The sequence below is a fragment of the bacterium genome, assembly GCA_004322275.1.
GTDB lineage: Bacteria > Desulfobacterota > Deferrisomatia > Deferrisomatales > BM512 > SCTA01.
On sequence record SCTA01000040.1, the window covers coordinates 1 to 115,343 of the forward strand.

Sequence of the window (115,343 nt, forward strand, 5' to 3'; positions counted from 1 at the left end):
TATTCCATCAGGGACAAAGGTCAAAGAACCTTGCAAAAAGTCCGGATATATGGCTGCAATCGAACCTTTACACCTCACTTCAGCCCTTGCATCCAAAGGGGCGACCATATAGGAATCCAGCGGCATTTACAATTACTTATGACTCCTGCTTTCGCGTGAGTGACGGGATATATGCTCGAAGAAGTACTCAGCCCCGTTTGGAGCGCAGAATCCTTCCGGCGTCCAGTATCGCCTTCCCCATCGCCTCAAGCTGTTTGTCGGTAAGCCCTACCCTGTCGCCCTCGCGGAAGAGGAGCATCTTTCCCAGCGAGAAAGGTATCTCCACCTCGTCCCTGCCGAGAGCCTGCAAGGCCCTTTTGTCGAGCTTTCCTCCCCGCACGGACGTTCCCGTCAGCGCCAGAAAGAGGGGAAACATATTGTCGGCCTTTGCGAGCGCCCCCGGAGTTCCGGCGAGCTCTTCAACCCCTTTTATCGTCTCGGGGAGGGCGGGAGGGGTTTCGACGTTCAAAAGAGCCCGCAGAAATTCCGAGAAATGAGCCGCGTAAGCGAGCACGGCTATATCCGTCAGGTCTTCCTCGATGCGTTCGAGCGCGGAGGATATCTTTTTCATCTCCTCGGCGGATTTCTTCACCGCCGAGACCAGCGGGCCTCCTTTTGCGGTGAGGTCGCCTATCCTCCTGGAGGCGAGGCGCGCCCCGTAATAGGCCCCCCTGACCGAGTTCTGAATCCTGTTTACGCCGTCTTCAAGCCTGTAGAGGGCAAATGTTCCGTAATCGACGTTGCTTGACACCCTCTCCTCCTTTATTTGGATTTGCTACCCGCTTGGCGCTAATATACAGGTCATGGAGCTAAAGGCAAAGGCAGGACAATTCCCGGCCTCCCCCGGCGTCTACCTGATGAAGGACGAGGGCGGGAGGATAATCTACGTCGGCAAGGCCGTAAACCTGCGCGCAAGGGTGAAAAGCTACTTCCGCGAGGGGGCCGACGGGCGGCCGCAGATACCCCTCCTCATGGAGCGGGCCAGGGATATCGAGTTCATCGTCACGGAGTCCGAAAAGGAAGCCTTTTTCCTTGAGAACTCCCTCATCAAGCGCCACCACCCCCGCTTCAACGTAGACCTTCGCGACGACAAGACCTACTACTCGCTGAGGCTTCCCGTCAAGGACCGCTTCCCCCGGCTGACGCTGGTGAGGAAGGTAAAAGACGACGGGGCGCTCTACTTCGGCCCCTACTCCTCCGCTCGCGACCTTCACGACACCATTGACCTCATACACAAGGTTTTCCCGTTAAGACATTGTTCGGAAAGGGAATTTACGTCCCGAAAAAGGCCCTGCCTCTATCAGGCGACGAGAGGCTGCAAGGCCCCCTGCTCCGGCCTCATTTCCGAGGAGGAGTACCGCCACCTAGTCGATGAGGTCGTTCTCTTCCTCAATGGAAAAAACAAAAAGTTAATCCAGCTTCTAAAGAATGGAATGGAAAGAGCCGCCATAGAAGAGAGATTCGAGGAGGCGGCGCTCCTTCGCGACAGGATACGCGCCGTGGAGACCACTCTGGAGAAACAAAAGGTCGTCTCCCACGGAGGAATCGACAAGGATGTCGTAGGGTGGGTGCGCGAGGGCAGCGAGGCGCAGGCGGCGATTCTGGTCATACGCTCCGGCCTTCTTATCGACCGGCGCGGCTATTACATGAAAAACCTTTTCGAGGACGACGAGGAGACTCTCGCCGAGTTCGTCAGGCGCTACTACGGCGGAGAGAGGATAATCCCCGCGCAGATACTCCTGGGGACCGGCATCGGACACGAGGCTGAGGCTATCGGCGAGTGGCTGACGGAAAAGCGGGGCAAAAAGGTCACTATCCTTAATCCGCGCAGGGGCGAAGGTGTTTCCCTCCTCCGGCTGGCCGACAAAAACGCGAGAGAGCTGCTCGACCAGCGGAGAAAGAGCAAGGTGGGCTTTGAGACCGCGCTCGAAGAGCTGCGGGTCCGCCTCTCCCTCCCCCACCCTCCGCGGAAAATCGAGTGCTACGACATCTCCAACATACAGGGGACCGCCCCCGTCGCCTCGATGGTGGCCTTTCTCGACGGAATGCCGCTGAAAGAAGGGTACCGGAAGTTCTCGATAAAGTCGGTGGCGGGTCAGGACGATTTCGCGATGATGGCCGAAGTGATAAGGCGGCGGTTTTCCCGCTCCGAAGACGGGTGGGAGTGGCCCGACCTGGTGGTAATAGACGGCGGTCCCGGCCAGCTTTCGGCTGCGAAAGTTGCAATGGAAGAGGCTGGCGCGGGGCAGGTGCCGGTAATAGGGCTAGCCAAATCGCGCCCGATTCCCGGGGCGGAAGGGGTGAAAACCCCGGAGCGAATCTTCCTGCCGGGCAGAAAGAACCCCCTCATACTTTCCCGCAATTCCTCGGCCCTCTTCATACTCCAGCGCATCCGCGACGAGGCCCACCGCTTCGCCGTCGAGTACCACAGGAAGCGCCGCTCTACCTCCACGATATCCTCCGCCCTCGACGGAATAAGCGGCGTCGGCGTTGCGAGGAGAAAGGCGCTTTTAAAGCGCTTCGGCAGCGTAGCGGGGATTCTGCGCGCTTCGGCGGAGGAGATCGCCGGGGTCGAGGGAATCGGAAAGAATCTCGCGGAAACGATACTCAAAAGCCTCGGCGAAAAACAAAAGGGCCGCCCATAGCGAGCGGCCCTTCCGATGCGGTTTGATAATTTAAATCAGCTCTTCTCTTTAGAAGCCTTGAGAAGGTCGCCGAAGGTGCCGAAGGAAACCGTGTCGGAGCCTTTGTAGGTCTCGTATTCCTTCTGCATCTGGCGCTCGCGGTCGCGCACAAGGGCCTTGACGGAGAGGCGTATCTTCCTGCCGTTCTCCTCTATCTCCAGCACCTTTACGTCCATCTCGTCCTTGGGGCGAAGCATCTGGCCGTGGTCTGTGCCCTTCTTCGTGTTCATCTCGGCGTTGGGAATGAGCCCGAGGTGGCCGGAAGGCAGGCGGAGGAAGACGCCGAAATCGACTATTTTCTCTACGGTCCCGCGGATGACCTCGCCGGTGCGGGGCAGGCTGCCGAGCCCTTCCTGCAGCTTGTACTCCATCGAGAGGGATATACGGCGCTTCTCCGGCTCGACGGCGACGACTTCCGCCTCGACCTCGTCTCCGATATTTATCGCTTCCTTGGGGTGCTTGAGCCGCTTTTCGGTGCCCAGAGCGGAGATGTGGATCATCCCGTCGATGCCGGGTTCGAGGTTTACGAAGGCTCCGAAGTTGGTGAGCCTCGCAACCGTGCCCTTGACCTTCGAGCCTACGGGGAAGCGCTCGGCCACGGAGCTCCACGGGTCGCCTTCGAGAGCCTTGAGCGAAAGGCTGATCCTGTCTTTCTCCCAATCGACGCCGATAACCTTAGCGGTCACTTCCTGCCCCTCGGTGAGTATCTTGGCGGGGTCTTCCACCCTCTCCCAGGCCATTTCGGAGACCGGTATGAGGCCGTCCACGCCGCCAAGCTCGACGAAAGCGCCGAAGCTCTGCACGTTTCTTACCCTGCCGGTGACAATTTCGCCAAGGTTGATCTTCTTCTTGATCTCGTCGCGTTTGGTGACCATCTCGGCTTCGAGAAGAGCTCTTCTGGAGACGATTATGTTTCTGCCCTTGTCTTTGTATTCGACGACCTTGAAGGGATATATCTGCCCGACGTGTATTTCGGGTTCCTTGGGCCAGCGCAGGTCTATCTGGGAGAGCGGGCAGAAAGCCCGAAAATCGCTGACACGGACTTCAAAGCCGCCCTTTATCACCTTGGCCACCCTGCCCTCGACCGGGACTCCGGCGACAAAGGCGTCGTAGATGGCGGTGCGTGACTGCTCGCGGCGGCTGAGCCTGGTCGTCAGGTGTATCTCGCCGTCACGGAAGGCGAGAACGTAGGCTTCGAGTTCGGCGCCCGGCGCGGGCACGGGAGGACGTCCGGTTTCGTCCCTGGTCTCCGCTCCCTCGTCGGCGAATTCGACGCGGGCGATCGCGCCCTCGGACTTTCCGCCGAAACTGACGAAAACCCACTCGCTGGAGACGCTGACTACCGTGCAGGTAACCTTTTCTCCGGTTCTCGGGGTGCGCTCGGGCTTCGCGCCCTTTTCTTCGAGCATCTTCGCGAAATCTTCGGAGCTGTCTTCGGCGCTCTGAGCCGGAACTTCGGCGGCTTCGGCCGGCTGGACGGTCTCGGCGGTGGGGATTGTTTCTTCAGTGGCGGAGGTTATTTCTTCAGTGGCGGTCTCTGTTACCGCGGGTGCTTCTTCTTCCGCGGACTCCGGTTGGGGCGTCAGTTCATCGTTCATGGCGTTTCCTTCATGGGCCTCGCGGCGCGCGCCGCTGTCGCGCTCACTTGAGGCTGGCGGTATGTTCAGGCGGCGAAAGAGGGATTTTCCTTCGGTCATGTACCTTTTTGGGAGGGCCAAGGATACACGCCCTGTCGTCATTTTTTCAAGGCAAGTTATTTTCGATTAAATTGACTGGGCGCGAACGCTGGACTATGGTTAAGCACATAAACCTTTATCAGGAATGAGATCATGGCTTTACGACTTCAGGTGCATCCTCAGAATCCCCAGGGACGACACATAAAAAGGGCCGTCGAGATACTTCAGGGAGGAGGCGTCATCGCCTATCCTACCGACACCGTTTACGGCCTCGGCTGCGACATAACCCGGAAAAAAGGAATCGAGCAGATTGCGCGGATAAAGGGTCGGGACCCAAAAAAACCGATGAGCTTCGTCTGCTCGGACCTCGCCAACATAAGCGAATACGCCAAGGTCTCCAATTACGCCTATCGCCTGCTGAAGAGGTTTTTGCCCGGCCCATACACCTTCATCCTCGAAGCGACAAAAGAGGTGCCCAGGACCCTCCTCACCAAGCAAAAAACCGTCGGAATCCGCGTTCCGAACCATCAGGTGTGCCTCGACCTCGTAACCGCGCTGGGCAATCCGATAATCTCCACCAGCGCCAACGTTGCGGGAAGTGAGGCTATCGGAACTCCCGAGGAGATAGAGGAGATTCTGGGCTCAAGAATCGACCTGATTCTGGACAGCGGACCCCTTCCCTCCATCCCTTCGACCATAGTCTCCCTCGTTGACGACAGGATTGAAATTCTCCGCGAGGGGGCAGGAATAGCCGACTTTTTCAAAGAGCTCGAAGCTTAAAACGGCGCGCCGGAGACTTAAAGATGAATGAACGCTCGCTGATAGATCCCGACTGGAGAAAGAAATACGCGAAAAAAGTAATCAGCAGGGAAAGCGCGATTGCAAAAATCCCCAGGGGCGCGAAAATATTCATCGGCTCGGCCTGCGCGGAACCCCAGCACCTCGTGGAGGGGCTCATCTCCCAGGGGGCGAACGCGGCGGATTCCGAAATACTGCACATCCTTACCCTGGGCATCGCCCCCTACGCCGAAGAGAAGTTTCAGACCCTCTTTCGCCACAACGCCTTTTTCATAGCCGATAACACCAGGCAGGCGGTGCTCGAAGGGCGGGCCGACTACACTCCCGTCTTCCTCTCGGAACTCCCCGATCTTTTCCTGACCAAGAAGATACGCCTTGACGCCGCTCTCGTGCAGGTCTCGCCGCCGGACAGGCACGGCTATGTGAGCCTTGGAGTCAGCGTGGACGTGACGCGCTCTGCGGTGGAAAACGCGCGCTACGTCATCGCGGAGGTTAACGACCAGATGCCCCGCACTCTGGGGTATTCCTTCCTCCACGTAAACCAGATCGACGCGCTCGTCGAAAACTCCTCGCCTATAATCACCTATTCGGCTCCCCAGCCCGACGAGGTCGCCCTCCGGCTCGCCAGGATAATCGCCCTGCTGGTCGAGGACGGCTCTACCATCCAGATAGGAATCGGCGCGCTCCCCAACGCCGTAGTGCCCGCGCTGATGGATAAAAACGACCTGGGAGTCCACACCGAGATGTTCTCGGACTGGCTGGTGGACCTCGTAGAGGCCGGAGTGGTCACCAACCAGAGAAAGAACATCCACAGGGGGAAGGCAGTCACCTCTTTTTGCATGGGCACGAAGCGCCTTTACGATTTCATCGACAACAATCCGATGGTCTCCTTCCACCCCAGCGAATACACCAACGATCCCTTCATCATCAGGCAGCACGACAGAATGGCGGCCATAAACTCCGCTATGGAGATAGACCTGACGGGTCAGGTCTGCTCGGATTCGATCGGCCACCGGTTCTACAGCGGAATAGGCGGGCAGGTGGACTTCATCAGGGGGGCGTCGAGGAGCAAGGGGGGCAAGGCCATAATAGCCATCGCCTCCACCGTGAGGGACGGCGCCAAGTCCACCATTGTCCCCTTCCTGGCCGAGGGCTCCGGCGTGGTCACCACGCGCGGCTCGGTGCGCTACGTCGTCACAGAATGGGGCTACGTAGACCTTCACGGAATGACTATTCGGGAAAGAGTGATGGCGCTTATCGGCATAGCCCACCCGAAGTTCCGGGAATGGCTGCTGGAGGAGGCGAAGCGGCTCCGGTACATCTACCCCGATCAAAAACTGCCCGTCAGTTCCGAATACCCGGAGGATCTGGAAGACTGGGGGGTCTTCCGGCAGAAGAAGATTCATTTTCGCCCGATTCACCCCACCGACGAAAGGTATCTCAAGGATTTCTTCTACAGCCTCTCCGACGAATCGGTCTATATGCGCTACTTCTCCCACGTCCGCCTGATGCCCCACGAAAAATTGCAGGAGGAAGCCAATCTCGATTTTACGAACAAACTCACGATAGTCGCCATGACAGTAGACGGTGAGACGGAAGAGATGGTGGGAGTCGGCCAGTACGGCCTCGACCCGGCGACCAACGGCGGCGAAGTCTCGCTCAGCATCCGGGACAACTGGCAAGGCATGGGGATAGGAAGAAGGCTTCTGGGAATGCTGATCGAGGCGGGGCTCAGGCGCGGACTTGCCGAACTGACGGGTTACGTGCTCCCCGCCAACCGCAAGATGCTCCAGCTTTTTTTGTCCTTCGGCTTTAACTCCCGTTACGATTCAAACGAAGAGGCCTACATCCTTCATCTGGATATGGAGGAATACCGCAACCGCGGACAGAAGCCGAAAGTACCCGCCTCGCCCACTCCTATCGTAAAGGAAGAATAACAGCCCTAAAAGAAGGCGCCGAAGATTTTGATGTTGAAGAAGTGATAGTCGAGGGCGGCGGCGAGAAACAGGGTGAGAACCAGCGCCGTAAGGGTATGGACGGTAAAAGTACCCCTGAACCCCTCCCGCTGCTTGCCGAGGCGGTTGAGCAGAAGAAGCGTCCACAGAAACCCCAGCCAGAGGGCGCTGTGCTGGAAGAGCCGTATCCACCCTTCGTGCAGTTTCCAGTCTACCGACTTCAGTATGTCCAGCCCCAGCTTCTCACCGATAAGCCGTATCAGCACGTCGCCGAGCTCGAATAAAAAGTAGAGGTGGTACGACAAAAACCCCATGAAGACGATGGGAAGGTATGCCTGCCCGTATCTCGACAAATGTCTTGTAAACGAATCCTTGTCGGAGAGTTTGCCGAGAAACGACACGAACAAAAGAGCCAGCACGAACGCGGCCGTGAAGAGGATGAAGAGGAGGGTCATACCGGTAACTACCGGCATCTGCATCTCCCGCAGCCAGCCTTTTCCCAGAAGCTCGCACCCGAGGGCTCCCATCATCGCGAAGGTGAAGATGCTGAGGTCGGCCTTGCCGCCCGTCTCCCAGATTTCCCTGCCGGGTATGCGCAGGTTGAGGTTAAGCGAGCGGTGCTGGCAGTTCTTGACGCACGAGCCGCAGAGCTTGCACGAAAGATTTGAGTCCACAGCAGGGGCGAGGAGGAAGAGAGGGCAGCCCTTGCGCTCGCCGGTGCCGGTGTAGCACTGGTGGCCCGCGCACCTCGCGGTGCAGACGTTCTTGTCGGCGCGAAGCTCGAAGGGGGAAAGGCGCGCGAAGAGCCCCATCATTCCTCCGAGACCGCAAAAATAGGCGCACCACCCCTGCCTTTCGTAAAAGACGGAGAAGAGAAAGGAGAAAAGCATCATGCCCGCGAGAAGCCATCCCAGCCGTAGCGGGAAGTTCCTCATCTCGAAGGTCATCTCCATCCACATGATAATCAGCGCCACGGCCATAATCACCCAGCCGGAGAATCTTCGCAGCGACTGGGGGAAGAGCCTCTCCTTCTTCTTCGGGAAGAGAAATTTCGCCGCCTCGCCTATGCTTCCCATCGGGCAGATGGTGCACCAGAAACGCGCCCAGAAAAAGGAGCCCGCGACCATCAGCGGCCAGCCCAGAGCCCAGCTGTAGACGGAGCCGATGTTGGCTTCGGGTTTTTTGGGCCCGAAGATGAGAAAGGCGACCAGAATCACGAAAAAGGGCGTCACTGTCCACTGAATGACCGCCGGAAAATACGCGGACCGGAAGAGCTTGTAGATCCAGTCGAAACGCAGGAGGTCTATCTTGCCCCTCGCCTCGACCTTCCTGAAATCGAGGAAAATATCCTCGGCTTCCAGCACCGGGCCGTTCGCCAGGACTATCCCCCGCTTTATCGTCTCCGCCAGTTCCGCGTCGTTGCCCGGCCAGTTGTGATCGAGGAGGACCTTTATCGTCCTGTCGCTGGCGCAAACGGTTTCCTTCTCAAGCTCTCTGGCGTACTTCTCCAGATAAAAGCAGACGTGGTCGGGAATGTCCTTCTTGCGCTCCCGGAGGGGCGGGATGTGGAAGGAGCGGGTGGAGAAATACTCCGCCAGCTCGGGAATGAGCCTGCCGTCTTTCTGCAACTCACCGGGGTTGTGGAGAGAGGCGCAGATAAGCCTCGGCCCCGGCTCCCAGGCGCCCATTATCGCGGCCTGCGAGTATTTCAGGTCTACGATGTGCCGCCAGAGCTTTTTCTGGGCCTCTTCTCCGAGCCTTTCGATTCCGAGAAGGAAAAGGGTTCCCGCCCGCCCGAGTTCCAGAAGGCCGCTCTTTCTTCTTCCGCTTTCCTCCCAGCCGAAAAGGACCTGCGCCGGGGTGAGAGGCTCTTCCCTGCCGCCGGGGTAAAGGGATTCTTCGCGGTAGAAGTTTGCGATGAGATAAACCGAGCGGAAGCGGTCGCTGAGGTGGAAGACCGTCCTGCCGAACTGTCTCTTCCCCACGCCGCTCTCGCCCCAGACCAGAAGCGAATCCCCCGATCTGGCGAGCCTCTTTATCTCCTCTTCGTTTCGCTTGTAGAACTTTGTCTGGTCGAAGTTGGGATGGGAGAGGTCGGAATCCATATCGACCCGTCCGACAATCTCGAAAAGCTCCGAGCGCCGCTCCTCTGTCTGGGCCAGCCTCCCGTCGAGCTTGAGCATCCGTTTTGCGAGGAGCCGTGACAGGTTCATGGCAAGCGCCGGAGATCGCGCCATCATCGATTCAAGAAATTCGAGGCGGAAAAATACGGCCGTGGAGTCTTCCTCGGCGACGTAGACGTTGGAGGAAGCCATGTCCATCTCGCCCAGAGCTATCCTTTCGCCGAAGATATCCCCCGGCAAAAAGACGTCCAGCTCTATTTCGCCGCCGTTCTCCCTGCGGGCTACGAGACGGACCTTGCCCTCTATGAGGACGAAGAGGCCGAGCCCCCCTTCCCTCGGGAAAGGCACCATTTCGCCCTTGGACAAGAAGCGCCGCGAGGCCTCGGCGAAAATCTCCGCCATGTGCGCAGGGCCTATGTCCCTGAAGAGTTCGCAGTCCGCCAGACGTTCCATTAGTTGACGGCCCTTTTAAGGGAACTTTGGCCGGAGGCAAGCTCACAGGCAAGCTCGGCTCCGAGCCTCTTGGCCTCGTCCGCCTGTTCGTGAGTGTGGCCGTAGCGCGGGAAGTGGTTCTTGATAAGGGGCATTTTCTCCGGGTTTTTGCCCATGAGGACCAGAAAGACACCTATGGAGCGCCAGGGCTCTTTCAGCGGATGAGTGAAGACCAAAGGTCCTTCCGGTTTCCCCCCCAGGGCGAGTATCGCTTTTTTAAGTTCCCACCAGTGAAGTTTCCAATAGCTCCGGCAGGAGATGAGAGGGATTACGGTTTTACCGCGCAAAATCCATTTCCCCTCCTTGTCTAGCCAGGCGAGCACGGGTCCGCTGGGGTTGAAGGACCAGGTCGGCCCTCCGACAATCACAACGTCGGGCTCGAAGGAGGAGGAAGCGCTCTCCAGCACGGGGTCTCGTATCTTGAAAAGCGTTCGGAACATCATCCAGGCGGTCATCAGTACAGAGGGAAAGGGGAAGGGAATCTTTTTTACAGGGTGCAGGCGAAGAACGGATACCGATCCGCCCGCCTCGGCGAAACCGTCGGCGAAAGCGCGAACCAATTTTGTAGTCTGTCCGCTCAGAGAGTAATAAACGCAGAGAGCCTTGGGCTTTGGCGTTTTGGCCTGCATTATGTAAGGGCTTTCAGGTCCGGCGACGTGTTTTTTAAATTTATTGGGCTGGCAAAAGCATTATTCACGCCGTTAATATAATACCTGAAAACCTCTTTTTCAGCCAAAAATTATATTTTTTACATTTTTCTATGAATCGAAAAACCCTGTATCAGCTTTAATAAAACGTCGTTTAATTACTATTTGTTTTTTCTTGAAATAATATTGATTGTCACGCCTCGGAGATGATCTTTTCAAGAATGTTGAGCTGGGAGCGGTCGCCGATTGCGACCAGCCTGTCTCCCTCCTCGATAATAGTTTTGGCGCTCGGGTTGAACTCCATGTGACCGCTGCGGCGCTTGACGGCCACGATTATTATGTCGAGATCGGAGCGGATTTTGCTGTCTACGAGTGATTTTCCCGCGAGATTCGACAGCATCGGGACGAGTATCTCCTCCATCTGGAGGCCGAGACTCTCGGACTGGGTGGCGAGCTCGATAAAATCTATGACGGCGGGCCGGAGGGCGGCCATCGCCATCCTGGTGCCCCCGATGATGTAAGGCGATATCACCTTGTCCGCTCCGGCGCGCTGCAGTTTCAGCCTCGACCTCTCCTCCTCGTAGCGCGCGATTATAAAGAGCTTTGGATTCATCTCGCGGGCCGAGAGGGTTATGAAGAGGTTTTCCGCGTCGGTCTGGAGGACGGTTATAAGTCCCTTGGCCCTTTCAATCCCCGCCTCTCTGAGTATCAGGTCTTCGGTCGCGTCGCCGAGTATCACCGGAAAGTCGGGGGGGAGCTTTCTTACCGCCCCCTCGTCCCGCTCGATGGCGACGAAAGGCATCGGCCTCTTTTCAAACTCGTCAGCTATCAGCCTGCCTATCCTGCCGAGTCCGCATATTATGTAATGGTCGGAAAGTTTTTTAATCTTAGACATCGTCCTTCTTCTCCCGAGGGCTTTTTGTATCTCGCCCTCGATGATCATCCGGCTGAAAGTGCGGAGCCAGTAGGTGCCGACGGTTATACCGAGGAGTATGTAGAAGATTACGAACACCCTGCCGGAGGGGGACATAGGCTTCGGCTCGCCGAAACCCACCGTGGAGAGTGTTATAATAGTCATGTAAAAGGAGTCCACGAAGCTCCACCCCTCGATGAGGCGAAACCCCGTCGCGCCTATGACCACGAGGGCGATAAGCGCACAAAGCATATAGATAAGCGCGTTTTGCGGCTTGGAGGACCAGGGCATCTTTTACGCTCCGGTTGACGTAACCATGATTTAAGAATAGATTCTCTTTGGTTTATTTCAAAACGGCAACATTAATTACTCAAGAAAAGTCCACTAAATGAAATTATCGGAAATCAAGTTTTCAGACCTGGAAATTACGGACCCCCTCCTCAACGCCGTCACCGCCTGCGGTTTTGAACACCTCACCGAGGTGCAGGCCCTCACGATTCCCACGACCCTTAAGGGGAAAGACCTCGCGGTCCAGTCGCAGACCGGTTCGGGCAAGACCATCGCCTTTCTGGTGCCGATCTTCGACAGGCTCCTTCGCACCGAGAAGAGAAAATCGATCGGCGTCTGCCCCAGGGCGATAGTCATCACCCCTACCCGCGAACTCGCCGTTCAGGTCGCGAAGGACGCCCAGATGCTGGTCGACGGCGGCCACCTCCCCTTCCGCATCCTGCTCGCCTACGGCGGAGTAGACTATGCGAAGCAGCGGGAAGACATACGGCAGGGGGTAGACCTCCTCGTCGGAACGCCGGGAAGGCTCATCGACTACCTCAAGCAGAGGGTCTTCAACCTCGCTTCGGTGGAGATCGCCGTCATCGACGAAGCGGACCGCATGTTCGACATGGGGTTCGTCGCCGACATCAGGTTTCTTCTCAAGAGGATGAGCAAGTACGACGAGCGCCAGTCGATGCTTTTCAGCGCGACCCTCAGCGACAGGGTGATGGAACTCAGCTACGAGTACATGAACGTCCCCGAACTGGTCGAGGTCACCCCTGAGAAGGTCGTGGCGGACCGCGTGGAGCAGATACTCTACCATCTCGGCTCCGACGAGAAACTGAGCTACCTCATCGGCCTTTTGTCGAAGGGGGATATGTCGAAGGTAGTCCTCTTCGTAAACACCAAGCATCAGGCCGAGAAGGTCGCAAAGACCCTTACCCTCAACGGCTACCCGGCTTCCGTCCTCAGCGGCGACGTGCCCCAGAACACACGCCTCAAGGTCCTGAAGCGCTTCTCCGACGGCGATATACAGGTTCTCGTCGCCACAGACGTAGCTTCGAGAGGTCTTCACATCGAAAACGTCACCCACGTAGTCAACTACGACCTTCCGCAGGACGTAGAGGACTACGTCCACCGCATCGGGCGCACCGCGCGCGCCGGCAAGAGCGGCAAAGCGATAGCGCTGGCCTGCGAAAACTACGTCTTCATCCTCCCAGAGATCGAGGAGTACATCGGACACAAGATACCGGTGGGAGAACTCGACCCGGCGCTCTTTTTGCCCTATAAAAAGCCCCCCTTCGAGCCCCGGAAATTCAGCGGCCCCCCCGGCAGGGGCGGCGACAGAGGCCGAAGCGGTCCCGGCGGACGCGGCGGCCCCGGAGGTAGGGGCGGCCCCGGAGGCCGAGGAGGCTCCGGCGGGCAGCAGAAGAGAAGCGGGGGACAGGGACGAAGCGGCGGACGTTCGAGGTAACCGTAATGACTGAACGTAAATGTTAGCCAGGCGTACTGCCCCAACGGTCAAACGGACAGGATATTCGGGGCTTTTACCCCTTATCGCGCTGGCGCTCCTTTTCTCGTCCTGTACCTCTGCTTTTAAAAGCCCATACCCTCCGAGGTGGGGCAAGCTTAGACCTTCGCCGGAAGGAGGCTGCCAAGACGTAAGCGGCTCTTATGACAATGAAGGCAAGGACTCCGGTTTTGAGAATAACATCGGTTCTTCGGGGATGTCGTTTGACTGGATATTTTTACCGGATACCTTCTATGGGGGGAGGAGCGATTACATAACTTTAGAGATGAAACCTCCATCGCAGCTTATTTACAGGGGCTTCCTGCCCAATGGGAAACTGAATTTCGAGAAAAGTGGCCAGTATGAGTGCGTTAACGGGGGTGTAGCGGTCAAAAGCAACAGGATTGATAGGGACTGGGTGAATTCTTTAAAGCTTTTGGAGATTTTAGGCAAAGAAACCGCGACGTTCACTTTCAGAAAAACCGTCAACGGAGAATTGGCGGTTTCCCTGGAGGGCAAAAAAACCGGTCTGTTGTGCATTAACGTCGGCTGTTGCGGAATGCCCATCGGAACAATGTCTCAAGAACGCGAAAGATGGTATCTCTTCAAGCCAGCAAATCGACTTAAGGTACAAAAACCAGGACTTCCTTAACTGTTCGCCCATCCTACGATTCTACGATATTTTCGACCCTGAATATCTCGTTCGCAAGCCGTATCCACTGCGCCGAGTCCAACTCCTCCGGCCTTTCCGTTCCCTTCAGCCCCACCCTTTGCAGAACCTCGTCCCCTTCCCCGAGACGGTCCCTGAGGCAGTTTCTGAGCATCTTTCGCCTGTGCTGGAAGCTCTCTCCGACGATCGACCAGAGGGTCTCCTCGTCGTCGATGGGAAGCACGGTCTTCGAGAGAGGGTCGAGGCGTATCACGGCGGATTCTACCTTCGGCGGAGGCCGGAAAGCGCCCGGAGGAACCTTCATAATTACTTTAACGTCGCAGAATATCTGGGCGAGCACGCTTAGGTTTCCGCGCACCCTGCCGCCCGGCCCGGCGGCAATCCTCTGGGCCACCTCTTTCTGGAACATGAGAGTCATCGACTTGAAGGCGCGGCGCTCTTTGAGCAGCAGAGCGAGGAGGGGGCCGGAGATGTTGTAGGGAAGATTGGCGACAAGCCGGAAGGGTTCCCCGGCGGATTTTGCGAGTTCTATGTAATCCGTCTTGAGGGCGTCGCCCTCGATTATCTCCACCCCCTCGAAGCCGCCTTCCCGGAGGTGCTCGATCATCCGCCGGTCGGTCTCCACGGCCCAGACCCGCGCCCCGGCGTCGAGGAGCGCCCTTGTAAGTCCTCCCGGCCCCGGCCCTATCTCCAGCACCGCCTCGCCGGGAATTACCCCGGCCAGCCTTACGATTTTACCGAGAATGTTCTTGTCGAAGAGGAAGTGCTGACCGAGGGACTTTTTGGGCGAGGGAGCGAGTGGCGCAGCGCTCATCGGGCGGCGCTTTCTTCCAGCGGCCAGGTCGGGACGGCGTTGAGGCCGAGGTCCGCCCTCACCCCGGCGAGGAACCGGAGTCTTCCGGCCGAGGCGACCATCACCGCGTTGTCGGTGCAGTAGCGAGGCCGGGGAATCATGACGTTCAGACCTTTTCTTTGGGCCTCGTCGAGAAGCTTTTGGCGAAGGCGCGAGTTGCACGCAACGCCGCCGCAGACGACGATATCGCTGACCCCGGTGTGTTTAGCGGCCCGGACGGTCTTCTTGACGAGTACGTCCACCACCGCGTCCTGGAAGGAGGCGCAGGTGTCGAAAAGCTCCTGCCCTTCGAGGCCTTTAAGATACTTTTCAACGTGGGTGCGGAGGGCCGTCTTCAACCCCGAAAAGGAGAAGTCGAAGCCGCCTTTGTTCAGGAGCGGTCTCGGGAAATTGAAGCGCTTCGGGTCGCCCTTTTTGGCGAGATTGTCCACCACGACGCCGCCCGGATAGCCAAGCCCCAGTATCTTGGCTACCTTGTCGAAGGCCTCGCCCGCCGCGTCGTCCAGGGTCTGCCCTATCAACACGTACTTCCCCCCGCCGAGCGAGTGGTAGAGCGAGGTGTGACCGCCTGAGACCACGAGGCCGATGAAGGGCTTGTCGCCCCTGCCGCGCCAGCAATCCTCGACGAAAACCCCCGCGATGTGGGCCTCCAGGTGGTTTACGGGAACGAGGGGAATATCCGTCGCGAAGGAAAGGGCTTTCGCGAAACTCACGCCGACCAGAAGCGCCCCCACTAGGCCGGGCCCCTGGGTTACGGCGATCGCCGAGAGCTCTTCGAGCGAAACCCCGGCCTTCAGAAGGGCTTCCGTCACTACGGGGATTATCGCCTCGGTGTGAGCCCTGCAAGCCAACTCGGGGACAACGCCGCCGTACCTGGCGTGTATCTCGTTCTGGCTCGCTACGACGTCCGAAAGCACCCCGCTCTCGCCGCGAAGGACCGCCGCGGCGGTCTCGTCGCAGGAGGATTCGATTGCCAGGATAAGGGTTTCCAAACTTAAAACATTCCTTTATTCTTACTCGTTAACGCAGCTGAAGGCTGCAGAAAAACGTCGTGAGAAGCCCCGGTTACAAGGAGACGCGCAGCGAGAAGCGAGACATAACAGGGTGTTAGGCGAGCGCCGAGCGAGCACGCGACGCCGTAAACGGGGCTCGCAACAGTTTTTCTCAGCCTTCTAAAGCAGTTCAGCCGCAAGTTCCGCAAGGTCCGAACGCTCTCCCTTGGTAAGGGTGACATGCGCGGAAGCGGTTTGCCCCTTGAACCTCTCGACGAGGAAACTCAGCCCATTACTGGTCGAATCGATGTAGGGGTTGTCGATCTGGTAGGGGTCGCCGGTGAGAACGATTTTCGTCCCCTCGCCCGCGCGGGTGATTATCGTCTTCACCTCGTGGGGGGTAAGGTTTTGCGCCTCGTCTACGATTATGTACTGGAAGGGGATGGAGCGGCCCCTGATGTAGGTCAGCGGCTCCAGCGCCATCATGTCCATCTCGATGAGTTCCTCGTAGCCCCTGCGCTTCTTGCCGTCGCGCCCCTCGACGCCCGCGAAGAGAAACTCCACGTTGTCGAAGATAGGCTGCATCCAGGGGCGTAGCTTCTCCTGCACATCGCCGGGGAGAAAGCCGATGTCTCTTCCCATCGGAAAGATCGGCCTGCTCACCAGCAGGCGCTTGTAGACCTGTTCTTCGACGGTCTTCTGAAGTCCCGCCGCAATCGCCAGAAGGGTTTTTCCGGTTCCCGCCCTGCCCACCAGCGTCACGAGGTGGAGGTCGGGGTTCAAAAGGGCGTCGAGGGCGTATCTTTGCTCGCGGTTCTTCGGGTGAAGGCCCCAAATCTCTTTCGGGAGGCGCAGCGCGACCACCTCGCCGTTCTTTACGTGGCGTCCGAGGGCGGTATGGTTGGGGTCGGTCTCGTCGATTATGCTGACAAACTGATTCGGGTAAAGCCCTTCCCCCGCCCTGAGCTGAAGCCTGCCGTCCTTGAAGAAGGAATCCACGTCGGCCTTCGGCGCGTAAACGCTCTCGGTGCCGGTGTAGAGATCTTCGATGTTTGCGACCTTGCCGCGCTCGTAATCCTGGGCGTTCAGGCCGAGGGCGTTCGCCTTTATGCGAAGATTGGTATCCTTGGTGACGAAGACGACGGGCAGGCTCTCGTCCCGCATGAGGGCGAGGCAGACGGCCAGAATCCTGTTGTCCGCCTTTTCGCTGATGAGTTCCTTCGGCAGCAAGCTTACGGCGTCCGCGCCGAAGCTGACGCGCACGATGCCCTCGGCTGTTCCCAGACTCACCCCCTTGCGGAGGTCGCCGGTCTCCCGGAGCTTGTCGAGATAACGCGAAATTTGGCGGGCGTTTCTGCCCGTCTCGTCTACGTTTTTCTTGAACCTGTCTATTTCCTCTATTACCGAGATCGGGATGTTGACGTTGTTTTCCTCGAAGGCGTGAATGGCTTCCGGGTCGTGGAGGAGGACGTTGGTGTCGAGGACGAAATTCTTGATCATTCATCCCTTTCTTAGTCAGGAGGTTCACTTCAGGTTTGAGAGTTTTATGAGTGCGTCGCAGAGCGCGTCGGCGTCGGCGATGGTGTTGAAGGGGCCGAAACTGGCGCGCACGGCCCCGCCGGGGAAGGTCCCTATGGTCTTGTGGGCGTCCGGGGCGCAGTGAAGGCCGACCCTCACCGCAATTGAAAACACTTCGTCGAGCGCGTACCCGAGGTGCGCGCCGTCAACGCCTTCGAGGTTGAAAGAGACCACGGCGACCCTTTTTTCAGGGTCTTTCGGGCCGTATTCCCAAAGCCCCTTGATCTCTTTGAATCTTGCGAGGAGGTGGGAAAGTATCTCCAGCTCCCCCTTCCGGATATTCTCCACCCCCTTTTCGAGGAGCCAGGAGATTCCCGCTCCGAGACCGGCAATTCCGGGGGTGTTCATCGTCCCTGCCTCCAGCCTCTCGGGGAAGACCTCCGGCATCTGCCGGGATTCGCTGGCGAAGCCGGTGCCGCCCTCCATGAGAGGGGCGAGGTCTATCGAGGGGGAGACGTAGAGAATGCCGGTGCCCTGCGGTCCCAGAAGCCCCTTGTGGCCCGGCGCGGTCAGCATGGATACCCCGTCGCGCACCACGTCTACCGGCACAACTCCGGCGGTCTGAGAAGCGTCGAGAAGGAGCGCGACCCCCCTTGTTTTGCAGATTTCGCCGACTCTTTTGAGGTCCAGCAGAGCGCCGGTGACGTTGGAGCCGTGGGTAAGGGCGACGAGGCGGGTTTGAGGCTTTATAGCCCTTTCGACCGCTTCGGGCTCGATAATGCCGGTCTTATCCGCCGTTACCGTGGAAACCTCAACGCCGGACTGCCGGAGGGCGTGGAGCGGGCGAAGGATGCTGTTGTGCTCCATTGAGGAGGTGACGACGTGGTCACCCGGTTTGAGGGAAAACCCCTTCAGAGCGATGTTTATAGCGTGGGTCGCGTTGGAGGTGAAGATTATGCGCGAGGAATCGCCCGCGCCGAGGAGCTTTGCCGCCAGTTCTCTCGTTTCGTGGATTATCCGCGCCGCGCTGAGGGCGCTTCCGTGACCCGAGCGGCCCGGATTCGCGCCGAGGCGCAGCGCTTCGTCGGCGGCTCTGTAGACAGCCTCGGGCTTGGGGTGTGAACTTGCGGCGTTATCCAGATAGATCATTTCAGTTCCTCGGTCCCTTGCAGGACCCGTCCCGCCTGCCGTCGCCGGGAGCCAGGCCGGGGCACCCTCCCCGGCATAGCGAGGCCAGAGAGCAGGGCGAGCACTCCCCGGGCAGCCTTGAAAGCTCTTCCCGGATTCTAGCTCTTTCTTCGGATTTCCATAACTCTTTCATGGAGTGCTCCAGAAGATTCCCCAGTTCCAGAGGGAGCGTCCGGCAGACGAGGAGATTCCCCTTCACATCGACGTGCGCCAGAGTCTGGCCCCCGGCGCAGCCGGGGTAGCCTGAAAAGGGATTTTGCCCCATCTCCTCGGAAAGGAAGAGATCGTGAATTTTCAGCGGAATATGTCCGGGTCTTCCTCTGCTTTCCCAAATCCTTACAACCTTTTCGATTGTCTCCCCGGAAAGAGGGGCCGCGGGCCGGCAGGGATTCAGCACGCTAAGCCCCCCGCCCTCCATCGCAAATCCCAGCGCCTTTTCAAAATCCGAAAGCCCCTCGTCCGTTGACCACAGCCCCCAGGAAAATTCCCTCGCCTTTTTGACCGTCTCCTCGAATTCGCCCCTCTCGGGATAGGGCGGGAGCAAGGTCAGGGAGACGTTCCCTATCCAGTCGTCCCCGCACTCCCGAAGCACCCTAAGAATCGTCGGCCAATCCGCCGCGAGACCGAAACGGACACGGCGAAGGGTCAGAAGTTCCCGGTGGAAACCGCAAAATCCGGGTACCGCCGGAAAATCCAGATGCGCTTCGATAAAGAGAGGCTTTCCATCGACGATTTTTCCCCATAGGGCTCTCGCCGTCTGGATATCGGCGGGGATATCCCAGGTGACTCGCAGGGGGGAGGTAAGTTCAGGCATCGTATTTCGGAAGAGCCACCTTGAAAAACTCTATGCCTTCGTCGGTGAGCGCTTCTTCCTCGGCGGGGGTGGTGATGCCCCTTATTGATCTGGCCGGGGCCTCGTCGTTTTTCATCTTTTTGGCCTCTTCGGCGAAACTTTCGCCCACGTACTCGAAGTTTTTCTCGACGAAATCGCCGAGGGCGCGGTAATAAGAGAGCGCCTCGACCTTCGACTGTAGGTTTTGTGGAAGATGGTTCTTCTGCACGTGAACCGCTGCCTTGCTGGGAAGCTTTCTGATTTTCACCGACTCGCAAAGCGGGCAGGCGATGGCCGAGGAGGAGAGCTGTCCGTCGAAATCCTCGCGGTTTTTAAACCAGCCCTCGAATCTGTGGCCGTTATCGCATTCAAGATCGAAAGTAATCATTTACGCTCCGGCGCGTCCCAGGTTGTCAACGTAGATCTTAAGCCTGTCCATGCCTTCTTTTATATTGGCGATGGAGTTGGCGTAGGTGAATCTTATATACCCCTCGCCGCCGCTTCCGAAATCTATTCCCGGCGTGCAGCCGACACCGGCGTGTTCGAGGATGTCGAAGGCCAGCCTGTAGGAATCGGGGCTCAGGTGGCGGGCATTTACGAATACGTAGAATGCTCCCGTAGGGTGACAGCGGAAAGTAAACCCCATCTCCTCAAGCCTTTTTATCATGTACGTGCGCCGGGACCCATAAGTTTTAACCATCTCGCTCACGTATTCCGAGGTTTCAAAGAGGGCCGTTATTCCCGCCCTCTGGACGAAGGAGTTTGCGCAGATGTAAAAATTCTGCGCCATCTTCTGGATCGGTCTCACGAACTCGGGAGGCGCTATCATAAACCCCAGCCGCCATCCCGTCATAGCGTAGAGCTTGGAAAAGCCGTTTATCACGAAGGCGCGGTCGGTAAATTCCAGAATAGTGTGCTCCCGTTCCCCCTCGTAGACGAGGCCGTGGTAAATTTCATCGCTGACGACGTAGCTCCCCGCGGATTCGGAAATTTTCGCTACCTCGGAAAGCCTCTCCCCGCTGATGAGGGTGCCCGTGGGGTTCGCCGGAGAGTTTATCAGAATCGCCTTCGTCCGGTCCGTCACGTAGGGCAGCATCTCCTCGGGCACGAACTGGAAGGATTCCTCCTCCCGGACGGGCACGTAGACCGGCTTGCCGCCCGCGAATTCTATCATCGGCGGATAGGAGGCATAGTGGGGATTGGAGAGGACGACCTCCTGTCCGGGGTCGATGAGCGCCGCGAAGGTCATGTAGAGCGCCGGAGAGGAGCCGGAGGTTATAATCACCCTCTCGGGGTCCACGTCTACGCCGTATCTGGCGCGGTAGTGGACGCTTATGGCGGCCCGAAGCTCGTGAATGCCGAGACTGTGGGTGTAGTGGGTCTGTCCGCTCTCCAGAGCTTCGGCCAGAGCCCTTCGCACCGGCTCCGGGGTGTCGAAATCGGGTTCCCCCACCTCCAGGTGGACGATATGCCTCCCCGCCCGCTCAAGCGCGTTGGCCGCCTCCAGAACGTCCATCGCGATAAAGCTCGGCATCTTTCTGGTTCTTTCCGAGACGGGGTCGTTTAGCATATTCCCTCCGGACTCTCACAGGCTGTATGATATTCATTCTCGCGTAAGGCTTCGACGGACAAGCCGCCGAGGACGCGAAAGGTTTTCTTCACCTCAGGCAAACTACGGTCTTGAAGCAGGCAGCCTCACAAATGGATAGTAACAACAGCAGCGCCCTCACGGCAAGAAAAGGACTATAGTTCCGGCACAATGGAAGAGCGCCAGGAAATTTTTTCACTTTACGCGGCTTTTGCCGCCTCTCTAGTGCTTCACGGGGCGATTATCGCGCTTGGCGTGGGTACCTTCACCCCTCAAAAAAAGGCCGATTCCCTCATCTTCACCGTCTCGATGGTGGATACCATGTCGGGGAGCGATTCCGGGAGCGCGCCTCTGCCTCCCGTCCCTATTCCCTCTCCTCCCCGTCCGGCCGCCCCGGTTGCAAGCGAGAAAGCGGCCGCCCCCTCAATGGAAGCTCAAAAACCCGCTGAAGCGGGCGGCGGCGGGGAAGGCGGAACAAGTCCTTCAGTCGAGGCGTCCCCTCCCGTCCAGGTTCCGGCCGCAATAGAAACTCCCCACTCGAAATCCGATGCGGCAACGGTGATAATCCCCCTTCCGGCGCAAGGAAAGGGAACGGCTTCGGGAAACGGAGCGCCCTCCCCCGCCGCGAAATCCGAAAAATCGGTGAAATTAAGGGAATTCAAGCCCTCGAAAGAGGATTTTATAACCCTCGCGCCGATGTCAACGGCCCCCCCCGACCCCGTAAAAGAAAAGGGAGAGGTGACCCTTAGCCTCGGGGATCCGGATCTTCGCTACAGGGGGTATCTCGACAGGGTCCGCTCCTCGGTTGACAGGAGCTGGAACTGGCGGGAGGCGATTCTCGCGGCGGGAAGGCCCGGAAGCGTCACCGTGAGGGTAACCATCACGCGCAGCGGTCAGGCCGACGCCGTCCTCGTCACGAGCTCGGGCTCGAAGATCCTCGACAACGAGACCATAGCCACCGTAAGGCGGGCGCAGCTTCCCGATTTCCCTGAGGAGTGGGCGATTACGAAGCTTAACCTTATTGCGGAGTTTCAATACACCTACGGAGATTAGGCGGGGATGTTTTTCGCCCAGACCAGCCTGTCGGCTCCGGCGGTTTCGGCGCACTTCTGGGCGTGGGCTTCACCGCTGAGGAAGAAGAGAGCGTTCCCGGAGGAATAGAGGGGTTCCGGCCTCTGGAGGTTGGTCACCGTAGCCGGGGGGTATTTTCTGCAGACCCGCCCGCAGCCGAGAGGGTCTTTAAGGATGTTTTCGCTGTAGGGACAGGCCAGCGCCACCGTCGCCGGAAAGTACGGAGCGCAGATCGAGACCTTCGCCCCCTCCGGCAGGGACGGCCTGTGAACCCCCTGAAAAACCGGGTCCAGCTCGAACCTCGTAACCCCCAGCTTCACGGCGAGTTTCACCGAATCCTCGTCGTCCCAAAGGCTCCCGGAGATGCCCCGCGCCTCCTCCTCGCTCGCCCCCAAAAGCATGTCGAGGCAGCGCGAATCCCTCCGCTGGCGCGAAAGGAGCCTCCCCGCCGTCACAGGGTTCGCAGTTCCCCTGCCGCTTGCGAAATGAAGCACCCCCCAGTCGTTCGCGACCCATTCCTCCCCCTTCACGAGAAGTTCCGTGAGCCACGAGGTCACGAGGGGAAAGTGCGCCTGGCGCGCGAGGGGCGTCACCAGGGAAAAAGAAAGTCCCCTTCCGGCGCAGAGGATGCGGGCTTTCTTGACCTCCTCGCCCGAGGGGAGTTTCATCGGGCAAAACTCCGCGCCGAAGTTGACGCCCGAATAACCGGGCTCGTCGAGCGCCGCGAGTTCTCCAAGGGACGAGGCGAGCAGGAATCTGGCCGTTTTCAAGGCTCCAGAACCTTTTTAACTATCAGGTCCGCGATGGCTTTCGCGTCGTCGCGGTGGAGGACCGTCACACCTTCGATTCGCGCGGCTGCGTCCTCGACGGCGATACAGATTGTTCCCTCCGCCAGCATGGGGGTTTCCCCCGCCCGCAGCACCTCCACTCTCGGGTAGCCGCTCTCCCCCTTCCACCCTTCGACCAGTAAAAGAGCCGTCCCCTCGGGACAGAGACCGGCGAGAAAATCCGGTGTGACGCCTTCGGCCGGGCTATCCCTGAAGATGACCAGCTCGTCGCCGTTGGCGAAAAAGGTAGCCACTGCGCCCGCGCGCCTGTGGCGCCAGGTATCCTTGCCGGGGGTGTCGACCTCTACCTTTTTCCGGCGGTGCTTGGCTGTGGCGGCGGCGATGCCTTTTTCCTTGAGGTAACAGAGGAGCTTTTCGACGAGGGTTGTCTTTCCGCTGCCGGAAAAACCCGAGATGAGGCAAATGGCGGGTTTTTTTACCATCCCGCCGCTCTGCCTTCCAGGAATTCGTAATCGTAGACCTGAACGTCCACCTCTTCGCCGGGCTCGATAACCTCCCGTCCCACGGGAAGGATGAGAAGGCCGTTGGCCTCTACCAGCGTGGAGAGCATGCCCGAGCTTCTCTTGCCTAAACCGACTACCTTGAAGCGCGTTCCGAACCGTTCGATTCTGCACCGGACGAACTCTATCCTGTCGGGCCTGCCCTTCACCCTTTCCGCCCTCTCGTCGAGGATGGCCTTGAAGACCGGGCGAAAGAGCCTCTGCGCCCCCATCAGCTTTCTCAGCGCGGGCCTTACGAACTGCTCGAAGGAGACCATCGCGCTGACGGGGTTTCCGGGGAGGCCGAAGACCGGCACCCTGCCCTTCATGCCGAAGAGCACCGGCTTTCCCGGCTTTACCGCGACCTTCCAGAACTTCGTGTCAACGCCCCATTCGGCGAGCACGTCGCGGGTATAGTCGTAATCGCCCATCGAGACGCCGCCGGTGGTCAGAACCATGTCGCAGGTGCGGGCGTTACCAAGTATTTCGAGAAGCCCTTCCCTGTCGTCGCGCCCTATGCCCAGGCGCACCGGTATCGCTCCGGTCTCCAGAACCTGCGCGGAAAGGCCGTAGGAGTTGGAGTTGATTATCTTGAACCCTTCGGTGGGGGCGTCTATCTCCACTATCTCGTCGCCGGTGGCGAGAATGGCCACCTTCGGCCTCTGGTGAACCTTGACGAAGGAGCGTCCGAGGGAGGCGAGCATTCCGACCTCCGCCGGGCGTATCCGTATCCCCGGCGGAAGAACCTGATCGCCCGCCGAAACGTCTTCTCCGGCCTTCCTGACGTTGGCCCCCGGCCTCGGCAGTGAAAGTATCTCCACCTCCGCGCCCAGCCGGGCAGTATCCTCTACGGGTACGACGGTATCGGCGCCGGGAGGTATCGGGGCGCCGGTCATTATCTTTACCGCCTCGCCCTCCGCCACCGCGCCGGAGAAAAGATGCCCGGCGGCTATCTCGTCCACCACCCGGAGCACCGCCCTTTCGCCGACGGCGTCGGAGCGGCAAAAGGCGTAGCCGTCCATCGCCGAGTTGTCCATAGGCGGAAGGTTTCTCGGGGCGAACACCTGCTCGGCCAGCACCCTGCCGAGCGCTTCGGTTATCGAGACCGTTTCGCTGGGCAGAGGTTCGAGAGAGGAGAGGATTTTCTCCTGCGCTTCGGAAAAAGAGATCATAAATATTCCAGCAATAAAGGGGAAAGCTCTGTCGGAGCGGTTCTTCGGATCGTAGCAGCGGCGGGGCGGGCGGTCAAGCCCGCAGGGCGGCGAGAGCCCGTATGACGCGCCTTCTCGCGGCCTCCACGCTGGTGTCGTACTCTCCGGGAACCGCCTCCTCGGTAAGCTTTTTCCAGAGGCCTCCGCAGACGCAGAAGCCGAAGGGTTTTTTGCCCATTGCGGTGGTCTTCGTGGCGTGGCACTCGGGGCAGGCGAAAAGATCCTTCGCGCCGGAGTTCTTGCCCCGCTTCGCCAGCGGCTTTCCATCGACCTCGACGATATCCATGGCGAAATCCACGGTGCGCGCGGAAGAAAGAGCGGTTCCGAGGCCGAAGCCGTCCACGAGAGGCTCCAGCTTGTAGATATCGTACTCTCCGAGGCCGCCCGAGACGTAGACGCCGACGTTAGTGTGGCCGCGAAGGTTGAGCTCCCACCTTACCTCGCGGATTATCCTCTCGAAATCGCCCCTTCTGCTTCCGGGGGTGTCGAGCCGTATCCCGGCGAGCTCTTTTCCGAGGGCTTCGGCTACCCGCATGGCTTCAAACTTCTCGTCGTTGAAGGTGTCGATGAGGCTGATTACCTTGGCCTTGTCGCCGAAATACTCCTTGAAGGCGAGGGTCGCCTCGACGGTGTCTCCCATGACCAGTATGAGCGCGTGAGGCATCGTACCCATCGGGGGGACGCCGAGCCTCTGGGCGGAGGAGATGACGCTTATGCCGTCGAAACCTCCGAGAAAGGCGCTCCTGTCTATCATCGGCGATATCGCCGGGTGCATCCTCCTCGCGCCGAAGGAGAGCAGAATCTTCTCCGCCGCCGCCAGCCTGCACCTCGCCGCCATCGTAGCTATTCCGGTCGCCTGACACAAAAACCCGAGCAGGACCGTCTCGTACAGGCAAAAGTCCTCGTAGGGGCCTTCGATTTCGAGCACGGTGTCCCAGGGCCTGAAAAAGGAGCCCTCGGGAATCGTACGGATTTTAAGGTCCGCCCCCCTTGCGCGAAGGGCCTCCAGAAGCCCCATCGCCTCGTCCAGTCCGGCGAAGACCGCCCACTCCCAGTCCTCGGGAAACCCTTTGGTCATTATCTCGGCGCGGACCCGCTTTGAGATTCCCTTTTTTTTCAGGATATCCTTCGTTCGCTCGAAATAAACGTCGGTGACGACCCCCGAGACTATCTCCTCTTCGGAGACGACGTTGAGGAAACTTCCTTTCTTTTTCGCGCTCATATAATCCTTGCCCCGAGTACGGTTTCCATGTGCTTTAGCGCCCATTCGTGGTCTGTCTTGTCTATCCCGGCTACGGCGTCCCTCACAACCTCGACGCAAAAGCCCCTCACAGTGCATTCAAAAGCCGTGTACATGACGCAGATGTTGGTAAGGCATCCCGTCAGCCTGACCGTTCCAATTTCCAACTCCTCCAGCTTTTTGTCCAGCTCCGTCTTCCAGAAAGAGGAATAGGTGGTCTTCTTGACGATTATATCTTCGTTTTCGGGTTCCAGTTCACCGACAATCTGCGCCCCCTTCGTTCCGCCGACGGCGTGGGGCGGCCAGCGGTGAAATTCAGGGTCGTTGATGGCGTGGGAGTCGCAAACGTATATCACCGGCTCTCCCCGCGATCTGGCGCTAAGAATATTCCTTTTGACCTCCGGCATTATTATCCAGTTGTCGGGGACGTAAAGAGGGGCGTTTTTGTCGGTGAAATCGTTCAGCATGTCGATGACTAGAAGCGCCCGTCTCATGTTCACCAGCCTCTCTCACCCGTCAAGGGGACGAAGCGAACGCCGCCGAGGCTGATTTGCCTGTACAAATCCCCCTCCCTGACGATTTTCAAAAGCTCCTGGGAGCCCATAGTTCCTACCGGTATAACCAGAACGCCTTCTTCGGGCCTGAGCTGCTCTTTCAGGGCCGGGGGCACCGAAGGGGCTCCGGCGGTGACTATTATGGCGTCGTAGGGGGCGAATTCCGGGAGCCCGAGGGTTCCGTCGCCCACGAAGAACTTAACCTCTTCCCCCAGACCGCACGAGGCAAGCGCCTTCTCGGCCTTTTTGGAGAGCACCGGGTCTTTTTCTATCGAATAGACCTTGCAGCCCATAGCGGCGAGTATCCCCGCCTGATAGCCGGAGCCGGTTCCCACTTCCAGCACCTTGTCTCCGCTGGAGACATCCAGCGCCTCGCTCATGAGCGCGACTATATACGGCTGCGATATGGTCTGCCCGCCGCCTATGGGCAGGGGAGCATCGTCGTAGGCGGAATCCTGAAGGTCCTCGGGCACGAAAAGATGTCTCGGGAGGACTTTGAAGGCGGAAAGCACGAGTTTGTCGCGCACTCCCCTCGCCTCGATCTGCTCTTTCACCATCGAGCGCCTGAGAACCTCGAATCTTTTGCTCTTTTCCATACCGCACCCCGGGAAAGTTAAGGCGTTTTTACAATACCGTCAATTTAAAGCTAGTATCCCGCCTTAATTTGTCAACACGGTAAATGGCTTACGTCCCGTCCACCCTGACCACCCTGCACCCGAGCGACCCCCGCGCAAAGCTCACCTCGACCTCGTCTCCCGGCGACTGACTGGCGGCGTCGGTGACTATCTTTCCACTCCTGTCGACAACCACGGCATACCCCCTCTTCAGGACCGCCGAGGGGCTGAGCTTGTCAAGCGACCCGCTAAGGAGAGACAAGTTGCTCTTTCTGGAGGAGAACCCCCGTTCAAGAGAGATATGAAGTCTTGCCTCCAGAGCGCAGAGACGCGAGGAAGCCCCGGCGAGGCGAAGCTCGGGCGAGATGGTTCCCAACTCCCTCCGGGCTTCGTAAAACCTCTCCTTTAGCCCCGCGAAGTTCCGGGCGAGAGCGCCGGAAGCGGTCTCCATGAGTCTGTCAACCCGCAGCCGCCTTCGCTCTATGACGCGGCCGGGCTCGGACCTGTATGGGTCGAGAGAAGTGAGCTTTTCACGAAGTTCCGCCGTCAGCGCCCTCATCGAAGAGGCCAGGGAGAGTTCCGAACGGGCCAGTAGTGCCAGCCAGTGGGAGGATTCCCTTGCCGCCAGCTCTGCGGCGGCCGAGGGGGTCGGGGCGCGTTTGTCGGCGGCGAAATCCGTCAGGGTAAAATCCGTCTCGTGGCCGACTGCGGAGATTACGGGAACCCGGCACCCCGCTACGGCGCGGACGACCCTCTCGTCGTTGAAGGCGGAAAGGTCCTCCCCCGCGCCGCCTCCCCTCCCGACGATGACGAGTTCGACCGCTTCCCGTTCCTGCGCGTCTTCAAGGGCTCTTACAATCTCCTCCGGGGCCTTTTCCCCCTGCACCCGCGCCGGGCAGACGTATACGTCGAGCCAGGGAGCGCGCCGCTTTAAAACGTGCAGTATGTCGCGCACCGCCGCGCCGGTTGGCGAAGTGACGACCGCCACCGCCCTCGGCATCGCCGGAAGAGGGCGCTTTCGCTCTTCGGCGAAAAGCCCCTCCGACTGGAGTTTCTTCTTCAGCGCTTCGAGTTGAAGGCGAAGTAGCCCCTCGCCCACCGGCGACATGTGCTCCACGATTAGCTGGAGGTCGCCCCTCTGTTCGTAGACGGAAAGTCGGCCCCTCGCCAGCACGGCCATGCCGTTTTTAGGAGGGTGATCGAGAAGACGGAGCGCGGAGCGGAAACAGACGGCGCGAAGCTGCGCGTTTTTGTCGCTTAGATTGAAGTAGGCGTGGCCGGAGGCGGGGATGCGAAGATCCGATATCTCGCCCTCAAGCCAGACATCGTGAAAGGTGTTCTCCGTAAGAGCCCTGACCAGAGAGATCAGCCCGGTGACGGAAAGAACCTCGCCGGGAACGGGCGTCCAGCCCCTATCGTTCGATGGATTCAACGACATCCGAAAGCTCCGGCATATCTTTCAGGTACTCCTTGAGGCGCTTTTTAAGGTCGTTTTCCATCTGGCGTATCCGCTCGCGGGAGACGCCGAAGCGGTCGCCTATCTCGCGCAGGGTCTCGGGGTCTTCCGCCATGAGCCTTTTGTCGAAAATAATCCTGTCGCGCGCTTCGAGCGTCTCTCGAAACCCCATCAGCTTTTCGTTTATAACCTTGCGGAGTTCCTCGTTTTCCAGCTCGCTGAAGGAGGAAGGGGCTTCGTCGGGCAAAAGGTCCATCCTCGAAGTCGTCCCCTCTTCGTCAACCGGGGCGTCGAGAGAAACGTCAGAGCCCGAGAGCCTCATCGACATTTCGATGACCTCCTGCTCCTTCACGCCGAGCCGGGAGGCGAGAAGCTTCGGCTCAGGGCGGAATCCCTCGGCCTCAAGGGCCTCTTTTTCTTTTTTAAGGTTGAAAAAGAGCCTTCGCTGGTTCTGGGTTGTCCCTATCTTCACCAGCGACCAGTTGTTGAGAATGTAGCGGATCATGTAGGCGCGAATCCACCACGCCGCGTAGGAACTGAGCTTGACGCCCCTTGCCGGGTCGAACTTCTCTACGGCCCGCATAAGGCCGATGTTTCCTTCCTGTATCAGGTCGAGGAGGTTACTTATGTTGCGCCGAAATTCGTAGGCTATCTTGACCACGAGGCGCAGGTTGGAGACGACGAGCCGATAAGCCGCCTCCAGGTCGCCCTGGGTGTGGTAGCGGGTGGACAGCTCTTCCTCCTCCTCGTGAGTCAGGAGCGAGTGCCTTCCGATCTCCCTGAGGTACTGGGAAAGAGGGTCGGCCCTTCCGCCCTCGGCGGTTATGAGCCCCTTGCCGTGTGACGGCTCCTCCAGATCGGTCTCGAAAAAATCAACGTCGGCCGCTTCAAGAACCTCCGGCTCAATGGCGACGGGTTCGGCTATCTCCTCCTCGTCGGAAGGCGAATACTCCCTTTCGGTCTCCTCCGGTATACCGTCGTCACCGCCGAATTTTTCCGGGTCGTCCCTCAGTTTACCGCTCATAGGGGAAACTCCGGCTTCCTGATTTCAAGCTCACGGATTTGCATGGCATTCCTTGCACCACTCTTTGCCGTCACCGCCGGAAAGATCCCTGGGCCCGTGCGGATCGTGGCAGGAAACGCAGTCCATGCGCCTTCCCGGCCTCGAAGGGTCGTTTTTAGAGGTGACCGGGTGGCGCAGCTTCGGGTGTTTCGATAAAGAATACTTCTCATGGCAACCTGCGCAAAGTTTTACGGTCTCTTCGCTCGAAGGCATGCCCGCTTTGTGACAGGAGGAGCACTTTTTGGCGAAATCCGGTTTTCCGTGCTTTCCCGTTCCGTAACTCTTGTGGCAATCCCTGCAGGAGCCTTCCGCCTCGTGGCACTCGCCGCAGTTTTTCGCGAAAGAATCGTGAAAAAGGGGTTCTCCCTTGTACGGAGAGCCCTTTTTGAAGGAAACCTCCACCTTCTGCCCGTCCACCTTTAAAACCGAGCCCGAAGGGGAAATCCCGCCCACTCTCAGGTGGCGAATTTTTCCCTCCCCGGTGAAACTCCCTTTGGCTTTCACGTTGTCAACTTCGACGAGCGGGGGTTTGCCGGACTCGACAACCACCCAGAGGTATTCCGAGCCGCTCACGTAACCGGCGACGGGCGCGAGAATTTTCACCCCGGCGTAAGTTTCCGCAGGCAAAATCGCCAGCATCGCAAGGAAAACAAATTTCAATGACTTCATGGAATTAAACTCTCGAAACCTTTCCGCCGGATTCTGCCGCCCAGTGGTCCACCGCCCTTGCCCCGTCTATCGCCGCGCTTACAATTCCTCCCGCGTAACCCGCCCCCTCGCCTACCGGATAGAGATTTTTAAAGGTCAGGGACCTCATCTCCCCGTCCCGAAGGATGCGCACCGGGCTGGAGGTTCTCGTTTCGACGCCGATAAGGTTACCACCCGCCAGCGGCGGTAACTGGGCGATAAGCGCGGGCAGGGCGTCACGAAGGGCCGTAGAGGCGAACCGGGGCAGGCACTCCGAAAGATCGGCCTTTTTCAGAGGCCACGGGCAATTGGAATGCACCTCAGGTCCGCTCCCTTTTCCGAGAAACGCCGCCACGGTCTGAGAGGGCAGAGCCATCTCACCCGCCAGTTCATACCCCCTCTTCTCCCAGCGCCGCTGAAAATCCAGCCCCTTCAGGGGATCCCCCCCGAAATCCTCCGGCCTCGTCTCCACCACCAGCGCGGCGTTGGCGTTTTTGCCGGAGCGCATCGCCCCGCTCATGCCGTTGACCACAACGCCGCCCGGTTCGGCTCCGGCGGGTATGACCGTCCCGCCCGGGCACATGCAGAAGGAATATACGCCCCTCCCGTCGCCCGAACGAGCCTTGATTGAGAACTCGGCGGGCGAAAGACCGGGGTAACCGGCCCACCTGCCGTACTGCTGCGAATTAACAAGCTCCTGCGGAAGCTCGACCCTGACGCCGACGGCGAAACCCTTGGCCTGAAGGTCCACCCCCTGCTTTCCGAGCGCCCGGTAGAGTTCGCGGGAGCTGTGGCCTGTGGCCAGAAAGACCGCCCCGGCCGGAAGCTCGCCTTCTTCGGTGATTATTCCCCTGACGCGGTTCTCTTCAATTATGAGTTCCCGGGCTCTTCTCCCGAAGAAAAAAACCGCGCCCCTCTTCGTCAGATACTCCCTGACGTTGGCGATTATCCGGCGCAGCCTGTCGGTGCCGAGGTGAGGCCTGGAGTCGAAGAGAATCTCTTCGCCACCCCCGGCCTCGACGAGCCGCCGGAGGACCCACTCCTTCCGGAAGTCCTTCACCCTCGTGGTGAGCTTGCCGTCGGAAAAGGCCCCCGCCCCCCCTTCGCCGAACTGCACGTTGCTCAAGGGGTTTAAAATCCCCTTCCTCCAGTACGCCGCTACGTCAGCCATCCGCTCGCGGACAATCTTCCCCTGTTCGAGGATTACAGGCCTCAATCCGTATTCGCAGAGGCGTAGCGCCGCAAAGAGACCGGCGGGCCCCGCCCCGACGACAAGCGGAGGATGGCGTGGAAGGGTTGTTACCGGCCTTACGGCCCACTCCTCGCCCTCGTAGCGCGAAACCTCGGCTGCCGACTCCTGTACCTTTAGTTCGCCGTCCACCTCCAGAACCACGGAGTACTCGTAAACCGGGGGCCTTCTCCCTCTGGCGTCCATCGACCTTTTCAGTATCGAAAGGGAAAGGACTTTTCCGGGTGAAACGGACAGACGCCCCGCGGCCGCTTCCAGAAGTTCTCTTTTTCCGGAGCCGGGCGCGAGTCTGAGGTTTCTCACTGCAAAGCGGTTTACATGCAATTCATCAATCCCCTTAAAATTTTAAAAAGATTAGCAGAAAATGAGTGGCGGGTCACCGCCTCCTTTGAAACGTTCCCGCAAGGATGTAGAATGAAAAAACAACAAGTGGAGGAAAAATGAAGAACCCTGTGCAGCAGGATTTGCTAAGGAAGAAGGTACCGCCCGATTCCTTCGGTTTTGAAACTACCGCGGAACTCCCCCAGCTCTGGAAACCCCTCGGGCAAGACCGCGTGCTTTCCGCCCTCAATTTCGGCCTCGACGTAGAAAGCCACGGCTACAACGTCTTCCTCTTCGGCCCCCCCGGAGCCGGCAAGCAGACCACGGCTACCGGCGTCATAGAAGAATTCGCGAAAAAGGGTGCCGTTCCCGACGACTGGGTTTACGTCTTCAATTTTGAAGAAGAGGAAAAGCCCAGGGCCATAGCGCTGACTCCCGGACTCGGCGAGGAGTTCCGCGACGGCGTGGCGCACCTCGTTCAATGGCTGATCGAAGAGATACCCAAGGTCTTCCAGAACGAGCTGTACATAAAAGAAAAGGAAGAGGTCTTCAGGAAAAACCAGGAGGCCAAGAACGAGGCTTTCCAGTCTCTCGAAGAACTGGCCAACGTCCACAGCTTCATCGTACAGAGAAGCGCGGAGGGTCTGGCCCTCATTTACGGCAAGGACAACGAGCCTCTGAGCCCGGACGATTTCGAGAAACTCACGGACGAAGAAAAGGGGGTCATCCAGAGATCCCGCGACATATTGCAGGAGAAACTGCGCGAGACGATAAATCTCGTAAAAGAGATCGACCAGCAGATGCAGGAAAGCCTGAAAGAACTCGACAACCGCTACGCGATGTCCGCCGTCGGACAGGAGTTCTTTCTGCTCGAAGACAAATACAAAGGTTTCCCCCGCGTCATCCAGTACCTTCAGGCCCTGAAAAAGGACGTTCTCGAAAACATCGCCAGATTCCGGACCGACAGCCGCGACGGGCCGCCAATCCCCCTCCTCCCCTTCTTCCCCAGAGACGAGGGGCCGGGCGAACTGGTTAAGCGCTACAAGGTCAATCTTCTCGTCAACAACAAGGGGCTTGAACACGCTCCGGTCGTCTTTGAATCCAACCCCAACCATCACAACCTCCTCGGCAGGATGGAGTACAGGGCGCAGTACGGCACCTTTTTCACTGATTATACGCAGATAAAGGCCGGGGCCTTCCACCGCGCCAACGGCGGCTTTCTCGTCCTCAGCGCCCGCGAGGTCCTCCTTAATCCCTTCGCCTACGAGGCTATGAAGCGGATTTTAAAGGATCAGGAGATACGGATGGAGGAGATCGGCGAGCAGTACCGCCTCATCTCCACCACCACCCTCCGGCCCGAGCCGATTCCCATAAGGACCAAGGTCGTCCTCCTCGGAACGCAGTGGATATACTACCTCCTCCAGCAGTACGACGAGGATTTTCACAAGCTCTTCAAGGTCAAGGGCGAGTTCGTTAGCGAGATGGAGGACACCGACGACAACAGGATGTGCTACGCCTACCTCGTAGCCAACCAGTGCGCCCGGGAAGGTCTCATCCACTTCAGCCGGAAGGCCGTAGCCTACTTCGTCGAAGAAGGTTTCCGCATGGCGGAACATCAGAAAAAACTGGCGACCCACTTTCTGGGTCTCTGCGACCTGGTGCGCGAAGCGAGCCACTGGGCCAAAATAGCCGGGCAGAGCGTCGTAGACGAGACGCACGTCAAAAAGGCACTCGACCAGATTAAATACCGCAGCGACTACCTTGAAAAACTCCTCGGCGAGATGATTACCGACGGCTCCATCCTCATCGACACCGAAGGTACGGTTGTAGGCCAGGTCAACGGCCTCTCCGTCTACGACATGGGAGACTACGCCTTCGGCAAGCCCTCAAGGGTGACGGCGAGAGTCTTCCTCGGCAAGGAGGGCGTCATAAATATTGAGCGCGAATCCGAGCTGGGAGGCAGAATCCACAACAAAGGCGTGCTGATACTCCAGGGGTTCTTCGGTGCCAGGTACGCGCAGCGTGTACCGCCCACCTTCGGCGCAAGCATCTGCTTCGAGCAGTCCTACGGCGGCGTGGAGGGCGACAGCGCCTCCTCCACCGAACTTTACGCCCTGATCTCCGCCATCACCGACATCCCCCTCCGGCAGGATATAGCCGTCACGGGGTCGGTAAACCAGATGGGGCAGATACAGGCCATCGGCGGGGTAAACCTCAAAATCGAGGGATTCTTCAACACCTGCAAGGCTAAAGGGCTCACCGGAACGCAGGGGGTGATGATCCCGCAGGCCAACGTCCAGAACCTCATGCTTGACGAAGAGGTCGTAAAAGCCGTAAACGAAGGGAAGTTTCATATATACTCGGTCTCGACCGTGGACGAAGGGCTTGAGATACTCACCGGCATGACCCCCGGCACCGCCAACGAATTCGGCGATTACCCCGAAGGAACGCTGAATGCGAGGGTGGTCTCCAGACTTGAGAGATTCGCGAACCAGTGGAAGAAGCTGCACACTGATTAAAGTAGGGTGCGTTAGGCGAAGCCGTAACGCACCAGAGATTTGCTCGACGTTTTTTAACAGCCTCCTTACCTTAAAAGAGGTTTTTAGATGAAAAAGTGGTTAAACATCGGTTTTATCGCGCTTTGCGCCCTGATTTTGATAGTTCTCTGGAACGCGCCCCCCGAAACCACCAAGAAAACGCCGAACGACAAGACCCACGAGAACCCCAGGCAGTTCGAGCGCTGCCCCTCATGCCACATCGAGGGAACCGAAGGCGCACCCAAAGTCCTTCCCGACCACCTCAACAGGGAGGGGAAGCTGATGTTGGACCACGTTAAATGTTATATGTGCCACAAGGAGAAGAAGTAACTCTTTGTCCAGCGCATCCTTTACGCCCCCGGCGTGTCACTTGCCTGACGGCTTCGGCTTTTGCCGCGGGGCGAAGCCTGCCCTCGGAATCTTTTACCGGGGGTCGCTACTCGCTCGCGCTCCTCGACGTAGTCACGCTACTATCTTCGTCGCGCTCACTGCGGGCTCCTCGCCCGGCGACAAAATCCTGTGCCGTATTTAAAAGCGGGTCTCTGCAATTGCGCCGGATTACCGTCATTTCCACAAAATAATCCGGCTTGGGCAAGCTCTCAGACCGTGGGGTGTGTTAGCCGCGAAGCGGCGTAACGCACCGAAACTTTAGCGAAGCAGGTCGCTGCGCGGGCCTTGCATTTGGGGCTATTCCGGTGCAGGTTTGAACCCAACCGTAGGGTGTTTCATCTGCAAAGCGGTCTTTTCCCGATTGCGTACGAAACTTTCACATCAAGCCATATCCCTTCACCTGTCGAGAGTTCCTGTATCTCCTTCAAATGTTCTTTCTTAAACTCCTCCAGATCATCAGGAGTAAGCTCCTTCAAGAGTCTGCGGAGGCCCGCATTCCATACAACATCCCACCATTGTCCGGCATCGGCGAGATGATAGCCAAGGTCTTTAACATCGACGCGGATATCGGCCAGCCCGGCATTTTCAAAAAGTGAAATGCATTCCTCAGGGGTTGAGAGGCGCCGCAACGCCGAGGGAGTCTCAACGCCGTATTTACCGATTCGCTCAGAGAACATATCCACCAGCGGAGAAAAAGTCCCTTCGCAAAAGTTCGTCACAATCACCTTTCCGCCCGGCTTCACCTTTGAAAGGATATGACAAAGCAGTTGCTCCATGTCTTCTACGAAGAAGATGCTGAATGAAAATACCGCAGCATCGAAAAAACAGTCCGGGAAATAGAGGGCCTGCATGTCCATGGGGATCAGAGTGATATTACGTAGGCCTCTATCCCTGATCTTGGCTTTTGCGCGCGCGAGCATCCCCTCTGAAAAATCGATTCCCGTAACGTGGCCCCCCGGCAAGGCTCCAGCAAGCGCTATCGCGGCGTTGCCGGTGCCGGTCGCGACATCAAGCACATTTTCATTGCCATCGAGGTCCATGAATTCCGGAATATATTTCGCGCTCTCGGAGAAATAGCGCAGAGCGGGATTGTCATATCCTTCAGCCACGTCGTCAAACGTCTCTCTGAGCTTCTCTTTTACTTCTTTCTCACTAGCGGGGTCGTTCATTCTCTTCTCCAAGCCTGGTCGGATTGAGGATATTATCGGTGCGTTACGGCTTCGCCTAACGCAACCTACGTTTACTCCGCTTTCGCGGGAGCGACGATCAAATCAAGAACCTTTGCCCTCCAGAAACTCCAGCGTAGTCAGCGGCGCGCCGAACTCTTCCTTCGGCCGGTTGAAGTAACCTATGTCCAGCTTCGGGAACTCACGTTTGAGTTTCAGGGCCGCGTTCTTTATCCCTATCGCTCCCTTCGCCTCCTTGATGTCTTTCGGGAGGTTTTCGAGGTAAAGCCTCGGGTCGATGGACATATTGCGGAAGTGAACCATCTGGAGTCCGGTCGAATTCACAAGCTCGAAGAGGGCGTCCATTTCCTCCGGCAGGTCGGTGACGCCGGGGAAGATAAGGTAATTGAGCGCGGTGTAAAGCCCCTCTTTGACCGAAAGCTCAAGCGACCTTCTCACGTCGGAGAAGCGGTAGGTGCGCGGCCTGTAGTAGGCGTTGTAGGCGGTTTCCCGCGCGGAGTTCGCGGAAATCCTCACCGAATCGAGCCCGGCGCGGGCGACTTTAAGAAGCTCCTCCGGCAGACTCCCGTTGGTGTTGAGATGAACAGTTCCCTTTTGCGTTCTGGCGCGAAAATCCTTTACGGCGCTCTCCAGCAGGTTTCCGCCGAGGAGAGGTTCTCCCTCGCACCCCTGGCCGAAGCTGACTACCCCCCTCTCGACCCCTTCGAGGTGCTCGACGGCGACCTCGGAAAGCTCTTCGACGGTGGGGGTGAACTCTATCCGCTCCTGAGAGGCGGGGCAGCAGTCGGAGGGCTGGAGGCTGATGCAGCCGACGCAGGCGGCGTTGCAGGCCATCGCCGTCGGGAGCGGCGCTTCCCACCGCTGCATGAAAAAGTTCTTCGCGGCGAAGCAGTGGTATTCGAGTGCGCAGCGGGAAAGGTGCGTGATAAGGCGGTTTTGCGGTGATTTTTTAATCCGCTTTCTCACCCTCGGGGCGATCTCCCTGTCGTCGTAGTGGCAGGTCTCGGAATGGGTCATCGGATCGACGCGGAAGGCCGCCGCGACCATCTTCCCCTCCCGCCAGCCAACCGCCGCGTACGCCCAGAGCGGGAGGTAGGAGTGGCAGCCGTAGTCCGGCGCGCCGCCGGGGTAACTTGCCGCCGGAAGTAACGTCCTCGCGTACCCGGCCTGCAGCATGGCGGTTACGCCCCTCATGTTCTTCAAAACCTTCGGCTTTTGCGCGGCCTCGTCCCATCCCACGGCCTGCGAGCCGGGTAGGAAGAAGACTTTCGTACCCTCCGGCAGAGGGATAAGCTCCTCCTCGTCTACCCTCACCCACGAAGCGCCGGATTGTCCCGTCATCGAAAGCTCGTGATGGTCGTAGATATTCCCGCCGTTGTCGCAGACCAGAAGTTTCGCACTTTCTCTCTTCATCGTACCGAAGAACCCTTTTCGCCCCTGAAAATGTAATAGGCCGCAGCCCCCGCGACGAACCCGCCGATGTGCGCCATCCACGCGACGTTCCCGGCGACCCCTCCCGCGCCCTGTATGAGCTGGAGAAAGAACCATATCCCCAGAAAGACCACTGCGGGAAGCTCTATGAACTGGAAAAAGAAGAAGATCGGCACGAGGGTGAGCACCCTCGCTTTCGGGAATTTGAGCATGTACGCCCCGAGAACGCCCGCTATGGCCCCCGAAGCCCCGACGGTGGGTAGGGTAGAGGTGAAGTTGAAGGCGAGATGTATGAGCCCCGCGAAAAGCCCCCAGACCAGATAGCAGGCGAGGAACCTGACCGTGCCGAGCCACTCCTCCACGTTGTCGCCGAAGATCCAGAGCATCCACATATTCCCCAGCAAGTGAAAAAATCCCCCGTGGATAAAGATGGAAGAGAAAAAGGGAAGCGACTGCTCCCAGAGGGTGAAACGGGCGGAAAGTGACGGGTCGGAATAGCGTATGGGCAGGATGCCGAACTTGTTGAAAAAGGCGTAGGTTTCCTCGGTGGGTATGCGGGAGAGCACCCCCGCCTGTATCTCGATTATAAAAACGAAGACGTTCAGGACGATTATGAGATACACCCCCCAAGGGGTGGTTCTCGTCGGGTTAAGGTCGCGTATGGGGAACAAAAACCACCGTTAAACCAGTGCGCGCACGGCGCTGTCGATGCCGGACACGGTAAGCGGATACATGGGAAAGATTCTGCCGATGGTCTCGATGGTTCTGTGTCCGGCCCACTCGGCTTCCGCGACGGGATTTAGCCACGCGCGCTTGGGGAAAGCCCTCGCGAGGCTTTTCAGCCGGTCTATCCCCTTTATCATCGAGACGCGCTTTCTCTCCATAAAACCGTTGGGAATCATAAGCTCGAAGGGGGCCATCACCGCGTCGCCGACGACGATGAGCCTGTAATCCCCTCCCCTCGTCTGCCGAAGAAAGTCCTCCACCTCCACGAACTCGCCCTTCTCCACGTCGGTGTAGAGATTATCATAGATGCAGTTGTGAAAGTAGAAGGGGCGAAACTCCTTGAAATGGTTGATCGAATTGGCGGCCGAGAAGAGCTTCTCCGAAAGCACCCTGAAGGGCTCCATCGACCCGCCCGTATCCATAGCCAGCACCAGCCGTGTCTGGTTCTCCCTCTCCCTGCCGAAGACCAGCTCAATCTCCCCGCCCTCTCTCGCGGTGCGGTCGATAGTCTCGTCGATGGAGAGGGTTTCCGCCCCCTCGCTCCGCAGCGCCCGAAGGCGCTTGAGGGCGACGCCGATGCGCCTCGTGTCGAGGGTTCTGTCGCCGCGAAGGTTCCTGTAATCCCTCCTGACGGCCCTAAGGAGCGCTCCCCCGCCGTCCCCCTCCTCGTCGAAGGTCACACCGGCGGGGTTCTTGCCGTCCTGCCCGTAAGGGCTCGTTCCCCGCGTTCCGACGAAGTGATCGCCGCAGCAGTGAGTCGCCCCTTTCTGCTCACGCAGAATCTTCTCCATCGCTCCCCAAAGCTCGCCGGGGCTCAGACTGCTAAGATAATCGAGTTCGTCGCGGCCAAGTTCAGGCGGCGTAGCGGAGGATTTCAGCCAGAGGAGAATGTCGTCCAGGTCATAGGTGGCGGCGTCAGCTCCACGGAAGACGGCGGCGAAGACCTGGTCGAAGGAGTCGTAATCCTCGACGTTCTTTACAAGGAGCGAGCGCGAGAGGGCGTAAAAGCCGTCGAGGGTGTGGCCGTGAAGCCCCCGTTTAAGCGCCTCCAGCAGGGTAAGCCACTCGGTCGGCGTGACTTTAACTCCGTAGGAGCGAAGGGCGAAGAAAAAGGCTGTCAGCAACTCCTCACCTTCCCGCCGGTTTCCTTGAAAGCGCCTCCGCGTCTTCCCGGTTCTTGAGCAGAGCCCCGAGAAAGGGGATGTTTTCAGGTTTTCCCGCGCCATCAACGGGCAAGCCGGTGCCCGAAGCCCGCAGAACACGTATCCAGTCGATGAGTTCCGAGGTAGAGGGGGGTTTTCCTATGCCGGGAACCTCGCGGAGGCCGTAAAATATCTTAAGGGCGCTCTCAAGAAGCCCTTCTTCCAGCCCCGGGTGGTGTACCTCCACTATCTCGCGCATCTTTTTTTCGCCGGGAAAAGCTATGAAGTGAAAGACGCACCTCCGAAGGAAGGCGTCGGGAAGCTCCTTTTCGCTGTTGGAGGTTATTATCGTCACCGGCCTTTGCTTCGCCGTGACCTTCTCCCCGGTCTCGATTACCTCGAAGCTCATCTCGTCCAGTTCGGAAAGGAGGTCGTTGGGAAACTCGATATCGGCCTTGTCTATCTCGTCGATGAGAAGGACCGTCCGCTCCGTGGCCGAAAAAGCCCTTCCGAGGGGGCCGGGTTTGATGTACCTGCCGATATCCCGCACGTCGCCCTCGCCGAAGCGGGCGTCGTTCAGGCGCGAAACCGTGTCATAGGTGTAAAGGCCGTCTCTCGCCTTCGTGGTCGATTTGACGTTCCAGACAATTATCGGCAGCCCCAGGGCGCGGGCTATGTGGTGCGCCAGAAGGGTCTTGCCGGTGCCGGGCTCCCCTTTCACCAGCAGCGGTCTTTCGAGCTCCAGAGCGACGTTCACGACGCTCATCAGTTCGTCGGTTACAACGTAGCTCTCGGTACCTTTGAACCTGTGAAAATTTTTCATGGTCCTCCCCTGCGCGCGCTTGAGCGTTACAGTACGAATATAGAATAAATTCAAGATTGCGGCGCAAAATAATTTGCAGGCGGGAGGAGATTGAGGAGGGACGGGGGGCTGCGTCAAAGGCCGCAGCCCCTTCCCTTTTTATTTGCGGGTTATTTTTTAATTATCCGGCGCGCCCTCGGCTATCCACTGGCGGATAGCCCTGTAGTCGGGGTCTTCGGCGCTCCAGAAATACCCGCCGGCGTGGGTGAATTCGCCCGCCGGGCCCGCGATGGTCTTGGTCAGAAGCGGGCTTTCGTCCGGGGTCGCGGCGTAGTCCAGAGCGAAGTACGCTATCCCCTTCTTTTCAACGGAGGAGACGGTGGAGCCCGCGTAAGTGGTGAAATCCTGGCCGTTGCTGTAGTCGATGGAGGTTGAAGGGTCCTCGACGTCCGATTTCGTCACCAGCCTCGACATGGTGGCCCCCGGAATGTGGCAGGGCACGCACTTTGAGACGAAGATCGGCAGGATGTGCTTTTTGAAGCTCATCCCCTCCGCCGGGTAAGAGTCCAGCGTGGACTTTCTGGCGCCCCAAAGGCCGCCCCTGCTCCCCATCGCGGAATGGTGCATATTGCAGCTCATCCTGGAGGACGGGTCGGTCGCGCCGCCCACCGGGGCTATCGTGACCATCGGCGTCGTCTGGTCGCCGCTCTTCACCCACCCCTTGTACTGCCAGGTCCGCGAATCCGCGGGGTCCGCCGGCTGCGTATCGGTATAGAGCAATACGGTCGTGCCGGAGTGGCTGGCGATGGAGTAGGGATTGCTGGCAAAGGACGTGTAGGACCAGAAGTTCCCCACGCTGTTGCTGGTCATGCTTATGACGTTGCCGCCGATGTCCTGAAGGATTATCTCGCCGCCTTCGGCGGTCCTTCTGGCGGCGCGGTCCTCGTAAAAAGTGCCCGAAACTGAAAAGACGTAGTTCTGCGCCTTCCCATTGGGGCGGTGGCAAAGGCCGCAGTCCTCCCCCGCGTTGTGGAGCCCCGTTCCGGGGCCGTTGTCCTTGCCGGGAAGGTGGTCCGACGGGGCGGGCTGGTACATGCGCCCTGCGGCGGAAAAGTTTTCCGGGCCGTAATCTGCGGCGACGGCGCAAAGCGCCGTCCCGAAAAGCCCGATGGCGATTAAAGCGTTTATGTTCAAAATGGTTTTTCTCATCTCAAAATCTCCCTTAAAGGATGATGGGGGATATCCTCCTAATGACAACTGCCGCTTCCGCCCGTATCTCCGCCGCTGCTGCCTCCGGTGACCGGGGCTCCGGTAGCGGGATCGATCATGCTCACCCCTCCGGTGTTGCCGTTCGAGAGGGGGCCGCCGATCATGATGTTTCCCTCGGCGTTTGCAGCGAGACAGACGCCGTAGCCCTGACCCTCTATCATTGCGTCGAAGGAGGTCGCGGAGGAGAGCGTGGAGGCGGAATTCACGTCCTTGCCCTTGAAGAAATAGACCTTTCCGCCCATGGGCTTTCCGGCGCAGTTGCAAAGAGGGGCGCTGACGGCGAAATCGGGCTTGCCGTCTTCGTCGATATCTCCCGCGAGCGCGATAGCAAAACCGAAACGATCGAAGGGACCTGCTCCGCAGATTTTGGCGAGGAGATCGGAGGGATTCGTTGAGAGATCGATCGTCCTCGTTCCGGTTCCTCCCTTTATCACGTAAAGGCAGCCGGTTTCCTTGCCATCGTTTACAACCGCCTTGGGCGCTCCGATAGCGAACTCGCCGAAGCCGTCTCCGTCGATATCGCCAAGCACCGCCAGGGTTCTTCCAAAGCCGGTGGCGGCGCTGGTGACGGTCACGTCGGGAGCCGAAAGCGAGGGGGAGAAGGCGGGACCGCCGTAAAAGCCGAGAACCTTCCCGGAAGCAGAGATAAGGAGGTCATCGGTTCCGTCGCCGTTTACGTCTCCGGAAGCGGCCGACCATCCCAGTCCCTTTACCGCCGAAGTTGCGTACAGCGAAATTGTGCGCGTCAAATCCGGCCCGAAATAAAGGTAAACCGCCCCCTGGCTCTGGAGCGCCGGGTCGCTGGTGTTGAAGGGAGCCCCCGCAATCACGTCGGAGTATCCGTCGCCGTCCAGATCTCCTCCGGCGATGGCGTAGCCGAACTTGGCAAGCGGATACTCCCCGGAGAGCTTTTTTATCAGCTCTCCGCCGGTCCCTCCCCGGTAGACGTAGACGCTTCCGCTGAGGGAAGGGTCGCTGGCTCCGTCGCCGGAACCGTTTAGGGCGCAAACGGCGAAATCGTCGATGCCGTCTTTGTCCACGTCTCCCACGTTGGCGAAGGAAAAGCCGAAATTGTCGTCGCCGGTGAGCACCATCGAGGGCCTCGTGCCGTAACCTTCGCCCTCCCTGGTGTAAACCAGAAGCGCTCCGGTCTTTGAGGCCGCTTCCGCGTAAGGAGCGCCGACGATCTTGTCTTCGTCGCCGTCGCCGTCTATGTCCACAAACCCGCCGGCCGATCCCTGCCTGCTGTTCGTGAGGGTTATCGAGCTGTCCACGGAACCGTCGCCGCCGCCGCTTCCGCTGCAACCTATAAACGAGAGCGCCATAGCCAGGGCCAGACCTCCCTGAATTATTTTCTTCATCGAAACTCTCCTTTTATCCAGCAAATTCTTACGTTTCCTGAGGATTTTCCCGTACCGCCCGGAACAAGGGCGCACAACAAGGCCTTCGACTTTGCGGGTGTGCTATCTTGCTTTAGAGACGGTTTCGGGAGCTGTCAGACGAGGGAGGCCACTTTGGGAGGGGGGTCGGGAGGTTCCGGGTAACGCCCGGCGGGAGTTTCCGAATGGGTTGAATAGCTCAGAACCCGCCATTCGCCGGTTTCGGCCCGTGAAACCACCGGCAGGAAAAGATCGGGCTTCCCCTGGGAGGAATCGATAAATCCTGCCCTGTCGCCGCAGGGAGCGGCGTAAAAGCCGGGCAACGAACTGTCGCGGTCTTGCCCGGATTTTTCATCGCTCTCGTGCTGGCCCGAATCGCAGCAGGAGGGCTCCTCCTGCCGGTAGCAGCAACAGGTCTTCGCGGCCACCCGCTCCGGCGCGCAGCCGCAAAGCTCGTGGTTTCCCATGCAGACGGCGGAGTGAGATCCGGAATTGACGGCCTTGCCGGGAGGTTGAAAGACGACGGAAAGCTGCATCAGCGCCAGCGTCACCGCCAGCACCGTCACGACAATCGCAGTTTTCGTCGAAATTCTCTTCACTCTCTATCCTTTAACCTAGAAGCTCGCTGAAAATGACGCAACAAGCCCGTATTTCGTAACGAGTTGAATCCCGTTCACGCGCTCCCAAAGCGGAAACTGGAATTTCAGGCTGACGTTCGCGCTGCCTGGCGGACTCAGTTCCAGTCCGGCCGAGCCCCAAAGGGCGTCGCCGCCGGTGTTGGCCGTATCGTCGATAAGGCTCGCCGGGTTGGTGTACTTGCCGTCCCGGTCGCTGGCTTTTCCAACGTCCAGAAATTCCAGCCCTCCGGAGATTCCCAGCCGCCTCAGCGGGTAATACCTGCCCGTGGCCTTGAGGGAGGCGACGCTGCCGAAGCGGTAACCCTCGGGATTCCGGGTTGCGTACTGGTAGGAAGCCGAAAGGTCGAAGGAGACTTTCTCCCCCTCCCTCCCGTAGGCGATAAACGCCAGAGGGTCCCAAGAGCCGGAGCCGGGCTGCATGTGGGCGTGGATGAAATTCCCCGAGGAACCCTTCTTCCTGTAATCGCCCGAGGGAGTTTTGACGCCCGCGCCCACGGTCAGGGAGCCGTTATCCGTTTCGGAAGGAGGAGAAATAACGTAACCGGAGCGAAGGACGATATCCCCGAGGCCCGATACCGGGTCCATCTCCGTCTCTTCCCAGCCCAGTCCGGGACCGCGGTCAAGAGACATAGCCATCGTGTAGCGGACGTAGGGAACGGCGACGGATACCGGGGTGCGCGGGTTCGGCTTGTAGCCCGCCGAAAGGGTGTACCTTTCCATCTCCATATCGACCGGTATGACCGTGTAATCGGTCTTTTCGCGGATGTCGCCGATGGAAAGGCTTTCGGCCCCCTCGCGGTACCCCTCCATCAGAGAGTAGCTGTAGGAAAGCCCCATCAGGAACCTGTCGCCGATGGCGGTGTTTCCCGCTTCCGCATGGTCCGAACCCGCGGATTCGCAGCAGGGGCTCGACGCCCTGGAAGGAACGGAGATGAGCAGGAGAGCCGCCGATAACAGCAATGCAATACGAAAATTAATCTTCACTGGTCTTTTGCCCTTTGGAACCGGTGCATTTTCCGCATCGTTTTGCGGGTTATTTGAAGTCTAGGTTACGCGCCGCCGGTTGCAAGAGGCTGTACGGCTCAATCTTTCGTAGGAATTCCGGAATATGGACATGAGCGTTTGTCCTACAGGAGGAGAAGCTTTGCGGGTCAACCCTTGCCGAAAAAAAAATTTCGGCTCAAAATTTTTTCGCCCCCGCGCGCCAAATCATGGTTAAATTGGTAATAGTTTTAAAAAGGAGAGCAAATGGCAAAGTGCCCAGGGCAGGATACCGCGCAGTGGGGCTACGATTCGATCTTCGACGTCGAGTGCCCCAAGTGTAAAAAGCCGGTTGAGTTTTTCAAGGACGAGATGCGCCGCAAGTGCGGAAGCTGCGGCGAGCGGGTCTTCAACGACAGGATGGATCTCGGGTGCGCCAAGTGGTGCCCCTCGGCCGAATCCTGCATCGGCGCGGACGGGCTTCGGGACTTCAAGGTAAACGAGCAGCGGAAAACGCGGCGCGAAGACCTACGCGAGCTTTTGTCCCACTCCGGCGGCGACGCCGAGGTTGAGGAGCTCTTCAAGACCCTTTACAGCGAATATCCGAAGGACGATGCGATCTTCGACACCAACCGGCTGGCCACGGTTCAGGAGAGAAACGAAAACCTCTTCAACCGCGCGACAGCCGTTTTCAGAAAGTTCCTCCAGGAGCGCGCCGAAACGGCCAAGCGAGCCGCCGAAGGCCGCGCCCGCACTGAGGAACTTCTCTCGCACGACCAGTACTCGAAAAGAAAGAAAGAACTGGCGGAACGCGGAAAATAAAACAGCTCTTGACAGCGGATTACAGTTAATCCATTCTTTCCACTCGTAAAAAACTCGAGGCATGAAGCCTCGTAACCAAAACCCGGAGGACAAAAACATGGCTTACAAGATAACCGATAAGTGTCAGGCCTGTGGTGAGTGTGTAGACGCTTGCCCGGTGGGCGCAATCTCCGAGAGCGGCGGCAAATACTTGATCGACGCGGACAGCTGTGTCGATTGCGGCACCTGCGCTGAAGAGTGCCCCTCCAACGCCATCGAAGAAGCCTGAGCTTTGCGGCTTTGCCGTAGGAAAGCCGGAGCCTTTGGTTCCGGCTTTTTTCTTTTTCGGCGCGGAATTTGAAGTGAAAAAACCGTTTGAGAGAAGATTTTTAAGAGTCTCCGGCATCGTGCAGGGGGTGGGGTTCCGCCCCTTCGCGGCCCGGCTCGCGGGCGGCCTCGGGCTGACGGGGCAGGTCGCCAACACCACCCGGGGGGTGGAGATCGAGATTCAGGGCAAAAAAGCCGTCCTCGACGAGTTCTGCAGCCGCCTTGAACGCGAACTTCCCCCCGTCGCCCTGATCCTCGGCGTAGAGTGCGAAAACATTTCTCCCGTTTCCGGCGAAAACTCCTTTAAAATCGTCTCCTCGCGCACCGACCCGGTCTCCTCGGTGATAATCCCCCCGGACATCGCCACCTGCCCTAAATGTCTGGCGGAACTTCTCGACCCCTCGGACCGGCGCTTCGGTTATCCCTTCATCAACTGCACCGATTGCGGCCCGCGCTATACGATTATCGAAAAAACCCCCTATGACCGCCCCAACACCTCGATGGCGGGTTTTACAATGTGCCCGGCGTGCGAGACGGAGTACGAAGCGCCGCAAAGTAGGCGCTTTCACGCGCAGCCCAACGCCTGCCCCGCCTGCGGCCCATCGCTTTGGGCTCTCGACGGCTCGGGAGAGAGAATAGATTCTGAACCGGTCGCCGAAGCCGCAAGGATCCTCTCCTCGGGGGGCATAGTCGCCCTTCTCGGAATCGGGGGTTTCCACCTCGCCTGCGACGCGGCGAACGAAGACGCCGTCACCCTCCTTCGCCGAAGAAAGAAGCGGCCGGGAAAGCCCTTCGCGGTGATGGCGGACTCCATGAAGACCGCCAGGAGCGCGGGCAGGCTGTCGCAGGGCTCCGAGAGGGAGCTTGCGGGCCCTTGGGCGCCGATTGTCCTTTGCCCGTCAAGGGAGACCTCGCCGGTCACCCCCTCCGTCGCGCCGGGGCAAAACACCGTGGGGCTCTTCCTTCCCTACGCACCCCTCCACCACCTTCTCTTTAAAGACGAAGGTTCGCCCCGCCTGCTGGTAATGACCAGCGGCAACCGGAGCGACGAACCGCTTATCTCCACTGTGAAAGAGGCGCTTGAAAAACTCGGCGGGGTCGCCGACCTCTTTTTGGTCCACGACCGCCCGATAATCCACCCGGTGGACGATTCGGTGCTAAAGGATATGGGGTCGCTGGGAGTTGTGGCTGTCAGAAGGGCGAGGGGCTACGCCCCCAGGCCCGTTCCTGTGAAGGGAAAGAACCCCGGAACGGTTCTGGCGGTGGGTGCGGAGCTTATGAGCGCGGTGACGGTCCTGCAGGGCGGCCTCGCCTTCGTGGGCTCACATGTGGGTGACCTCAAAAACCTCGAAACCGAGGAGTACTTCCGAAGGGGAGTAACCCACCTTCTGGAGCTGCTGCGGGCCAGGCCAGTCCTCGCCGCCTGCGACCTCCACCCCTCTTACCGCTCGACGGCTTTCGCCGAAGAATACTCAGCCGAAGAGTCCATCCCCCTCCTTCGCATCCAGCACCACGAGGCGCACGGGGCGGGGTGCATGGCCGAAAACTCCTTCACCGGCGAGGGAGTGGTTCTGGCTCTCGACGGCGTCGGCTACGGCCACGACGGGACGATCTGGGGGGGAGAGATTCTGACCGGCAAGCCCGGCTCCTTCTCCCGCAAGGCGCACCTTCTGCCAGTCCCCCAGCCGGGAGGCGACAGCGCGGCGCTGGAACCCTGGAGGATGGCGGCCTCGCACCTTCGCCTTATCGCGGGAAGCGGCTGGAAGGAGCTGCCTCTGGGCATTTTCAGAGGAAAGACGCCTGAGGAGTTGACGACTCTGGATGCGATGATGGAAAAGGGGCTGGGTTCCCCCCTCACCTCCTCCTGCGGCAGGCTTTTCGACTCGGCCGCCGCCATTGCCCTCGGCATTGAGGGGCGGATACTCTATTCGGCGCAGGGGCCGATGGAACTGGAAGCCGCCGCTTCGCGCTCGCTCTCTTCGAGAAATTACCCGGAGGGAAAGATAACCCCCGACGGCTCGAAGTTTATAATCGACCCCTCTCCCCTCCTTCAGGCTCTTCTGGACGACGCGCTGAAAAACCGCGACAAGTCCGCGATGGCCAGAAGCTTTCACGAGGCGCTGGCGAAGACCTTTTTTACGGCGGCAAAGAGCGTCGCGGAAAGAGAAGGGCTGAATGACGTTTTTCTCACGGGCGGCTGCTTTTTCAACTCGATTCTCGCCGAATCGCTAAAGCTCATGCTGGAAAAAGAGGGGCTCAAGGTCCACCACCACCGCCTGATACCCCCCGGCGACGGCGGAATATCCTACGGCCAGGCTAGCTGGATCGCGCTCAAGGGCTCCTAGAAAACCACGCCCCTCACGCATTTTTTGTTGTGGTAAACCGTGGGATAACCCCTGCAAACTTCCGGCTTCGCGTCGTGTATCCCGCAGACGGCGCGATCCGGTCCTTCGCGCACGATGAAAGGGCAGGCTTCCTGCCTCGAACCGTCGCTCTTCACCCAGAGAGCGCCGTCCTCGCCCACCGCCGAGAGGATGTCCGCTCGCCCCTCCTTACGCCATCGTTCCAGGTCGCTTTGGGAAGCCGTGAGCGCCGCCCCATAAAGATCGCAGCAGATACCGCAGGCGACACAGCCGTTATTTTTTTCAGTCATGGCTTTACCCCCTGTAAATCTGGTATTTTCCCTTCGGAGGCTTTGAAAAACTGTTGCGAGCCCCGTTTTCTGCGTCGCGTGCTCGCTCAAAGCTCGGCGTATTAAACTATACTGCCTCGCTTCTCGCTGCGCGTCTCCTTGAAACCGGGGCTTCTCTCGACGTTTTTCAACAGCCTCCAAGACAAATTTTGAAAGGCTAAACTGCTTTTGACCACTGAAAATTCAGAATACATAGAACCGGCGGAGAATCCAATGGGCAGGGCGGCTTTCGCCTACGGCCTCGGGATAATACTGGCGCTGGTGACGATCTTCTGGCTGAAAAAGCCCCTCGTCTTTTACGGCGCGACGCGCGGGGAGGAGTTCTTCCTCGGCAAAAATCCGAGGGAAAGCATTCTTTTCGGCCTCGCCGCCGGAGGCGCGCTCATCGTCACGGGCGAGCTTTTCATGCGCTTCACCCACTGGGGCAAGGCCGTCGTGCGGATGCTTCGGGCCGTCGTGGGGCTCTTGCATCCCATGGACGCCCTGCTGCTGGCCTTCCTCAGCTCCTTCGGCGAAGAACTTATCTTCAGGGGCGTCCTTCTGCCCTACCTTGGGCTTTACGGCTCCTCCTTCGTCTTCGGCCTCCTCCACCTGGTCCCCAGAAAGAAGATGTGGGTCTGGTCGGTCTGGGCCCTCGGAGCGGGACTCGGACTCGGCTGGCTCGCCGTCAGGACCGGGGGGCTTCTCGCGCCCACCCTGGCTCACTTCGGAGTCAATTTCCTCGGCCTCTACTTCCTCGGCAGGAGAAAAATTTAATAATCGCCTCCTCCGGGGAAATTGAAACGCTCTCCTGCTCCGGTAAAATGGTAGAATGCGGCGTCCGCCGGAAGGCTGCACCGGCGGAAGGACTTATACCCTTTAGAGGTAATTGATTTTGGAGATAGAGAGAAAATTCCTCGTCCTGAAGGAGAAACTTCCCCCTCTGGGAGAAGGGGAAAAGATTCTGCAGGCGTATCTCGGCCTCGACCCGGTGGTGCGCGTCCGCGTGACCGGACAGAAGGGCATACTTACCGTCAAGGGCAAGGGGCTCCTTTCGAGGCAGGAGATAGAAACCGGAATCGAACGTGAAAAAGCCCTCGCCCTGCTTAAACTTCGCGTCGCGGGGAGCAGGGTTATCGAGAAAACGCGGCATATAATTACACACGGCGGCAAAAAATGGGAACTCGACCTTTTCGAGGGAGAACTTGCCGGACTTGTCGTCGCCGAAATCGAACTTGAAGCGGAGGATGAAGAGTTCACCCTTCCGCCCTGGGCCGGAAGCGAAGTGACTTTCGATCCCCGTTACCAAAACGCCAATATGGCGGGAATGAAATAACATGGAAACCATTGTAAGACCCCTCGACGTAATCGGGGTGTACATCGACGAAAAGCTCGCCTTCTTCGCGAGGGTCGAGGAGATATCTCCCGACGTAAAACCGGGATGGCGGAAAATGCGCTTTTTAATCCTCAACCCGGCTATCGAAGAGCGCGAAATGACCTGGATACTGCAACCCTCGCAGATAAACGGCGAACCCTACTCGATGGAGGGCATTCCCGTCCGCATCGAGCGTCTACCCGACCCAGTCCCGGCCGCAACTGAGTCTCCCCCCGAAGAGGAGCCTCCCGCCCGTAAGGAAAAAACGGAAAAAACCGCGAGAGTGATAGAGTTTCCGGGCCGGAGAGAGAAACATTGAAAAGAGAAGGTGAAAGAAAGAGCGCCCCGAGGCAGTCGAGGATACAGGGAACGCCCTTCACCGTGGTCTACGAGGACAAGGACATCCTCGTGGCCAACAAGAAGGCGGGCATCCTGACGGTTCCAATTCCCGGAAAGAGCTCGAAGAACCTCGAAGAGATAATCAACAATTACCTCCTCTCCCAGAAACGCTCGGCGCAGGCCGTACACCGCATAGACCGCTTCACCTCCGGCCTCGTCGTCTTCGGCAAGGGGAGAAACGCCTGGGGCAAGCTGGTGGAGCAGTTTAAGGAGCACACCCCCGAGCGCGTCTACCTCGCGGTGGTGCGCGGCGTTCCCAGGAAGGACGAGGGCACCCTCCGCCACCAGCTAAAGCTGACCAAGAACGGCTTTCGCCAGCTTGTAGTGAAAACCGACGGCACACTAGCGATAACCCACTACAAGGTTCTGGAGAAATTCGACGGCGCTTCGCTTCTTGAGGTGCGCCTTGAGACCGGCCTCAAAAACCAGATTCGCGTCCAGTTCCGGGCCATCGGCAATCCGCTGGTCGGCGACCGCCACTACAGCCCCGGCGAGGAGGAAGAGGTGCTGCTCGATCGTCAGGCCCTTCACGCCTGGAAACTGTCCTTCAAGCACCCCACCGAGGGCAGGATAGTCTCCTTTGAAGCCCCTCTCCCGCAGGACATGGAGTCGCTGATCGCGCGGCTCCGCAAAGGCGGCGCCAAAAGAAAAGAAGCTCCCCAAGCGAAAGATACTCCTTCGCGTAAAGAAACCGCTCCGAGGAAAGAGGCTCCTCCGAAGAAGGAAGCCCCTCCGAAGAAGGAAGCCCCTCCGAAGAAGGAAGCCCCTCCGAAGAAAGAAGCCCCTCCGAAGAAAGAGCCGCCAAACAGGTTCAAAAAATCGATGCGCGGAGAGCCTGTCAAGAAGAAGCGTACGGCGAGGGTCAAGCCGTAATTTCCGGCAAACTATTTCGGTGAAGGGCAAGGAGTCCGCAGGGCGCGCGACGAGCAGTACCGTTTATACGGCGAGGAGCGCGCCCGAGAAACGACGCCGCCCTTCGCCGAAAGAGGAAGCCGGACTTAGAGGTTGGCTCCGTAGATAAGAACGTTTTCCGGTATCACCTGCCCGCTCGGCTGATGCCTCCACTCCCTCCTCTCCAGCGCGAAGGGAATGTACAAAAGGCGCGCGCGCAGAATCCTGAACTCCGTAGTGGCGATCAGCGGCAGCCGGTTTTTCTTGTCCATAACCATTGACGAAAGGATTACCGGGAGGGCTTCGACCGCCTCCTTCAGCGAAAGCCTCACCGGCTCCGCGTTTATCTTCCCCTTCTCGGGCCTCGGCGGGCCGTGTTCGCCGGTAAAAAAGAGGGTGGCGATCTTTCCGAGGCGCAGGAATATCTTAGATTTTATCTTGAAACCCGGGATCAGGGCCGAGCAGTTGTCCGAACCCCACTCTTTAGGCGTTATCCGGTAGGGGGTGGCCCAGAGGGCGAGGTCAGCCCTGCTCTTGAGCCCTATGGACTCCGCCGAAAAGTCCAGCTGCCAGAAGGGGAAGAGCCTCTGCCCCTCTCCCAGTTCGCCGAGAAGGGCAAAGGGCATCTCTCCGAACTTCTCTCCCCTCGTCCACCAGGCCTTCGCGCAGTTCGGGCACAGAAGCACCTCCGCGCCGTGGTCGGGGGGCAGAGCCCCCGCGCAATTGGGGCAGATGAGCGGCAAAAACCTCATCGGGGCGTGGTTTCCGGCCTTTCCCAGCGCCTCTTTAAGCGCGCCCGCTTCACCCTGAGTGAGGCAGTACTGCCGCCCGTCCGGAAAAGCCTCCCGGAGACAGACTTTTTCCCCTTCCTCCCTGAGCGCGAAAGGGGCGTGGACGATTACGGCGGTCTCGCCGATGAGCCGGGACATGAGCTGGTCCACGCGCACGCCGAAGACCTTGTCCACGGCGCTGCCGTCGATGGCTTTTTCCACGGGGATGTCGGTTTGAGGGGTGTTTTTGGGCCAGTTGGTGAGGGTGAGCTGCCAGGCCTGGGGGCGCACGCCCAGACTCACCCCCTCAGGCAGGAGGGAGGTGGCGGGGGCGGTGGAATCGAGAAGATGGGCCTCGACCTCGCCCGTTTCGCTGAAGACCTTGTAGCGGAGGCCCTTCAACCTCCAGAAGGGCAGGTAGATTATCTCCTCCCCTCGAAACTCGTCTACGACGGGCAGGCGGTAACCGAGCGGGCCGTCCTGAACTATGTAGAGGCTGGTTTTACAGTAGCGGCAGGAGAGGACCCTGTCGCCCACTTCGACTTCGACCTTGGCCCCGCACTGCGGGCAGGTCCCGACTGCTTCCCAAGCGGGGGAATTGCCTGACTCTTCCTCCGCCACTTATGAGTCTCCCGTCAGCCCAGGGACTGTCCGCACTGGTTGCAAAAGGAGGCTTCCATCAGGTTTTTCGCACCGCAGTGGGTACAAACCTTGTCATGGATCGGAGTGGAGGCGGGAACCCCGCACGCAGGGCAGAATTTCGCCCTCGGGGAGATGTTTTTCCCGCACTCGGCGCACTTTTTCAGCACCACTATCTGGCTTCCGCAATGGCAGCAGAACCGCGCGTCACGGCTCACCTCCCCTCCGCAGTCCGGGCAGACGGACATATTTTCGGCTCTGCCCTTTTCCGGGGAAAGCATTCCTCCGAAAAGGCCCGGAACCACCATTCCCATGCCCATGCCGAGACCCATCCCCATCCCTCCGGCCTGAGCGCCCCCCTCCGAAGCGCCTTTTTCAAGCGCCATCGCCATCTTCATCTTCAGGAGGTCGTCAAGTCTTCCCCCGATCGCTCCGAGGCGAGTGCGCTCGTCTATAGCCTTTTGCACCTCGTCGGGAGGGGTTATGGCGTTTATGAAAAGAGACTTCAGCGAAAGGCCGTAGCGCGCGAAATCGGCAACCAACCGCTTTTGCAGCCCTTCCGCTATCTCCTCGTAGAGGGCCGGGAGGTTAAGGAGGGTGTCGAGCTTTTCGCCGAGGAGGTCGTTCAGGCGCGAGACTATAACCTGTGCCAGATAGCTTTCAAGATCGGCGATGTCATAGCTCGCCTTCGTCCCGACGATGGAGTTCACGAAGAGCACGGGCTGGACGACCTGGACGTTAAAGACACCGTGAGCGCGGAGGCGAACTAACCCCAATTCGTTGTCCCGAAAGGCCACGGGGTCTCTGGTGCCCCAGCCGAGGTTCACGAAATCTTTCAGGTTTACGAAATAGGCTTCGGCGCGGAAGGGACTTCTCATCCCCCACGGAATCGCCAGCATCTTGTTCAATACAGGAAGGTTTTTGGTGGTGAGGGTGTGCCTGCCGGGGCCGAGGGCGTCGCAGGCGGTTCCCTCGGAGTAAAAGACCGCGGCCTGGCTCTCCCGGACGGTTAGCTGCGCGCCGAACTTTATCTCGCCGGAGCCCTTTTCGGGAATCCTGTGGGCCACGGTTTTGCCCGAATTGTCAAACCATTCGAGTACTTCCAGAAAGACGAGGTTGTCCGTCCCCATGAAATTTCTCCCGCAAAGGAAAATACCGGATTGTTAGTGGGATTCGCCCGCGCCGTAGTGTCTTTTCAGGACGTTGGCTATCTGTACCTTGAGTTCGTCAAGCGAGGTGGACTTGACGACGTAGCCCTCGGCAAGCCAAGTGGAACAGTCGTCCTTGTAGGCCCCGTACGCAGTGGAAAGCACGACCGGAAGGCGCGGGTGATTTCTCGATATTTCCTGAAGGACGTGAAGGCCGCTCTCGCGCCTTAGCTTGATATCGAGCACGACGACGTGAACGGGCTCTTCGCTGATAATTTTAAAGGCCTCCGCCCCGGTCTCGGCGGAGCGGACGTTGTACCCCTCCTCCTCAAGCTCCATCTGGTAAAGGGCACGGATGCTCTTTTCGTCGTCTACAACAAGCACCGTATATTTCATAAGGGTCTCCGTCAGAGTAAAAAGATACCTTCTTTATCCTAACACCCGTGAAAATCCAGTCAACCCCTTTGTAACCCCGGCGCACCATGAATTGCAACAGGGGAGCGGGATACGGGACACTAATTGTGACTGGCGAGTCTCTTTTTCACCCAGGCGATCTCTTCTTCCCTCGTCGAAATTGCTCCGTCGAGGCGTGCGCCGAGAAGCTCCGAGAGCAATTTTTTGTAGTCGGGGCCGGGAGGAACCCCCATCTTTCCGAGGTCCTTGCCTCCGAGCAGTGTTTTTGCGTTCACGAGGCGCGTGTAATACCTGCTGAGCGCCTTTCGCTTGGACTCGTCGCGCGTCTTCGCCATCGCCCACAGAAGAGTGATATCTCCGTAAGCGCTGCAAATCCCGTAAATCCTTGAATCCGGTATGAAATCGCCGGATTTCGAGGTGCGAAGGGCCAGCAAAAGCGCGTTTCCTTCCTTCCACACTTTTTTAAGTTCCTCTCCCTCGGCGTTTTCTATGTTGAACTCCCTCAGAAAGGTGTCCAGCTCGGCGTCGTCCAGCGGTTCGAGCAGCGCGAGCATTACGAGTTTCCACGCCTCCACCTTCCTTTCGAGGAAGAGGAGCGAGAACCACGATACGACCTCGTCCACCGCCGAAAGTTTCTGGAGCGCCTTGTCGTTCAGAACAATCCTGGGGTGAAAGCTCTGAAGGCAGCCGTATTTATTCAGGACGTTCAGCCCCTTCATGGGCTCCACTTCCTCAAGGAGGCTCCGCCACTCCCTAAAGAGCCTCCTGCCGCGCGAACGGGAAAGAAAGCCGCCGCTTACCGCGCTCTTCAGCAGCTTTTCGGTCTGCGTCCCGAGGCGGAAGCCGAAGCGCTCCGAAAATCTCAGGGCCCGAAGGATTCTTGTTGGGTCGTCCACGAAGGAGAGGTTGTGGAGTATACGGACCGTCCCCTCCTTGAGGTCGCGAAGTCCGCCGAAAAAATCTATCACGTCGCCGAAACGCGAGGGCTCCAGTCTGACGGCGATGGTGTTTATGGTGAAGTCCCTGCGGTAGAGGTCGAGCTTGAGACTCGATTCCTCCACGGTGGGGAGGGCGGCGGGGCGTTTGTAGTACTCGGTCCTCGCGGTGGCGAAATCGATGGAAAAACCGTCTTTGAAGGTCATCTTGGCGGTGGAGAAGGGGCGGTGTTCGCGGACTTTCGCGCCCCAGAGTCCGGCGGCCTTTTTCGCGAGGGCGATGGCGTCGCCCTCGACGACTATGTCTACGTCGAGGTTTTTCCTGTGAAGTAGAAGGTCGCGCACCAGCCCGCCGACAAGATAGGCCTGCATCCCCTCCGAAACCGCCAGCTCGCCGAGGGCCTTGAGTTTTCCAAAGACGTCCGGGGTCAGCAGCTCCTCCATAGCCCTTTTGGCGGACCGCACGGTCGAACTTTTCGGCGGGCTGAGGGGCTCCATGCGCTCGTCGCGGGTGAGGACTTCGAGGATATCGGTTCTGGTTATCGCGCCGATGAGAGTCTCCTCCTCGACCACGGGCAGGAACCGGAGGCGCTTGTCCACGATGAGGGCGCGGAGGGTGTCGAAGCCGGTATCGGGCGAGACGGTGGAGAATTCCGAGGTCATGTACTCCTCGGCGGGCGCTCCCGAAAGTCCGTGGGCTATCGCGCGCTCCACCACCATTCTCGTGATAATTCCGGCTATTTTTCCCTCTTTCAGCACCGGCATGGCGTTTACGTGGTACCTGTTCAGCGATTCCCTGACGCCCTCAAGGGTGGCCTTTACGTCCACGGTCTTAACGGGTGAGGAAAGGATGTCGCGGGCGGTTATCTTCGGCTTTACGAAGAAGGGAAGGATTTTTTCAAGCTCTTCCTCGACCTGAATGGGGGTGAGGTCGCGGATAGCAGCCGAAGCGGCCTCGCGGTGGCCTCCCCCCCCGAAGTGTTTCGCAATTATGGATACGTCTGCCTCCGGCAGGCGGCTTCTGGCCACGAGTATCACCCTGCCTTCCATGGAGACGCTCATAATCAGCACGTCGATGTTCTCTATCTCGCAGATCTTGTGAGCGAGCGCCGCCACGTCCCCGAGATAATGAGAAACGGAGGCGACGGCGGTAGTCACCTTCACGCCGTTAAAGGCGCGCGTAACCATGCTTTTTAGAAGGTCGTCCAGCAGGGCGACCTCCTCGGCGGTCATCTCCGGCTCCAGAAATCCCGTCACCGCCGAAAGATCGGCGCCCATCTCCAGAAGTTTTCCCGCCGCGTAAAAATCCCTCGGCGTCGTGGCTGAAAAGGTCAGCTTTCCGGTGTCCTCGAAGATTCCGAGAAGCATTACCGTCGCCTCGGCGGGCTCTATGGGGATTTTTTTCTCCAGCAGGAGCTCCACCATCAGTGTCGTCGTAGCGCCGACCATTTCGACCTTGCCAAAATCGGCCCTGATGACCTCGCTCCCTTCCGGGTGGTGGTCGTAGAGGTGGACCTCGACGCCTTTCTTGCCCAGAAGCTCCGCGAATTTTCCGATGCGGCCGGGGTCTCCCACGTCAACGATGATCAGCCGGGTGATTTTACCAAGGTCGATGCGTTTGGCGGATTCAAACCCGGCGGCGTAGATCGAGGAGGCGAGAAAGAAATTCCTTAGGCTCTTTTCCTGCGAGCCGGGAAAGGAGAGAAGCGCCTCCGGGTAGAGCTTTTTGGCCGCGACCATAGACCCGAGCGCGTCGAAATCCGAGTTTACGTGGGTAGTTATGACTTCCAAACTACCCTCCCCTCGGATGGTGCTTTTTTACCATAGTGCGCAGGTGGTCGCGCGAAAGGTGGGTGTAAATCTGGGTGGTCGAGAGGTCGGCGTGGCCGAGCATCATCTGGAGGCTGCGAAGATCCGCCCCGCCCTCCAGAAGGTGGGAGGCGAAGGAGTGGCGCAGGGTGTGGGGGCTGGTGTCGCCGGGGATCCCGGCCCTCCGGCACCCTTCCTTCACCAGCTTCCAGGCGCTCTGCCGAGAGATGGCCTTGCCGAACCTGTTAAGGAAGAGTACGTCGGTCGCCCTCTTTCCCTTGGCGAAAGCGGGCCTTCCCCCCGCGAGGTAAAGCTCTATCGCTTCCTTGGCCCTCTTGCCTATCGGGACTACCCTCTCCTTGGAGCCTTTGCCCATAGTTCTGATAAAGCCGGCGTTCAGCTCCACCCCCGCTATCCTAAGCGAGCATATTTCCGATACCCTGAGGCCGGCGCCGTAGAGGAGCTCCAGCATCGCCCTGTCCCGAAGCCCCTTCGGAGTACTCCCCTCGGGGCTCTCCACAAGCGCCTCGGCCTGTTCCCGCGTCAGGGTCTTGGGGAGGGAGCGCCACTGGCGGAGGGATTCGAGCCTTTCCATCGGGCTTTTGTCCGTAATCCCCTCGCGTATGAGAACCTTGTAGAAGGTGCGAAGGGCCGACATCCTGCGGGCCATCGACCGGGGTTCAATACCGCGCAGGCTCTCGGATTTGAGAAAGTCCATCACGTCTCTGGCCTGAGCCTTCTCCGGCGGGATGTTTCCGCTCTTTTTGAGCGCGGTGAAGAAAGCCCGCAGGTCGCGGGCGTAGGCGTCCACGGTGTTTTTTGAAAGCGAGCGCTCGACGATGAGGTAATTGAGGAAAAAATCCAGAAGATTGTCGGGAGACTTTGCGTCTCCCCTCATATCTCGCAAGTCATGCCCCTGGGAAGTTCGATGGTTACGACCGTGCCCTTGCCCAGCTCGCTGCGGATGTAGACCTCCCCCTGGTGGTGGCCCACGATGCGGTGAACCATGGTAAGGCCCATCCCCGCACCGGACATCTTGGAGGTGAAGAAGGGGTCGAAGACGTGGTCTAGGTCGTTGGGGGCTATGCCGCGCCCGTTGTCGGAGACGTTGATCAGTATTTTGTCTTTCCGGGAGGGGTCTATCTCAATTTTGATCTCTCCGCCGTGGTCCATCGCCTCTACGGAGTTCTCTATGAGGGCTTCCAGGGCCAGCTTGAGGTTCTTGCCGTCGCCGAAAATGACCGTCTCCCCTTTTCCGGCTTCGACCGTAGCCTTCACCTTCGCCTTTTCAAGCTGTTCTTTTTTCCCCTCTATCGCCCATTTCGCCACGTCCACGAGATTTATCGGGGTTCTTGGCTCCGCGATCAGGGTCTTGAAGGAGACGATGGCGTTGACCATGTTCTCCAGCCTCTCGACCTCCTGAATGATGTGGGTGGTGTACTCGCGCAGGGGATCGGTGGGCGGAAGCGCCATGTGGATTCGCCGCGCGAAGCCGCCGATGGCCACCATCGGGTTTCTGACCTCGTGGGCGACTCCCTCCGCCATCAGCCCGAGGGCGCCCATCTTTTCCCTCACGACGCGCTTGGCCTCGCCCTGCCTGCGCTTTATGAGCATCCTCACTCTCGCCGCAAGCTCCCGGGGGTTGAAGGGCTTGGTCATGTAGTCGTCCGCGCCGATGCCGAGCCCTTTTTCCTTGTCGGGAACGTCGGCCTTGGAGGTAAGGAGAATTACGGGAATGGAGTTTGTAGCGGGATTGGATTTTATGCGCCTGCAGACCTCGAAGCCGTCCATTCTCGGCATGACGACGTCGAGGACGACGAGATCGGGGTTGAACGATTCTACCTTCTCCAGAGCCTCTACGCCGTCGTGGGCCACCTCGACTTCGTAACCGACGGATTTGAGGTGCTCCGCAAGGAGATCGGCGTTATCGACATTGTCGTCCACCACCAGAACTTTTTCAGGATTCATTTAAAACCTTCATCTGCAAAGTGCTGCAAAAGTAACGAAACCCGCCCTTTTTAACCCCCCCACCTTATAGCAGCCTGAAAAATATTTCACTTACCTATAAAATTACACACCTGCGTCAGATTTCAAGTGTCCTTTTTGAAAAAATGGCGGTTGACGGCCTATATGACGATTAATTCTCTCGGCGAGGAGGTAACGAGCTCCGCTCCGTCCGCCCGCACCACGTAGGTGTCCTCGATTCCCGCTACTCCCTTTCCCCGGAAGATGAACTTGGGTTCGAGGGCGAAGACCATCCCCTCCTCCAACGCCATCGGAAATTTGTTGGCGAGGAAGGGGTATTCGTCCACCTCCAGGCCGATGCCGTGGCCGACAAAGGAAACCTTGTCGCCCTCCCCCAGGAAATTGTCGAAGTAAGGCGTCTTTTCGGCCAGAGTGACGGCCAGTTTGAAAAGGTTCCCCGCTATCACGCCGGGTCTGGCGCTTTTAGCCACCTCCTCCTGAATGCGCCGCGAGGCCTCGAAGGCGGCCTCGAAGGGCTCGTTAATCTTTCCGAGAGAAAAGAGCCTCGTCTGGTCGCTCAGGTATCCTCCGCAATTGCCAACGAGATCTACCGAGACGGGTTCTCCGGCGCGAATCGCCCTCTGGCTCGAAGCCTGCCCCAAAAGCGGCGAAAGCCCCCTGCCGGAGGTGGGCATATCGTAGCCGCTGGCCTCGGCGGCCGACTCCCCGGCCATTACGTGGCCGTAAAAGAGCCACTGGTTGTACCCTCTCATCGGGGTGTAACCGGCGTGACCGGCCTTTCGCATCGCGTATTCGACCTCGGCTGCAAGCTCAAGCTCGGTCATTCCCTCCCTGAGGACCGAGGGAACCGTTCCCGCGCCGATGCGCACCATTTCGGCCGAATTTTTAATCGCCGAAAGCTCCGTTTCGCTCTTTACGGCGCGGGTGAGCATTATGGCGTGAGAAGAATCCGCGAATTGTGTGTTGGGGAAGCTCTTTTGGAGGCGATCGAACTGTGTGACGGGCAAAAGCTCCATCTCGACGCCGAGGGGAGAGGGAATCTTTCCGAGGCGCGTCGTGATGAGCGCGGGAAGGTCGCGTACGCTGGGGAGCGGCTCCACCGGCCAGACGCTCTCGACCCCGGCGCGGTCGAAATCTTTCCGGCAAAAGACCAGAGGCTCCCCGCCGGGCGTTATGAGGACGTAGCCCATCTGGGCGGTGCCGGTGAAGTAGTAGCGGTTGATGCGGTGGGTAAGGAGAACCCCTTCGAGCTTTTGCTCCCCGAGAATTCTCTGAAGCCTTTCTACCCTTTTTTCAAACTCCTCTTTCTTGAACCAGGGCAACCCGAGCATTGTCTCCTCCACAGGTCTCGCATCCGGCTTTTGGCCCGCTTTCGCCGCTCATCGGTCGCAAAATCCTCGACGTAGAACAACTACGCCTCCGGTTTTGCCCTGTCTTCGCGACGAAATCGCTCTCAAAATCCGGCGCGATCCCGGAAAAGGCCTGTTTACAGAAAATATCCCTTAGTCTTCGCCCTCGTTTTCGCCGGAGCGCTTTCTCTTTCTGAAATACATGCGGAGCGGAACGCCCTCGAAACCGAAGGTATCACGGAATTTGTTCACGAGGTAGCGCTCGTAATGCTTCGGAATCCCTTCCGGGTAGCTCGAAAAGGCGGCGAAGGCCGGGGGCTTGGTGGAAACCTGGGTCGCGTAGTAGATGCGGGTCCGCTTCTTTCCCACCATCGGAGGGGGAAGCTCGCGCATAGCAGCTTCCATGAAATCGTTGAGCTTGCTGGTGGTTATGCGCCTTCCGAGGTCCTCGTGAACCTTGTCGACAAGCTCGAAGACCTTCTCCACGCGCATTCCCGTGAGGGCCGACATGGAGATTACCGGTATGTGCCTGTGAGGCCCGAGCATGTGGGCGATCTCTTTTCTGGTGTGGTCGAAGGTCATGTGATCCTTGTCCACGATATCCCACTTGTTCAGGCAGATTATTACGCCCCTGCCGCCGCGCACGATAAGATCGAGAATCTTGAGGTCCTGGTCGGAGACCCCTTCCACGGCGTCCACCATCAGGAGGCAAACCTCGGCGCGGTCAATCGCCTTAAGCGCCTTGAGCACGCTCCAGCGCTCGACCCCGGTCTCGACCCTGCTCTTTCTTCGGATGCCCGCCGTGTCGATGAGGGTATAGGCTTTCCCCTTGACCTCCACCTGGGTGTCGATGGCGTCCCGGGTGGTGCCCGCTATCGGGCTTACGATGACCCTTTCGGCGCCGAGGATGGCGTTGACGAAGCTCGACTTGCCGGTGTTGGGCCTTCCGAGGACGGCGACCCGGACGCTCTCCTCCTCGCCCTCTTCGCCGGTAACCTCTTCGGCTTCCGGAAACCTGTCGGCAATCTCGCTCCTCAGGTCCGAGATGCCGAGGTTGTGCTCGGCGCTCACCGGAAGTATGGCCTGAAACCCCAGCGCGTAGAAATCCGTTACCATGTCCTCGTGCTTCGGGCCATCGACCTTGTTTACCACCAGAAGTACGTCGCTGGAGCGCTTGCGCAGGAATTCCGCGATCTCCCTGTCCAGGGGAAGGACGCCTTCGTGGGCGTCGGCGACGAACAGTATGAGGTCGGCCTCGCTTACCGCCTGCTCGACCTGGCTCGCCATCGAGCCGGTGAGGGCGTCTTCCGAGTAGGGTTCGAGCCCTCCGGTATCGACGAGGGTGACCCTCTTGCCGTCGATTTCGGCCGTGGCGTAGTTGCGGTCGCGGGTGACGCCGGGAACGTCCTCGACAATAGCCACCTTCCTGCGGACAAGCCTGTTGAAAAGCGTGGACTTGCCGACGTTCGGCCTTCCGACTATGGCTACGAGGCTCATGCGTCGGCCTCGCCGTAACCGAACCGCTTAAGCTGCACGGGGTCTTTCGTCCAGTTTTTCTCGACCCCGACGTGAAGGTCCAGAAAGACTCGAGTGCCGAGGAGTTTTTCGAGGTCCATGCGGGCCCTCTTGCCGATTTCCTTGATGAGAGTGCCGCCCTTCCCTATGATTATCGCCTTCTGGCTGTCTCGTTCTACGTGGATGGTCGCGTGTATGACGTTGAGGTCCTGCTCCGGCTTTTCCTCCCACAGTTCGATGGTGACGGCGACGCTGTAGGGGAGTTCCTCGCCGGTGAGCTCAAAGACCTTTTCCCTGATGAATTCCTGGGCGATGAAGCGCTCCGGCCTGTCGGTGAGGTAGTCCTCCGGGTAACAGGCTGGATTTTCCGGCATGGCCGCGGACATGGCGTCGAGCAGTTCCCCTGTGCCCTTTCCGCTGAGGGCGCTTACCTCGAAGACCTCGGAGGAAGGAAGAAGCTGCGAAAACTCCCCGCCCGCCCCCTCCCTTACGTCGCTTTTGTTGACCACGACAAAGACTGGGACTTTGGCTTCGGAGATCTTCTCGGCCAGCATCCGGTCTTCATCCCTCACTCCGTCCTTCGCATCGACCAGAAAAAGAACCAGATCGACCTCGGAGAGGGTCGAAAGCGCCCGGCGGGCCATGTACCTGTTGATCAGCTTCGCCCCCTCGTGGACTCCGGGGGTGTCGAAGATGACTATCTGGGAGCTTTTGTGGTTGATTATCCCCTTTATGCTGTTTCTTGTGGTCTGGGGCTTTCTGGACGTTATCACGATCTTTTCGCCCAGTATCTTGTTCAGCAGAGTCGATTTTCCGACGTTCGGACGCCCTATGAGAGCCACGAAGCCGCAGTGAGTAATACCGTTGCCGCTTTCCAACATTGTCTCCGGTTTACTCGTTAACGGCCTTTAATCTGGCCGCCACTTCCCCGCCCTCTTTGGCGTGGTAGATCATGAAAGACCTGGTCGTGGTGATGTTCTTGTCATCCGAAGCGGTTATGACGAGTATGTTCGACCCTTCCTCGAGTTTAACCTCTATCGAAGTGTCGAAATTTTTTGTAAGTCCGGCGTTTTTGTAGGCGATCTTCTTTTCGCCCAGATAGGCGTACAGTTCCTTAACCGCGGAATCGTCGCTGACCTTCAGATCCACCTTGATCTTTTTGGCGGTCGTCCGAAGCGGAGGAGTGGTTATCGCCATCAGAGGGGGAAATCTGTCCTCGCTCTTAAGGCACTTGTCCCCGACGGTGAAGACGAGTTCGTCGTTTATGGCCGAGCCGCTTTCGGTGTCGGAAACGGAGACTATTACCTTGAACTTCCCTTCGTCGTCGGCTTTTTTGAATTCAAAGGTCATGGGGGCTTCCCTCGAATCGCCGGGACTCAGGTTCTCAAGGGTTCTTCTCGCGGCTTTCATGTAGATCCGCTCGTTCTCGCCCTCGGCGCGAAGATTCACCTCTGTTTTGGCGGAAGCGCCCTCTCCCCGGTTGAAGACCTTCATCTTCAGTTCAATAAGGTCGCCCGGGTCTATGGAGCAATTGCCCGAGTACTTCTTTTCCGGGTTCGTGTCGGAGAACCCGTAGGAGTAAGCGTAACGGGGAGGCACGGAGCCTCTTGCGACTACCCCGCCGAGCCCTTCTCCGGCCCCTTCTTCCTTGTCCGAGAGAAGAGATATGGTGACCGGGTCCCATCTGGACGGAAGGGATTTGGGGGCCTTGACTTCGGTGGTCCAGCTTTTTTCCTCTCCGGGCATGATCTTGCCGAAGATGAAATCGAGGCCGTCCAGTATCGGGTTGTCGGACTTGGTCCTTCCCCAGATGCGGTGGGCCGGATTCTTGCCGCTGTTTTTCACGGAGATCTTTATCTTCGAGGAATCCCCTGCGGTAAGGCTGAAATCCCCGTCCATGGTTACGGTCAGAGAGCCCTTCTCGGGCCTTTGCCCCTCGCTCCAGTCCACACCGACGTTCTTCATGGCCTCGGCGAGTTTTTCCTGCTCTTTCTTGTTCGCTTTCTCTATCGCCGGAAAGGCCGCCTTCTTGAGGATTTCCCTGTCCGCGCCGCCCCGCTGTTCCGCCGGAACGTCTCCGATGACCGACTTGGCCAGTGAAACCATGAAGTCTTCTTCGAGGCGGACTACCTTCTCCTCGGTGGAAAGCTCGGCGAAGCTCTTTTGCTGGTTGTGGGGGGTATCGCCCATAAGTTCGCCGTCGGGTTCTTCGTCCGGATCCTGCTGCTGGGCGCTCGCCTGATAATACTGAACCTCGGCTATGGGCTGGCTCTTTGAATCGGTGCTCCCCCACTCCGTGAAGGCGTTTTTAAGGTCAGCCTCCAGCATATGTTTTACCGGCTTTCCGACGCGAGCCTTCTTTTGGCCGACGTTCGCCCCGTAAACGAAGATATCCGGCTGTATGCCGATGGACTGTATCGACACGTCGTTGGGGGTGAGATACTGGGCGATCGTGAGCTTCAGGGCGCCGTTGTCGGGAAGCGGATAGAGCTTCTGGACGGAGCCTTTGCCGAAGGTTCTGTCGCCAATGAGGAGGGCGCGATGGTCGCGAAGCGCTCCCGAGACGATCTCGGAGGCGGAGGCGCTGCCCTGATTTATGAGGAGGATGAGAGGCTTGTCGGAGATTGGCTCGTCCTCCTGAGCCTCCACCTTTTCGCTGTCCTCGGTGCTTCTGCCGCGGGTGGCGACTATCGTGCCGTGGTTCATGAATCCGTCGGAAAGCTTTACCGCCTGGTCGAGGAGCCCGCCGGGATTGTTGCGCAGGTCCATGATGATTCCGGCGAGATCGGGATTCTCCCGCTCGGCCTTTCCTACGGCGGAGCGCACCTCGTCTGTGGTGGCCTTCTGGAAGGTCTTGACCTTCATGTAGAGAACCGTCGGGGAAGCGTCTTTTTTGGGAAGCACGTAGCTCTCGACGCTCTCGACGTGTATCTCTTCTCTGGTAAAGGTGAATTCCTTCGGTTCCTTCCAGCCGTCGCGCTCCAGGGTCAGAGTGACCTGTGTTCCGGGTTCGCCCCTCATCTTCCATTTGGCGGTATCCAGAGGCATGTTTATCGTCGGCTCGCCGTCGATGAAGATTATGCGGTCGCCGGCTTTTAGCCCGGCCCTGTCGGCGGGGGTGTTGGGGATCGGGTTTATAATCGACATCTGTCCGTCGCGAAGGCCGAAGACGAAGCCTATCCCGCCGAAGCTCCCCTGCGTTCCGACCATGAAATCCTTGAACTGCTTGGGATTTATGACGTTGGAGTGGGGGTCCAGCTCCGAGACCGCGCCGTTGAAGGCGGTGTAGTAGACGTCGTCTTTCTTCTCGGAGCCCTGCAGTTCCCCTGCAACGAAATCGAGGACCTCGTTTAGCGACTGGGCCGCGCCTAGCATGGTGGTGGCCTGTGAGATGTCGATCTCCCTGACCTTCCCCGCGACGTTGACCCTGGCGGTTTTAGAGTCCCTGTCGATGATGACCGGGGGGAAACTGGTTTCCAGGGCCTTGAACGCCCCCTCTGTCATTTTCGCGGGGTCCGCGCGCTCCGGATCGACGTACCGCCCCTCTACGTAGGCGAATACCTGATGGGTTATCCTGGGGTACGGGTCGCCGACCGCATGAAAGACTCGTCCCATTCCTGACTGGGTAAAGGTCCACGCGGAAGTGGCCAGCAAAAGAGTGGCTACAACCGCCAGTAAAGCTAAACTGCGACGTTTCACTAAAAACCTCCGTCTGGTTCTGTCGAATGCGCTGTGTACAGCTAAGAAGCTAACACACAAAAAGGCCGCCGGGGGAAGAAAACCTCTGACAATAAGGGAATTTTACGAGATTCCGTCGAGTATCTCCTGAAGTTCAGGCGATACCCATGTGAACTCTATTCCCATGCCTCCCCGCGAATGGCGGATGAGGGCTTGCGGCACTCTCTTCGCCCACTTCACGACCCCGGCTCCAAGGGCGACTCCGCCGTTAATTTTTATGGTAAGTCTTACCTTGGTTCCGGGGGCAAAGGTCTTCGTGGAAACCAGAAACATGCCCGTCTTGCTTATATCGGCGGTAACCGCCCGAAAAGACCCCGGGTCGGCCTGTACCAACAGTCTCAGTTTCTTGCGTTTGTTGTCGCGCTTTTCCAACGTAAGTCCCCGCTCATTGAAAAGCCATTAACCCTCTTGTTCAAGGCTCTTATGAAGGAAAAGTCTTTTTTGGTCAAGCTGCTACGACAATGTGCGAAAAAAAACGGGCGGAGTTTCCCGGAAGGTTAAGCGGCTCAAGCGAAACAGTGCGGTTTCATTCGGGCATGGAGGTATTTTCAGCTCTTTTCCAGCGAGTCCATGTATTCCGCCCACTCTATGGGAAGCATGTATTTTTTCCGGGCGTTGCACTCCGGGCAGCAGGGGACGACATTAGCTCTGGTCGTCTTGCCCCCGCGTATGAGAGGGACGAGGTGGTCCATCGTCAGGTCCCTTGGCGGGAACTCTTTTTTGCAGTAATGGCAAACCCCCGCCGCCCTGCGGTTCTTCCACCACTGGGAAGCGCGAAGCTCGCGGGCCTTGCGCTTTTCTCTGGCAATTTCTTCCTCGCCCGCGCAGGGGAGGAAGAAAAAATCGCCGCCTGTCTCTTTTTTATCCATTTTTCCCGCAAACGAAAAAGGCGGCCCGCGACGGACCGCCTTTTCCAGACAGAAAGGTTAGACCGTTCGGGCGATTATTCGCCGCCGTGGCAATCCTTGCAGCCCATTTCCTTGACGACGGTGGCGCTGTTCTTGTTGTGGCAGCCGTAGCACTTGCCGACTTCCTTCTTGTGGGCGGCGTCCTTCATCTTGCCGGAGTCGTTGTGGCAGCCTCCGCACTTGAAGTCGCCGGACTCGGCCTTGTGGTGGCAGACGTCGCACTTGACCTTGGCGTGCTTGGCGTGATCGTAGGTGATCGGGGTCTTTTCGCCGAAGTTGGAGACCTTGACCGGAGCCTTGGGAGCGTCGGCGGCTACGGCGGCGAGGCCGATTCCGACAAAGAAGAGCGCGGCGGTGGCGATAGCAACGAGCTTTTTCATTTTCCTGATTCCTCCATCAGTTGTTTTCTATCTTGTTTTTGCGGTGATGCCATTTTCAAAATGAGGCGCCTTTATATATCATGGAGATTTACCCCAAATCAAGCGGATGCTGAACGTTTACTCTGAAGTTTTGAATCTTTTTTTTCAACGCCTTCAGACATGGCTTTTTTCTCGTTTTGAAGCGCTCCCGAGAGCTTCTCGTCCGAGAGGGCCAGTATACGGCAGGCCAGAGCGGCGGCGTTTATCGCCCCGCCCTTTCCTATCGCAACGGTCGCGACGGGGATTCCGGGGGGCATCTGGACGGTGGACAAAAGCGCGTCGAGCCCGCCGAGCGGCGAGGCGTCAACGGGAACGCCGATGACGGGTTTTGTCGTCTCTGAGGCGACCACTCCGGCAAGGTGGGCCGCCATGCCCGCGGCGCAGATGAAAACCTCGACCCCGCCCGCTTCCGCCTCCGCGACAAGCTTTCTCGTCCGTTCGGGGCTGCGGTGCGCGCTGCTGACCCGAAGGTCGAAGCCTACTCCCATCTTCCGGAGATACTCTTCCGCCCCCTGCATTACCGGGTAATCGGAGTCGGAGCCCATCAGGATAAGCACTCTTATGTCAGCCATTTAACCGCCTTCACCAATATATCGGGAATAATTCCCTGAAAGTCAAGATTTTAGAGCTTTCCTGCCGATGTCGGTCCTGTAGTGCGCGCCGGGCCAGTGGATAACCTTTACGGCCCTGTAGGCGTTCTCTATCGCCTCCGCCACCGTGGAGCCGAGAGCCGTGACGCCCAGCACCCTGCCGCCGTTGGTCACTATCTTACCGTTTACTTCCTTCGTACCGGCGTGAAAGACGACTACGTCCGGAATTTTGGCGGCTTCGTCGAGCCCTTCGATGGGAACGCCCTTTGGATAGTTGCCCGGATACCCTTCGGAGGCCATTACAACGCAAACCGTAGCCCTCGGGTCCCATTCGAGCGTTATTTCGTGAAGCCGCCCTTCGAGGCAGGCCTCGATTACCTCTACGAGATCGCTTTTAAGCCGTATGACGAGGGGCTGGCACTCAGGGTCTCCAAAGCGGCAGTTGAACTCCAGCACCTTGGGCCTGCCGTCCTTTATCATTATGCCGCCATAGAGGATGCCGACGTAAGGATGCCCCTCGCGGGCCATTCCCTCGACCATCGGCTTCATGACTTTTTCCATTATCTCGTCAAAGAGCTCGGGCGTGACGACAGGGGCGGGACAGTAAGCGCCCATGCCGCCGGTGTTGGGGCCGGCGTCGCCGTCGTATGCCCTTTTGTGATCCTGACTCGAATCCATCGGCACTACCGTCCTGCCGTCGCAGAAGGCAAGGAAACTGGCCTCCTCCCCTTCCAGAAACTCTTCGACCACGAGGAGGTTTCCGGCGTCGCCGAATTCTTTTGCGACCATGATGGAATCCACAGCGTCGAGGGCTTCCTTCTCGGTAAGCGCCACGATTACGCCCTTGCCCGCGGCCAGGCCATCGGCCTTTACCACTATCGGAACAGATTTTTTGCGGATGTATTCCTTCGCGGCGGCGGGATCGGTGAACTCGGCGTATTCCGCCGTCGGCACGCCGAATCTCATCATCGCCTGCTTCGAGAAGGACTTCGACCCCTCGAGTTGAGCGGCGAACTTCGACGGCCCGAAGACCCGGAGGCCGTTTTCCTTGAAAAGATCGACTATGCCGAGGGTGAGCGGCGCTTCCGGCCCCACCAGAGTCAGGTCGATTTTGTTTTCTTTCGCGAATTTTAGAAGCCCCGGAAGATCTTCCGAGCCGATATTTACGTTTTCGGCCAGAAGGGCCGTTCCCGCGTTGCCCGGCGCGGCGAAAATTTTCCTCACCCTGGGGCTTTTGGAGAGCTTCCAGACGAGGGCGTGTTCCCTGCCCCCCGAGCCGATTACCAGTACCTTCATTTGGAGTGTCCCTTAAGCCAGTTCGAGATTGCGGTGTCGTACTCGGCGGTGCGAGAGAAGGCCTTTACGCAGAGCTCGTAGCGCAGCGCGTCGCCTATCGCGCCGTCGTTGGCGTCCATTTCACCCAGAATCCTGTAATAGTCGGCGGGATCGACGACGACGGTGACAAACTTGTGGTTCTTCGCGGCCGCACGGATCATGCAAGGGCCGCCGATGTCTATCTGCTCTATAGCATCGTCGAAGGTGCAGCCGGGAACGGCGACGGTCTTTTCAAAGGGATAGAGGTTGATGGCGACGAGGTCGATCGGCTCGATACCGTACTCTTCCATCTTCGCAACGTGCTTGGGGTTGTCGCGGATGCCGAGGATGCCGCCGTGAACCTTGGGGTGAAGGGTCTTTACCCTGCCGTCCAGCATCTCGGGAAAGCCGGTGTACTCGCTCACGTCCTTCACCTCTACCTCGGAGTTGCGGAAGAGGCGGGCGGTGCCGCCGGTGGAGAGTATCTCGACGCCGCGCTGGTTCAGCCCCTTCGCGAAGGCCGCCACGCCCGTCTTATCGTAAACGCTTATGATTGCCCTTCGTATCTTCACCATGTTTGAGTCGCCTTTCGCATAAGAGATATATATTTACGGTTCAATAATGTCTTGGTACGCGGCAGCCTATGGAGCAGAGGATTTCATAGGGAATGGTATCCTCCCACGAAGCCATCTCCCCGGCGGTAATCTCAACGCCCTCCCGTTTCCCGATGAGAATCACCTCGTCACCTTCGCTAACTCCGGGGGCGTCGGTGACATCCGCCATGATCAGGTCCATGCAGACCCTGCCGACCACCGGCAAACGCCTGCCGCGGATTATAACTTCTCCCGCGCCTCCGAGGGAGCGCCTGTAGCCATCGGCATAGCCCACGGAAACCGTCGCTATCCTGCTCGGCCTTTTCGTGACGAACCTTCCGCCGTAGGAGACAGGCACCCCTTCTTCGAGGTTCCTCACCTGCAAAACGGCGCTGACCCATTCGAGGGCGGGCTTCAGAATGCCCTCCGGGTCGAGGTCCGGCTCGGGGCGGATTCCGTAGAGGGCTATTCCCGTTCTCGCGCAGTCGAAACGGGCGCTTTCTTCAGTAAGAAGAGCCGCCGAATTGGCGGCGTGAATCATCCCGCAGTCTATGCCCGCATCCCTGAACGTCGAGAGCACGGACCGGAACCTCTCAAGCTGGAGCGCGGTAAACTCCCTGCTCTCGCCCGCCCTCGCGAAATGCATCGAAACGCCGGTGAGTTTCAGAAAAGGATTTTCCCTGAAAATCCTTCCCGCCTCGCCTGCCTCCCCGACGGTAAGGCCGAGTCTGGCCATGCCGGTGTCGAAGTTGAGGTGGAGCCCGAATAAAACCTCTCTCCTTCGCGCCTCCTCCCCCATCTCCCGAAGAACCCGAAGGGAACTGACCACCGGGGTGAAGCGCCTCTCGGAAAGGAGTGAAAGCTGCCCTGCCTCGGAGCCGAAGAGGAGGATGATCTCCGCCCTTATTCCGGCGTCGCGGAGAAGACAGGCCTCGTCCAGACTGCTTACGGCGAAAATGTCCGCTCGCGCGCGCTCCTCCAGCGCCTTTGCGACCGGCACCGCCCCGTGGCCGTAGGCATCAGCCTTCACGACGGGACAGATGCGGGCCTTTCCGGCGACTTTTTTCAGATACCCGTAATTCGAGACGATGGCGTCGAGGTCCACCCTGGCCCAGGTCCGCCGGAAATGAACTACTTCGCTCATTTAAAACTGCTTGAGTTCAGATACCATTTACCGTTGAACTTCCAGCGCTGGAAGATATCCTTTTTAACCGGCGTGACCGTGCCCTTTTCGTAGACCATTACATATCCCGATATCTCGGAATCCGAAGGGGTGCCAAAATTGCCGACGAGATCGGCGATGTCGTAGCGGGTGACGCTGTACTTCGCTATGAAACGGTAAAATTCGTTGCGGATATCCTCGCGTCTCTCCGGCGACACCATTTCAATCGCCGAATCGACGTTCTTTTGTTTTACGAGGCCCCAGAAATTTTCAAAGGAAGCGCGGAGGGTCGTTTCAAGCTCCCTTCTCTTCTGCACCTCTTCGACCGAGAGGCGGTCGGAGGGTGGAGGAGGCGCCGGAGCCGCTTCCGCCGGGGCGGGAGCGGCGGCGGGGGATGCCTGAGCCGCAGGAGCTTCGGCCTTGGGAGGGTCGCCGCCAGCCTCGAATTTTACCCCGGCTGAAACCCCTACCGAGGTACACCCGGCGGAAAAAATCATCAAAAACGCGACTGCGGCGAAATTAACCAGCGTCTTTCTCATCAGCTTTACCCCTCTGGCGGCTGTATCGGCAAAACCATGAAATGAGTCAGGAGAATGGAATGATAGTAAAGGGCGGCTAAAGGTTCAAGCCGTATCATGCCAACCGGCGAATTTATAAGGATGCGCCCGTTCGCCTTGGCTCCTCACGGAATGCTTTTACGCCGCCGGTTAAATGTTTTAAAGTAAGCTTTCGGCTTCTCTTGCGGCTGGATAATCAAGGCGGGACCATGACCTTTAAAAAATACTCGACGGCGATCTTCGCGGCCCTCCTTGCGGCGCTGGTGCTGGCCGTCTATTGGCAGACGACGGGATTTGAGTTTATTTCCCTCGACGACCTCGAATACACAGTCCTTAATCCCGTCGTCAAGGGCGGTCTTACCGGCGAGGGGGTAAAAGAAGCCTTTACTTCGACTCATCTCCACGCTTACGTACCAGTCACCCTGCTTTCCTTCATGGCAGACGTTGAGCTTTTCAGCTTAAAGCCTTCGGGCTTTCACTTCACCAACACAATTTTGCATCTTCTAAATACAATTCTACTGTTCGCATTTCTTTACAGGGCCACAGGCTCAAGCTGGAAGAGCTTCTTCACGGCGGCCCTCTGGTCGATCCATCCGATGCGCGCCGAGTCTGTCGCCTGGGTAGCCGAGCGGAAGGACGTGCTGGCGGGGTTCTTTTTTCTCGCCGGGCTTATCGCTTACTGTGAATACGCGAAGAATAGAAAACCGGCTTTTTATATCGCTACGTTTTCGGCGATGTTTCTAGGACTTCTGTCAAAGCCCGTTCTCGTCGTCTTCCCCGCAGTATTGTTGATTACTGACTTCTGGCCCCTCGAAAGAGTCAAGGAGCAGGGAGAGAACCTGAAAAAACTGCTCATAGAGAAAATCCCGTTTATTGCGCTTTCAGTCCTTTTTTCGGCTCTTACGGTTGTAATCCAGAGAGGAACCATCTACACGATCGAGCGAAGAAGCGCTTTGGCCCGCCTTTCCGATATAGCCGCCTCGTACGTCCACTATCTCAAAGAGACGGCATGGCCTTTCGGTCTTATTATGAAGACCAGATCGCCGGAAGCTTACGTTATCGGCGTTTGGGCGCTTGCAGCCGGATTTTTAATAATTGCATTTACGTTTACGGCTTGGAGAGTAAGAAAAACCGCCCCTGCGGTAACGGCCGGGTGGTTGTGGTACCTTGCCGTTCTATTTCCGGTAAGCGGAGTCTTGCCGCTGGATTTTTATTTCGTGGCCGACCATTTCACCTACCTGCCCCACATCGGCCTCATAGTCGCCATCGTATGGGGCGCAGAGCGCCTTTACAGCCGTTTCGCGAAGGATTTAAGGCCTCTGACTGTTGCAGGGGGAGTTATTGCTGTGGTTCTCTCGGTGCTCTGTTTCCGGCAGGTTTCTTTGTGGAAAGACGACTTCACGTTGTTCGGCTACATCGACAACGTAACCGGCGGTAAAAGCGCCCTGGCGAAGTTCAGCCTTGGCCTCGCCAACTCCCGCGCGGAAAAGCACCGGGAAGCTTACGACAAATATGGCGAGGCTCTGGCCCTGGAGCCCAACTTCGTCCGGGTGAACGGCTACAAGGGGATGGCGGCGGCGAATCTTGGCAGGTATCGCGAAGCGGCGGATCTTTTAAGAAAAGAGCTTGAAATCTTCCCCGGCGACAGGGATTTTTGCACAAGGCTTGCGAGCATCCTCATCCTCGCGGGCGACCTTCCCGGCGCGGCGCGGCAGGGGCTGGAGAATATCAAGAAATGGCCCGAAGACAAAATGGCGTGGGACGCGGTGAACTATCTCGGGGGCGAAGCAAGGGCAAGAGAAATTGCCGGAAGGTAAAGAACGAGAAGAAAAGGGGGCCGGGCGACCCGGCCCCCTTGCCGGTAAGTTACTGATTCTAGAAGAGTGTACCTGAGGCCGCCCAGAAGAAGTGGTCGCTGACGGTAAGACCAGCACCGCCACTTATCGATGAACTCATGCCGGAGACGATGTTGTTTTGTCCCCCGCTAACCGATGCCCAATCATTTGCTGTTGTATTTCCTCTGCCGCCGCTGACAGATGCAGCATAGCCGCCTGCCACATTTTCGTTGCCGCCGCTAACTGAGGAGTTGCTCCCGGAGGCCACGTTGAATGCCCCGCCGCTAACCGAAGAATTGCCTCCGGAAGTTATGTTGCCTGCTCCGCCGCTAATCGAAGAGTATTCGGCTTCCGCTCTGTTGCCGGACCCTCCTGAAATACTGGCAAAATTAGCTACGACTGCATTGTTGTCACCAGCCAGGAATCCTGCGTAACCGGTGAATTCGTGTGACAACCCCACCACGAAGTTGTGAGAACCTGTGCGCAAGCGGCTATTGGCTGCATTGTTCTCGTTGTAGCCGACGATGAGATTGCCGAGGCCAACTGGAGAAGGATACCCCCAAGTTGCACCCGAACCGTCGCGGACGTGGAAGTTGGCTCCGGTGAAGATAACGTGGGGACCGGCGAGGCCGTTGATGGAGTTGGTGTCTACGCCGACATAACCATCGAGTTGGAGAGCGGTATTCGCTTCGACCGCTGACAGCCTGCCTTCAAGTTCTACGGGGGCATATGCTTCAAGTTGCACCACCCTCGCAGTGAGCGCCGCGACCGCCGCCTGTAGCGCCACGATGTCGTCCTGGGTGTTGGCCGAGGCGGTGCCCGCCTGAATGGCCATAAAAATGCCGAGTGCGAGAATTCCGAGTTTTGACTTCATCTCTTTTTCTCCGGTTCAAGGTGAGAGCCTGACGGGAATCGCCAGGCTGCGTCGACCGGCTTCAACCGGCCTTATTTACCTGTTATCGTGCGGTATTTTTTACACTCCCGGCGATAAAAAAGGCCGCCCTCCGTGACCCAATCACAGAAAGCGGCCTCTATGCTTACAAGCCCACCCCCTGTACTGGCTGTCGGCTAACGTGTCGCATCTTCGCACAGGGGGGGCACGCAAGGGTTATCCATCGTGGCGCTACAAGGCAATGTCGCAGCCATCATGGCTAGCTGTAAAAATTTACCTTCGAGTCCAAAAACATTCCGTTAACCTGTTTTTGGACGAGCCTTCACTTCGTTCCCCCCTCGGGGCCATCTTTAGGTGGCTTGGGGCGCGGGTGCGGGGCGCGCCAAGCCCCGCTAGCTGTAAAACCTGCGAAGCACACAAAAGACTCTGGATTCCCGCCCTTCGGGCGAGAATGACGACAGAGGCGTCGCCTTTCGCTTCGCTCAATCACGACCTACGCTATCGCGGAGCCGCAACCTGCATTTTCCGGCAACAAAAAAGGGCCTGCCGAAAACCGGCAGACCCTTGAATTTATCGGATGACAACTGTGCCTTGCGCCGCTTTCGCGGCGAACAGTTCCGGTTACTCCTGTTCCCTATTCTTTTTCGGCCGCATGTTGAACTGGAGTATCTTTTTGCGGACTCGTATCGACTTGGGGGTGACTTCGACAAGTTCGTCGTCGTCTATCCACTCCAGGGCGTGTTCGAGGGTCATCTCCCTGGGGGGAATCAGCCTCATGGCGTCCTCGGAGCCCGCCGCGCGCATGTTGGTCAGCTTCTTTTCACGGATGACGTTGACGTCGAGGTCGTTTTCCTTGTTGTTTTCCCCGATTATCATCCCCTCGTAGGCCTCGATTGTGGGGCCGATGAAGAGCACGCCGCGCGGCTGGAGGTGAAAAAGGGAGTAATTCGTCGCTTTGCCTCTTCTGTCGGCGATGAGAGCCCCGTTTATCCTGCCCACTATCTGCCCCTGCCACGGTTCGTAGCCGTCGAAAAGGCTGTTCATTATCCCGGTGCCCCTCGTGTCGGTCAAAAACTCGCTACGAAGGCCGATAAGCCCTCTGGAAGGGATGCGAAACTCCATCCGCACGCGCCCGTGGCCGGGGTTGTGCATCTGGGTCATCCTGCCCTTTCTGGAAGCGAGCTTTTCGGTTATCACGCCGACGAACTCATCCGGGCAGTCGACTATGACAAGCTCCATAGGCTCGTGAAGGACGCCGTCGATCTCCTTGGTCACCACCTGCGGCTTCGAGACGGACATCTCGAACCCTTCGCGGCGCATCATCTCGATCAGAATCGCGAGCTGGAGTTCGCCGCGCCCCAAAACGATGAATTTGTCCGGCTCGGGTATCTCCAGTTTCAGGCTGACGTTGTGGACTATCTCCTTTTCAAGCCTCGCGCGAATCTGGCGGGAGGTGACGAAATCGCCCTCCCTCCCGGCGAAGGGGGAGGTGTTGACCGAGAAGATCATCGAGATCGTCGGCTCGTCAACGTGGATGCGCTTCATCGGCTGCGGGTTGTCCACCGAGGTAAGCGTGTCGCCGATGGAGATGTCGTCGATGCCGGCCACGGCTATTATGTCGCCCGCTTCGGCTTCCGGGGTCTCGATTCGCTTGAGTCCCTGATGGGTGTAGACCACGGTGGTCTTTACGTTTTTCAGCCCTTCCGCCTTCGAGAGCGCGTACTGGGTGTTGGGCTTTACCGTTCCGTTGAAAAGCCTGCCTATGGCGAGCTTTCCGACGTAGTCGTTGTAATCGAGGCTGGTGACCAGAAACTGGGTAGACGAAGCCCGATCGCCCTTGGCCGGAGGAACGGTCTTCAGTATCTCCTCGAAGAGGGGCCGGAGGTCTTCGGAAACGTCGTCGATCTCCTTGTGGGCCGTCCCCTTCCGGGCGTTGGTGTAGTAGACGGGAAAATCGAGCTGCTCCTCGGCGGCGTCGAGATCGATGAAGAGATCGTAGATCTCGTCAAGCACCTCGCCGGGCCTCCTGTCGGGGCGGTCGATCTTGTTCAGAACCACGATGGGGGGAAGCCCGAGCGAAAGAGCCTTCTGGAGGACGAACCTGGTCTGGGGCAGCGGCCCCTCCGCCGCATCGACCAGCAGGATGACTCCGTCCACCATCTGGAGGGTGCGCTCGACCTCTCCGCCGAAATCGGCGTGGCCGGGGGTGTCCACTATGTTAATCTTCACGCCCTTGTAGTAGACGGAGGTGTTCTTGGCGAGTATGGTTATCCCCCTCTCTCTTTCGAGGTCGTTGGAGTCCATCACCCGCTCGTCCACCTTTTCGTTTTCGCGGAAGGTTCCGCTCTGCCAGAGCATGGCGTCAACGAGGGTGGTCTTGCCGTGGTCTACGTGGGCGATAATTGCTATTGTACGAAATTCCTGATGATCCATATCGATTCTCCGTTAATTTATTCGAGGGCGGCCTTTCTACCACCTATGTACCCTCCGGTCAAGCTCCCCGGATTGACACCGGGCGCACCGAGAGGGTACAAAGAAAGACTTCCCCAAACCCCGGCAATTTCAACCGGAGATATTTATAATTTTGACTGACCTGACAAAGGGCGGCGCGCCGGCGATTGAGACGCACTCCCTGAAAAAATATTACGGTGACATCCGCGCCCTCGACGGCCTCGACCTCAAGGTCGGGCAGGGCGAGATTTACGGCTTTCTGGGGCCTAACGGCGCGGGCAAGACCACCACCATACGGATTCTCACCGGCACCGCCAGGCCCACTTCCGGCGAGGCTTTCGCCGGAGGCTTCGACGTGCAGAAAAACCCGGTGGCCGCCAAAGCCGCCTTCGGCGTGGTGAGCCAGCACTCAAACATCGACTCGGATCTTACCGTCAGGGAGAACCTCGAACTCCACGGGATTTTGCACGGCATGGGCAGGGAGCGTAGAAATTCCCGCATTGCCGAGCTTCTCTCCTTCGCCGACCTTGCCGCCAGAGAACACCACCTCGCCCGGACCCTTTCGGGGGGGATGAAGAGAAAGCTCACGATAATCAGGGCCCTCCTCCACGAGCCGAAGATACTCTTTCTCGACGAGCCCACCACCGGCCTCGACGCGGGCTCCCGGAGGAGGATGTGGGACCTCGTCCGCTCTATCCACGAGGGAGGGGTCTCGGTTTTCCTCACCACCCACTACATCGAGGAGGCCGAAGCACTCTGCAGGAGGGTGGGCATAATCGATTCGGGCAAACTCATCGCCGAAGGAACGCCGGAGGAACTTGTCCGGGGGCTCGGAACTATCGCCGTGGACGTCTCGGAGGACGGCAGGACGGTTACCAGCTACTTCCAGACCCGCGAAGCGGCCGGGGAATTCCTCGGCAAAAGCGGCAAGAACGGCAGGATTCGACCCACCAGCCTCGAGGACCTCTTCCTGAAACTCACAGGAAGGAGGGTGTCCGCGTGAAGGGCGTGCGGGCGGTCCTCTACCGCGAGTCGCGCCTCTACTCCCGAAGGCTCACGAAGCACCTCGCCGGGTACCTGATGAGCCCTTTTCTCTTTCTCCTCGTCTTCGGCTGGGGAGTTGGGAAACACGTCCAGATGGAGGGGATGAGCTATATTCAGTTCATGCTGCCGGGTCTGGCCACAATGGCGGCCATGACCCAGAGCTACGCGATGGCGACGGAGATAAATATAGCACGCTTTTACTGGCGCATCTTTGAAGAATTCCAGATGGCCCCCGTAAATCCCTGGGAAATCGTCCTCGGTGAGGTAATCTACGGGATGTTCAGGGGGCTCATGGCGGCTGGCGCGGTCTACCTCCTGGGTTTCTTTTTCAACGCCTGGGTTCCCGTCGGGCCGCTGGGGGTCGCCTTTTACATTCTTCACGCCTTCACCTTCTCCTCGGCGGCGGTTGTGGCGGCGATGATAGTGAAGACCCACGCAGACCAGGGTCAGATAAACACCTTTTTCATCGTGCCGATGAGCTTTCTTTGCGGAACCTTCTTTCCGCTCGAAAGGCTGCCGGAATGGGCGGGAGTTCTGGCGAGGGCGCTTCCCCTCACTCACTCGAATCTTCTCATCAGGGCGGTGATCTTCAACACTGAGATACCCTGGGGGAGCTTTTTCGCGCTCACCGCTTTCGCAATCGGATTTTTTTCTTTCGCCGTTTACCTCGTAAGACGAGCAGCTACCTAGGAGGCTGTTAAAAACTGTTGCGAGCCCCGTTTTCTGCGTCGCGTGCTCGCTCGGGCGCTCGCCGTATTAAAATATACTGTCTCGCTTCTCGCTCCGCGTCTCCTTGAAACCGGGGCTTCTCTCGACGTTTTTAAACAGCCTCCTAAAGGAAACTTTTCATGGTTAATAATTTTATAAAACATGGAACGCTCATCGGCATCGGCGTGGGCCCCGGAGACCCGGACCTGATGACGGTAAAGGCGATAAAGGTCATGAACGCGGTGGACGTTATCTTCGCCGCGGGACACAAGCGCTCCGGCGTCTCCATCGCCGCCGAGATCGCCCGCCCCCACCTTCTTCCCGGCAAGGAGGTGGTGCAGCTCAACTTCCCCCACACCTTCGACTCGGTGGACGGCAGGGAGCCCCACCGCGAGGCCGCAGGGATAATTGCCGAAACCCTTAAAAAGCCAGCCTCGGCGGCTTTCCTGACCCTCGGCGATCCGATGACCTTCTCCACCTTCACCTACGTCCGCGACGCGGTGCTGGAAATCCTTCCCTCCGCTACAATCGAAGCGGTTCCAGGAATCACCTCCTTCGCGGCTGCGGCGGCGGCGACGGGAACACCCCTCGCCGAGGGTGAGGAGACGCTGGCGATTATGGGCGCGGCGAGGGAGACCGAGGGGCTTCTGGAGGTCATCGACAGGGCGGACAACATCGTTATAATGAAGCCCTACAAAATGACCGAGAGGGTCTGCGAAATCCTTGAGGAGCGCGGCCTTGCGGACTCCACTTTTTTCTGTACCGAGTGCTCCCGCCCGACGCAGAAAATATCGCGGGGGCTTGGTGGAGCGAGAAACGCGGGGCCTGAGAAATACATGAGTCTCTTTCTGGTGAGAAAGAAAAAGGGGTGAGAACGAGGAAAGGCGCGCGGCTTGCGCTGGCGCTTACCCTTATTTTGCCTCTGGCCGCCCTCTTCGCGGCCTCGGTCGGCTCTTCGGGGCTCGGGCCGCTGGACCTCCTCGGCGCTATCGGCGCGAAACTCGGCCTCTCGGCCTCGAATTTATCCGAGATTGACAGCCGGATTCTTCTCGACGTGCGGCTCTCCCGGGTGCTCCTCTCGATACTGGTCGGCGGAGGACTCGCAGCCTCCGGCGTAATCTTTCAGGGCATCCTCCTTAATCCCCTCGCCGACCCCTACACCGTCGGAGTCTCCTCCGGCGCAGCGCTCGGCGCTTCGGTGGCGATACTCGCGGGTTTAGGCGGCTACACGGCGGCGGGGCTCGGCCTCCTTCCCCTCGCGGCCTTCACCGGCGCGATACTCGCCCTCACCCTCGTCCATCTCCTCGCCTCGGCGCGGGGCTACTCGGGGAGCGGGACGCTGATTCTGGCCGGAATAGTCGTCTCGACAACCCTTTCCGCCGGGATAAGCCTTTTAAAGAGCCTGAACGAGGAATCCGTAAGCTCCATCGTTTTCTGGATAATGGGGAGCCTCTCCGGGCGCGGGTGGGGCCACGCGGTCTTCTCCCTCCCCTACATCGTCGCGGGGCTTTCCATCGCCTTCTGGTTAGGCCGTGACCTCGACCTTCTCGCCCTCGGCGAGGACGGCGCCCGCCAGATGGGGGTCGATTCGGCGAAGGTGCGAAAGCTCCTCCTCGTCTCGGCTTCCGTTATGACCGGCGCTTGTGTCGCGGTCAGCGGGGTAATCGGCTTCGTGGGGCTTATCGTCCCCCACCTCGTCCGCACCGCCACCGGCCCCTCGCACCGGCAACTCCTCCTGAATTCCTTCCTCGCGGGGGGGATACTCCTGAGCCTGGCGGACGCCCTCTCCCGGACGATTCTCCCCGGCGGAGAGGAGATTCCCGTCGGCGTAGTGACGGCGCTCATCGGCGGCCCCTTCTTCTGCTGGCTCCTCGGAAGAAAGTCTTCCGGCAGGGCTATGGGTTGAAGCCGATGATAGAGGTGAAGGGACTTTGCGCCGGTTACTCCAAAACGATGATTCTGAAGAACGTCGATTTCAGGGTCGAAAAGGGCGGATTCGTGGGGATTCTCGGCCCCAACGCCTGCGGCAAGTCCACCCTCGTAAAGGTGCTCTCCGGGATTCTGACCCCCTCTTCGGGGAGCGTTGTCGTCGGCGGCTCCAGCGTGACGGAGACTCCCCCCCTCGAACTCGCCCGGAAGGTCGCGGTAATCCCCCAGTCAACGGAGATACCCTTCCCCTTCACCGGCGAGGAACTTGTCGCTATGGGGAGGTTTCCCCACATCGGGCGCTTCTCGGCGCTCTCGCACGCGGACACTGGGATGGTAAAGACCGCGCTTCGCGAGACTAACACCGAGGAACTGGCGCAAAGGCCGGTGACCGAGATCTCCGGCGGCGAGCGCCAGCGGCTGATTCTGGCGCGGGCGCTCTGTCAGGGTTCCCCACTTCTTCTGATGGACGAGGGTACGGCGGCGATGGACGTTCACCGCAAGATCGACGCCTTCGACCTTCTCAAGCGGAAAAACGCCGGGGGCTTGACCGTCGTCGCCGTGATGCACGACCTGAACCTCTCCGCCCTCTACTGCGAACGGCTGGTTTTCATGAAGGCCGGGGCTATCTTTGCGGAGGGGACGACGGCGGAGGTGTTCACGAAGGAGATAATAGAGGGAGTCTACGAAACGCCGGTCGAACTCTTCCGCCACCCTGTTTCCGGCGTCCCGCAGGCGTTTTTCATCCCCAGAAGGCACAGCCATTGAAGAAGCTGCTTCTTTTTATCTTTCTCATCCCCTCTCTAGCGTTTTCGGCGTGCATAACCGACGACGTTGGGGAGAAGGTCTGCCTCGACGCGCCTCCCGCGCGGGTTGTCTCCCTCTACGGAGCCTTCACTGAGCTTGTCGTCGAGCTGGGCGCGGGCGCTTCGATTATCGCGCGAACCAAGAGCGACGACACCTTGGAGGAACTCAAGGACGCTCCCGTGCTCGGCACAGGCCTTCGCCCCAACGTCGAATACATCATGGCCCTCCGCCCGGACCTTATTATCAGCCGCGGCGGAAAATCCGCCAGCGAAGCCCTTACCTCCCTCAAGGCGCGCGGCCTTGCCGTCGCGGCCTTCGACCCCACGACCATCGCGGAGACTTATTCCGCCGTTGAAAGACTCGGCATTCTCTTCGGCAGGGCGCAAGAGGCGGGCGAACTGACAAGAAAGACCAGGGAGGGGCTGGCCAAAGTCGCCGAAAAGGCGAAAAAAGCGAAAAGCATCCCCACGGTCGCCTTCGAGGTGCGCGCCGAACCCCTAACCCTTTCGGGAAAGGGCGGGCTCGTCGCGGAAATAATCGATATAGCGGGCGGCAAGGTCTGCGTCGAGGTGGACAAGAAGCTGGTGCGCTTCGACATGGAAGCCCTCCTCAAGGCCGATCCCGACGCCTACATCGTCCAGGAGGGGCCGATGAACAAGAATCCGCCGCGCCCCGAAGAGCGCCCCTTTCACGCGAATCTGCGGGCGGTAAGGGAAAAACGGGTGCTTTACGTTGACGAAAAGCTGATCTCGCGCCCCGGTCCGAGAATCGCAGAAGCGGCGGAGACGATTTCGCGCTTTCTGCACCCGCAGCTTTGGCAATAGATGGCCCTTACCCCTCTCCCGATCGATTCACATCTTCCTGATATCCTCGAAGCGCTCGGAGAGCATAACGCCCTCGTCCTCTCCGCCCCGCCGGGAACAGGAAAGACAACCCGCCTGCCGCCCGCGCTCCTCAAGGCCCCCTTCATGGAGGGAAAGAGCGTCGTCGTCCTCGAACCCCGGAGAATCGCCGCCCGCGCCGCGGCGCGAAGAGTCGCGGAGGAGACCGGGACGCCGCTCGGCGGGCTCGTCGGCTACCACGTCAGGATGGACAAAAAAGCCGGGAAGGACACGCGGCTGCTCTTTTGCACCGAGGGGATACTGACCGCCCGGCTGCGCAGCGACCCTTTCCTGGAAGGTGTCGGGGCAGTAGTCCTGGACGAGTTTCACGAGCGGAGCCTCGAAGCCGACCTCGCGATAGCCTTCCTCCGGGAGATTCAGCGCGAAGTGCGCCCCGACCTTCGGATAATCGCGGCTTCCGCCACCCTCGAAACCGGCGCTGTGGCCGGTTTCCTCGGCGCGGCGAAAATCGAACTCGATACACCAATTTATCCGGTCGAAGTCTCCCATATTGAAAAGCCGGTAACGGGAAGACTCGAAGACGCCGTCGCCTCCGGGGTTAAAAGCCTCTGGCACAGGAGACCCTCCCAGAGGGGCGACCTTCTGGTCTTTCTTCCGGGCGCGCGCGAGATACGCCTCGCTCAAAAGGCGCTGGAGGAATGGGCGAAGACGCACTATGTCGAGTTGGTGCCCCTCCACGGTGACCTTCCGCCGGAGCTTCAGGACAAGGCGCTGAAAAAGAGCGTAGGAGAGAGGGTGATTCTCGCCACCAACGTGGCCGAGACGAGCCTGACCATCGAGTCCGTCACCGGTGTGGTGGACTCGGGACTGGTAAAGGTGACGGAATTCGACCCCGCCTCGGGCCTCGACCGCCTCCTCACGGTACGCGCCAGCAGGGCAAGCGCCACGCAGCGGGCCGGACGCGCGGGAAGAACCGGTCCCGGCGTCGCCCTTCGCCTCTGGACCCGCCACGACGACCTCTCCCTCCCCTCCCGCATTCCCCCCGAGGTCACGCGGGTCGATCTTTGCCGCGCCGTACTGGAAATCATCTCCTTCGGCCACCCGGACCCCGCCAATTTCGGCTGGTTCGAGAAGCCGGAAAGAGAGCGGCTCGATTCCGCCACGGCGCTCCTTCGCGAACTGGGGGCGGTGGACGCAAAAGGCAAGGTGACGGAAGAGGGGCAAAAGCTCCTCGGCCTGCCGCTCCACCCTCGCCTCGGAAAGCTCCTCCTCGAAAGCGCGAAGGCGGGGCTGGCGCGGGAAAGCGCACTTATCGCGGCGCTGCTGGAGGAGCGCGACATCTTCCGGGCGGGCGGTACGTTCAGGGAACAGGGTGCGCCCCGGAGCGGTTCGCTAGCCCACGATTCCGACCTTCTACTTCGTCTGGAAGCGCTTGAGCAGTTCGGCGAAGGCCGCCGGAGCTTCGGGGGCGAGGAACTCAACGCCGGAGCTGCGCTTCAGGTTCTGAGGAGCGCGCGCAGACTCGAAGAGCTGGTTAAAACGCCCGAGGGAAGAGCTTCGACGGACCCGGAAACCCTGCTGAGACTCATCTTTCTCGCCTTCCCCGACCGCGTCGCCCTTCGCCGCGAAAACACCCGCGACCGCTACCTTCTCGCGGGCGGGCGCGGCGCGGTGCTGGACAAAGCGAGCGCGGTGGCCGGTTCGGACTTCATCGTCGCCCTTTCCGTCGATTCAGGCGCTCGCGGCGAGCGCTCCGAGGCTCTGATACGCCTCGCCAGCGCCATAAAACCCGAATGGCTGCGAGAAACCGGCCTCGTTGACAGGAAAATCGAGACTTTCTGGGACGCTGAGAAAGAGCGCGCGCTTTCAAACGCCATCGAAAGCTATCTCGGCCTCGTTATTTCGCAAAAACCTTCCCCCGTCGATCCCGAAACCGCCTCGAAACTACTTTCGGAACGCGCAAAGGCAGGGTTCGACCGCGCCTTTACCCAGGGCGACGCAGCGCAAAACCTAATAGCCAGGATGAACTTCCTCGCAAAACACCTCGCAAATTTCAGAGGATTCGATGAGGAGAGGAAAGAGAAGCTCGTCGAGGAAGCCTGTTTCGGAAAATCCTCCTTCGCGGAACTAAGAAAAGAAAATCTCGCCCAACTCATCCTCTCCTCCCTCGACCGGGGCGAGCGGGAAACCCTGCGCAAAAACGCGCCGGAAAGAGTGCTCGTCCCTTCGGGAAGGGAGGTTAATCTCGATTATTCCGGCGAGGCCGGGCCGATCCTCCCGGTAAAGCTCCAGGAACTCTTCGGCCTGAAGGAACTCCCGAAAGTGGCGGGCGGGAAAGTATCCGTGGTCGCCCACATCCTCGGCCCCCACGGAAGGCCGTTACAAGTCACCTCCGACATCGGCGGCTTCTGGACCAACTCCTACCCGCAGATACGAAAAGAGATGCGCGGCCGCTACCCAAGGCACAACTGGCCCGAAGACCCTCTCGCGGAAGCCCCCTCCGTGCGTTCTCTGAAAAAACGCCCCGAAAAATAGCTCCACGCCTTTACTCCCTCTTTTGTCTTGTTAAGCTTATTAATGAAGCTGTACTATTGCATACCGTTTTGGTTTTAATTACTTCGGAAGAGGAGATTACAGATGAGCATAGGCGCGTATTACAAATCGGCTGACTGGAAGACCGAAAAGCACGTCCCCGTAATCGACTGCCCCGACGCTTTCGCGCCGGACGCCTTCATCGACATAACCGTCACCATCGGCAAGGAGATACCCCACCCCAACACCGTCGAGCACCACATCAGGTGGGTCAACCTGTTCTTCATCTCCGACAAGGGGGTCGCCACCGACCTCGCCCGCGTCGAATTCAACGCCCACGGCGAAGGCCCCGGCTTCACCGCCTCCAAAGCCACCGTAGCGGTAAAGCTCACCGGCCCCGGCACCCTGATCGCCACCTCCTACTGCAACATCCACGGCCTCTGGGAGAGCTCGAAGACAATCTCCTAGAGTTTCAGCACGGAAACTAAAAGGCCGCCTCAAAAGGGCGGCCTTTTTCGCGCAAACGTCTTACAAAATTCTTCGATAAATGTTAGATATCAGGGAATCCTTCACCAAAAGGCGCTCAAATGACAATGAAAGCTGAAATCAAAGGCAACAAGCTTTACATCGAAATCGACCTTGAAAAGCCCACTCCCTCGGCTTCCGGCAAGACCCTTGTGGTAGCCAGCACGAGGGGCAACGCCGTCACCACGGCCCTCGTAGACGGAAAACCGGTCACAATCGGCCTCAACGCCTACATAAAGCCGTAAATCATATTTTCATGGAGTGGCAGGTCTACATCATCCTTTGCTCCGACGGCTCGCTTTACACCGGCATAACCACCGACCTGCAAAGGCGCTTTTCGGAGCATGCCGGGGGAACCGGGGCGAAGTACTTCAGGGGGCGAAAACCCGTCGAAATCGCCTTCTCCGAGGGCGGTCACACCAGAAGCACCGCCTCCCGGCGCGAATACTTCCTGAAATCCCTCTCCAGGGAAGAGAAACTGGAACTCGCAAAAACTCCCGCCTGATTTTTCTCTCTTATTTCTTACGGCCGGAAACCCTTTAACCTCTCGTTCGGGTATGTTATAAGTCCGCTCTCCAAAATGCGGGGCCGTCCTTCGCCTTCCGAACCGGTCCAAAAAAATAACATCTCACGGAGATTTAAATGGGTTTTCGCTGCGGCATAGTTGGCCTTCCCAACGTAGGCAAATCGACGCTTTTCAACGCTCTCACCCGCGCGGTTATCCCCGCGGAGAACTACCCCTTCTGCACCATTGAGCCCAACGTCGGCGTCGTGCCCATGCCCGACCCCCGGCTCGACGTTCTGGCCGGAATTGTAAAACCCCAAAGGGTTTTGCCGACGACGATGGAATTCGTCGATATCGCGGGTCTGGTCGCGGGAGCCTCAAAGGGAGAAGGGCTCGGCAACAAGTTTCTCGCCAACATCAGGGAGACCGACGCCATCGCCCACGTGGTCAGATGCTTCGAGGATCAAAACGTCGTTCACGTGGACGGCAGGATCGACCCCATCAAGGATATCGAGGTCATCAACACCGAACTTATCTTCGCCGACCTGGAAACGGTGGAAAAGGCCCTCGCCCGCCTCCAGAAACTGCTGAAGACCGGCCAGAAAGAGGTCCTGGCCCAGAAAAACCTCCTCGAACGCCTTACCGCCCACCTGGGCCGTGGCGGCATGGCCCGCTCGCTTGAGACCACCCCCGAAGAAAAGCAGCTGCTCTATCCCCTGCACCTTCTTACGATAAAGCCCACCGTCTTCATCGCGAACGTGGCTGAAAACGGCTTTACCGGCAACCCCCACCTCGCCGCCGTCTGCGAATACGCAAAGCGCGAGGGCGCGGAGATGGTGCCGGTCTGCGCCGCCGTCGAAGCCGAAATATCGCAGCTGGAGGACTCCGAAAAGGCGGAGTTTCTGGCGGACCTCGGCCTTGACGAGCCCGGCCTTAACAGGGTTATCCGGGCCGGGTACAAACTTCTCGGCCTCCAGACCTACTTCACCGCGGGCGTTAAGGAAGTGCGCGCCTGGACGACGCAGACCGGCTGCAAGGCTCCCCAGGCCGCGGCGGTAATCCACACCGATTTCGAGAAGGGGTTCATCAGGGCCGAGACGATCTCCTACGACGATTTCACCGCCTGCGGCGGCGAGCAGGGCGCAAAGGACTCAGGCAAGTGGAGGCTTGAGGGCAAGGAGTACGTCGTAAAGGACGGAGACGTGCTGCACTTTCGCTTCAACGTCTGAAACCGGGCCGCCTTAAAAGGGCGGTCTTTTTTATTTGTGTACGACGAATCAGGGAAAACGCAATCCATCAATTAAGCCCATAATATCGCAAAACCCCGTGAACCCGAAATTTCATAAGACACCAGAGTCATTGACGGAAAAATTTAACATTTTTCAGCCTGTGAACCCGTTTTGCCTCAAGATCAAAAAACTACTCCTTCGAGTGATGCGGATTGGCGAAACAAGGCGTAAAAAGGGGAACAAAATGGGCTTTTTGAACGGTATATAAGGCAAAATAGCAAAAGGAGGCGCGGTGAATTTCTGGGATATGCTTACACTTTTAATAATTATTGCAGCCTTCGGTTGTCTTGCTACTATTCAACTGCGGAACCTTTGCATTTGGGGACTTGATATTAAAAAACTGCTTACTCGCGAGGACAACCAGATTGATAAAAAACTTTTCCTTTGGTTTGTCATTCTATTTGTCGCAGGCCTGACAATGGCCTTTATCCTGAAATACACCAAAGGATAATTTGTCAGACGCTATAAATATGCATTGCCGACAAAAAACAATACTAAAAGGGGGTTTAAGTGCATTTTTGGGACTACCTGGCGTTGTTATTTTTTTTAGCCGGAGGCTGCTGTCTTGCGGCCATTCGCTTTAGAAGGAACGGAATATGGGGAATTCCAACGATCGAACAGCTGTCATCGGAGGAAAGGAAAGTTGATTTAAAACTGATTCTGGCGGCGATTGTCCTTTGGACTTTGGGAACTATCCTGGGCCTGATCCTCAAATACGGCAGGCAGTAATAGATTCCCACAAGGCGATTACCAGCATAGGTAAAACTGTATGAGTCTTTTTGAAAAGGTGACTGTTTTTATTTTTGTCGCTGCCGGCTGTTGTCTCTCCGCGATTCATCTAAGAAAAAACGGCATTTGGGGAATTCCAACGATCGAACAGCTGTCATCGGAGGAAAGGAAGGTTGATCTAAAGCTTTTTTTAGCCGCAATTATTTTGTTCGTTATCGGTATAATTTTTGCCGTGATTCTAAAATATTCACAATGAGAAGTATATTTGTCGCAAGTAAAAAAAGGGCCTGCCGAATCCGGCAGGCCCTCGTTATTTCGACTCAACGGATAAAACTACTCCTGTTCTTCCTGTCTCGCGATCTCTTCAAACCGCACGTCCATCCCGATTATCCCGACAATCTCGTCTTTCATGTCGAAGACGGGGGCGGAGACGGTTATGGTGAGCCTGCCGGTGACCTTTGAGGTGAAGAGGTCGCTTGCGGCGACCTTGCCGTCTTCGAGGGGCTTTTTGAACCACTCCCGGTCGGAGAAGCTCATCCCCTTTTCGTCGTACTCGGCGAATTTGGATCTGTCTTCGATCTGGGTGACGTTGCGCGTTATCTTGACGCCGCTAAGGTCGGTGACGTAGACGAACTGGATGAAGGGGAGCTCTTCTACCGCCGCGTCGAGCGCCTTCGTCACGCGGTCGGGCTCCATGGAGCGGACCTCGGGGTCTTCCGAGATTCTTTCCAGAATGGTGCGGCCATGCTCAAGAACGCGCTTCTTGAGGATGTCGTACTCGGAGACGAAGAGCTGGGGCATGTATTTTCTGGCCTTGCGCTGCATCTCGTCGTTGCCCATCGTTGTGTTTCTGCCCGCTTCGTACTCGCGCATGATGGACTTGTATATCTTCTGGACGCCCGGATGGCGCTTGTCCACCTTCTTGTCCTCTGCGAGGGCGAAGTGGGTGTTTATCCAGTGGGCGACGCCCGCCATGCCGGACTTGTCGGTGACGGCGACGCACATCGGGCGGTTGAGAATCTTTTTGGTGTCGAAGATGTTGTAGATCTCCTCGTCCTTGGAGATGCCGTCGATGTGTATGCCCGCTCTCGTGGTGTTGAAGTCGGAGCCGATGAAGGGCGTCGAGGGCGCTATGTAGTGGCCCAGCTCGCGCTCGTAATAGTTGCGAATCTCGGTGATGACCGCCGGGTCCATGCCGTCCTCGGTCCCCTTGAGTTCCATGTACTCTATGACAAGTCCCTCGATGGGCGGGTTGCCGGTGCGCTCGCCGAAGCCGAGCAGAGTCCCGTTGACCGCGGAACAGCCGTGCAGCCAGGCGGTGGCGCCGTTGACCAGCACCTTGTGGAAATCGTTGTGGCCATGCCATTCAAGCTGTTCGGAGGGCACTCCTGCGTGCATGCGCATCGCCCGGACAAGCTGCGCGACGGAACGGGGGAGCGCCGCGCCCGCGTAGGGAACGCCGAATCCCATCGTGTCGCACAGGCGTATCTTGACGGGAATCCCCGCCTCTTCTCCGAGCTGCATGAGTTTTCTGGCGAAGGGGACTACGAAGCCGTAGATGTCGGCGCGGGTGACGTCCTCGAAGTGGCAGCGCGGCTTCACACCTTCGGCGAGAGCCGCCGAGACCACGTCGAGGTAGTCCTTGAGGACCTGCTTTCTGGTCTTTTTCAACTTCATGTAGATGTGGTAGTCGGAGACGGAGGTGAGAATGCCCGTCTCGGCTATCCCCATCGCCTTCACCAGCTTGAAGTCTTCCTTCACCGCCCGTATCCACGAGGTTATCTCCGGGTATTTGTAGCCAAGCTCCCTGCACTTCTCCACGCCCTTGCGGTCGGTTTCGGAGTAAAGAAAAAACTCCGTCTGGCGTATTACGCCCTTCTTGCCGCCGAGCCTTGACATGAATTTGTAGAGCTGGACGATCTGTTCCACGGTGTAGGGCGCGCGCGCCTGCTGTCCGTCGCGGAAAGTCGTGTCGGTGATGAAGATATCCTCCGGCGGCTCCGGCGAGAGGATTATCCCGTCAAAGGGGGTTCTGCACACCTCCGTGTAGGGAAAGATATTCCTGTAGAGGTTGGGCTCGTCCCGCTCGAATACCTCGTCGAGGGGGAAGAGACCGGCGGGACCCGAAAGTTTCCTGAACCATTCCGCGGACATGTCAACTCCTTATCAATAAACCGGCCTTGTGGGCTTACGCCCTTGGGCCGTCACGCTCCCCGAGCCAGAAGCTCAAGCGCGCTTATAAAATCGGGTCTCACGTTCAGGGAGGGAGCGCGCCGAAACCCGGTTATCCCCAGCGAATGGGCGAGTTCCCTGTATTCCACGTCTATCTCTCGAAGCGTCTCTATGTGGTCGCTGACAAAGCTCACTGCAACCACGGTAACGTCCTTCACCCCTTCCTTCGCGAGGGAACGAAGGGCCTCCTCCATCGAGGGCGCAAGCCATTTCACCGGCCCCGCCCTTGACTGGAAGGCCAGGAGGTGTTTTTTGCCGGGGAACCTCTCCATCACCCCCGCGACGGTCGCCTTTATGTGGTCGAGGTAGGGGTCGCCGCCCTCTATAACGCTCACCGGAACGGAGTGCGCGCTAAAGAGGATGGTGGTCTCCCCCGCGCCCTCCATCGCCTCCCGAAGGCTCTCCGCCAGCGCGTCGAGGTAGGGTGGAAAATCCTGCCACGAGCGGATTACCGTCTTCGGAAGCCCGCCGAGACCTCCCTTTTCAAGGGCCTCTTCGAGGTCGGCGATGCTGGTCCCCGTGGTCGCCCTGCAGTAGTGCGGGTAGAGCGGCAGGACGACTACGCGCCCGATTCCGGCTTCCTTTGCCCTTCTGACCGCCTCCTCCGCCCTCGGATGCCAGTAGCGCATCGTGACGAAGACTTCGTAATCCTCCCCCAGTTTTTCCGCCAAGGCTTTTGCCTGCGCGGCGGTGATACCCGGAAGGGGAGATTTGCCCCCCATCGCCTCGTACTGCGCGGCGACCTTTTTCGCCCTCCTTTTGCTTATCGCCGAAGCGAGCGGCCTTTGGAGCCAGCGCGAAAGGGGAAACTTCAGTATCTCCGGGTCCGAAAAGAGATTGTAGAGAAAAGGGGCGATCGCCTCGATTGAATCCGGCCCCCCCATGTTTAGCAAAAAAATTCCTGTTTTCATAGACGGTTTCGCTATTTTGAACCGGCGTACTTTGAAACCATGAAAAAAAGCTCCATCCCGCCGTTCAAAAAGCGGGTTTCCTCTACATCCGTCCCGGCGGGAAGCGCATTTTTCGCCCCCTGCGGCGCAACCACCCCGTAGCGCCACCCCGCAAACTCTCCGGTGAGCAATTTTTTTATCTTACCATAAACCTGGCGGCTGTCGCCTATCCTGATTCCGTAGGGGGGATTGGCTATAAGAAGCCCCCTTTCGGCAGGGGGCGAAAGCTCCTCCATGTCGGCGGCCGCCACTTCGATATGTTCCGCCACCTTCGCCGCTTTTGCGGAGCTCACCGTCAGCGCGACCGCCCCGGGGTCTATGTCGGAGGCGTAGATCGGGTGCTTAGGAGAACTCCTCACCCCTTCGCGGGCGAGGGCCAACTCTTCTCCCCACGCCTTCGCGTCGAAGGAGGGAAGGCGCTCGAAGGCGAAGCTTCTGTGGAACCCCGGAGGAATGTTAAGGGCTATGAGCGCGCCTTCCACCGGGAAGGTTCCGCTTCCGCAGCAGGGGTCCAGAAGGACCTCGCTTCCGTCGTAGCCCGCGACCATCAGAAGGGCGGCGGCGAGATTCTCCCGCATCGGCGCTTCGCCGGTAAGCTTTCTGTAACCGCGCCGGTGAAGGTGCTCGCCGGTGGTGTCCAGCGAAAGCGTCGCCTTGTCGCCCGAGAGGCGCAGGTAAAGTTCCGCCCCCTCGCCCTCTTTGAGCCCCCCGGCCGATTCGCGCAGTATCTCTTCGAGCTTTCCGGTGTGATAAAGGACGGTCTTCCGGGTCGAGACGCTTACTGAGGCCCCGGCGGAAAGGTCGATAAAATCGCCCCACGGAAGGGCCTTCAGGTTGCGGGAAAGTTCTTTAAAGGAACGGGCGGGAAAGCGGGCTGCCCTCACGAGCACCCGGTTCCCCGCCCTTGACCACAGATTAACCCTGTAAACGTCCCTCCACGTTCCGGTGAAGGAGACGCCGCCCGGAAGGACCGAAACTCTCTTGAGGCCGAGTCTTTTCAGTTCTTCGGAGGCGATAGATCCGAGGTTTGGAGGAGTGGATAGAAATCCCTCCAGCTTCTCCATCTACCCGGCTTTGCCCTTGGTCTTGGCTATGTGGGCCATGAGACCGCCGTCGGCGATAAGTTCCTGCATGAAGGGAGGGATAGGAGCTACCTTGAACTCTATCCCCTTGGTATTGTTCCTGATTATCCCCGCGTCGGCGTCCACCTCTATCTCGTCGCCCTCGTCGCACTTGTCGTAGGCCTCCTCCGACTCAAAGATCGGAAGGCCCATGTTGAAGGCGTTGCGGTAGAAGATTCTCGCGAAGGATTTGGCCACCACGCAGGAGATTTTCGCCTCCTTTATGGCTATGGGGGCATGCTCCCTGCTGGAGCCGCAGCCGAAGTTCTTCCCTGCGACGATTATGTCTCCCGGCTTTATCTTTTTCATGAAGTCCGGGTCGGCGTCCTCCATGCAGTGCTTGGCCAGTTCGAGCGGATCGCTGGTGATGAGGTAGCGGGCGGGTATGATGGCGTCGGTGTCTATGTCCGAGCCGAATTTCCAGACTCTTCCAGTGAGTTTCATGTGGCGACCTCCTCGGGGGCCGCGATGCGCCCCATCACCGCAGTTGCCGCGGCCACAGCGGGGCTCGCGAGATAGACTTCGCTCTCGGGGGAGCCCATTCTGCCGACGAAGTTCCGGTTTGTGGTGGCCAGCGCCCTCTCGCCCTTCGCGAGAATGCCCATGTGGCCGCCGAGACAGGGGCCGCAGGTGGGCGTGGAGACCGCCGCGCCCGCGTCGAGGAAGATTTCCACCAGACCCTCCTTCATCGCCTGTCTGTAGATGGACTGAGTGGCGGGAATGACGATGAGGCGAAGATATTTGGCCACTTTCTTGCCCTTGATGACCGCGGCGGCCTTGCGAAGGTCGGTTATCCTGCCGTTGGTGCAAGAGCCTATGATTACCTGGTCTATCGGCACGTTCCCGGCTTCGTCCACCGAACGGGTGTTGGAGGGCAGATGGGGGAAGGAGACCTGCGGGCGAAGGCCGTTGCAGTCGATGTTGACGATCTCGGCGTACTTCGCGCCGGGGTCGGAGTTGTGGTAAACGGGGGTGCGGCGGAAGCGCCCCTCGACGTACTCTTTCGTTATCGCGTCGGGGATGAAGATGCCGTTCTTGCCGCCAGCCTCGATGGCCATGTTCGCCATCGTGAACCTGTCGTCCATCGGGAGAGCGTCGATTACCGGGCCGGTGAACTCCATCGCCCGGTAAAGGGCTCCGTCCACGCCTATCCTGCCGATGGTGTTGAGAATAAGGTCCTTGCCGTCCACGAAGGGGCCGAGCTTGCCGGTGTAGACGAACTTCATAGTCTCGGGAACCTTGAACCAGGTCTCGCCGGTGATCATCGCAGCGGCGAGATCTGTGGAGCCGACGCCGGTGGAGAAGGCCCCGAGCGCCCCGTAGGTGCAGGTGTGACTGTCGGCGCCGATTACCACGTCGCCGGGGCCGACGATGCCCTGCTCGGGCAGGAGGGCGTGCTCGACGCCCATCTCACCGGTCTCGAAGTAGTTCTCAAGGCTCTGCTCGCGGGCGAAGTCGCGGAGTATCTTGCACTGCTCGGCGGAAGCTATGTCTTTGTTGGGGGCGAAGTGATCGGGCACAAGCGCGACGCGGGTCTTGTCGAAGACCTTTCCCGCACCGGCCTTTTTGAACTCCCGTATCGCTATGGGGGCCGTGATGTCGTTCCCCAGCGCGATATCCACCTTGACGCTTATAATCTCGCCGGGAACCACGACGCTCTTTCCGGCGTGGGCGGCGAGAATCTTCTCGGTTATGGTCATTGCCATCTTATGGTTTCCTCATCACATATAGGTACCGAAGGATTTTTTCCTCCGGTGTTCCAGTTTGTTCAGGGCGCGGACGAAAGCCTTCGCGGAGGCGACCACTATGTCGGTGTCGCTCGCCTGACCGTTGGCCATGACTCCGCTCTCCTCGATGCGGACGCTAACCTCCGCCTGCGCGTCGGTTCCGCCGGTGATGGAGCTTATGTTGAAGGATTCCAGCCGCGGGTGCTTGCCGGTGAGCTTCTTTATCACCGAGAAGGCCGCGTCCACCGGGCCGTCGCCGAATTCCGCCTCCTGCCGCACCACGCCGTCTATCTCCATCTGGACGGTGGCGGTGGGAACGGTCACCGTGCCGGAGGTGACGTTCAGGTAGACGAGGCGGTAGCGGTCCGGAAGGCGAAGAACCCGCTCCGCCACGATTGCCTCGATGTCCTCGTCGTAGATGACCTTTTTCTTGTCGGCCAGCTCCTTGAAGGCGGTAAACGCCGTTTCGACCTGCTCCGGCGACAGCTCGTAGCCGAGGCCCTTCACCCTGTCCACGAAGGCGTGTCTGCCGGAGTGCTTTCCGAGCACCAGTTCGTTGGTGGAGATTCCGACCGACTCGGGGGTCATAATCTCGTAGGTGGACTTGTCCTTTAAAATTCCGTCCTGATGGATACCCGCCTCGTGGGCGAAGGCGTTTGCGCCCACTATCGCCTTGTTGGGCTGGACCGGGAGGCCGGTAATGTTGGATACGAGCCTGCTCGTGGGGTAGATGTGTTCGGTCTTTATCGAGGTCGTCACGTCGAGGAGGTTCTGGCGGACCCGAAAGGCCATTACGACCTCTTCGAGGGAGGTGTTGCCCGCCCGCTCCCCGATGCCGTTGATTGTGCACTCCACCTGCCGCGCGCCCGCCTGCACCGCCGCGACCGAGTTGGCCGTGGCGAGGCCGAGGTCGTTGTGGCAGTGGACGGAGATGATCGCCTTGTGGATGTTCGGCACCCTGCTGAAAATATCCGCTATCGTCTCCCCGAACTGCGAGGGTATCGCGTAGCCGACAGTGTCGGGAATGTTGACAGTGGTCGCCCCGGCGTCGATTACCGCCTCGATGACCCTGCAAAGGAAATCGATGTCGCTACGGCCCGCGTCCTCCGCCGAAAATTCGACGTTGGTGGTGTACTTTACGGCGTGCCTGACCGCCGCTATCGCCTGCTCCAGCACCTCTTCGGGAGACTTGCGGAGCTTGTGCAGCATGTGAATGGGCGAGGTGGCGAGAAAGGTGTGTATGCGCGGGTTGGCGCCGCCTTTGAGGGCCTCCCAGGCCCTGTCGATGTCGGCGACGCTGGCGCGGGCGAGCCCGGCGACCTGCAAACCCCTCACCTTGTCGGCGATGAGCTTCACCGATTCAAAGTCGCCCGGCGAGGAGATGGGGAAACCCGCCTCGATGATGTCCACGCCGAGGCGCTCCAGAGCCTGCGCCAGACGGAACTTTTCCTCTACGTTCATGGAAGCGCCGGGCGATTGCTCGCCGTCGCGCAGAGTTGTATCGAATATGAATACCTTGTCCATTTATTCCTCTCTTTATGAGGATGGAAACCTATATACAGCTGAAAAACGTCGCGAGCACGTAGCACGTAGGGTGCGTTAACCGCGCAAGCGGCGTAACGCACCATTACATCGGATAAATCGTCGGTGCGTTACGGCCTTACGCCTAACGCACCCTACGCTCCTAGTTCTTCGACTTGTCCACGAGACGTTTCTGGGCAAGCCACGGCATCATCGCGCGGAGCTTTCCGCCCACTTCCTCAATCTGGTGGCCTTCTCCCATCCTGCGCAGGGCCTTGAACTTCGGCGCTCCCGCCTGATTTTCAAGTATCCACTCGCGGGCGAATTCCCCGGTCTGAATCTCGCGGAGAATCTTCTTCATCTCCTCCTTGGCGGCGGCGTTGACCACGCGGGGGCCGCGGGTCAGGTCGCCGTACTCCGCCGTGTTGGAGACGGAGTAGCGCATGTTGGAGATGCCGCCCTCGTAGATGAGATCGACGATGAGCTTGGTTTCGTGAAGGCACTCGAAGTAGGCCATCTCGGGGGCGTAGCCCGCCTCGACAAGGGTCTCGAAACCAGCCTGTATGAGGGCGGAGATGCCGCCGCAGAGGACCGCCTGCTCGCCGAAAAGATCGGTTTCCGTTTCCTCTTTGAAGGTCGTTTCAATGATTCCGGCGCGGCCGCCGCCGACGCCGGAGGCGTAGGCAAGGGCCACGTCGAGGGTATCGCCGGAGGGATCGGCCGCAAGAGCCACGAGGCAGGGCACGCCCGCGCCGCGTATGTATTCCGCGCGGACGAGGTGACCCGGCCCCTTGGGGGCGCACATGAAGACGTTGACGCCCGCGGGCGGCTCGATCTGGCCGAAGTGGATTGAAAAACCGTGCGCGAAGGCAAGCGTGTCGCCGGGTTTTAGATTCCCGGCGATTTCCTCCCTGAATATCCTGCCCTGATGTTCGTCGGGCAAAAGGATCATGATAATGTCGGCCTTGGCGGAGGCCTCGGCGACGGGGTAGACCTTGAAACCGGCTGCCTTGGCCTTCTCGAAGGAGGAGCCTGGGCGAAGGCCTATAATGACTTTCAGCCCTGAATCGCGAAGGTTGTTGGCGTGGGCGTGGCCCTGGCTGCCGAAACCTATGACGGCGATCGTCTTTTTCTTGAGTATTGCAAGGTTTGCGTCTTTTTCGTAATAAACTTTCATCGGTTGCTCCTCTTGAAGGCCAAAGCCTTGAAATATTTTTCAGAAAAATTTATGCGGAAACGGAGCCGCGCTGGATAGCCACCCTTCCGGTGCGGACAATCTCCTTTATACCGAGAGGCTGGAGAAGTTCAAGAGCGGCCTTGATTTTGCCGTCGTCGCCGGTGAGCTCGATGGTGTAGGTGGAGGGCGAGACGTCCACTATCTTCCCACGGAAGATCTCTGAAAGCCGGAGTATCTCGGCCTTCGTCTTCTCGTTGGCGTTCATCTTCACAAGCACCATCTCCCTGCCGATGTAGTCGCCCATCGTCAGGTCCACGACCTTTATAACGTTCACCAGCTTGTTTAGCTGCTTGGTTATCTGCTCGATGATCTGGTCGTCGCCCCTCGTCACTATGGTCATCCGGCTGACGGTGGGGTCCATCGTCTCCGCGACCGAGAGGCTGTCGATGTTGAACCCTCTGCCGGAAAAGAGTCCGACCACCCTTGAAAGGACGCCGAATTCGTTTTCGACGGTAACAGTAATCGTATGCCTCATATCAATATCCTCTCAAAACTGCTGCGAGCCCCGTTTTGTAGCTTGCCGGCTCGACGAACTCCCGGTGATATCCTTATGCGAGTAGCATTTTGCTTAAGGCCACTCCGGCCGGGACCATCGGGTAGACGCCCTCTTCACGCGCGACCTGAAAATCCATTATGACCGGGCCGTCGTGGGCGAGTCCTTTTTCAATGACTTCCCTCACCTCTTCGGGTTTGGTGGCGCGAAGGCCGAGCGCCCCGTAGGCTTCGGCGAGCTTGACGAAATCAGGCGCGTAATCCATCACCGTGTGCGAGTAGCGCTTGCCGTAAAAAAGCTCCTGCCACTGGCGCACCATGCCGAGGTAGCGGTTGTTGAGGATAGCTATCTTCACCGGCAGCTTGTACTGAACAACGGTGGCAAGCTCCTGTATGTTCATCTGGATCGAGCCGTCGCCCGCGATGTCGATTACCGTCTTTCCGGGGAAGGCGGCCTGCGCCCCTATCGCTGCCGGGAAACCGTAACCCATCGTGCCGAGACCGCCGGAGGTCAGCCAGCACCTCGGCTTGTCGAGAGTGAAGAACTGCGCCGCCCACATCTGGTTCTGCCCGACCTCGGTGGAGATTATGCAGTCTCCCCCGGTCACTTCCCGGAGCATCTCGACGACGTACTGCGGCTTTATCTCCTCGGTTTTCTCGTAGGAGAGAGTGTGGTGCGCCCTCCACCCGGCGATTTCGTCGAGCCAGGGCTTAATCTCCTCGTCCCTGCCGGAGATGTTCTCCTTGTCTATAAGCTCAAGCCACTTCGCAAGGACCCTCTTCACGTCGCCGACGATCGGAATGTCCACCTTGACGTTCTTCGATATGGAGGTGGGGTCGATGTCCACGTGGATTATCCTGGCCCCTGGCGCAAATTCGTCCACCTTGCCGGTGACTCGGTCGTCAAACCTAGCGCCGACGGCGATGAGAAGGTCGCACTCGGTGACGGCCATGTTTGCGCAGTAGGTGCCGTGCATGCCGAGCATCCCGAGGCTAAGGGGATCGGAGCCGGGGAAGCCTCCCAGCCCCATGAGGGTCATCGTCACCGGAATGTCCAGCTTTTTGGCCAGCGCGGTGAGCTCCGCCGAGGCATTGCTGAGAATGACTCCGCCTCCCGCGTAGATAAGGGGCTTTTTCGCCTCCATTATCGCGGCGACCGCTTTCTTTATCTGGCCTGGGTGCCCCTCGTAGTTGGGGTTGTAGCCGCGAAGACTCACGCTCTCCGGGTAAGAGAACTTCGTCGAGCTGACCACCACGTCCTTGGGGAGGTCAACCAGCACCGGGCCCGGCCTGCCGCTGGCGGCGATGTAGAAGGCCTCCTTCATTATCCGTGCGAGGTCGGCCACGTCTTTCACGAGAAAATTGTGTTTGGTGCAGGGGCGGGTTATGCCGACGATGTCCGCCTCCTGAAAGGCGTCGTTGCCGATAAGCCCCGTCGGGACCTGGCCGGAGATAACCACTATCGGAATCGAATCCATGTAGGCGGTGGCGAGGCCGGTAATGGTGTTGGTAGCGCCGGGGCCGGAGGTGACGAGGGCTACCCCTACCTTGCCCGTGGCTCTGGCGAAGCCGTCCGCCGCGTGTACGGCGGCCTGCTCGTGGCGCACGAGTATGTGCCGGATGTCGGAGTCGTAAAGAACGTCGTAGATGTTCAGCACCACTCCTCCGGGGTAGCCGAAGATGGTTTCGACCCCCTCTTTCTTGAGGCACTCGATGAGGATTTCCGCTCCAGTCAGTTTCACTTTACCCTCCGGTATTCGGCCCATTCCATAAATTCGTATCAGTTATATGGTGCGTTACGCCGCTTGCGCGGCTAACACACCCTACCTTGCCCAGATTCAGTTTGTCCTTTTGACGTAAACGGCCGACTCGTCTTCCGGGCCGGCCGCTTTGGTTATCTGGCTGATTCTCTTTAAGGTCTGAATCAGCCCTCCAAAACGGCGCCCGTATTTGCCGATGTTACAAGCCGGGCATAGCGGGCCAGCCAACCGGAAAGCTTTTTGGGCGCCGGGGCGGACCACTGTGCCCTCCTTAGCGCCAGCTCTCCGTCGTCTACAAGGAGGCTAAGCCGCCTCGCTGGAATGTCGAGCTCTATAAGGTCGCCGTCGCGGACAAGCGCTATGACTCCGCCCGCCGCCGCCTCCGGACTCACGTGGCCGATGCAGGGGCCTCTGGTTCCGCCGCTGAAGCGGCCGTCGGTGACGAGCGCCACCGAATCGCCCAGCCCCATCCCCATCAGCGCCGAGGTGGGCGCGAGCATCTCGCGCATGCCGGGGCCGCCCCTCGGGCCTTCGTAGCGTATGACGAGAAAGTCGCCCGCCTTGACCTTTCCGCCCATGACGGCGGCCATGGCGTCCTCCTCCGAATCGAAGCAGACTGCCTTGCCCTTGAACTTCATCATCGCTTCGCTTACGCCGGATTGCTTCACCACCGCGCCGTCGCCCGCGAGATTGCCCTTGAGAATGGCGATACCGCCCTCCTTGCGGACGGGGTCGTCAACGGTGCGGATGACCTCCGCGTCCAGCCACTCCACCGAGGACGCCACGCTCTTCACGCTGCGCCCCGAAACGGCTGGCCCTTCCGCGAGGGTGTCCGCGAACCTGGACATGACTGCGGGTATGCCTCCGGCGATGTCGAGGTCCTCCATGAAGAACTCGCCCGCCGGGCGCATCGAGCATATCTGCGGAGTGGTCCGCGAAAGCTCGTCGAAGCGGTCCATCGAAAGTTCGTAACCCGTCTCTCGCGCAATGGCGCAGAGGTGGAGGATGGTATTGGAGGAGCCGCCGAGCGCCAGGTCCACCTTTATCGCGTTGTCGAAAGCGCCGGGAACCATAATCTTGCGCGGGGTTACGTCTTGCTTGACCAGCTCGACCACTCTAGCGCCGCTCGCGAAGGCTATGTGGCGCTTTTTGGCGCTCACCGCCAGCGCAGTGGCGCAGCCGGGGAGGCTCATGCCGATGGCCTCGGTAAGGCAGGCCATCGTGTTCGCGGTGTAAAGCCCCTGGCAGGAGCCGCAGCCGGGACAAGCCTCGTCCTCGCAGGCGGTAAGCTCGGCCTCGGAAATCTCCCCGGCCTTTCGCTTCGCCATCGCCTCGAAGGTGTCGCGGACGAAGGAGAGCCTTCTTCCCCGGAGTTTTCCCGAGAGCATCGGCCCGGCGGAGACGACAATCGCGGGTATATCGAGCCGCGCAGCCGCCATCAGCATTCCGGGGGTAATCTTGTCGCAGTTGGTAAGGAGAACGAGCCCGTCCAGGGCGTGGGAGCGGGAGACCGTCTCCACCATGTCGGCGATAAGCTCGCGGCTGGGGAGGCTGTAGCGCATCCCCTCGTGGCCCATCGCAATGCCGTCGCAGACGCCGGGAATGCCGAAGAGGAAAGGATAGCCGCCGCCGGTGTGAACGCCCTTTTCTATGTAGCGCTCAAGGTCGCGCATCGAGACGTGACCGGCGATCAGGTCGGTGAAGCTCGAAGCGATGCCAATCATCGGCTTGCCGAATTCGCTTCGGGGCATGCCCGAGCCCTGGAGCAGCGCCCTGGTGGGAGCCCTTTCTAATCCTTCAAGAATCCTGGAACTTTTCACTTCGCCTCTATCCGGTAAAAATTGAAATCGGGAATAAAAACCTCTTCAAGCCTACATGTTATTCGGGGATATTGTGTGCGTCAACCCGTTAAATCAAGAAAAAAATTCGCAAGTCCGTATCACCAAAAGATTTTTCGCGCAGTCAAACCCCGGCGGCCTTGACAGGCGGGTCAAAAGGAGCGATAAAAGCCTCCAGGAGCCTGTTGAAAAACGGCTGCGACGTTTCAACAACCTCTTGAACTCCCCGAAAATCCTTCACTAAACCGGAAAGCGAATGAAAAGTTTCGATTTTATCGTCATCGGAAGCGGCATAGCCGGCCTTTCCTTCGCGCTTGAAGCCGCCGAACACGGCACTGTGGCGATTATTACGAAAAAAGACCGCGTCGAATCCTCCACCAACTACGCACAGGGGGGCATCGCCGCCGTCTTCAACGAGGAGGACTCCTTCGAGAGCCACGTTTCCGACACCCTCAACGCCGGTGACGGGCTCTGCCACGAGGAGGTGGTCCGCTTCGTGGTCGAGCACGGCCCCGCGGCGATCGAAAGACTTTTGAAGTGGGGGGTCAACTTTTCAAGAAGCGAGCTAAACCCCGCCGAATTCGACCTAGGCCGCGAAGGCGGCCACACGAGGAGGAGAATCCTTCACGCCAAAGACTCTACCGGCAAAGAGGTCGAGCGGGCTCTCATCGATTCCGCCAAACACAGTCCGAACATACATTTTTTCGACAACCACTACGCCGTGGACCTTCTCGTCCGCCGCCCTCCGGAAGGGGAACCCTTCTGCTTCGGGGCATACATACTGCACACCGGCGGAGAGATAGAGCCCTTCACCGCCCGCGCCACCGTGCTGGCGACAGGCGGAGCGGGCAAGGTCTATCTCTACACCTCAAACCCCGACATCGCCACCGGCGACGGCGTCGCAATGGCTTACCGCGCCGGGGCCGAGGTCGGCAACATGGAGTTCATGCAGTTTCACCCCACCTGCCTCTACCACCCCTACGCGAAGAACTTCCTCATCAGCGAAGCGGTGCGCGGAGAGGGAGGGATACTGAAACTCGCCGATGGCTCCACCTTCATGGAGCGCTACCACAAGATGGCGAGCCTCGCCCCGAGGGACATCGTCGCCCGCGCCATCGACGCCGAGATAAAGCGCACCGGCAGCGACTGCGCCTTTCTGGACATCACCTTTCTCGACCCCGGCTTCATACGCCAGCGCTTTCCGGCCATCTACGCGAAGTGCCTGGAATTCGACATAGACATAACGAAAGACCCCATCCCCGTCGTCCCCGCCGCCCACTACCTGTGCGGCGGAATAATGACCGGCCTTACGGGCAAAACCACGCTCGACGGCCTCTACGCCATCGGCGAGGTCGCCTGCACCGGCCTTCACGGGGCCAACCGCCTCGCCTCCAACAGCCTCCTCGAAGCGGTCGTCTTCTCGAAGACAGCCGTGGAGGACGCCATAGCGAGGGTCAAGTCCAACGGCGGCATGAGGATACCCGCGCCCGACCCCTGGGACTACAGCGGGACCTCCGACAGCGACGAGGAGGTCGTCATTACCCAGAACTGGGACGAGATACGCAGATTCATGTGGAACTACGTCGGCATCGTCCGCTCGGACAAGAGGCTTGAGAGGGCCAAGAAGCGTATCGACCTTCTGATGGAGGAGATTGACGACTACTACAAGCACTTTCGCGTTACGGGGAATCTTATCGAGCTTCGCAACCTGGCGCTTGTCGCCAGACTCATGATCCATTGCGCGAGAGAGCGGAAGGAGAGCCGGGGGCTCCACTTCAACATAGATCATCCGGAAAAAGACAACGCGGCATGGCTTAGGGACACCGTCACGCGAAAAAGGATGACCTGACGGAATTCCACTGTTTTTTGGGGATTATTTGCGGATTGAATAAATAATAATAATATTCTGCTCATCATCCTTCCTCCGTGGAGGCGCAGATGATCAGACTGAGAGTTCTGGCTCCAGTTGCGGTTGTACTAACGATCCTTGCTTTTATCACCGCAGCCGCGGGTTACATGGTTCACCGCAGATGGATATATCACGACGCCCGGGAACTGGCCACGTTCTACACCCGGGTTTTCGACGTCTACGTCGATGGCAGAAAAGTCGCCCTGACGGGTTTTCTGGATGTAATCAAAGACGATCCGGAGCTACAGAAAGCCTGGCTGGCAAAGGACAGGGACCTCCTTCTGAAACGCTCCCTCCTGCTCGAAGACAAAGTCAAATATAACTTTAAAATCACCCACTTTTACTTTCACGACCCGGAGCGGCGGAATTTTCTCCGCGTCTACGATCCGCCGCGCCACGGTGATATCGTGGACAGAATCTCCCTCCTCCAGGCGGAAAAGACGGGCAAGACGACCAGCGGCATCGAGACGGGCTCTCTGGGCTCCCTGACCCTGAGGGTCGTCCTTCCCTGGGTAATAGACGGAAAAATCGCCGGATACATCGAGGCCGGGGACGACATCAGCGAGGTCATTCGGCCCGTCGACGACGACAACAAGGCCGAGACGCTGATAGTGGTGGAAAAGGGCAACGTAACGAGGGAGAGGTGGGAACGGGGGATGAAAGTCTTCGGCCATTCCCGCCCATACGATTTCTTTCCGAACCTTCTCGTGGCCGCCTCGACGCTGAAGGTGCTTCCGGAAAAACTGAAGACCTGTTTCAACCACCCGGGGGAGGACAAGCCCCACGAGCACAGGATTACCATCGGTGACGAAAAGTTTTACGTGGCCTCCTCCCCCATAAAAGGCTTTTTTCAATCGAAAGTCGGAGAGTTCGCTGTCCTCCGGAACGTTACATCCGAAGAACGGGACATGTTCAATCTCCTCAAGATACTGGTTGTCGGCTACACCCTGGGCGGGGGTTTGCTGACGATACTTTTCAGCGTTTATCTCAGGCGTATCGACAAAAAACTGGAAGCGTCGCAAAAGGCCCTTGAGGATATGGCCGTTCACGACCCGCTTACGGGGCTTTACAACCGGGCAAAGATGGTCGATTTCATGAAGCACCAGTTCGCGATGCAGACAAGAGACAACGCCCCCATAAGCGTAGTGATGCTGGACCTCGACTTTTTCAAAAAAGTCAACGACCTTCACGGCCATCAGGCCGGCGACGCGGTGCTAAGTGAGACCGCTAAAAGGCTGACAGAGATCGCTCGCGAAACCGATCTGGTGTCTCGCCACGGCGGAGAGGAATTTCTCTTCGTGCTGCCCCAGACCGGCATGGAGGGAGCCTTGAGTCTCGCCGAGCGGGCAAGGAGGAAGATAGAGAGCAAGGAGTTCCCGACCGACGTTGAAGGAAAAACCCTCAAGGTAACGGCCTCCTTCGGCGTCTCCGAGAAAACCAAAGACGACGATTTCACCATCGAGCAGCTCATCGAACATGCCGACAAGGCTCTCTACCGGGCGAAAACTTCCGGCAGAAACAGGGTTTGCGCAATGGAAAAGCAGGTTAAGGAGAGTACCTGATTTTTAGGATACGCAGGGCCGTCGCGGTTTGCCAAACACGTAATTTATAATAGTCTTTGGTTGTCCCCCTTCCACGCGGAGCGCAGATGATCAGACTACGGGTTTTGCTCCCGGTTACGATTACCCTCGCCGTCCTCTCGGTCTTCCCGATAACTTCCGGGTCCATGGTTTATCGCAAAATGATCTATCACGAAGCCGAAGAGGCCGCCATCAACCGCGCCAACCTCTACCGCTTCTACGCCGAGAAAAGCACCGCGGGCATCACCGCCTTTTTAAAGGTCATAAAAGACGATTGCGAACTTCGCGAGGCGTGGCTTTCGCGCGACCGGCAGCGCCTTCTGGAGCGGGGCCGGGAGATACAGGAAGTTGTCAGGGTTCCGCTGAGGCTGACGCACTTTTATTTCATCGAACCGGACGGCGTCTGTTACCTCCGGGTTCACAATCCCTCTCTCTACGGGGACAAGATTGAAAGATATTCATTCCTGGATGCGCAGAAAACGGGTGAAACGTCTAGCGGGTCGGAACCGGGGCCTCTGGGGACACTGACGCTCAGGGTGGTCCTTCCGTGGGTCATCGACGGCAATACGGTTGGTTACATCGAAGGCGGAGAAGACCTCGACCAGATCGTCAAACCGGATCCGGCGCACCATAAGGGAATCACTCTGGTTCTGTCGAAGAAAACCTCGGTGACAAAGGAGAGTTACGAAGCGGGTTCAAAACTCTTTTCAAGAACCTACCCCTACGACTATTTCGCGAACCGGGTCGTCATGGCCGCTTCCGTAAACGATCTCCCCGGCGAATTGCCGAAATTATACTCTCCGCCGGAGGAGTATTCGGAACAGGATTTCGAGTTACGGATCGGAGACAAAAAATATCTCACCGTCGTCAGCGTAATCAAAGACAAACGGGAAGAACCGCTTGGGGAGATAATGGTCCTGACCGACATCTCGGAGGAATGGGCCGCCCTTCGCCGGTACTTTTATACCATGCTGGGAATCTTCGCCTTCGGCGGAACCGCGCTTACCCTCATCTTCAGCGCCTACCTCAGAAGAATCGACAAAAAGCTCGACGTCTCCAGAAAAAGTCTTCAGGAACTGGCGACCCGCGACACGCTCACCGGGCTTTACAACCGCTCCAGGATGACCTCCTTCATGAAGTACCAGCTGGCCATGCAGACCCGCTACAAGACCCCGATAAGCATCGTGATGATGGACCTCGACTTTTTCAAGAAGATCAACGACCTTCACGGCCACCGGGCGGGCGACGCAGTGCTGAAAGAGGCGGCGAAACGGCTGCTTGAGTGCGCCCGCGGAACCGACCTCGTGGTTCGCTACGGAGGAGAGGAATTTCTCGTCGTCCTTCCGCAGACCGGCATCGAGGGGGCAAGAAACTCCGCGGAGAGGCTCAGGGAGAAAATGGAGGAAAAAGAATTTCCGACCGACGTGGAAGGGAAAACCGTCAAGGTAACGGCCTCCTTCGGCGTCTCCGAAAAGACCAGTGACGACGACTTCACCATCGAGCAGTTCATCGAATACGCCGACAAAGCCCTCTACCGGGCGAAAACCTCGGGCAGAAACAAGGTCTGCACGATGGAAAAAATGGGAAGCGAGTGGTAGAATCGGCCGGACAAATGACGCTAAACAGTTTTTTGTTGAAAATCGGTAGGATCGGGATATTTTTACGGTAACCTTTTACTGTGAAACTCATCTTTTAATTATTGGCTCTACCTTCAACGCAAGAGGATTAAGTAATGATCGAAATCACTCAAAAAGCTGAAGAGATGCTCCTCAAGGCCATCGAGGGCCAGGGAGAGAATCTCACGGTAAGGCTCTATCAGGCCGGAGTTGGCTGAGGAGGCCCCTCTTGGGGCATGGCTCTGGACGAGCCAAAGGAAAACGACGAGATCGTAAAGTACAGCGGTTTCTCGGTAGCCGCCGACAAAGAGCTTCTCAAGCAGACCGGCGGAGTAAAGGTCGATTACCTGAGCGGCCCCTTCCGCAAGGGCTTCAGTATCAAATCAGCGGCCGATACCTGCGGAAGCTGCAGCTGCTGAAAAGCTTTAAGTAAATTAAAAAAGCCCGTCAACGACGGGCTTTTTTGTGTCTTTATATCAGCTATTTCGTTGCTAAAAGCAGCCTGCTCGGGGAGCCGGGAATGGTTATCCTCTCCGTAGGAACAAGCCCCGCAACCTTCATGCAATTTTCCAGTTCGGCGAAACTGTAGCTCCTGCCGGAGCATGTCGCCGCGAGCATGTGGACCCCGAAGAGCGCCGAGGAAAGAGGCGAGGTCTTGCCGTCGTCGAGAAAGTGCTCGTGAACCGCCAGAACTCCCCCGCTTGAGAGCGCCCCGGCGCAGAGGGTTATCACCTTTTCCACCTCCGCCTCGCCCAGCATGTGAAGAACCTGGCTGGCGAAGATGAGGTCGTAAGGGCCGCCGAGGCCGTCCTTGCCGAAATCGCCCTCTATGAAATTTACCCGCTCGGCGCCGGGTTTTCCTTCGACGAATTTTCTGGCGACCTTCGAGGTTCTGGAAAGGTCGAAGTGAAAGACCTTCGCGCCGGGAGCCCGCGCCGCGAAAGCCAGCGCGTAGTTTCCGGGGCCGCCGCCGAGGTCGAGCACCGCCTTTTTGTCCGGAAGAGGCAGCAGCGCGGCGATTTTCGGGGCTATCTCCCTCGTTATGTTCTCCATGCCGAGGATGAAATCGCTTAGCGCCTCTTCGTCCGAGGGCAGCACGTCTTCTTTTCGCAAACATTTGGCGCTGCCGGAGCGCCAGGTTTTTTCAAGGTCCGCCCAGTCCTGCCACCCGGCGTTTATGTGGTTCATAATCGCCCCTTTGTAGTCGGGAGAACGTTTCACGAAAAATCGCGCCGAGCTTTCAGAATTTTTGTAAAGCTCGCCCTCTTTCTCAATAAAGCCGAGGGCGACAAGAGCGTTCGCGGAGATTTCGGTCGCCCGCGAGTCGAGCCCCAAAGCGGAGGATATCTCCCCCGCGCTCTTTTGCCCCTCCGAAAGCGTCTCGAAGAGCCCCACCTTTACCGCCGTGAGAAGCAGCTTCGCGGGCTGGTAGCCGGAGGCAAGTTTTCGTATTTCGTCGAAGTTCACGCCCCTGCCCTTTCGTCACCTTTCAAGAAAGAATTTGGCGGCCAGAACTACCGTTGGAGTCAGATGGAAGACGAGGTCGAAGATGTCCAGAGGCCTTTTCAAAGTGCCGGAGAAGAGCATTCTGGTCTTTTCGACCAGATGCGGCTCCGGGAAAAAGGGAGCCAGGGCCGCGAAAATAGCCAGCGGTATCAGCAGCGAGTATGGAATCTGCACGATAAATTCCTTCACTCCAAACGCCTCCCTTCCTCAACAAGGTACTTCTTACCTGCCCTCTTTCCGCGAAATCCACAGGGTCATCGCGGGCAGCTCCGTCTTCTCCCAGCCGCCGCCGACGCGCATTTTCGCGTATTCGGCGTAAAGTCCGTCTATGACGTCCAGGCACTCGCGGATGTGGCCAAGGCGCACGAGAATCGTACCCTCCACCGGGTCATCCTCCTCGTCGGGGAGTACGGCGGGAATCTTCATCCCCTTCACGTCGAAGGTCGCCCCGCTGAGGGTGAAAGACCACTCGAAATCCCCCTTCCGGAGGCCGAAGCGGGCGCTGGTGACCTTCTTGCCCACCGAAAGCCCTGCGGCGGCTTCGGCGGACTGGGAAACGTCGCCGGAGCGCAGGATGTTTTCCTTCGACTCGGATTCGAGGGATTCGAGCACCAGCATATCGTCAACCCAGAGCGATATCTCGCCGATCCCCTCGACGCTCAGCCCCTTTTCCTCCGTCTCCGCCCGAAACCAGAGCCAGGTAAGAAACTCGTGGCCCCAGAAGGCCTTTTCCTCTATTGCTTTAAGTACGTCCATAGCTTACCTCGAAGGGGCGAATTGTGAAGAGATTACCCCGGCCAGACTCTTTTCGTCGCCGGTGGCGCGAAGGGCCAGAGCGTAGGGGAAGAGGGGACGGAGCTTTACGTTGAAGGTCTTCTCGAAGAGGGTCTGGAAGGTTCCCGAGACGTTTTCGGAGCAGGCGAAGAGGTAGACCTCGCCTTTCCCCAGATCCCAGCTCATCTCGATCGACCTGATGGTCGGCAGGGCGCGGGCGGATAGCTTCTGCTTGACGATGTCCTTCACCTCCTGCCGCTCGTGGCGGGAGAGCTTTTCGCGCCCCTCGCGCTCCTTTATCGACTTCTCCAGAAGCTCGCACTCGCGCTTGAAGATGACTCCGGGGATGCGCCTTACGTCTATGCGCATGGAAAGGTTGATGGTATCCCCTATCAGCCAGCGGTCGGGGGTCGGCCCGCTAAGGAAGATGTCGTCTACAGCGACCCAGCCCACCGCTTCCTCGCGGGGGTCGTTATCCGTGAAATCCTCGAAACCGTGGTTTTTAATCTTCTCGTAAAAGTCGTTGCGCAAATCTCCGGGCAGGGCGCCTGAAACCTCGTAGCGCCGTATCCGTATCGTTCCCGTCAAAAGGGCCATTTTTTCACTCCGGTATTTTGTAAATTGAAGAACCTGATATAAAACCCAAAAAGTGGCCGTGTCAATCGCAGGTGTGGTAGCTTTATAAAATGACTCCCCAGAATTCCCTATCGCTCGTTTTCGCCAGCTCCTTCGTCCTCGCCCTCTCGGGGGCGATGATGCCGGGGCCCACGCTCGCGGTGACGATTCGCGAATCGGCGAGGCGCGGCTTCTGGGCCGGGCCGCTGGTAACGGCGGGCCACGGTCTGGTGGAGATACTGGTCGTAATCGCCATCTTCGCCGGTCTGGGAAAGTTCTTTCAGGAGAGATACTTCATAGGGACCGTGGGTGTAGTGGGAGGGGCCGCGCTGGTCTCCATGGCCATAGGCGGCTTTCGCGAGCTTCCCCGCCTGACCCTCTCCTTCGCCGACGGAGAGGGAGAAAGCCAGAGCCCCTTCAAGGCAGGAATGGTCACCTCGGTCACGAACCCCTACTTCATCGTATGGTGGGCCACCGCCGGGCTTTCCGGGATGACTCTCGCCTCCGGGGCCGGAGCGCTTGCCCCGGTTACTTTCTTCACCGGCCACATCCTCGGCGACCTCGCCTGGTACGCCTTCGTCTCCGCCCTCGTCCACCACGGCCGGAGCGTGCTTACCGACAAACGCTACAGGATACTCGCCGGGACGATGGGAGCGGTGCTCTTCATCTTCGGTTCGATATTTTTCGTCTGGGGTGGAATGAAGCTGGCCGGAGTTTAAATGTAGGATGCGTTACGCTTCGCTAACGCATCCTACGAAACTTTGAAGCTGGCGGGGGTTCAGCTTTAAGCGCGAAAACCTCCCCCTCCCATTCCCGTATCAACCCCAGCTTCCTCTGCCTGGACAGCAGTTCGAGAACGGCCTTTTCCCCCTCTTCCCCGAGGTCCCTTGAAAATTCGTTGACGTAAAGCGCGATATGGCGGGCGGTCACCTCGTCGTCAAGCTCCTGCGCGTTTTCGCGGACGTATTCTGCGACCTCTTTGGGGTGGCTCCTGCCGTAGTCGAGGGACTTTCTGAGCAGTTCTTCGACGTGGAGAGGGTCGAGACCCGAATCGCGCCGCAGGAGTATCGCCCCGAGGGGTATCGGCGCTCCGGTCGTGCGCTCCCACCACTCGCCGAGGTCTTCTACCGCTGTGAGTCCCCTGCCCTCGTAGGTGAAGCGCCCTTCGTGGATTATCACGCCCGAGGCGACTTCGCCCCGCTCTATCGCCTCCATAATCTCGCAAAAGACCATCGGGACGCCGGTGAAACGCCCGCCGAGGCGCAGGGAAAGGAGGAGGTGCGCGGTGGTGTTCTCGCCGGGATGGGCGATGGGGAGGGCGGCAAGTTCCGCCGCCGTCTTCTCCCCCTTCGACACCCACAGCGGGCCGCAGCCTCTTCCGAGAGCGCCGCCGGAGCGTAGGCACCAGTAATCCGGCAAAACCTTGCCGAGTACGGCGTAGCTGGCCTTGGTCATGGGAAGCTCGCCCGAAAGGGACATACGGTTGAGTGTCTCCACGTCCTCCAGAACCGGCTCGAAAACTATCTCCCCGGTGTCGATGAGACCGTGGACAAGGGCAAAGAACTGCACGGTGTCGTTCGGACAGGGTGAGAAGCCGAAACGGACCCTTTTCATCTGCGCTCCGCCTCCAGCTTGACGAGAAACCCCTTCGCCCCCCTTCCCGCAGCCTTTATCGCTTCTTTCAGCTTCCACGCCGAAAGGTCGCGCGGCCCCGCCATGTTGGAGATGCCCCTGATTTCGGCGAAGGGTATCCCCTCCTCCATCGCCACCTGCGCGGCGGCATAGCCCTCCATGTTTTCGCAGATGGCCCCGTAAAGCTCCTCCATCAGGCGCGCCCTTTTTTCCGTAGCGGTGACGGTGGAGGAGGTTACGAAGGGGCCTTCGGCGGCGTTGCAGAATTCGCAGGAACTCAGGAGCAGCGACCTTGCGTGGCTTTTGGAAAGGGGGATAAAGAAATTAAGGTTCGCGCCCGGCAGCCGCACCCTCGGCACCAGAATCGGCCTCGGCTGAATCTCCGGGGGTATCGGCTCGACCCCCCAGTCCGCATCCACCTCGGTGGTGGCGACGGCGATGTCGCCGGGGAAAAGGCCGCTGGAGGGGTACGCCCCCCCTATTCCGACCGAGAGGATGAGGCGCGGCGTCAGCCCGGACAGAACCCGCCCCAGAGCGTAGGCGGTGTTGACCTGGCCGGGGCCGGTGACGCAAAAGTCCACCACAAGCCTCCCCAGCCGGGTTTCGCAAAAGGGGGGCAAGTCGCCGGCCCAGGAAAGCTCGTCCGGGGTGGCCGCGATGACGAGGACGTCGGGGTCCATTCCGGTGCCGCCCGCGTCGGTTGTAACGACCTTGAGATTCAAGTCTGACACTCCTTTTGAGACTTCGTTTACGGGTTTTGAGCGGCTTTTGCGAGAATACCACGCTCCGCCTTCCCCCTAAAGCCATAATGCTGGAAAAAGCGAGCGAAATCATGTAAGTTGCGTTTTCATGCCGGGTACAATAAGAGAACGGCTTGAAGCCGAAGAGGAAATAAAGCTCCACAGGAGAGCGGCGCGTTCGCTGGGCACCGCCGGGAGGCGGCGCGAGGAGGAGCCTTGCGCCATCCGTCTCGCCTGGCAGGTTGACCGCGACCGGATACTGCATTCCAAATCCTTCAGGCGGCTCAGCCAGAAAACCCAGGTCTTCCTCGCCCCCGCCGGGGATCACTACCGCACCCGTCTGACCCACACCCTCGAAGTCAGCCAGATAGCCAGAACCATAGCGAGCGCACTGGGGCTGAACGAAAATCTCACCGAGGCGGTAGCCCTCGGCCACGATCTGGGCCACACCCCCTTCGGCCACGCCGGAGAGAGCGTGCTGAACAGGCTCAGCCCGAGCGGCTTTCACCACGCGAAGCAATCCCTTCGCGTCGTGGACCTGCTCGAACGCGACGGCAAGGGACTGAACCTGACGAAGGAGGTCAGGGAGGGGATAGCGGGCCACTCCAAGGGCAAGGGGGAAATAATGGAGCGATTCGGAACCCTGGAATCCCAGGTAGTCCGCGTCGCGGACCTCGCCGCCTATCTGAATCACGATCTTGACGACGCTCTTCGCGCCGGAGTGGTAAAATCAACAGAGGTACCTGAAAGGGTCCGGACGCGCCTCGGGGACACCCACGGCTCGCGCATCTCGTCGATAGTGACCGACGTAATCGGAACCACAATCGGCAATGATTACGACTGCATCTCGATTACCGGGGAGATGAACGATATTCTGGTGGAATTTCGCGCTTTCCTTTATGATCGGGTGTACGATAATCCCGAGGTCCACAAGGATTTTGTCAAGGCGATAAAGCTTCTCGAAGAGCTTTACGGCTATTACCGGGAAAACCCCGAGTCCTTGCCCGATTACGCAAAATACGATGCGCCGCCAGAGAAGCGCATCACGGATTTCATAGCTGGAATGACCGACAGGTTCGCGCTGACCCTGTACGAGTCGATTTTCATGCCAAAGCCCTGGAAAGTGTTGTAATTTAGGAGCTTAACCGTATCCGGCGGCAGTAACGGCCCTTTTGGGCGACTGCGTTAAATCACTGGCACAGGAGTGTAACGATGGCCAAACGCCTTCTCGTCCTTGACCCCGAGGCAAAGTTTTCGTCAATCGCCTCGGTCGCGCTGAAGTCCGCCGGTTGGGAGACCTCTACGGCAAAGACTTTCGATGAGGCCCGCGAGTTGGTGATAGCGATAGCCCCGGACGCGATGCTTTGCCCGAACGTCGTCGAGGGGATGGACGAAGCCACCATCGTGAAGGATATCCGCGCACAAAGAAACGGCTCGGCGCTGCCGATTATTCTCCTCGGAGCTAAATCCCACTTCGGGCCGCACACCTATCTGACCCCCACCCCTCTCTCGGCTTCCGCCTTGTCCATACTTATCACCAAAATCGAGACCCGGCGCGAGGACATGGGCTTACAGGTGGAAAATTTCGATCAGGCCTTCGACTCCATCATGCAGGACAGGCCGGTCGCCCCGGTTGAGAAAAAAGTCCTCAAACTCGAAGGCGAGGCGAGACCCTCCGAGCCCAGGACCGAAGCGCCCCCGGCAGAGAAAAAGAGCGTCGAACCCTCTGCTCCCGCCGCCAAACCCGCTCCGCCGCTGCCCGTGCATCTCTCCGAGCCCGAAACCTGGGTGATAAAAAAACCGGCCTCCGCTTCCTCCGAACCGGTGCTCCGGCTTGAGGAAGCCTGGATAGTCACGGCGAAAGAGTTCGAGCCCGGCCTCGAAGCGTACCGTCTAGACGTGAAAAAACAGCCTTCCTCTCCCCCGAAATTCGGTCTCGCGAAAGCAGCCCCGGCGGCTGAGGAAGTTGCCCCCGCTGCCGCAGCCGCAACCGCCGCCGCGGCTGTTGCAGCCGCCGAACCGGCAGTCCGCGAAAAAGCCGCCTCCACGGGTGAGCTCAAGTCCTTCTTCGGAAAAATCGACGAAAGCTCCCTTGAAGAGGGCGGCGTCGAAGAGTTGGAACTCGGCGAACCGGTCGAAACGGCTGCTCCGGCAGAACCCCGGCCCCTTGCCGTGATTGCTCCCTCAAGCGCCCCCGCGCCGACTCCGGCGGAGGAATCCGATATGGAGACCGACCTGTCGGAGGGCCTTGAGGAGTCCTTTGAATTCGAGGAATTCGAGGCAGTGAGTTCCGCGCCGCCCCCAGAGGAAGCGAAAGAGGAGGAGCCCGCGCCGGAAGCGAAAACTCCCGAGCCCGAGCCCGTTTCCCTTGAAAGCGAAATCCGCCTCGAAGAAGAAGCCCCCTCCATTGGGGATCTCGAAAAGATATTTCAGGAGATGTACCCCGCCGCCGGAAAAAGAGAAGAGGGCGCGGCCGGAGAAGAGAGTTTTGACGAAGCCAGGGCGCTGGAACTTCTCGACTCCCATCTCGAAGCCTCCTTCGGAACCCCGAAGCCCTCGCCCCAGCCCGAGGCTGCCGCCGAACCCGTGAAGGAAGAACTTTTCGTCGGGGAGGAAGAGGAGCTTGCCCTCGCGGAACCGGTGGAGGAACTTCAGGCAGTAGCCGGGGAAGCCGTCGCGGAAGAAGCTCCGGAGGAAAAGGAAGTTGCTCCCCTTCTGATCGCCCGGCCCGCCGAAGAGGCCGGAGCCGAAGAGTTTGCGGAGCAGGTTGATAACATCGAGGAAGAAGCCCCCTCCGGGGAACTCGAATATCTCCTTGAAACTACGGCCGTTGAGGCAGCTCCCGAAACAGGGGAACCCGCGCCTCCCTCTGCGGAAGAAGCGGAGGTCATCGAGGAAGACGTCGAGATGCTTCCCGCCGTTTTATCTCCTGAAGTCCGGCTCGAACTGGAATCCTACTTCAAGGGTCCGGATACGGAGGAGCCGGAGGAAGAAAAAGCCGCTGAAACCGGAGTTGCCGAAGAACAGGTTGCCCTGGAATCACCGGAAGAAGAGGCGGAGAGGTTCGTTTCCATCTCGGAGGAGCCCGAAGAACCCTTCGAGCTTGAATCCCCCGCTGAGGCGACGCTTTACGCAGGGGCCGAGGCGGCGGGAATCGAGTCTCTGGACTCGGGAGAACCCTCCTTCGGCGAAATAGAGCTTGAGCCGCCCCTGGCCGCCCTAGCCGTGGAGACGCCAGCCGGGGAAGAGGAAATATCCGCCGGGGAAGCTCTTGCCGAAGAGATTCTCGCCGCAGAAGCGCCCGCCGAAGAAGAACTTGCGGAAGAGTTCTTCGAGGAAGAGGAAGTTGCCGAAGAAGCAAAGGCCGCCGGGGAACAAAAACAGGCAGCCAGCGACTTCTTCGACTTCGCCTCGATCGAGGAGGAGCTGTCGGAGGGAGCGGCTGAAACCGCCGCCGTGGAGGAACCGCCCGCTACGGCGCCTCCCGCTCTTGAGGAATTTGAATTCTCCTCCGTGGAAGAGGAGCTTTCCGGAGAGCCTTCCGGTATCGCCGAATCTCTGCTGGCTGAGGCGGCCTCGGTTGCACAAGAGAAGCCTCTTTCGGAGCAGACCTTCGACTTCGCCGCCGCCGAAACCGAGGTGAAGGTCCCGGTTGAGGTCCTTTCAGGACCGTCCGCGGTTCTCGTCGAGGATTTCGATTTTGAAACCGCCGAGGAGGAACTTACCCTGCCCGTTGAGGAACTCTTTCCGGTTCCGGCCAAAGAGCCGGAATTGGCCGTAGCGGGAGACGGTCATCCGACGGACACCCATGAGCTCGATTTCGACGAACTGGACGGGGTTCTCGGCGAGCTTGAGGAATTCACCCCCTCTCTGGACGTGAGAGGCGGGTTCTCCTTTGAACCGGTGGAAGCTGTCAGCGGCACGCAGGAAACGGACGGGGCAGCCGCCCAGCCCTGGAAAAAAGCGGCCGCCCTCGCCGCCGAAGCCGCCTCGAAGTCGATCGCCGATTCCGGGGTCGCCTCCTCACTGAATTCCGGCGAGCTGGCGGAGATTATCAGAAAAGCGGTGGAAAAAGCCGTCGAGGAGTCTATGGGCGGCGCCTCCGGGAAGTAACGGCAAAAAAACGGATTACCTGTGCGTTTTGCGCTGCCTTGAAGTAAATTCAGAGCGGTTTTAAGGGCTTGTCCGTAAATAGGCCTTTCGGAAATCGCGCCGGATTTTGAGTTCGATTTTGTCGCGAAGATTGATCAAAACCGCAGGCGTAGTTGTTCTACGTCGAGGTTTTGCGATTGATGAGCGGCAAAAGCGGGCCAAAAGCCGGATGCGAGAACGAAGGTTTTATTTACGGACAAGCCCTGAATAACGCCTCGGGTACAGGCCTGCCTGCATGGGCGCATTGAGCGCACCGGCGGGCCGTTCCCCGGCGTCTTTTTGTTTTAATCAGAGGATTTGACATGTCTAACCCGGGCAAGATCGAAGGAACCTACTCCCCCCGCGACTTTGAAGAAAAGTGGTACGCGCGGTGGCTGGAGAAGAAGTATTTTCACGCCGATGAAAAGAGCGCAAAGCCGCCCTTCTCGATAGTGATACCCCCTCCCAACGTCACCGGCATTCTCCACATGGGCCACGCGCTTAACAATACCCTTCAGGACGTGATGACCCGCTACAAGCGCATGGACGGCTTCGAGGCTCTCTGGATGCCCGGCACCGACCACGCCGGTATCGCCACACAGAATGTGGTGGAGCGGAGGCTCCGCGAGGAGGGAAAGACCAGGGAAGACCTCGGCCGCGAGAAGTTCATCGAGCGCGTCTGGGAATGGCGCGGCGATTACGGCGGCACCATCGTAAAGCAGCTCAAGCGCCTCGGTGCCTCCTGCGACTGGGACCGCGAGCGCTTCACCATGGACGAGGGGCTTTCCCGCGCCGTCCGCGAGGTCTTCTGTACCCTCTACGAGGAGGGGCTGATCTACAAGGGCAGCTACATCATCAACTGGTGCCCCCGCTGCAAGACCGCGCTGGCCGACGACGAGGTGGATCACGAGGAGACGAAGGGGAACCTCTGGAATCTCAAATATCCCCTCGAAGACGGCTCGGGCTTCGTAGTCGTAGCAACCACGCGCCCCGAGACGATGCTGGGCGACACCGCCGTGGCCGTACACCCCGACGACGAACGTTACAAAGCGCTCGTGGGCAAGTACGTGATCCTGCCCGTAATCGGGCGGCGCATCCCCATCATTGCCGATTCCTTCGTAGACCCCGCTTTCGGTTCCGGCGCGGTCAAGGTCACACCGGCCCACGACCCTAACGACTTTAGCTGCGGACACCGCCACAACCTCGAATTCATCAGGGTGATAGGCGAAGACGGCTTCATGACCGCCGAGGCGGGCCCCTACGCGGGGATGGACCGTTACGAGTGCCGCGAGCGCCTCGTCGCAGCCCTGACCATCGACGAAGTCCTCGTCTCCACGCAGGAACATCAGAACGCCGTCGGCTGCTGCTACCGCTGCCGCACCGTCATAGAGCCCCTCATCTCCGAGCAGTGGTTCGTCAAGGTCGCCCCCCTCGCCCAAAAGGCCGTGGAAGCCGTCCAAAACGGCGATACCCGCATCATCCCCGACCACTGGAAGAAGACCTATTACCACTGGATGGAGAACATAAGGGACTGGTGCATCTCC

Annotated in this window: 103 protein-coding genes and 1 pseudogene (1 of these 104 running past the window's edge); 36 read left to right on the forward strand and 68 right to left on the reverse strand. The window is 58.8% G+C overall.

Going from position 1 to position 115,343, the window contains the following annotated elements; translation table 11 throughout:
* Window positions 1-187: 187 nt before the first annotated feature.
* The gene (locus EPN96_11710) at window positions 188-790 is read right to left on the reverse strand and encodes a hypothetical protein (GenBank protein ID TAL15636.1); all 603 of its coding nucleotides are present in this window, start codon (window positions 788-790) and stop codon (window positions 188-190) included.
* A 52-nt stretch (window positions 791-842) separates the two neighbouring features.
* On the opposite strand from EPN96_11710, the gene uvrC reads away from it, so the two are divergent.
* Window positions 843-2,684: an excinuclease ABC subunit UvrC gene (uvrC, locus tag EPN96_11715; GenBank protein ID TAL15637.1), complete on the forward strand. Its 1,842-nt coding sequence runs from the start codon at window positions 843-845 to the stop codon at window positions 2,682-2,684.
* Window positions 2,685-2,719: 35 nt separating this feature from the next.
* Here uvrC and EPN96_11720 read toward each other — a convergent pair whose 3' ends face one another.
* A complete protein-coding gene (locus EPN96_11720; GenBank protein TAL15638.1) occupies window positions 2,720-4,462 on the reverse strand; it encodes a S1 RNA-binding domain-containing protein in 1,743 nt (580 codons plus the stop codon).
* A 90-nt stretch (window positions 4,463-4,552) separates the two neighbouring features.
* Here EPN96_11720 and EPN96_11725 point away from each other — a divergent pair, with 90 nt between their 5' ends.
* Together EPN96_11725 and EPN96_11730 are read left to right on the forward strand one after the other, a co-directional pair.
* Window positions 4,553-5,179 (forward strand): threonylcarbamoyl-AMP synthase, encoded by a 627-nt coding sequence (locus tag EPN96_11725; GenBank protein ID TAL15639.1) that lies wholly within the window; start codon window positions 4,553-4,555, stop codon window positions 5,177-5,179.
* 23 nt (window positions 5,180-5,202) lie between these two features.
* Window positions 5,203-7,134 (forward strand): GNAT family N-acetyltransferase, encoded by a 1,932-nt coding sequence (locus EPN96_11730; GenBank protein ID TAL15640.1) that lies wholly within the window; start codon window positions 5,203-5,205, stop codon window positions 7,132-7,134.
* A gap of 5 nt (window positions 7,135-7,139) precedes the next feature.
* Here EPN96_11730 and EPN96_11735 read toward each other — a convergent pair whose 3' ends face one another.
* The 3 genes from EPN96_11735 to EPN96_11745 form a co-directional block, all read right to left on the reverse strand.
* Entirely contained in the window at window positions 7,140-9,728 is a 2,589-nt protein-coding gene (locus tag EPN96_11735; protein TAL15641.1) for a cyclic nucleotide-binding domain-containing protein, read from the reverse strand.
* Window positions 9,728-10,327 (reverse strand): hypothetical protein, encoded by a 600-nt coding sequence (locus EPN96_11740; protein ID TAL15642.1) that lies wholly within the window; start codon window positions 10,325-10,327, stop codon window positions 9,728-9,730. Before EPN96_11740 ends, EPN96_11735 begins: the two co-directional genes overlap by 1 nt.
* A gap of 280 nt (window positions 10,328-10,607) precedes the next feature.
* Window positions 10,608-11,618 carry a potassium channel protein gene (locus tag EPN96_11745; GenBank protein ID TAL15643.1) on the reverse strand — a complete coding sequence of 337 codons (1,011 nt, stop codon included), beginning with the start codon at window positions 11,616-11,618 and terminating at the stop codon, window positions 10,608-10,610.
* 97 nt (window positions 11,619-11,715) lie between these two features.
* Between EPN96_11745 and EPN96_11750 the strand changes: the two genes are divergently transcribed.
* Together EPN96_11750 and EPN96_11755 are read left to right on the forward strand one after the other, a co-directional pair.
* Window positions 11,716-13,071 carry a DEAD/DEAH box helicase gene (locus tag EPN96_11750; GenBank protein ID TAL15644.1) on the forward strand — a complete coding sequence of 452 codons (1,356 nt, stop codon included), beginning with the start codon at window positions 11,716-11,718 and terminating at the stop codon, window positions 13,069-13,071.
* Between the two features lie 19 nt (window positions 13,072-13,090).
* Window positions 13,091-13,759: a hypothetical protein gene (locus EPN96_11755; GenBank protein ID TAL15645.1), complete on the forward strand. Its 669-nt coding sequence runs from the start codon at window positions 13,091-13,093 to the stop codon at window positions 13,757-13,759.
* A gap of 13 nt (window positions 13,760-13,772) precedes the next feature.
* On the opposite strand, the gene rsmA is transcribed toward EPN96_11755, so the two are convergent.
* From rsmA to EPN96_11790, 7 genes are all read right to left on the reverse strand, one after another.
* Entirely contained in the window at window positions 13,773-14,591 is an 819-nt protein-coding gene (rsmA, locus tag EPN96_11760; GenBank protein TAL15646.1) for a ribosomal RNA small subunit methyltransferase A, read from the reverse strand.
* Window positions 14,588-15,622 carry a tRNA (adenosine(37)-N6)-threonylcarbamoyltransferase complex transferase subunit TsaD gene (gene tsaD, locus EPN96_11765; protein ID TAL15647.1) on the reverse strand — a complete coding sequence of 345 codons (1,035 nt, stop codon included), beginning with the start codon at window positions 15,620-15,622 and terminating at the stop codon, window positions 14,588-14,590. The genes rsmA and tsaD overlap by 4 nt, the downstream gene beginning before the upstream one ends.
* Before the next feature lie 180 nt (window positions 15,623-15,802).
* The gene (locus EPN96_11770; protein ID TAL15648.1) at window positions 15,803-17,122 is read right to left on the reverse strand and encodes a PhoH family protein; all 1,320 of its coding nucleotides are present in this window, start codon (window positions 17,120-17,122) and stop codon (window positions 15,803-15,805) included.
* A gap of 24 nt (window positions 17,123-17,146) precedes the next feature.
* Window positions 17,147-18,289, reverse strand: a complete 1,143-nt coding sequence (locus EPN96_11775; GenBank protein ID TAL15649.1) for an aminotransferase class V-fold PLP-dependent enzyme — start codon at window positions 18,287-18,289, stop codon at window positions 17,147-17,149.
* Between the two features lies 1 nt (window position 18,290).
* Window positions 18,291-19,142 (reverse strand): SPASM domain-containing protein, encoded by an 852-nt coding sequence (locus EPN96_11780; GenBank protein ID TAL15650.1) that lies wholly within the window; start codon window positions 19,140-19,142, stop codon window positions 18,291-18,293.
* On the reverse strand, window positions 19,135-19,548 hold the full coding sequence (locus EPN96_11785; GenBank protein ID TAL15651.1) for a DUF1178 family protein: 414 nt from the start codon (window positions 19,546-19,548) through the stop codon (window positions 19,135-19,137). Before EPN96_11785 ends, EPN96_11780 begins: the two co-directional genes overlap by 8 nt.
* Window positions 19,549-20,730, reverse strand: a complete 1,182-nt coding sequence (locus tag EPN96_11790) for a pyridoxal phosphate-dependent aminotransferase (GenBank protein TAL15652.1) — start codon at window positions 20,728-20,730, stop codon at window positions 19,549-19,551.
* A gap of 189 nt (window positions 20,731-20,919) precedes the next feature.
* On the opposite strand from EPN96_11790, the gene EPN96_11795 reads away from it, so the two are divergent.
* Window positions 20,920-21,801 carry a TonB family protein gene (locus tag EPN96_11795; protein TAL15653.1) on the forward strand — a complete coding sequence of 294 codons (882 nt, stop codon included), beginning with the start codon at window positions 20,920-20,922 and terminating at the stop codon, window positions 21,799-21,801.
* On the opposite strand, the gene EPN96_11800 is transcribed toward EPN96_11795, so the two are convergent.
* The 10 genes from EPN96_11800 to EPN96_11845 all read right to left on the reverse strand — a co-directional run bounded on the left by EPN96_11800 (window position 21,798) and on the right by EPN96_11845 (window position 31,523).
* Window positions 21,798-22,589: a hypothetical protein gene (locus EPN96_11800; GenBank protein TAL15654.1), complete on the reverse strand. Its 792-nt coding sequence runs from the start codon at window positions 22,587-22,589 to the stop codon at window positions 21,798-21,800. The genes EPN96_11795 and EPN96_11800 overlap by 4 nt on opposite strands.
* Window positions 22,586-23,089 carry a molybdopterin-guanine dinucleotide biosynthesis protein B gene (mobB, locus tag EPN96_11805; GenBank protein TAL15655.1) on the reverse strand — a complete coding sequence of 168 codons (504 nt, stop codon included), beginning with the start codon at window positions 23,087-23,089 and terminating at the stop codon, window positions 22,586-22,588. Before mobB ends, EPN96_11800 begins: the two co-directional genes overlap by 4 nt.
* Window positions 23,083-24,318, reverse strand: a complete 1,236-nt coding sequence (locus EPN96_11810; protein ID TAL15656.1) for a molybdopterin molybdenumtransferase MoeA — start codon at window positions 24,316-24,318, stop codon at window positions 23,083-23,085. Before EPN96_11810 ends, mobB begins: the two co-directional genes overlap by 7 nt.
* A gap of 73 nt (window positions 24,319-24,391) precedes the next feature.
* Window positions 24,392-25,579, reverse strand: a complete 1,188-nt coding sequence (locus EPN96_11815; GenBank protein TAL15657.1) for a nicotinate phosphoribosyltransferase — start codon at window positions 25,577-25,579, stop codon at window positions 24,392-24,394.
* Window positions 25,576-26,097, reverse strand: coding sequence for a cysteine hydrolase (locus EPN96_11820; GenBank protein ID TAL15658.1), 522 nt, complete (start codon window positions 26,095-26,097; stop codon window positions 25,576-25,578). The genes EPN96_11815 and EPN96_11820 overlap by 4 nt, the downstream gene beginning before the upstream one ends.
* Window positions 26,094-26,747, reverse strand: a complete 654-nt coding sequence (locus EPN96_11825) for a protein-L-isoaspartate(D-aspartate) O-methyltransferase (GenBank protein ID TAL15659.1) — start codon at window positions 26,745-26,747, stop codon at window positions 26,094-26,096. Before EPN96_11825 ends, EPN96_11820 begins: the two co-directional genes overlap by 4 nt.
* Window positions 26,748-26,835: 88 nt before the next feature.
* A complete protein-coding gene (xseA, locus tag EPN96_11830; GenBank protein ID TAL15660.1) occupies window positions 26,836-28,203 on the reverse strand; it encodes an exodeoxyribonuclease VII large subunit in 1,368 nt (455 codons plus the stop codon).
* Window positions 28,178-29,245 (reverse strand): sigma-70 family RNA polymerase sigma factor, encoded by a 1,068-nt coding sequence (locus EPN96_11835; GenBank protein TAL15661.1) that lies wholly within the window; start codon window positions 29,243-29,245, stop codon window positions 28,178-28,180. The genes xseA and EPN96_11835 overlap by 26 nt, the downstream gene beginning before the upstream one ends.
* 30 nt (window positions 29,246-29,275) lie before the next feature.
* Window positions 29,276-29,953, reverse strand: a complete 678-nt coding sequence (locus tag EPN96_11840) for a hypothetical protein (GenBank protein TAL15662.1) — start codon at window positions 29,951-29,953, stop codon at window positions 29,276-29,278.
* Between the two features lie 4 nt (window positions 29,954-29,957).
* Window positions 29,958-31,523 carry a hypothetical protein gene (locus tag EPN96_11845; GenBank protein ID TAL15663.1) on the reverse strand — a complete coding sequence of 522 codons (1,566 nt, stop codon included), beginning with the start codon at window positions 31,521-31,523 and terminating at the stop codon, window positions 29,958-29,960.
* A gap of 137 nt (window positions 31,524-31,660) precedes the next feature.
* On the opposite strand from EPN96_11845, the gene EPN96_11850 reads away from it, so the two are divergent.
* Together EPN96_11850 and EPN96_11855 are read left to right on the forward strand one after the other, a co-directional pair.
* Window positions 31,661-34,060, forward strand: a complete 2,400-nt coding sequence (locus EPN96_11850; GenBank protein TAL15664.1) for an ATP-dependent protease — start codon at window positions 31,661-31,663, stop codon at window positions 34,058-34,060.
* An 87-nt stretch (window positions 34,061-34,147) separates the two neighbouring features.
* A complete protein-coding gene (locus EPN96_11855) occupies window positions 34,148-34,408 on the forward strand; it encodes a hypothetical protein (protein TAL15665.1) in 261 nt (86 codons plus the stop codon).
* A 395-nt stretch (window positions 34,409-34,803) separates the two neighbouring features.
* On the opposite strand, the gene EPN96_11860 is transcribed toward EPN96_11855, so the two are convergent.
* The 9 genes from EPN96_11860 to EPN96_11900 all read right to left on the reverse strand — a co-directional run bounded on the left by EPN96_11860 (window position 34,804) and on the right by EPN96_11900 (window position 44,026).
* Window positions 34,804-35,637, reverse strand: a complete 834-nt coding sequence (locus EPN96_11860) for a methyltransferase domain-containing protein (protein ID TAL15666.1) — start codon at window positions 35,635-35,637, stop codon at window positions 34,804-34,806.
* 102 nt (window positions 35,638-35,739) lie between these two features.
* Entirely contained in the window at window positions 35,740-37,068 is a 1,329-nt protein-coding gene (locus EPN96_11865; protein TAL15667.1) for a radical SAM protein, read from the reverse strand.
* Complete coding sequence (locus EPN96_11870; protein TAL15668.1) at window positions 37,065-37,757, reverse strand: rhomboid family intramembrane serine protease; 693 nt, start codon at window positions 37,755-37,757, stop codon at window positions 37,065-37,067. The genes EPN96_11865 and EPN96_11870 overlap by 4 nt, the downstream gene beginning before the upstream one ends.
* A gap of 9 nt (window positions 37,758-37,766) precedes the next feature.
* Window positions 37,767-38,936 carry a VWA containing CoxE family protein gene (locus EPN96_11875; protein ID TAL15669.1) on the reverse strand — a complete coding sequence of 390 codons (1,170 nt, stop codon included), beginning with the start codon at window positions 38,934-38,936 and terminating at the stop codon, window positions 37,767-37,769.
* A 4-nt stretch (window positions 38,937-38,940) separates the two neighbouring features.
* Complete coding sequence (locus tag EPN96_11880) at window positions 38,941-39,777, reverse strand: MoxR family ATPase (GenBank protein ID TAL15670.1); 837 nt, start codon at window positions 39,775-39,777, stop codon at window positions 38,941-38,943.
* Window positions 39,778-39,933: 156 nt separating this feature from the next.
* Window positions 39,934-40,965 (reverse strand): hypothetical protein, encoded by a 1,032-nt coding sequence (locus tag EPN96_11885; GenBank protein ID TAL15671.1) that lies wholly within the window; start codon window positions 40,963-40,965, stop codon window positions 39,934-39,936.
* Between the two features lie 38 nt (window positions 40,966-41,003).
* Window positions 41,004-42,386, reverse strand: coding sequence for a hypothetical protein (locus tag EPN96_11890; protein ID TAL15672.1), 1,383 nt, complete (start codon window positions 42,384-42,386; stop codon window positions 41,004-41,006).
* 134 nt (window positions 42,387-42,520) lie between these two features.
* On the reverse strand, window positions 42,521-43,003 hold the full coding sequence (locus tag EPN96_11895; protein TAL15673.1) for a hypothetical protein: 483 nt from the start codon (window positions 43,001-43,003) through the stop codon (window positions 42,521-42,523).
* A 15-nt stretch (window positions 43,004-43,018) separates the two neighbouring features.
* Window positions 43,019-44,026 (reverse strand): hypothetical protein, encoded by a 1,008-nt coding sequence (locus EPN96_11900; protein ID TAL15674.1) that lies wholly within the window; start codon window positions 44,024-44,026, stop codon window positions 43,019-43,021.
* Window positions 44,027-44,290: 264 nt separating this feature from the next.
* On the opposite strand from EPN96_11900, the gene EPN96_11905 reads away from it, so the two are divergent.
* The 3 genes from EPN96_11905 (at window position 44,291) to hypF (ending at window position 47,496) form a co-directional block, all read left to right on the forward strand.
* Window positions 44,291-44,845: a hypothetical protein gene (locus tag EPN96_11905; GenBank protein TAL15675.1), complete on the forward strand. Its 555-nt coding sequence runs from the start codon at window positions 44,291-44,293 to the stop codon at window positions 44,843-44,845.
* Between the two features lie 97 nt (window positions 44,846-44,942).
* Window positions 44,943-45,113 (forward strand): 4Fe-4S dicluster domain-containing protein, encoded by a 171-nt coding sequence (locus EPN96_11910; protein ID TAL15676.1) that lies wholly within the window; start codon window positions 44,943-44,945, stop codon window positions 45,111-45,113.
* Entirely contained in the window at window positions 45,055-47,496 is a 2,442-nt protein-coding gene (gene hypF / locus EPN96_11915; GenBank protein ID TAL15677.1) for a carbamoyltransferase HypF, read from the forward strand. Before EPN96_11910 ends, hypF begins: the two co-directional genes overlap by 59 nt.
* Here the strand turns inward: hypF and EPN96_11920 are convergent.
* Window positions 47,493-47,804: a YkgJ family cysteine cluster protein gene (locus EPN96_11920; GenBank protein TAL15678.1), complete on the reverse strand. Its 312-nt coding sequence runs from the start codon at window positions 47,802-47,804 to the stop codon at window positions 47,493-47,495. The genes hypF and EPN96_11920 overlap by 4 nt on opposite strands.
* Before the next feature lie 252 nt (window positions 47,805-48,056).
* Between EPN96_11920 and EPN96_11925 the strand changes: the two genes are divergently transcribed.
* The 4 genes from EPN96_11925 to EPN96_11940 all read left to right on the forward strand — a co-directional run bounded on the left by EPN96_11925 (window position 48,057) and on the right by EPN96_11940 (window position 50,469).
* Window positions 48,057-48,599, forward strand: a complete 543-nt coding sequence (locus EPN96_11925; protein TAL15679.1) for a CPBP family intramembrane metalloprotease — start codon at window positions 48,057-48,059, stop codon at window positions 48,597-48,599.
* Window positions 48,600-48,711: 112 nt separating this feature from the next.
* Window positions 48,712-49,158: a CYTH domain-containing protein gene (locus EPN96_11930; protein TAL15680.1), complete on the forward strand. Its 447-nt coding sequence runs from the start codon at window positions 48,712-48,714 to the stop codon at window positions 49,156-49,158.
* 1 nt (window position 49,159) lies between these two features.
* Window positions 49,160-49,516, forward strand: a complete 357-nt coding sequence (locus EPN96_11935; GenBank protein ID TAL15681.1) for a hypothetical protein — start codon at window positions 49,160-49,162, stop codon at window positions 49,514-49,516.
* Window positions 49,513-50,469: an RluA family pseudouridine synthase gene (locus EPN96_11940; GenBank protein TAL15682.1), complete on the forward strand. Its 957-nt coding sequence runs from the start codon at window positions 49,513-49,515 to the stop codon at window positions 50,467-50,469. Before EPN96_11935 ends, EPN96_11940 begins: the two co-directional genes overlap by 4 nt.
* A gap of 125 nt (window positions 50,470-50,594) precedes the next feature.
* On the opposite strand, the gene EPN96_11945 is transcribed toward EPN96_11940, so the two are convergent.
* The 18 genes and pseudogenes from EPN96_11945 to EPN96_12030 form a co-directional block, all read right to left on the reverse strand.
* Window positions 50,595-51,878, reverse strand: a complete 1,284-nt coding sequence (locus EPN96_11945; protein ID TAL15683.1) for a hypothetical protein — start codon at window positions 51,876-51,878, stop codon at window positions 50,595-50,597.
* A 14-nt stretch (window positions 51,879-51,892) separates the two neighbouring features.
* The gene (locus EPN96_11950) at window positions 51,893-53,026 is read right to left on the reverse strand and encodes an SPFH domain-containing protein (GenBank protein ID TAL15684.1); all 1,134 of its coding nucleotides are present in this window, start codon (window positions 53,024-53,026) and stop codon (window positions 51,893-51,895) included.
* Between the two features lie 33 nt (window positions 53,027-53,059).
* A complete protein-coding gene (locus EPN96_11955) occupies window positions 53,060-53,440 on the reverse strand; it encodes a response regulator (GenBank protein ID TAL15685.1) in 381 nt (126 codons plus the stop codon).
* Between the two features lie 119 nt (window positions 53,441-53,559).
* A complete protein-coding gene (locus tag EPN96_11960) occupies window positions 53,560-56,184 on the reverse strand; it encodes a CBS domain-containing protein (GenBank protein TAL15686.1) in 2,625 nt (874 codons plus the stop codon).
* Window position 56,185: 1 nt separating this feature from the next.
* Window positions 56,186-57,100 carry a site-specific tyrosine recombinase XerD gene (gene xerD / locus EPN96_11965; protein ID TAL15687.1) on the reverse strand — a complete coding sequence of 305 codons (915 nt, stop codon included), beginning with the start codon at window positions 57,098-57,100 and terminating at the stop codon, window positions 56,186-56,188.
* Window positions 57,097-58,170, reverse strand: a complete 1,074-nt coding sequence (locus EPN96_11970) for a response regulator (GenBank protein TAL15688.1) — start codon at window positions 58,168-58,170, stop codon at window positions 57,097-57,099. The genes xerD and EPN96_11970 overlap by 4 nt, the downstream gene beginning before the upstream one ends.
* A gap of 158 nt (window positions 58,171-58,328) precedes the next feature.
* Window positions 58,329-59,519 (reverse strand): aminopeptidase P family protein, encoded by a 1,191-nt coding sequence (locus EPN96_11975; protein ID TAL15689.1) that lies wholly within the window; start codon window positions 59,517-59,519, stop codon window positions 58,329-58,331.
* 171 nt (window positions 59,520-59,690) lie between these two features.
* Window positions 59,691-61,034, reverse strand: a complete 1,344-nt coding sequence (gene der, locus EPN96_11980; protein TAL15690.1) for a ribosome biogenesis GTPase Der — start codon at window positions 61,032-61,034, stop codon at window positions 59,691-59,693.
* Complete coding sequence (locus tag EPN96_11985; protein ID TAL15691.1) at window positions 61,031-61,933, reverse strand: GTPase Era; 903 nt, start codon at window positions 61,931-61,933, stop codon at window positions 61,031-61,033. Before EPN96_11985 ends, der begins: the two co-directional genes overlap by 4 nt.
* Before the next feature lie 10 nt (window positions 61,934-61,943).
* The gene (locus EPN96_11990) at window positions 61,944-64,751 is read right to left on the reverse strand and encodes a PDZ domain-containing protein (GenBank protein ID TAL15692.1); all 2,808 of its coding nucleotides are present in this window, start codon (window positions 64,749-64,751) and stop codon (window positions 61,944-61,946) included.
* A 102-nt stretch (window positions 64,752-64,853) separates the two neighbouring features.
* Window positions 64,854-65,162, reverse strand: coding sequence for a hypothetical protein (locus EPN96_11995; protein TAL15693.1), 309 nt, complete (start codon window positions 65,160-65,162; stop codon window positions 64,854-64,856).
* 176 nt (window positions 65,163-65,338) lie between these two features.
* Window positions 65,339-65,659, reverse strand: coding sequence for an HNH endonuclease (locus tag EPN96_12000; protein TAL15694.1), 321 nt, complete (start codon window positions 65,657-65,659; stop codon window positions 65,339-65,341).
* A gap of 74 nt (window positions 65,660-65,733) precedes the next feature.
* Complete coding sequence (locus EPN96_12005) at window positions 65,734-66,078, reverse strand: hypothetical protein (protein ID TAL15695.1); 345 nt, start codon at window positions 66,076-66,078, stop codon at window positions 65,734-65,736.
* Between the two features lie 98 nt (window positions 66,079-66,176).
* Window positions 66,177-66,689, reverse strand: coding sequence for a 5-(carboxyamino)imidazole ribonucleotide mutase (gene purE, locus EPN96_12010; GenBank protein ID TAL15696.1), 513 nt, complete (start codon window positions 66,687-66,689; stop codon window positions 66,177-66,179).
* Between the two features lie 42 nt (window positions 66,690-66,731).
* Complete coding sequence (gene purD / locus EPN96_12015) at window positions 66,732-68,003, reverse strand: phosphoribosylamine--glycine ligase (protein ID TAL15697.1); 1,272 nt, start codon at window positions 68,001-68,003, stop codon at window positions 66,732-66,734.
* Entirely contained in the window at window positions 68,000-68,596 is a 597-nt protein-coding gene (locus EPN96_12020) for a hypothetical protein (protein ID TAL15698.1), read from the reverse strand. The genes purD and EPN96_12020 overlap by 4 nt, the downstream gene beginning before the upstream one ends.
* A 40-nt stretch (window positions 68,597-68,636) precedes the next feature.
* A complete protein-coding gene (alr, locus tag EPN96_12025; GenBank protein TAL15699.1) occupies window positions 68,637-69,758 on the reverse strand; it encodes an alanine racemase in 1,122 nt (373 codons plus the stop codon).
* A gap of 356 nt (window positions 69,759-70,114) precedes the next feature.
* Window positions 70,115-70,201: pseudogene (locus EPN96_12030) on the reverse strand (acetyl-CoA carboxylase biotin carboxyl carrier protein subunit).
* A gap of 341 nt (window positions 70,202-70,542) precedes the next feature.
* Here EPN96_12030 and EPN96_12035 point away from each other — a divergent pair.
* Window positions 70,543-72,150, forward strand: a complete 1,608-nt coding sequence (locus EPN96_12035) for a hypothetical protein (GenBank protein TAL15700.1) — start codon at window positions 70,543-70,545, stop codon at window positions 72,148-72,150.
* Window positions 72,151-72,208: 58 nt separating this feature from the next.
* On the opposite strand, the gene EPN96_12040 is transcribed toward EPN96_12035, so the two are convergent.
* The gene (locus EPN96_12040; GenBank protein ID TAL15701.1) at window positions 72,209-73,042 is read right to left on the reverse strand and encodes a hypothetical protein; all 834 of its coding nucleotides are present in this window, start codon (window positions 73,040-73,042) and stop codon (window positions 72,209-72,211) included.
* Window positions 73,043-73,681: 639 nt separating this feature from the next.
* The gene (gene typA / locus EPN96_12045) at window positions 73,682-75,493 is read right to left on the reverse strand and encodes a translational GTPase TypA (protein TAL15702.1); all 1,812 of its coding nucleotides are present in this window, start codon (window positions 75,491-75,493) and stop codon (window positions 73,682-73,684) included.
* Window positions 75,494-75,677: 184 nt separating this feature from the next.
* On the opposite strand from typA, the gene EPN96_12050 reads away from it, so the two are divergent.
* From EPN96_12050 to EPN96_12105, 12 genes are all read left to right on the forward strand, one after another.
* Entirely contained in the window at window positions 75,678-76,514 is an 837-nt protein-coding gene (locus tag EPN96_12050; GenBank protein ID TAL15755.1) for an ABC transporter ATP-binding protein, read from the forward strand.
* Window positions 76,187-77,245: a hypothetical protein gene (locus tag EPN96_12055; GenBank protein ID TAL15703.1), complete on the forward strand. Its 1,059-nt coding sequence runs from the start codon at window positions 76,187-76,189 to the stop codon at window positions 77,243-77,245. The genes EPN96_12050 and EPN96_12055 overlap by 328 nt, the downstream gene beginning before the upstream one ends.
* A 158-nt stretch (window positions 77,246-77,403) precedes the next feature.
* Window positions 77,404-78,135, forward strand: coding sequence for a precorrin-2 C(20)-methyltransferase (gene cobI / locus EPN96_12060; GenBank protein TAL15704.1), 732 nt, complete (start codon window positions 77,404-77,406; stop codon window positions 78,133-78,135).
* Entirely contained in the window at window positions 78,132-79,169 is a 1,038-nt protein-coding gene (locus tag EPN96_12065; GenBank protein ID TAL15705.1) for an iron ABC transporter permease, read from the forward strand. The genes cobI and EPN96_12065 overlap by 4 nt, the downstream gene beginning before the upstream one ends.
* Window positions 79,166-79,957: an ABC transporter ATP-binding protein gene (locus tag EPN96_12070; GenBank protein ID TAL15706.1), complete on the forward strand. Its 792-nt coding sequence runs from the start codon at window positions 79,166-79,168 to the stop codon at window positions 79,955-79,957. Before EPN96_12065 ends, EPN96_12070 begins: the two co-directional genes overlap by 4 nt.
* Window positions 79,630-80,820, forward strand: coding sequence for an ABC transporter substrate-binding protein (locus EPN96_12075; GenBank protein TAL15707.1), 1,191 nt, complete (start codon window positions 79,630-79,632; stop codon window positions 80,818-80,820). Before EPN96_12070 ends, EPN96_12075 begins: the two co-directional genes overlap by 328 nt.
* Window positions 80,821-83,373 carry an ATP-dependent helicase HrpB gene (hrpB, locus tag EPN96_12080; GenBank protein ID TAL15708.1) on the forward strand — a complete coding sequence of 851 codons (2,553 nt, stop codon included), beginning with the start codon at window positions 80,821-80,823 and terminating at the stop codon, window positions 83,371-83,373. It abuts the gene before it with no gap.
* 102 nt (window positions 83,374-83,475) lie between these two features.
* On the forward strand, window positions 83,476-83,838 hold the full coding sequence (locus tag EPN96_12085; GenBank protein TAL15709.1) for a Neelaredoxin: 363 nt from the start codon (window positions 83,476-83,478) through the stop codon (window positions 83,836-83,838).
* 119 nt (window positions 83,839-83,957) lie between these two features.
* On the forward strand, window positions 83,958-84,140 hold the full coding sequence (locus EPN96_12090; protein TAL15710.1) for a hypothetical protein: 183 nt from the start codon (window positions 83,958-83,960) through the stop codon (window positions 84,138-84,140).
* An 11-nt stretch (window positions 84,141-84,151) separates the two neighbouring features.
* On the forward strand, window positions 84,152-84,400 hold the full coding sequence (locus EPN96_12095) for a GIY-YIG nuclease family protein (GenBank protein TAL15711.1): 249 nt from the start codon (window positions 84,152-84,154) through the stop codon (window positions 84,398-84,400).
* Between the two features lie 137 nt (window positions 84,401-84,537).
* Window positions 84,538-85,629 (forward strand): redox-regulated ATPase YchF, encoded by a 1,092-nt coding sequence (gene ychF, locus EPN96_12100; protein ID TAL15712.1) that lies wholly within the window; start codon window positions 84,538-84,540, stop codon window positions 85,627-85,629.
* Between the two features lie 292 nt (window positions 85,630-85,921).
* Entirely contained in the window at window positions 85,922-86,140 is a 219-nt protein-coding gene (locus tag EPN96_12105) for a hypothetical protein (protein ID TAL15713.1), read from the forward strand.
* Between the two features lie 611 nt (window positions 86,141-86,751).
* Here the strand turns inward: EPN96_12105 and EPN96_12110 are convergent.
* The 10 genes from EPN96_12110 to ilvD form a co-directional block, all read right to left on the reverse strand.
* Window positions 86,752-88,572 carry a histone-lysine N-methyltransferase gene (locus EPN96_12110; GenBank protein TAL15714.1) on the reverse strand — a complete coding sequence of 607 codons (1,821 nt, stop codon included), beginning with the start codon at window positions 88,570-88,572 and terminating at the stop codon, window positions 86,752-86,754.
* 50 nt (window positions 88,573-88,622) lie between these two features.
* Window positions 88,623-89,561 (reverse strand): ferrochelatase, encoded by a 939-nt coding sequence (hemH, locus tag EPN96_12115; protein TAL15715.1) that lies wholly within the window; start codon window positions 89,559-89,561, stop codon window positions 88,623-88,625.
* Between the two features lie 11 nt (window positions 89,562-89,572).
* Window positions 89,573-90,664, reverse strand: a complete 1,092-nt coding sequence (locus tag EPN96_12120; protein TAL15716.1) for a hypothetical protein — start codon at window positions 90,662-90,664, stop codon at window positions 89,573-89,575.
* Window positions 90,665-91,165 (reverse strand): 3-isopropylmalate dehydratase small subunit, encoded by a 501-nt coding sequence (gene leuD, locus EPN96_12125; protein ID TAL15717.1) that lies wholly within the window; start codon window positions 91,163-91,165, stop codon window positions 90,665-90,667.
* Window positions 91,162-92,427 carry a 3-isopropylmalate dehydratase large subunit gene (leuC, locus tag EPN96_12130; GenBank protein TAL15718.1) on the reverse strand — a complete coding sequence of 422 codons (1,266 nt, stop codon included), beginning with the start codon at window positions 92,425-92,427 and terminating at the stop codon, window positions 91,162-91,164. The genes leuD and leuC overlap by 4 nt, the downstream gene beginning before the upstream one ends.
* A gap of 15 nt (window positions 92,428-92,442) precedes the next feature.
* A complete protein-coding gene (locus EPN96_12135) occupies window positions 92,443-93,972 on the reverse strand; it encodes a 2-isopropylmalate synthase (protein ID TAL15719.1) in 1,530 nt (509 codons plus the stop codon).
* 160 nt (window positions 93,973-94,132) lie between these two features.
* The gene (ilvC, locus tag EPN96_12140) at window positions 94,133-95,146 is read right to left on the reverse strand and encodes a ketol-acid reductoisomerase (GenBank protein TAL15720.1); all 1,014 of its coding nucleotides are present in this window, start codon (window positions 95,144-95,146) and stop codon (window positions 94,133-94,135) included.
* A gap of 49 nt (window positions 95,147-95,195) precedes the next feature.
* Complete coding sequence (ilvN, locus tag EPN96_12145; protein ID TAL15721.1) at window positions 95,196-95,681, reverse strand: acetolactate synthase small subunit; 486 nt, start codon at window positions 95,679-95,681, stop codon at window positions 95,196-95,198.
* A gap of 73 nt (window positions 95,682-95,754) precedes the next feature.
* Window positions 95,755-97,440 carry a biosynthetic-type acetolactate synthase large subunit gene (gene ilvB / locus EPN96_12150; protein ID TAL15722.1) on the reverse strand — a complete coding sequence of 562 codons (1,686 nt, stop codon included), beginning with the start codon at window positions 97,438-97,440 and terminating at the stop codon, window positions 95,755-95,757.
* A 182-nt stretch (window positions 97,441-97,622) separates the two neighbouring features.
* Window positions 97,623-99,278, reverse strand: a complete 1,656-nt coding sequence (gene ilvD, locus EPN96_12155; protein ID TAL15723.1) for a dihydroxy-acid dehydratase — start codon at window positions 99,276-99,278, stop codon at window positions 97,623-97,625.
* A gap of 274 nt (window positions 99,279-99,552) precedes the next feature.
* Here ilvD and EPN96_12160 point away from each other — a divergent pair, with 274 nt between their 5' ends.
* From EPN96_12160 to EPN96_12175, 4 genes are all read left to right on the forward strand, one after another.
* Window positions 99,553-101,145 (forward strand): L-aspartate oxidase, encoded by a 1,593-nt coding sequence (locus EPN96_12160; protein TAL15724.1) that lies wholly within the window; start codon window positions 99,553-99,555, stop codon window positions 101,143-101,145.
* A gap of 89 nt (window positions 101,146-101,234) precedes the next feature.
* Window positions 101,235-102,767: a diguanylate cyclase gene (locus EPN96_12165; GenBank protein ID TAL15725.1), complete on the forward strand. Its 1,533-nt coding sequence runs from the start codon at window positions 101,235-101,237 to the stop codon at window positions 102,765-102,767.
* 86 nt (window positions 102,768-102,853) lie between these two features.
* The gene (locus EPN96_12170; GenBank protein TAL15726.1) at window positions 102,854-104,383 is read left to right on the forward strand and encodes a diguanylate cyclase; all 1,530 of its coding nucleotides are present in this window, start codon (window positions 102,854-102,856) and stop codon (window positions 104,381-104,383) included.
* A 254-nt stretch (window positions 104,384-104,637) separates the two neighbouring features.
* Entirely contained in the window at window positions 104,638-104,820 is a 183-nt protein-coding gene (locus EPN96_12175) for a hypothetical protein (protein ID TAL15727.1), read from the forward strand.
* A gap of 61 nt (window positions 104,821-104,881) precedes the next feature.
* On the opposite strand, the gene EPN96_12180 is transcribed toward EPN96_12175, so the two are convergent.
* Genes EPN96_12180 through EPN96_12195 form a run of 4 tightly spaced genes read right to left on the reverse strand, consistent with a single transcriptional unit; the run spans window position 104,882 to window position 107,278 of the window.
* Window positions 104,882-105,868 carry a methyltransferase domain-containing protein gene (locus EPN96_12180; protein ID TAL15728.1) on the reverse strand — a complete coding sequence of 329 codons (987 nt, stop codon included), beginning with the start codon at window positions 105,866-105,868 and terminating at the stop codon, window positions 104,882-104,884.
* Window positions 105,869-105,883: 15 nt separating this feature from the next.
* A complete protein-coding gene (locus EPN96_12185) occupies window positions 105,884-106,096 on the reverse strand; it encodes a hypothetical protein (GenBank protein TAL15729.1) in 213 nt (70 codons plus the stop codon).
* A 33-nt stretch (window positions 106,097-106,129) separates the two neighbouring features.
* Window positions 106,130-106,663, reverse strand: a complete 534-nt coding sequence (locus EPN96_12190) for a hypothetical protein (protein TAL15730.1) — start codon at window positions 106,661-106,663, stop codon at window positions 106,130-106,132.
* A gap of 3 nt (window positions 106,664-106,666) precedes the next feature.
* The gene (locus tag EPN96_12195; protein ID TAL15731.1) at window positions 106,667-107,278 is read right to left on the reverse strand and encodes a hypothetical protein; all 612 of its coding nucleotides are present in this window, start codon (window positions 107,276-107,278) and stop codon (window positions 106,667-106,669) included.
* Window positions 107,279-107,367: 89 nt separating this feature from the next.
* On the opposite strand from EPN96_12195, the gene EPN96_12200 reads away from it, so the two are divergent.
* A complete protein-coding gene (locus EPN96_12200; GenBank protein TAL15732.1) occupies window positions 107,368-108,015 on the forward strand; it encodes a lysine transporter LysE in 648 nt (215 codons plus the stop codon).
* A 22-nt stretch (window positions 108,016-108,037) separates the two neighbouring features.
* Here EPN96_12200 and EPN96_12205 read toward each other — a convergent pair whose 3' ends face one another.
* Together EPN96_12205 and mqnB are read right to left on the reverse strand one after the other, a co-directional pair.
* Window positions 108,038-108,910, reverse strand: coding sequence for a 1,4-dihydroxy-6-naphthoate synthase (locus EPN96_12205; GenBank protein TAL15733.1), 873 nt, complete (start codon window positions 108,908-108,910; stop codon window positions 108,038-108,040).
* A complete protein-coding gene (mqnB, locus tag EPN96_12210) occupies window positions 108,907-109,650 on the reverse strand; it encodes a futalosine hydrolase (GenBank protein TAL15734.1) in 744 nt (247 codons plus the stop codon). Before mqnB ends, EPN96_12205 begins: the two co-directional genes overlap by 4 nt.
* Window positions 109,651-109,777: 127 nt before the next feature.
* Between mqnB and EPN96_12215 the strand changes: the two genes are divergently transcribed.
* The 3 genes from EPN96_12215 to EPN96_12225 form a co-directional block, all read left to right on the forward strand.
* The gene (locus EPN96_12215; GenBank protein ID TAL15735.1) at window positions 109,778-110,800 is read left to right on the forward strand and encodes a deoxyguanosinetriphosphate triphosphohydrolase; all 1,023 of its coding nucleotides are present in this window, start codon (window positions 109,778-109,780) and stop codon (window positions 110,798-110,800) included.
* An 80-nt stretch (window positions 110,801-110,880) separates the two neighbouring features.
* Window positions 110,881-113,781, forward strand: a complete 2,901-nt coding sequence (locus EPN96_12220; GenBank protein ID TAL15736.1) for a hypothetical protein — start codon at window positions 110,881-110,883, stop codon at window positions 113,779-113,781.
* Window positions 113,782-114,122: 341 nt separating this feature from the next.
* Window positions 114,123-115,343 carry the start of a valine--tRNA ligase gene (locus tag EPN96_12225; GenBank protein TAL15737.1) on the forward strand. It continues 1,455 nt past the right edge of the window, so 1,221 of the gene's 2,676 nt are visible here — the first part of the coding sequence; its start codon is at window positions 114,123-114,125; its stop codon lies off the right edge, out of view.

Excerpts from the sequence above, each read along its gene's own strand:
- uvrC (TAL15637.1), top strand. The coding sequence starts at position 843 with ATGGAGCTAAAGGCAAAGGCAGGACAATTCCCGGCCTCCCCCGGCGTC.
- EPN96_11720 (TAL15638.1), bottom strand. The coding sequence starts at position 4,462 with ATGACGACAGGGCGTGTATCCTTGGCCCTCCCAAAAAGGTACATGACC.
- EPN96_11725 (TAL15639.1), top strand. The coding sequence starts at position 4,553 with ATGGCTTTACGACTTCAGGTGCATCCTCAGAATCCCCAGGGACGACAC.
- EPN96_11730 (TAL15640.1), top strand. The coding sequence starts at position 5,203 with ATGAATGAACGCTCGCTGATAGATCCCGACTGGAGAAAGAAATACGCG.
- EPN96_11735 (TAL15641.1), bottom strand. The coding sequence starts at position 9,728 with ATGGAACGTCTGGCGGACTGCGAACTCTTCAGGGACATAGGCCCTGCG.
- EPN96_11745 (TAL15643.1), bottom strand. The coding sequence starts at position 11,618 with ATGCCCTGGTCCTCCAAGCCGCAAAACGCGCTTATCTATATGCTTTGT.
- EPN96_11750 (TAL15644.1), top strand. The coding sequence starts at position 11,716 with ATGAAATTATCGGAAATCAAGTTTTCAGACCTGGAAATTACGGACCCC.
- EPN96_11755 (TAL15645.1), top strand. The coding sequence starts at position 13,091 with ATGTTAGCCAGGCGTACTGCCCCAACGGTCAAACGGACAGGATATTCG.
- rsmA (TAL15646.1), bottom strand. The coding sequence starts at position 14,591 with ATGAGCGCTGCGCCACTCGCTCCCTCGCCCAAAAAGTCCCTCGGTCAG.
- EPN96_11770 (TAL15648.1), bottom strand. The coding sequence starts at position 17,122 with ATGATCAAGAATTTCGTCCTCGACACCAACGTCCTCCTCCACGACCCG.
- EPN96_11775 (TAL15649.1), bottom strand. The coding sequence starts at position 18,289 with ATGATCTATCTGGATAACGCCGCAAGTTCACACCCCAAGCCCGAGGCT.
- EPN96_11780 (TAL15650.1), bottom strand. The coding sequence starts at position 19,142 with ATGCCTGAACTTACCTCCCCCCTGCGAGTCACCTGGGATATCCCCGCC.
- EPN96_11785 (TAL15651.1), bottom strand. The coding sequence starts at position 19,548 with ATGATTACTTTCGATCTTGAATGCGATAACGGCCACAGATTCGAGGGC.
- EPN96_11790 (TAL15652.1), bottom strand. The coding sequence starts at position 20,730 with ATGCTAAACGACCCCGTCTCGGAAAGAACCAGAAAGATGCCGAGCTTT.
- EPN96_11795 (TAL15653.1), top strand. The coding sequence starts at position 20,920 with ATGGAAGAGCGCCAGGAAATTTTTTCACTTTACGCGGCTTTTGCCGCC.
- mobB (TAL15655.1), bottom strand. The coding sequence starts at position 23,089 with ATGGTAAAAAAACCCGCCATTTGCCTCATCTCGGGTTTTTCCGGCAGC.
- EPN96_11810 (TAL15656.1), bottom strand. The coding sequence starts at position 24,318 with ATGATCTCTTTTTCCGAAGCGCAGGAGAAAATCCTCTCCTCTCTCGAA.
- EPN96_11815 (TAL15657.1), bottom strand. The coding sequence starts at position 25,579 with ATGAGCGCGAAAAAGAAAGGAAGTTTCCTCAACGTCGTCTCCGAAGAG.
- EPN96_11825 (TAL15659.1), bottom strand. The coding sequence starts at position 26,747 with ATGGAAAAGAGCAAAAGATTCGAGGTTCTCAGGCGCTCGATGGTGAAA.
- xseA (TAL15660.1), bottom strand. The coding sequence starts at position 28,203 with ATGTCGTTGAATCCATCGAACGATAGGGGCTGGACGCCCGTTCCCGGC.
- EPN96_11835 (TAL15661.1), bottom strand. The coding sequence starts at position 29,245 with ATGAGCGGTAAACTGAGGGACGACCCGGAAAAATTCGGCGGTGACGAC.
- EPN96_11840 (TAL15662.1), bottom strand. The coding sequence starts at position 29,953 with ATGAAGTCATTGAAATTTGTTTTCCTTGCGATGCTGGCGATTTTGCCT.
- EPN96_11850 (TAL15664.1), top strand. The coding sequence starts at position 31,661 with ATGAAGAACCCTGTGCAGCAGGATTTGCTAAGGAAGAAGGTACCGCCC.
- EPN96_11855 (TAL15665.1), top strand. The coding sequence starts at position 34,148 with ATGAAAAAGTGGTTAAACATCGGTTTTATCGCGCTTTGCGCCCTGATT.
- EPN96_11860 (TAL15666.1), bottom strand. The coding sequence starts at position 35,637 with ATGAACGACCCCGCTAGTGAGAAAGAAGTAAAAGAGAAGCTCAGAGAG.
- EPN96_11865 (TAL15667.1), bottom strand. The coding sequence starts at position 37,068 with ATGAAGAGAGAAAGTGCGAAACTTCTGGTCTGCGACAACGGCGGGAAT.
- EPN96_11880 (TAL15670.1), bottom strand. The coding sequence starts at position 39,777 with ATGAAAAATTTTCACAGGTTCAAAGGTACCGAGAGCTACGTTGTAACC.
- EPN96_11885 (TAL15671.1), bottom strand. The coding sequence starts at position 40,965 with ATGAGAAAAACCATTTTGAACATAAACGCTTTAATCGCCATCGGGCTT.
- EPN96_11890 (TAL15672.1), bottom strand. The coding sequence starts at position 42,386 with ATGAAGAAAATAATTCAGGGAGGTCTGGCCCTGGCTATGGCGCTCTCG.
- EPN96_11905 (TAL15675.1), top strand. The coding sequence starts at position 44,291 with ATGGCAAAGTGCCCAGGGCAGGATACCGCGCAGTGGGGCTACGATTCG.
- EPN96_11910 (TAL15676.1), top strand. The coding sequence starts at position 44,943 with ATGGCTTACAAGATAACCGATAAGTGTCAGGCCTGTGGTGAGTGTGTA.
- EPN96_11920 (TAL15678.1), bottom strand. The coding sequence starts at position 47,804 with ATGACTGAAAAAAATAACGGCTGTGTCGCCTGCGGTATCTGCTGCGAT.
- EPN96_11925 (TAL15679.1), top strand. The coding sequence starts at position 48,057 with ATGGGCAGGGCGGCTTTCGCCTACGGCCTCGGGATAATACTGGCGCTG.
- EPN96_11935 (TAL15681.1), top strand. The coding sequence starts at position 49,160 with ATGGAAACCATTGTAAGACCCCTCGACGTAATCGGGGTGTACATCGAC.
- EPN96_11950 (TAL15684.1), bottom strand. The coding sequence starts at position 53,026 with ATGGGGACGGACAACCTCGTCTTTCTGGAAGTACTCGAATGGTTTGAC.
- EPN96_11955 (TAL15685.1), bottom strand. The coding sequence starts at position 53,440 with ATGAAATATACGGTGCTTGTTGTAGACGACGAAAAGAGCATCCGTGCC.
- xerD (TAL15687.1), bottom strand. The coding sequence starts at position 57,100 with ATGAGGGGAGACGCAAAGTCTCCCGACAATCTTCTGGATTTTTTCCTC.
- EPN96_11970 (TAL15688.1), bottom strand. The coding sequence starts at position 58,170 with ATGAATCCTGAAAAAGTTCTGGTGGTGGACGACAATGTCGATAACGCC.
- EPN96_11975 (TAL15689.1), bottom strand. The coding sequence starts at position 59,519 with ATGCTCGGGTTGCCCTGGTTCAAGAAAGAGGAGTTTGAAAAAAGGGTA.
- der (TAL15690.1), bottom strand. The coding sequence starts at position 61,034 with ATGAGCCTCGTAGCCATAGTCGGAAGGCCGAACGTCGGCAAGTCCACG.
- EPN96_11985 (TAL15691.1), bottom strand. The coding sequence starts at position 61,933 with ATGTTGGAAAGCGGCAACGGTATTACTCACTGCGGCTTCGTGGCTCTC.
- EPN96_12000 (TAL15694.1), bottom strand. The coding sequence starts at position 65,659 with ATGGATAAAAAAGAGACAGGCGGCGATTTTTTCTTCCTCCCCTGCGCG.
- EPN96_12005 (TAL15695.1), bottom strand. The coding sequence starts at position 66,078 with ATGAAAAAGCTCGTTGCTATCGCCACCGCCGCGCTCTTCTTTGTCGGA.
- purE (TAL15696.1), bottom strand. The coding sequence starts at position 66,689 with ATGGCTGACATAAGAGTGCTTATCCTGATGGGCTCCGACTCCGATTAC.
- purD (TAL15697.1), bottom strand. The coding sequence starts at position 68,003 with ATGAAGGTACTGGTAATCGGCTCGGGGGGCAGGGAACACGCCCTCGTC.
- EPN96_12020 (TAL15698.1), bottom strand. The coding sequence starts at position 68,596 with ATGGTGAAGATACGAAGGGCAATCATAAGCGTTTACGATAAGACGGGC.
- alr (TAL15699.1), bottom strand. The coding sequence starts at position 69,758 with ATGAGCGAAGTAGTTCATTTCCGGCGGACCTGGGCCAGGGTGGACCTC.
- EPN96_12035 (TAL15700.1), top strand. The coding sequence starts at position 70,543 with ATGACCTTTAAAAAATACTCGACGGCGATCTTCGCGGCCCTCCTTGCG.
- EPN96_12040 (TAL15701.1), bottom strand. The coding sequence starts at position 73,042 with ATGAAGTCAAAACTCGGAATTCTCGCACTCGGCATTTTTATGGCCATT.
- typA (TAL15702.1), bottom strand. The coding sequence starts at position 75,493 with ATGGATCATCAGGAATTTCGTACAATAGCAATTATCGCCCACGTAGAC.
- cobI (TAL15704.1), top strand. The coding sequence starts at position 77,404 with ATGGTTAATAATTTTATAAAACATGGAACGCTCATCGGCATCGGCGTG.
- hrpB (TAL15708.1), top strand. The coding sequence starts at position 80,821 with ATGGCCCTTACCCCTCTCCCGATCGATTCACATCTTCCTGATATCCTC.
- EPN96_12085 (TAL15709.1), top strand. The coding sequence starts at position 83,476 with ATGAGCATAGGCGCGTATTACAAATCGGCTGACTGGAAGACCGAAAAG.
- EPN96_12090 (TAL15710.1), top strand. The coding sequence starts at position 83,958 with ATGACAATGAAAGCTGAAATCAAAGGCAACAAGCTTTACATCGAAATC.
- EPN96_12095 (TAL15711.1), top strand. The coding sequence starts at position 84,152 with ATGGAGTGGCAGGTCTACATCATCCTTTGCTCCGACGGCTCGCTTTAC.
- ychF (TAL15712.1), top strand. The coding sequence starts at position 84,538 with ATGGGTTTTCGCTGCGGCATAGTTGGCCTTCCCAACGTAGGCAAATCG.
- EPN96_12110 (TAL15714.1), bottom strand. The coding sequence starts at position 88,572 with ATGTCCGCGGAATGGTTCAGGAAACTTTCGGGTCCCGCCGGTCTCTTC.
- hemH (TAL15715.1), bottom strand. The coding sequence starts at position 89,561 with ATGAAAACAGGAATTTTTTTGCTAAACATGGGGGGGCCGGATTCAATC.
- EPN96_12120 (TAL15716.1), bottom strand. The coding sequence starts at position 90,664 with ATGGAGAAGCTGGAGGGATTTCTATCCACTCCTCCAAACCTCGGATCT.
- leuD (TAL15717.1), bottom strand. The coding sequence starts at position 91,165 with ATGAAACTCACTGGAAGAGTCTGGAAATTCGGCTCGGACATAGACACC.
- leuC (TAL15718.1), bottom strand. The coding sequence starts at position 92,427 with ATGGCAATGACCATAACCGAGAAGATTCTCGCCGCCCACGCCGGAAAG.
- EPN96_12135 (TAL15719.1), bottom strand. The coding sequence starts at position 93,972 with ATGGACAAGGTATTCATATTCGATACAACTCTGCGCGACGGCGAGCAA.
- ilvC (TAL15720.1), bottom strand. The coding sequence starts at position 95,146 with ATGAAAGTTTATTACGAAAAAGACGCAAACCTTGCAATACTCAAGAAA.
- ilvN (TAL15721.1), bottom strand. The coding sequence starts at position 95,681 with ATGAGGCATACGATTACTGTTACCGTCGAAAACGAATTCGGCGTCCTT.
- EPN96_12160 (TAL15724.1), top strand. The coding sequence starts at position 99,553 with ATGAAAAGTTTCGATTTTATCGTCATCGGAAGCGGCATAGCCGGCCTT.
- EPN96_12165 (TAL15725.1), top strand. The coding sequence starts at position 101,235 with ATGATCAGACTGAGAGTTCTGGCTCCAGTTGCGGTTGTACTAACGATC.
- EPN96_12170 (TAL15726.1), top strand. The coding sequence starts at position 102,854 with ATGATCAGACTACGGGTTTTGCTCCCGGTTACGATTACCCTCGCCGTC.
- EPN96_12175 (TAL15727.1), top strand. The coding sequence starts at position 104,638 with ATGGCTCTGGACGAGCCAAAGGAAAACGACGAGATCGTAAAGTACAGC.
- EPN96_12190 (TAL15730.1), bottom strand. The coding sequence starts at position 106,663 with ATGGACGTACTTAAAGCAATAGAGGAAAAGGCCTTCTGGGGCCACGAG.
- EPN96_12195 (TAL15731.1), bottom strand. The coding sequence starts at position 107,278 with ATGGCCCTTTTGACGGGAACGATACGGATACGGCGCTACGAGGTTTCA.
- EPN96_12200 (TAL15732.1), top strand. The coding sequence starts at position 107,368 with ATGACTCCCCAGAATTCCCTATCGCTCGTTTTCGCCAGCTCCTTCGTC.
- EPN96_12205 (TAL15733.1), bottom strand. The coding sequence starts at position 108,910 with ATGAAAAGGGTCCGTTTCGGCTTCTCACCCTGTCCGAACGACACCGTG.
- EPN96_12215 (TAL15735.1), top strand. The coding sequence starts at position 109,778 with ATGCCGGGTACAATAAGAGAACGGCTTGAAGCCGAAGAGGAAATAAAG.
- EPN96_12220 (TAL15736.1), top strand. The coding sequence starts at position 110,881 with ATGGCCAAACGCCTTCTCGTCCTTGACCCCGAGGCAAAGTTTTCGTCA.